This window comes from Cohnella sp. 56 (genome assembly GCF_037963805.1).
In the GTDB taxonomy this organism is placed as follows: domain Bacteria; phylum Bacillota; class Bacilli; order Paenibacillales; family Paenibacillaceae; genus Cohnella.
In genome coordinates this window covers 1-115,343 of record NZ_JAZDQE010000017.1, presented here as the reverse complement: position 1 = coordinate 115,343, position 115,343 = coordinate 1, and the positions used below count along the sequence as shown (strand labels likewise).

The window sequence follows — 115,343 nt, the reverse complement described above, 5'->3', positions numbered from 1 at the left end:
CAGTCCCGTCGACGCGCGTGTCGCTGCCTGCGGGCCGATCGAGAACGGTCTGTTGCTGCAGGTCAAGGGCCAGGACTATTCGCTGGACGAGCTGCTGAACGGTTCTCCACGAACGGGACAGTACCGGAGCGGCTACTATTGGGTGCTGTACCTTAGTCCGACGGATTATCACCGGATCCATGCGCCATGCGGAGGCGAGATAGTCGAGACCGAGCATATTCCCGGCCGCGTCTACCCTGTGAACGAACGGGGACTTACCTTGATGCGCCGAGTTCTCTCCCGCAACGAGCGGCTTATCACATACTTGCGTCATGGGGGAGGCGAGGTTGCGGTCGTCAAAGTGGGCGCGCTCAACGTCAGCAGCATCAAATATGCAGAACCGCTCCCGCGTGTGCTGGAACGAGGCCAGGAACTCGCCTACTTCGAATTTGGCTCCACGGTCGTGCTGCTGACGGAGGACGACACCTGCCTGCCGCTCACGACACTTCAAGCGGGGGATCAGGTCCGCATGGGACAACTGCTCGGCACGCTGGTCGCAGACCATACTAACACTCGATAATAGCGCTCCGGAGGCTCCCCGGTATGCTGGCCATAGCTGGCAACCGAGGAGTCTTTTTGGGTATGCCCGGGTGAACCGTCGGAACAAACACATGGCCTTTTATCCTATTTAAACGGTATCCCCTTCGAACAGGTTTGAGCAAACATCTTCTCAGCGCGCAAGAACGCTAACAACGGCAGACCCTCAAGACGCGCTCATCCTGCGAGACCACTTCTTCCCGGCAGTTTGAACGGTCCATCGGATAGGACGGACGCTGCGCTGCTTTCTCACAAGTTCACGCTGCGTAATCGTACGAGTACAGCCGCACTGCGCGAGCAGCGTCTCAAAGCCATGTGCGCCCACATTCACGCGATAGCAATATTCGTCCAAATACGCTTGAAGATGCTTAGGCCCAATCCCGCCGAACGTCCGTGCCAGCCATCCGATCGCTCCACGCCAGATCGCGCCAAGCGGCGTCACCCCGTTCTGGTCCGAGATTCCTATAATGTCGATGCGCCGCTTGCCGGTTCGGTCTGCGGCAACGTGCCGCCAGAGGAAACGCCCAAACGACTCCACGCCAAACAATCGACGATCGAACTCAGCAACAGACAACCTCTTGATCTTAACCTCCGCAATCTCACCGTTCTCAGGATCGACAGCAGCTCCGGCTACGGCCGGCTGGTCGCGTTCTAACGGATCAGAAGGTCTGTTCACCACCGGTCTAGCGTAAAAGTCGCCGTATAGCTGCAGATCCCCCTCCAACGGCCTGCCTTCGTCGCGGACCTGAATCGCATGGCGAAGCTTATGGTTAATCAACCATGCCGTCTTATATGTAACTTGAATAACCTCCGCCAGCAGCTTGGCCGATATGCCCGTCTGCATCAGGAACAACGCCTGGAACCACTTTAAAAGGGGCGTGCGCGTCCCTTCCAAAATCGTACCGGCAGTAAGAGAGGTTTGATGAGCGCATGAGCGGCACTCAAACAATCTGCGATTACGAGAAGCAATGCAATAAAATGCAACGCCTCCGCATCGAGGGCAACAAAAACCGTGGGGCCACTTCGCATGAAAAAAAGCGCGCTCGCAATCTTCCTCGCTGCACACGGGCAGGCCTCGGAACAGATCTTGCTTACTCATGTCACTTCAACACCTCCACAAATAAGAACTTATGTTCTCATTATACCTTTTCGTTCCATCGTTAACAACAATTTTTTTGGACTCCGACCTCCTGTTTGAATGGGATAACATTATAAGATGGAGATGAGCAAAATCCCTGTTTAAAGGGGATACCGTTATAATGTGCAAAGGAGCGCACCCGCCTGCTCGAAGGGGATAGCGTTATAATGTGCAAAGGAGCGCACCCACCTGTTCGAAGGGGATACCGTTGTAATGGGGCAAACAAGCACACCCGCCTGCTCGAAGGGGATACCGTTGAAATGGGGCAAACAAGCACACCCACCTGCTCGAAGGGGATACCGTTGTAATGGGGCAAACAAGCACACCGCCTGTTCGAAGGGGATACCGTTGTAACGTTTAAAATCCCTTGACGATATGAAGTGTCCACCACACACACAGGAAAACGAAGCAACAAACGAAAAAAGGAGCCCTATCGGATCTCCGACGGGCTCTTGCCTGTGTACTGCTTGAACTGGCGGCTGAAAAAGAAGATATCTCTGTAGCCGAGCGCGTCTGCCACTTCGGTCACGTTCATGCCCGCGTGCAGCAACAGATGCTGCGCCCGTTCGATTCGTGTGCGGATCATGTAGGTTTGTACCGAAGCGCCGATCAGCTCCTTGAACTTGACGGAGAAATATCTCGGAGACAGCCCCGCCCGCGCGGCCAGGTCGTCTACCCGGTGGGCCTCGCCCGGATGCTGCTGAATGTAGTTGGCTACCTCATGGATACTCTCGGTTAGCTGGTTGCTCGCTTTGCGCGGTGCGGGCTCCTCGAGATCGTGCCGAAGCAGATGAATAATCAGCTGTTTGAGCACGAGTCGCGCTTCCTCTTCGGCGGCGAATGTTTGCACGAGGAAGAGACGGACATAACGCGCCAGCAAATGTTCAAATTCGAACGTGTCCTCCAAAACCCGATAAGGCTGCGGGATCAGCTTCACCGGCACGTTGACATCGAAATGGATATAAGTGAGGACGAGCGGCTTTTGCGGATTATGCGTCGCACTCGTATGGTCGCCCGGCCTGAAAAGGAAGCAGCTGCCCTTCTCCACGGAATAGGGCTTGTCATTGAGAATAACCTCCCCTTCGCCGCTCCACACGTAAAACAAATCGTAATTTGCGAGCGGCTTCTCTCTCTTTTGCCACTTCCATCCCGGCTCGCATACGATTTTGGCCAAATAAAGCTTGAGCTCATATGCTTCCGGCGATGCGTCAAGCATGTTCCGTCCCTCCCTTGGCCAATGTGCTTGCGGTGACAAGTTCCATCTGCTCGGCCATATTGCGGATCACCCTGGCGCCTCGTGCGATCTCTTCCTCGTCCAGGTGAGCGAAGCCGAACAGCGCAGTCCGCTCATCCGGCCTCGGCGACGCCGCATAGACGGCACCGTCTCCCCAGCTCACGCCCGACTCCCGGCAAGCGGCCATGAACCGGTCGTACTCCAGGGGCGATCCGGACCATTGGGCGAACAGCAGGAGTCCGGCGTCTGCGGGGTGCACCGTGAACAGATGGTTGAGCTGTCTGAATTCAAAGCGCAGCCGCTCCTGCAACCGATGGAAAATACGCCGGGATCTGCGCAGATGGCGATCGTATTCTCCTTCGTTCATCCAGTACGCCAGCGCGCGCTGCTCCGTGAGTCCAGCAGGATGCGGATCGTAAAGCTGCTTGGCCTGCAGGAAGGACGATCTGAGCGCCGGCGGCAGCACCGCATAGCCGATCCGAACCTCCTGACGCATCGTACGAGAGAACGAGCCGATGTATATGACTCGCTTCTGGTTATCCAGCGACTTGAGCGGCTCGATCGGCCTCCCTCCCCAGCGAAACTCGCTGTCATAATCGTCCTCTACAATCCATGCGCCGCGGCGCGCAGCCCACTCAAGCAGCGTCAGCCGGCGCTCGTACGTGAGCACAGCGCCCGTAGGGAATTGACGGGTCGGGGTCACGAACAGCAGGCGTGCCCGCCAATCCTCCGGAATAATCCCCTGCCGATCCACCGGCGCCGGGATCAGTGCGGCCCCGCTCGCCCGAACGGCGTGCTGCGTCCCGGAGTAGCCGGGATCCTCCACGACGGCAGCTTGCCCCGGCTCCAGCAGCAACTGCGCCAGCAAGGCGATCGCCTGCATTGAACCTCCCGTCACGACGATGTCTTCCGCATTGCAGACGATGCCGCGCTCACGGCGCAATCTGCCGGCGATCGCCCGCCTAAGCTCCGGACTGCCTGCGGATATGTCCCGCTCCTCTGCCTGAACGGGTCCGCGGCGGCGCCATTCGGCAGTCACCGCGGACTTCCAGGACTTCCAGGGGAACCATTGCTCTCCCATGCCGCGGGGCTTAAACGATATGCACTCGTCTGCCAAAACTGCGGGTTCGCTCTCTTCGGAAAAGCTCTTAAAGGGCTGCCCGGCCTCTGCCGCATCCCACTGCAAACGTCTGCCCCAGGCCGACAGCGACAGCACGGGTGCAGAACTCTCCGTCTGCCTTGTCTGCTTCGACGGCTTCACACCTGTGCGGGTGTCCGAGCGCACATCATCGCCCGCTACGTACGTACCTTGTCCGACCGCGGAACGAACGTACCCTTCCGCCGCCAGCATATCGTAGGCGATGCTGACGCTGCCTCGGGACAGGCCGTACAGAACGGCCAGTTCCCTGGTCGAGGGCAGCTTCATCCCGAGCGGCAGCGCGCCGCTCACGATACAATCGCGAATCGCCTGATACAACGCGAGATGCTTGCTCCCGCATGCGGCCAGCCGCATGTCGTAGGGCACCTGGAAGCTCATGGAACAGCCGTCCTTTCTCCCGCAATGGACCAATAATTTTAATGTAAATTGGATCTTTTACCTTGTCAATGTCACTCGTAAAATAAGAGTCACATCGTAACGGGAGGCAGCTCTATCATGCGCAGAAAAGAATTCGAAGTAGACAATCTCGAAGAATGTGCGTCGTTCCTGCACGACCGCAATGACGGCGTGCTCACGTTCAAGGGAAACGACGGCTGGCCCAAGGCCGTTCCGCTCAATTATGCTTACGCGGAGGGTGCCGTATACTTTCACGGCAGCAAAAAGGGAGAAAAGATGAGCGGCATGGCCGAGGACCCGCGCGCGGAATTCGTCGTTTACGAAGCGCATGCCTTTATCCCTTCTTATTATAGCGACCCGCTGATGGCCTGTCCGGCGACAGTGTACTTCCGCTCCGTCCGGATCAGAGGCCGGATCGAGCAGGTCGAGGAGCCTGCGGAAAAAGCGCTGGCGCTCGCCGCTCTGATGGCCAAAATGCAGCCGGAGGGCGGACATCTGCCCATCGATGCAAGCGATCCGAAGTATGTGCCGCAGCTCAAAGGCGTGGCGGTGATGCGGCTCGTCGTCGAGGAGATGGCCGGCAAGTTCAAGTTCGGGCAGAACCTGTCCGAAAAGAAGCGCGGCGAAGTGATCGCAGGTTTGAAGACGCGCGGCCTGGACGGCGATGCGGGAACAATTGAGTTGATGCAGCAGTATGCCAAGCATAAGCAATAGCGATGCGAAATTGCAGCGATTGCGCTGCAACTGCACTGAAACTACACTGAAACTACACTGCAACTACACTGCAACTGTATTGTAATTGCGAAGCGACAATGATGCGATGGCGATGCGGCAGCGATGTGTCGGCGATGTGTCGGCGATGCGAAGGTGACGGCCGGTCACGGTTTTGTCACCGATTTATATTCGATTGTTCAAGAGAAGTACGCGCCCATTTGGTGACGCATAGGGTACGATCGTGTATAATAGCAACTGATGCCCTGCTTGAGAAATTTTCTCATCTTTCTCGTCAGGGACACGATCATGTGGAAGGATGACGGCAATGAACCCCCTCGCGAAACAGCTCAACGACACCATCGCCAAGGAACAGCCCCGGATCGCGGAGATGCTCTCCGGACTCGGCAAGGCCATTTATTTTCCCAAGATAGGCATCCTGAGCCAATCCGCCGAAGCGAAGCAAAAAGCGAAAACGTACAACGCGACGATCGGCATCGCGACGGAAAACGGGCAGCCGATGCATCTCAAAATGATCCAGGACAAATTGTCTGCCTATAATCCCAAAGATATATACGAGTATGCGCCGCCGGCCGGCAAGCCCGAGCTGAGAGTCGCATGGCGCGACAAGATGCTGCAGGAAAATCCGTCGCTCGAAGGCAAGACGATCAGCATGCCGGTCGTCACGAACGCGCTGACGCACGGCCTCAGCATCGTCGCCGACCTGTTCGCCGACGTCGGCGATGCGGTTATCATTCCCGACAAAAACTGGGAGAACTACGAGCTGACCTTCGGCGTGCGCCGGGGCGCCGAGATCGTAGAGTACCCGCTGTACGGCGCGGACGGCGCGTTCAATGCGCAAGGCTTGCGCGAGGCGCTGCTCTCCCGCAAAGCTCAGGGCAAGGCGATCGTACTGCTCAACTTCCCGAACAATCCGACCGGCTATACGCCAAGCCGCGAAGAAGGCGCAGCGATCGTATCCGCGATCAAAGACGCGGCCGAAGCCGGCATCAACGTGGTCGCGGTGACCGATGACGCATACTTCGCGCTGTTCTTCGAGGATTCGCTGCACGAATCGCTATTCGGCGCCCTTTGCGGCCTGCACGAGCGCGTGCTGCCGATCAAGATCGACGGCGCGACCAAGGAAGAATATGTATGGGGCTTCCGCGTCGGCTTCATCACCTACGGCGGCGCCTCCGAGGCGGCGCTCGCGGCGCTCGAACAGAAGACGCTCGGCATTATCCGCGCGACCATCTCGAGCGGTCCGCATCCGTCTCAGACGTTCGTGCTGGATGCCCTGAGATCGCCTGACTTCGCAGCCCAGAAGGCCGAGAAGTACGCGATCATGAAGGGCCGCGCCAACAAGGTCAAGCAATTGCTCGACAGCGGTAAATACGATGGCGCATGGTCTTATTATCCGTTCAACTCCGGTTACTTCATGTGTCTGCGGCTTGACGGCATCAGCGCCGAAGCCGTCCGGCAGCTTCTGCTCGATCAATACGAAGTCGGCACGATCGCGCTCGGCGAGCACGATCTGCGCGTCGCCTTCTCCTGCATCGAGGAGCCTTACCTGGAGGATCTGTTCGACCGCATCTACAAAGCCGTCACCGAGATCAGATCCGGCGTTGCGGAGCAGGTCTAGATCCAGTTCCCGCCCCGCCGTTACATCCGTACAAACAACAAGGCCTTGCCACAAGTCATGCGCTGCATGGCTGTCGGCAAGGCCTTTTTCCTATGGCGCTCATGCGCCTGACATCCTGCAACTCGGGGCATCGAATACGCTGTACCGGTTGCGCCCCTGCTCCTTGGCCCTGTACATTGCGGTATCCGCCGCATGGAGCAGCGTCGTCGTGTCTCCCCCATGATCCGGCCAGTAGGCAATGCCGATGCTGACTGTCACGGGCGAATCGGGCAAGATCGCCCCGCGATGTCCCGTCAACCCGGCCAGCAGCTCGGCTGCCGTCCGCTCCGGGTCCCAACCGCGCCCGCCGGCAGGCAGCAGAATCGCGAATTCATCGCCGCCAAGCCTGAACAACAGCGCGCCCGCCGGCGTGCTATCCCGCATGTTCTCCGCAATCTCACATAGCAATGCATCGCCCGCCTGATGGCCGTGCAGATCGTTGATCGACTTGAACCGGTCCAGATCGAGCAGCAGCAAGGCGCCGACGCTTCCGTTTTTCAACATGGAAGAGATCGAGTCCTGAAAGTAAAGACGGTTGCCGACGCCCGTAAGCGCATCGTGATACGCCAGATACAAAATTTCCTCCTCGGCCTTCTTGCGCCCGGTGACATCCTGCAGCACGACGTAGTACTGACGCTCGCCATCGGCGGTCAGCTCATTGAGATGAACGATCATCCGCCTCGACTCGCCTGTCACCGCGACCATGCTGACCTCTACGAGCGCCGAACCGCTCCCGCCGAGCGGCAGCCGCTCCCCTTGCTCCAGAAACATCGCGAGCGGCTTGCCGATCAGCTCGGCTGATGACAATCCCAGCAGCAGCTTGATTACCGGATTCGCGTCGCGGATCTGACCGTTCGCATCCAGCAGCACGACGCCGAACGGCGACAGCTCGAACAGCACTCTGTACTTTTCCATGAGCGATGGCATCAATCCATACAGCATCATGGCCCTGCGGATGAAAAACGCGAACAGCAGCATGGCATAGAGCAGCAGCAGCGGCATCGCTGCAGCCTCGGCATCGCGCGAAGCCAGCAGCATGGCCGAAAAAGCCGTGACGGCCCCTCCGAAAACGCCGAACCCCGCTTGAGCGAGCTGCGAGCGGGCCGATGACGGCGCGGAACGGACGACACCCCATCCGAAAACCCACACTGCCATGCAATAGAGCCATGTCGTCGCCGAAATGACGAGCGATACCGGAAGCGAGCGGCTCCCCCGCTGTACGATGCCGGCACCGTCGGCGTATACCCCATATAGATCAGGCTGCGAGATGACCAGCACGACGAGCACCCAAGGGATGGCCAGCGCCAGATCCAGGTAAGGTGCGGACTGCTTGGCGGTCTGGCCGCTCAACTGACGCATGAACAGCATGACGAGAAAGCCGAGTACGAAGGAGGGTACGATCACGAACATGTTGATGAGCTTCGCGGCGTGCTCCTCGGGAAAAACAATTGCGAGAAACGAGGTGCCGAATTGAAGCATCATAAATGCGAACATGATCGAGGCAAGCCGGTTCAGCGTGTGCCGCGAATTGCGCAAATACGCCTCGGCCGACAACCAGCCGAGCAACGCGCAAGGGATGAGGTGCAGGGCGAGGTTTGCTAAAAATCCGCCCATGGATCGAGTCCTCCCACATGCTTCGTTATTTTAATGACAAAACCGTATGCAGCCGTTCAAAGTTTGGTTATAAAGTACTATTCGATAACCATGCCGATTTTCCTGCTTTTCCATGAATACATTCTTTTTTACAGTTCGTCTTCATCGTCCGCCGCCGCGGAGCGTCTGGGCAGCAGCCAGCCTGTCCAGGCGAGCGCCGCAGCGAGCGCAGGCAGCCATAATGCCGGCGAAGCGATCGCATGCGGCAAGCCTGCGGCGAGCCAGAGCAGCACGGCGGCTGCGAGTCCTGCCGTCCGGATGACGGCCGATGCCGCAGGGCGCCTCCCGTCGGGGGAGAGCGGCACGACTGCAGCATGCTCGGCGAAGCGGATCCGACCGAGCTCTGTCAGCTGCAGCCCGCCGACAATCACACCCACGGCATAGACGATCATATCCACCGCCTGCGTATGGGCGAATAGCGAGACGAGCGCCATCAGTACGCTCCAGCGCCAGAAGGCGCCGAACGCCTCGCCGCGCAGAAAGGTTTTGGCGTACAGGAAGTGCCAGGCAAAACGCCGGCTTCGCGGCACGCAGTCGCCGATCCAGGCGATCCAAGGGCGCGCTGCGGCGGCGGGGGCTTCGTTGGGCAAATCCACGAACCAGCCGAGAAAAGAAAGCCAGCGCCTGCGGGCGGCGCCTTCTTCGGCGATCAGCCGGTCCCACGGCAGCTTGTGACGGGGCGTGAGCCGGGCGGTGATCGAGACGGCGACTGCCGCCAGCACCATAAAGCCGGCGGCAGCCGGCAGCGGCTTGGTCAACAGCGCAGCCGCCGACAGCAGCGTGACCGTCCAGCGGGCGAATCGCAGGGCGAGCCGGGCGGTCGAGGAGGCGGCGCGGCGTTCTTGCCAGCCGCCGTATGTATTCCAGGCCGCCAATAGCCCTAGCGCGGCGGCCAGTGCGGCCCAGCCGACCGGGTGAGACGGAGCGGCACTCGCCGTCACCGGGGCTGTGGCGTAGAGCGGCGCGAAGACGGCGAAGACGGCCAGCGTCCTGATGGCGCCGGCCAGCGCGGATCTGCGCACCGCCGGGAACAGGCTCTCGGACAAGACGCGAGATTCGGCGGGCAGCAGAAATACGGTATCGGCAGGTTGCAGATAACTCCGCAGCGGTATGTATACGGCGGCGAAAAAAATCAGCCCGACGCCTACGGCGTCCGCGGGCCAGGCCGGCGGCATGTCGGACAGCAGGCCCGCATAGCCTGCGATCAGCGTGATGCCGATCGCGGCCAGCAGCAGCGCCAGACCGCTCTGCGCCACGTAGCGGAGATACGGGAACATCTCGCGGCGAAAAGCCGCCGCCCGCTCGTTCCGCCAATCCCGGGGACCCGGCTGCGCCGGGCCGCGTGCCGGATTAGCCACGGGGAGCGCCTCCTTCAGCGGCGGCAGCCTCGTCCGCAGCGACGATCAGACGCTCAAACGCATCGTCCAGCGTGCTGCCCTCTCCGGATGCACCTGCCGCAAGCTTGACCTCGCCCGGCGTACCGCCGGCGAGAATCCGTCCCTGATGCAGCACGACGATCCGGTCCGCATTGCGCTCGAGCGCCGGCAAAATATGCGAGCTGAGCAGGATCGCGGAGCCTGCCGCTCTCGCCTCGTTGAGCGCCTGGACGAGCGCCCGGGTCGCGAGCGGATCGAGCCCGAGGAACGGCTCGTCGATGATGAGCAGCGGCGGCGCGACGAGCAGGGCGTTCATCAGCATGACCTTCTGCCGCATGCCCTTGGACAGCGTGCCGGGCAAAGCGCCCATGGCATGCTTCATCCGGAACGTCTCGGCGAGCGCCTCCGTCCTGCGCGCCGCCTCGCGCGTCTCCAGCCCGTAGGCCGTCTCCGTCCAGCGCAGATGCTCGGCAACCGTCAGATTGGGAAACAATGACGGCTGCTCCGGCACATACGCACAGGAAGCTCTGTACCGCTCCGGGTCGTCCGCCAGCCGGATGCCCGCCACCCGCACCTCGCCGGCATGCGGCAGCATCAGTCCCAGCACATGCTTGATGGCCGTACTTTTGCCTGCGCCGTTCAAACCGATGAGGCCCATCATCTCACCGGGCTGTATGTCGAAGCTGACTTCGTGAAGGACAGGCTTGCGGACGCTGTAGCCGCCTGTCAGCCGATCGAGCGTTAACGCTGTTGCCATGTGAGCGGCGTCCTCCTCCGGTCCTGAGTATGTATGCTTCTTTTATTATAGCGAAGCTGCCGTCTTCATGCATGCCGCACAAGAAGCGATAGCGCATCGGCGAAAAAAGGACGCAGCGACGATCATCCGCCGCAACGTCCTGTGACTGGTTCACTGGTTCTCGGGCCCTTGATTCGCCCGTTTTTCCTTCAGCCAGCGCGGAGCGCCTTTGTTTTTGCGATCCCGCTCCCGATTTTCCTTGGCCTTGGCGGCCTTGAGCGTCTTGGCTCCAGGGGCGGCTTGGATCGCTTTGCCCGCCTTGCCGGGCTTAGCCGCCTTGCCTGCCTTGTCGGCTGTCCGGCCCGGGTCCTTGGCGCGGCTCGCCGCGGGGCGCTCGGCTTCCCGACCGCCGCTCCGCCCGGCCTGCGCGTCCGGCGACTGCTGAGCTGCCGCGCCGCCGGGAGCATGCCGCTCCGCCCGGCCTGCGGCCCCGCTCTTCGCGGTTCCCGCGGGGCTGCCGCCAAGCGTGCGCTTAGGTCCCTTGGCCCCGGAGGCCGCCATGCCCCGCTCGTGTGCCGACGCATCGGCGCCATGCGTCCGCTTCGTGCCAGCCTGGCCTTGCGTGTGCGCATGCGAGGCCCGCTTCCCGCCGTCCCGGGAAGACCTCGGACCGCGACCGGCAGCGCCGCCGGACTCGCCGGACTCGCCGCTTGCCCCGTCCAGGCGGCCATGGACGAGCCGCCGCTCGCGGATCTCGATGCGCAGCTGCTTGGCCAGCTTGTCCATAATGAACTGCTCCTTCGGCGTCACGATCGTGACGGAGATGCCGCTGTGGCCCATCCGGCCGGTCCGTCCCGCGCGATGGACATAATGGTCCGCGTCGAGCGCCGGCTCGAACTGCAGCACGAGCGACAGACCCGGCACGTCGAGCCCGCGCGCAGCCACGTCCGACGCGATGAGCAGCTTCGTCTTGCCTTCGCGGAATTTGCGCAGCACCTCGCCGCGCTCCCTGCCGGGCGTATCTCCGTACAGCGCATCGACCGCGAAGCCCTCGTACCTCAGCTTGGCGAGGAGCTCCCCGATCCGCTCGATATCGTTCACGAACAGCAGCGTGGACACCGGCTTCATCGTACGCAGCAGACGGCGCGTCAGATCGATCTTGTCGCGCGGATCGCTAACTACATACAGATGCTCGATCGTCTGCGGCAGACCCGGCTCCTGCTCCTGCTGCACCGTCGTCTCCCAAGGGTCGCGCAGCCATCTGGCCTCCGCCGCGCGCATCGTATCCGAGCGCGTCGCCGATACGAACACCGTCTGCCTGTCCTTGGCCGCGCCCTTCAGCACGAACTCTACGTCGCCTTTGCCACCGAGCGAGAATACGCGGTCGGTCTCGTCCACGACGATGTGGCGCACCGCATGCAGCGGCAGCTTGCGCAGGGACACGACCTCGCGGATGCGGCCCGGCGTGCCGACGACAATGGCCGGCTTGCCCTTCATGCGGTCAAGCTGCCGGGAGAGCGCCGCGCCGCCGATCAGCGCGACGGTCTTCAGGCCGAGCGGCTCACCGTACTGCTCGGCCACGCGCACGATCTGCATCGCCAGTTCCTGCGTCGGCGCGATGACGACGGCCTGGGTCTCCCGCTTCGCCGGATCGACCAGCGCGAGCAGCGGGAGCAGGTAGGCCAGCGTCTTGCCGGACCCCGTAGGGGAGCGCAGCACGCCGTCTCTGCCTGCCAGCAGCTGGGGAATGACGCCCGCCTGCACCGAGGTCGGCGCCGCGATGCCTGCCGCTGCGAGCGCAGCCGTAAGCGCGTCGCCAAGGCCCATCGCGGCGAAGCCTGCGCTCTCCCCGGCTGCCTCCTCGATGCCTACCTGTTCCCCGACCTCTGTACTTGCTTGCGTTGCCTGCGGCTGCAATTCCTCTATCTGATCCGGTTGATTAACCCGATTTTGTTCCGACATGGATCGTTCTCCTTTTGATTCGGCGCGCCTTCGGCGTCATGCCGTCATTTCTTGTTGAGTATGCGGGCGGCGGCACCCGCCGTCCACGCAGGGAACAGCTGGATGAGCTTCGCCCCCGCTGCGGATACCCAGGGCAGATCCCGCTCCGGCCGGCCTGTCTCCAGCAGCTTCACGAGCGCCTCGGCGACCTTCTCGGGCCGCATGAGGAAGCGGCGGATGTTCCGCTTGTACGTTCCCTCCGGGTCCGCCAGATCGAAAAACGGCGTATCGATCGGCCCCGGATTGAGCGCCGACACGCGAATGCCCGTCCCCCGCAGCTCCTGCCGCAGCGAATTGGTGAACCCGAGCACCGCGTGCTTCGACGCCGCGTATCCGGTTGCCTTCGCCGTGCCGATCTTGCCCGCGATCGATGCGACATTGACGATGTGACCCGCCCCCGCGCTTCGCATGAAGGGATAGACCGCCTTGCAGAAGCGGACGGTACCCATATAATTCACGTCCATCATGTCCTCGAACCGCCCGAGGTCCGTCTCCTCGAAGGACAGAAACTCGCCGTAGCCCGCGTTGTTCACGAGCGCATCGATCCGGCCGTAGCGATCGAGCGCGTACGCTGTCGCCGCGCGCACCGAGTCGGCGCTCCTCACGTCGCAGGCGACGACAGCATGCTCGCTCCGGATCGTCGCCGACACGGCGGCCAGCTTGTCCCCGGACCGGGCAGCCAGCACGGGCACCGCCCCGCGCTCGGCGAGCAGCCGGGCAGCCAGCGCGCCGATGCCGCTGGAAGCGCCGGTCAGCAGGACGATCCGGCCTTGCAGATGGTTGGTTGGCATCTTGTCTTCTCCTCCGCCGACGGTCCCATGCCGCCATGCACAGTACAACATCGTCTGTCTATTATAATCCGCCGGACAGCTGTCTTGCGGTATACGCATCCCATGACCGCCGTCCGACGACGCATTCATGCACAGAGTCGAAAAAAAAGCCCCGGTCGGGGCTTCCTTATTGTAGCATATTGAGCGCCGCCGCACATCTCAAGGCGCCCGGCCAGCCGTTATCTCCCAAGTCTCAAGCGATGAGCACCTGGATCTCCATCTCCCCGATACCGTCCATAATAAGCGGTACGGCAAGCGCGCGGCGGATCTCGCCGTGGCTCTCCAGCATCGAATGGACGATCCGCGGCGGCGTAATGTCGACGTGGACCCCCTGATTGAAAAGAATGGTCGAGGCATTGCCGCTGATCATGTTGCCCAGCTCGGAAATCGCGCTCTTGCCCATATCGTCGATCTCCGTGATGACAAAGCCGCCCATCATGGCAGAGATAATCTTCAGCGCGACGGACTCGCTCAAACCAAACACGATATCCCCGCTCATATGACCGGTAAGACCGATCTGAATCCAGACATGATTGTCCACGAAATGGATGTCTTTGACTGCCAATTGACCTGTACTGGGCCGAATCTGGACCATCTGTTCGATGACCATGCGGGCCGATTCCAGGAAAGGATTGATATATTCCGCCTTCATTCGCGAACGAAGCCTCCTTGCGAACCGTTTCTCGATCGGAATTCACATGCAAAATGCGCCGACGTTCGACAAAATCCCACTTCTCTTGTCTAGTTGCCCTCATTATACTTAAATTATGTGGACACGTATACTTATTTTCGCCATTTATCGGTACTTTTGAACGACTTTAGTCCCAAGGACCTATGAAGAGTCAGCGGTATTGTACCATCCATGGGCAAGCCGATTAAACGATCCGGAGGAACGAGATGCCAAATCTGTGGGCGCATATTCAGTTCGGCAGAGAGATCGCAGAGGGGATGCGACTGCGTTATATGGAAGATTCCGAGGCACGGAGGTCGTTCCAGCTTGGCTGCCAGGGGCCGGACTTCCTTTTTTACGATCACTTCCTGCCCTGGCAGCGCCATCATACGGCTGCCAACCGGCTCGGGAGTTTGCTGCACAACGTGGCATGCGGGCCGTTTATCGTCGATCTGTTCGCGGCAGTGCGGGGGGACGCCGGCGGCAGGGCGGCAGAAGCTTATGCGGCGGGATTCCTGCTGCATCATGTGCTGGATCGCCATGTTCATCCATACGTATTCAGCCTGTCGGGCTTCGGCAAATGGAAGCATCAGGCGTTCGAGACGGCGATGGACGCGGCGATTCTGTGGCGGCGCGCGGGCATCCACACGGGCAACACGCCGGTGGCTGGCGAGATCGACACCGGCGGCAGGCTGCCGGGCGGGCTGACGGAGCCTTTCTATCGGCTAAGCTGCAAGCATTATCCCGGTTTGTCCCGGGAGCTGACTCCCGACATGCTCGACGCATCCGTCCGGCAATTCGTCTCCGCCCAGCGTCTATTTTTCGACCCGAGCGGATGGAAGGGCAAGCTGCTGCTCGGCCGGATCGCGCCCTTCTCCCCGCCGCCGCGGCCGCCGGCTTGGGACGTGCTGAACGCGCGCCGCAGCGGCTGGATCGACCCGACGGACAGGACCAGGACGAGATACGAGAGCGTGTACGAACTGTGGGAGCTGGCGCTGGCGGACGGGCAGGCCGCGCTTCGCGCGGGGCTCGATTGGCTGGCGTCCGCGTCCGCTGCCGAAGCGGACGCCAAGCGCGCACAATTCGAGGCGCTGGTCGGCAACGTGTCCTATGAGACCGGGCTGCCCTGCGGCAGCGCCGTCATCACGTTCGCGGAGCCGGTCATCTGAGTTGGGCCAGTCATCTGAGCGGGGCCAGTCATCTGAACGGGCCGGTCAACTGAGTTGGGCCAGTCATCTGAGCGGGGCCGGTCATCTGGACGGGGCCAGTCATCTGAGCGGAGCCGGTCATCTGAACGGGGCCCGCCGCCGAATTGCGGCTGCAGCCGATATTGACGGACCGTCTGCTATTGACGGGCCGTCTACTCGACCGCCTCGCGCCAGCCCTTCTCCAGATTGACCAGCGCGAGCAGCGCGATGCCGACGACGAAGAACAGCGCGATCGCCAGAATCGCGGCGCGGCTCGAGCCCGTGAGCAAGCCGACGAGGCCGAATACGAGCGGACCACCAAAGGAAAAGAAGCGGCTGGTGAAGCTCAGGAAGCCGTTGAACTCCGCCGTGCGGCCGGCGGGTATCAAGCGGCTGTAAATCGCGCGGGATGTCGACTGCGCGCCGCCCTGCACGAGGCCGACGAGCAGCGCAAGCGCGAAGAAGTGGATCGCACTCGTCATGAAGTAGCCCAGCAGCACGATCAGCACGTAGACGGACAGCGCGCCGTACAGCATCTTTTTGCCGCCGATCCGGTCCGCCAGCCGTCCGAACATCCACGTCGCCGGGAAGCCGACGAACTGCGTGAGCAGCAGCGCCCCGATGAGCGCCTCCTGCTTCAGGCCGATATCCGTACCGTAGCTGGTCGCCATCACGATAATCGTATTGATGCCGTCGAAGAAAAACCAGTAGGCCACCATGAACTTGAACAGCTCGGGATAGCGCCGAATGCTACGGAAGGTCTGCGAGAGCCGCGCCAGCCCGTCGCGTACGCTATCGGCTACCGAGCCGCTCGCCGTCCCCTCCGCCTCCCGCACATACCTGAACAGCGGCAGCGAGAACAGCACCCACCAGACGCCGACTGTCGCGAAGGACACCTGCGAGGCGCCGGCCGAGTCCTTGAAGCCGAACATCTCCCAGCCGAGAATGAGCGCGAGGTTGACGGCCAGCAGCACGCCGCCGCCCAGATAGCCCATCGCGAACCCGCGCGCGCTGACGCGCTCCCGCATCGGCTCCGACGCCACGTCGTTGAGCAGCGCGTCGTAGAAGGTACCGCCCATGCCGAAGCCGATCATCCCGATGACGACGAGCAGGGAAGCGGCCGGCCAATCTCCCTCCCCGATGAATGCCATGCCGATGCAGGCGGCCGCCCCGAGATAGGAGAAAAACCGAAGAAATCGCTTCTTGCCTCCGGATCTGTCGGCGATCGCGCCGAGCAGCGGCGACAGCACCGCGATGACGAGCGCTGCGGCGGTCTGCGTGAAGCCCCAGTACGAGCTCGCCCGACCGTCCGCCAGCCCTGCCGCAGCGACGCTCCCGTAATAGATCGGCATGACCGCCGCCATAATTGTCGTCGCGAACGCGGAGTTCGCCCAGTCGTACATGATCCATGCGCGTACCGCTTGTCGATCGTCCCGCACTGCATCGCCGCCTTTGAACAGATTGATGTCCCCTCTTCATTCGACATCGGGCGGGGCATTCTCCTCCATACGCGGCAAAAAGCCCGGCGGGCGGCGATCAAACGCCGCCCGTACCGGGCTTTTTATCCGTTCTGCTTCGGCGGGCGCTCCCTGCGCCGCCAGCCGTCGTCTTCGGTCCGCACTTCGTCGTACACGCCGTTCTCGGCCTCGGCGATGATCGTACGCAGCCAGTCCCGCTCGGCATGGCCGAACTCTAGGACGCCTTCGATCATACGCAGCGCGCTGGCGGGAATCCGCGCCGCCTTGACTTCGAGCACCTGCTCGAGCGACGCGATGCGCGCCTCGCAGGCGGCGAGCTGCCGGGCGGCGATCTCCGCGACGCGATCCTGATCGGCGTACCGCAAGAAGGGCATCGCCAGCATCATCGGATGCTGCGGATACGAGGGCAGCTCGAGCTGGGCGTACATCAGCCTGTCGAACTCCCGCCGCCCCGCCTCCGTGATGCGGTAGATCGTCTTGTCGGGCCGGTGCTCGCCCGGCACGGGCACGGTATGGACGGCTTCGATCCAGCCGCGCGCCCGCAGTTGATCGACCGCATAGTACAGCGAGCCGTCGCGCAGCCTAAATGCATACGTCCAGTTCCGTTGCACCATCGCCTGACGAATGTTGTACGGATGGCGGTCCTTCTCCATCAGCAGGCCGAGGATGAGCAGCTTCATCGACATGGCGCTAGCTGCGCTCCGACGCGCCCCCGGTCCGGGCGGATTCCGCGCTTCCCGGCTTGCCTGCGTTCGAAGCGGCCATGCGCGCCTTGCCCATCAGGATGGCGAACACGAACGCGAGGACCGGCAGCAGAGCCGCCCACTGGAAGGTCGTGATGATCGATTCTCCCAGCTCGTTCAGCAGCTTCTGCAGCACATCCTGCGGAATCTTCATGGCTGCCTGGACCGTCGGATCGAGCAGCGCCTGTCCGCTCTTGATCTGCGCCGCCAGCTCGGGGCTGGAGCCCGGCATCGCCAGCACATCGGATTGGAAGGCGTGCTTCTGGATGGCGCCGAACACCGTAATGCCGAGCGCCGAGCCGATCGTCCGGAAAAACGTAATCAGCGAGGATGCGGAGCCTTTGTACTGCGGCGGCACGGAGCCGAGCGTCGAGATGTTGAGCAGAGAGAACGAGACGCCGATCCCGAGGCCCACGACGATCATGTACATCGTGATGATGCCGCGGCCCGTCGACAGATCCATCGCGAAGCCGAGCAGCGCGGCGCCGATCGTGAGCACGATCGACGAGACGAGCATCGTGCTCCTGAACGCGAACTTCCCGGCTACGAGTCCGCCGATCTGACTGCTGATGACGACCGCGATCATCATCGGCGTGAGCACGAGGCTCGTCTGTGTGGCCGTCTTGTGGAAGACGCCCTGGATGAACAGCGGGATGTACGTGGCGCAGGCGATCATGACGCCGCCGTACAGGAAGCTGATCATCATGCTGCTCGTGAACAGCCGCTTCTTGAACAGCGTGAGCGCGATGATCGGGTCCTTGGCCGCGCGCTCTGCCAGCAGGAACAGCACGAGCAGCACGCCGGAGGCGACGAAGAAGCTGACGATCTTGGCCGAATCCCATGCCCAGCCGTCCGAGCCGCCCAGCTCGAGCGCGAACATGAGGAACAGGATGCCCGCAGCCAGCAAGATGGCGCCGAGCCAGTCGATGCTCTGCTTGCGCCGCGTGGCCGATTCATGATAGGCGCGGTAGATGAAGATGAACGACAGGATGCCGATCGGCACGTTGATGTAGAAAATCCAGCGCCAGCTGATGTTGTCGGTGATCAGCGCGCCCAGAATCGGGCCGAATACGCTGGACATGCCGAATACGGCGCCGAACAGCCCCATCATCTTGCCCCGCTTCTCCTGCGGGAACAGGTCGAAGATGATCGTGAATACGATCGGCATGAGCGCGCCGCCGCCGATCCCCTGTATGGCGCGGTAGATGATGAGCTGGTCCATATTCTGCGCCGTGCCGCACAGCACGGAGCCGAGCAGGAACAGCAGGACGCCCAGCAGGAAAAACCGCTTGCGCCCGTACATATCGGACAGCTTGCCGAAAATCGGCGTGGCGACGACCATGGCGATCATATAGGCGGAATAAACCCAGACGAACTTGTCCAGGCCGCCCAGCTGCTGAATAATCGTCTTCATCGCGGTCGACACGATCGTCTGGTCCAGCGCGGCCATGAACAGGCCGAGCAGCAGTCCTGCGATCGCGAGTTTTACATTGCTCTTTTTGACATCCATTGCGGATTGATTCACTCCCGTTTGACTTTAAATTGAAGCCTTTTTTGATTATACTCAAATTTGAGTACAGCGCAACATGTTTTGCATGTCAGCTTTGCGTACGTATCGGATTCCTTCTATAATAAGACAACAAGAAATTCTTCTTATACCGATGCGCGGCTCGATAAATAATTCAAATAGGGAGGAGCGATTCGATTGAACATCAATCAGCTGGAGACGCTGCTGACCATCTCGAAGACGCTAAGCTTCCGCAAGGCCGGCGAAGCGCTCAACCTGACCCAGCCGGCCGTCTCCGCGCAGATCAAAAGCCTGGAGGACGAGTTCAAGACGATTCTGGTCGACCGCAATCATCCGGTGACGCTGACCGACCGGGGGCAGGTGTTCCTGGAGCACGCACAGCGCATCCTGTCCATCGTCGACGAGCTGAGGCAGAAGCTGTCCGACCTGGATCAGAACCCGCAAGGCCATATCGTGATCGGCACGACCACCTCTATCGCGATTCAGATCCTCCCCCGCGTGCTCTCTTACTTTCAGAATCAGTATCCGCTCATCAAGACGACGATACATACGATGTCTTCCTCGCAGGTGATGGCCAACGTGGAAAACGGCACCATCGATATCGGCATCGGCTATCTGGCCGAACGCAGCGCACATGTAGAAACCTCGGTGCTGTACTACGATACGTTCGAGCTGGTCGTCGCTCCGGGCCATCCGCTCGCCTCCCGGACTCGCGTGACGGTCGGCATGCTGCGGGATGTCCCGCTCATCCTGCTGTCCCCCGACACGCTCGGACGCCGGTTCGTGGACAAGATCCTCAAGGAATACAACATCGATCCCAATCCGATCATGGTGCTGAGCAGCAGCGAGGAGGTCAAGCGGATGGTCGAGCTGAATCTCGGGGCGGCGATCGTCTCCAAGCTGTCCATCGCCGGCGAGCTGAAGCGAGGCACCCTGAAGATGATTGCGGTCGCGGAGCTTGAGGTGAGCCATCCCGTCGGCGTCATCACCAAGTCCGGCCGGTATGTGAGCCATGCGATGCGGCAGTTTTTGAACGATCTGAAGGGAATGCCGGAGGATCAATTCACCGGCAGCGAATAAGGATAAATATAGGTAGTGATCAGAGGAGGCGTACCCCATGGAAAAATTCGATTTGCATACGCATCACGAGCGCTGCGGCCATGCTTCCGGCGTCATCGAGGACTATATCGAAGCCGCGATCTCGGCGGGCATGACGGCGATCGGCATCTCCGACCACTCCCCCTACTTCGCACGGGAGGAAGACCGCTATCAGCCCGGCATCGCCATGGCCAAGAGCGAATTCCCGCATTACGTCGCCGAGGTGCTCCGCCTCAAGGACAAGTACAAGGACAAGATCGAAGTGCTGCTCGGCGTCGAGTCCGACTACTTCCCCGAGAGTGTGGAGATCTATCGCGCCGCCTATGCGCCCTATCCGTTCGACTATCTGATCGGATCGGTCCATCAGACGCGGGGCATCAGCATCTTCAACCGCACCCGCTGGCAGCAGCTCGATCCGTCCGAGCATACGGCGGAGAAGAAGCTGTACTACAAACTGATCACGGAGTCGGCGAACGCCGGGATGTTCCAGATTCTCGGCCACATCGACGCCATGAAGGCATACTATCCGGACTTCTCGGACATCCGGGGCGCCGAGGACGACATCGACGAAGCGCTGAGAGCGGTCGCGGCGAACGATATTGCCCTGGAAATCAATACGAGCGGGAGCACGAAAGATGTCGGGGGCTGGTATCCGTCGGACGCGATTCTAGAGCGGGCGCTCCACTTCGGTGCGGATGTGACGTTCGGCTCGGACGCGCATATTCCCGAGCGCGTAGGCGACGATTGGGAGCATGTGCGGCGGCGTCTCCGGGAGATTGGCTTCGCCAGATGGGTGTATTTCCGCCAGAAGCGCAAGATCGTCGTGCCGCTGTAAATCGTCGTTGACGTGAAGTGCATATGCTGCGCGAGCATCGATCTGGATGGCCTTCATTCGTACAGATGCAAACGTACAGGTACAAAAAAAGAGGCCCGCCACCGCTGGCAGGCCTTCAAAGATATGAAAAAAGGGGGTCTTGTTCGTTATTGTAACCGACGTCTGAGACACTCCGGTAACAGTAATATTGCAATTGTGTTACAAAGCTTAAATGGAATGACCGGGAGCCGAAGCCGGCGTGCGCAGTCCATTCCATCCTCCGGAAGGAGAATAGCACTTTGCACCGGTTCACCGCTTTATTTTGCCTGCTGGCCGGACTCGTGATGATTCGCTTGTGAAGCTCGCTCGCAAAAAAACTAACTTATTTATAGTTGTGTACAAATATAATGTTTCTTCTATTCATTTAGGATGTCGTATGATAAAATAAAGGCACGAAAGGGGTGAGCCGCATGGACTACTCCAGAATGTGCCCTAAATACGAGCATGCCGCCGAGCTGCTCGGCAAGAAATGGACGGGACTCATCGTTCGCGTATTAATGGGCGGTCCGAAGCGATTCAAAGATATGAAGGAACAAATACCGGATATGAGCGACAAGATGCTCACGGATCGCATGAAGGAGCTGGAGGCGTGCGGGCTCGTGAAGCGCACCGTCTACCCCGAGATGCCCGTGCGAATCGAATACGAGTTGACCGATAAAGGCCTGGATCTGGAGGATGTCATCACATCTATCCAGAATTGGGGCGAGAAGTGGATGTAACGTAACGCAGCAGCGGCTGCGGCCAAAAAGAGCAGTTTCGCGCGGCGGCGGCCGGCAGCGGGACCGCTCTTTTTTTGCCGTTATTATGCCGTGAACAACACAAAACAGCCTCCCGCAGTGTATCGGCGGAAGGCTGACTTGGCGCGCACGACAACGTGCGTATCAGTGCGGTTGGGGCGTCTGCGTATGCCGGGCATCCTCGTCGAACCGGCTGATCGCCGCCTCGGCGCGGGCCAGCCAATCGTCGGCGGCTGCGACGGGTGAAGCTGAAGCGGCCGGGACGGGGGCTGCGGCAGCCGGCGCGACGGTCGCCCTGCCGGCGATGAAGTCGAGCCAGCCGGCATAGATGCGGCCGCATGCCCGGAGCAGGGACGGCACGAACAGCATCAGTACGAAGCCGACACCCGCGATGACAAGCGAGCGCTCGAACGGCGACAGCGGCGGCAGCAGCATTTCCATCGTAGCGTCGTTGTAAAGAATATAACCGTACAGGTAATCGCTGACCTTGTAGACGGCCGGGGCAAGCAAGATTGCCGCTACGGACAGCGGTACGGTCAGCGTGACGACGAACAATGCGATGCGCAGCGGGAACCCGAGCAGGCTATTTGCTGCGGCGCGATATCCCTCCGGCTTGCCGAGCGTACGGAACCATGCGCCCCAGGAAGCGCGCTTTTCGCCGGCGGCTTCGTCCTGCTGCGGCTGCTGGGCGATCGCATGCGCTTCAGGCACCGCATGTCCCTCTCTCCAGGCTTCCCACCGCCATTTTTCCCGCTCTGTCCGTTCCGCATTCCATGCCAGCGTACCCGCCAGAATCGGAATGCCGATCCCGACGATCGCCAGGCTGAGACCCAGGACGATGCCGACCAATGTGATGACAAAAGTAACAACGCCGTAAGGCAGCAGCGATAGCTGCAGCTTCCAGGCAGACCATGCGCTCATGCGCGTTTTGGATTTCATGATGAACGTTCCCCGCCTTCCGAACCATTTGCTTCATTGTAGCAATCGGCCGGCCGCTTCATCAGCGTCTGCGGAAGGGGATTCGTCCCCGACCTGAGACCAGTCCCTCCCCAGCCTCTGCATATAGGGCAGCAGCTCATGGACGAGCTCGAACCGGCCGCCGCGCCTGATCGCCGCGTAGGTGCCGTCACGCAGCGCGCCGCCGCCGGGGGACAGGCTGGACATCAAGCCTACCGGTCTCCCCCACGCGGCGCTCTTGAGCTCGGCGAGCCATCCGGGTCCCGCGAGGACGACGGGCCAGCTGCGCGGAGCAGCGGCGATCAGCCTGCCCAGCTCGGGCTCCGAGCTGCGGTTCGCCTGAATCACGAGCACCGCTGCGGGATCGCCGCACACACCCGCCGCCGCTGCGGCGGCGGTGAACAGCTCGCGCAGCAGCCTGCGCCGCCGCTTCGCCAGCCGCCGATACGTCAGCCATCCAGCAGCGGCGCAGACTCCTGCCAGCAGCAGGGCCGCGTCAATCCCGCACGGCAGCATCGGCCTGCCCCCTTGCGCTTGCTCGCCGGGCATGAAGCCCAAGCCACGCGCGTCCCTGCGAAGCGCTCGCCGCCCCGCCCGTCTCCGTGTGCAATTTGAGCGCTTCGAGCAGCCAGACCGCAGCCAGCACCGCCAGCGCGAAGACAACGAGGTCGCTGGCCGATGCCGCAGGCCGCGGCAGCAGCCAGCCTGCCGCCGCGATACCGATGAGGATCGCATTGCGCAGCAGCGGCCTGCGACCGAGCGGGTGGTTCGCGCCGAAGCAGCCGCATTGGCGCTGCGGACCGGCGGCGCTCCTGCGTCCGCGCCGCCAGGTCAACCCGCTCATGGCCGCCAGCGCCGCGATCGCGGCCGGTTCCTTGACGCCCTCCAGCAGGCCGCCGATGCCGAATGCGGCGGCGAGCGCCGCCTCGCCGGCCAGCACGGTCCACGCCGCACCCGGTACGAGACGCTCCAGCAGCAGCCCGTGTCCGGAGATCTCCAGGCGCGCATCCGTCATCGCCCTGATCTTGCCGAATACGGAGGCTGCGAAGATTGCCGCCATCAAGTAATCGCACAGCCAGGCCGCCGCATGTTCCAGTTGCATACGCTTGCCCCCTTTCGATTAAATGCCAAGAAAGCCGGGCCCAGGCCCGGCTCTCCGCGCACCGATTAAGCGCAGCATCCTGCCAACTGATCGCAGTTGACGTATTCGACGTTGTTAGGCGCGTTGGTGTTGACGCAAATTACCGTCTTGTTGTACCAGTATTCCTTGTTGTACTTGATCCCGTTGGCATAACACGTTTTGTTGGCGACGCAGTACGTATATTGCGTCGTCTCGCCGTCAAGCAAATATCCGGATGGGCATACGCAGGCCATTTTAATCACCTCCTCTCATGAGCAGACCGCTCGATAATGAGATGATCTCCGATACATCGTGCGCGGTCCCCGCTCTGGCGATCGTGCCGTCGCCGATGTCGAACAGGACGAAGGGATACGCTTGAACGCCCATCCCCTCGTGAAGCTCGCGAATGCTCACCGGGTATATGGGGAATGTCCATTCGAAATACTCGGCTACCTCGCGCACCTCCTTCGGATCGCCCGCCATGAACAAATGCATCCGGTACCCGGACAAAACCTCCGCCGCAGGCGCGAGATGCGGCAGCAGGGCGATGCAGTCCGCGCAGTGCAGTGTCGCAAATATGAGCAGTCTCGGCTCCCCGCTCGGCCCCGGCGCGCCCGCCCGCTTCAGATCCGGTACCGGCATGCCCGGTCGGGGCAGGTTCATCGACTTGAATGCGGCGTTTAATCGTAGCGACATCGCCTTCAGCTCCTCTCTTTGTCCCGATGGACCGCCTGCTGCTCCGCCCAGATGCGGCTGTATGTCCCTCCGAGTGCCAGCAGCTCGTGGTGGCTGCCGTCCTCGATGATACGCCCCTCATCCATCACCCAGATCCGGTCGGCCAGGCTGGCGACCCCGACGCGGTGCGTGACGAGCAGCATGGTCTTGTCCGCGAACCGGGCCCGGATGGCGGCGATCGCCGCCGTCTCGCTGAGCGGATCGAGCGCGGATGTCGGCTCGTCCAGCACGATCAGATCGACGTCCCCAGGCAGGTGCAGCCGTGACAATGCCAGCTTCTGCCACTGTCCGCCGGACAGATAGATCGAGCTGCCGTCAAGCTGTCCGAGCGGTGTGTCCGGTCCGCGTCCGTCCGCCAGCTCGCCGAGCCCCGCTGCCCTCAGCACACGGCGCAGCAGCTCCTCGTCTCCCGGCACCGACGCCAGCCCGCTTGCCTCGCGGCCTGCGGCCATATTTTCCCGGACCGTCCCCTGGTAGCGGACGAAGTCCTGAAAGAGCACGCGCATTCGCCCGTACATACTGCACCTGTCGAATGCCTCGACGGGAACGCCGTCATACCGCACCGAGCCTCCTTCGGGGACGTACAGGCCCAGCAGCACCTTGAGCAAGGTCGACTTGCCCGAGCCGTTGCCGCCCAATATCGCGATATGCTCTCCGTAGGCGATGCGTGTCTGCGCGATGTCCAGCGCAGGCTTGTCCCGGTTCGGGTACGTATATCGAAGCGCCGGGACGATGACTGTATCGGCGAATGAAAACGGAAGTCCCGGCTGAGTGGCAGCGCGCCCGGTTGCAGCTCCGGCTTCTTGGCGGCCGCGCTCCTTTTCCCCGCTCATGCGATTCCCCGCCATATGCGCATGCGTTTCCTTTACGCCCGCCCAGCTCTGCAGCACCGCCGACACATTCGAGGCGATCAGACTCAGCGCCATCGTGACGGCCATGAAGTCGCCGGCGCCCAGTCCCCGCTCACGGACCGCCCAGGCCGCGGCGCAAGCCGCTGCCGCATAGCCTCCCGCGGATACCGCCTCTCCCGCGAAGCCGACGCTCAATTGCAGCCGCTGGAGCCGGGATAGCAGCCGGTCACACACCCCTTTTGCCGCCACCCATTGCTGCTGGAAATAAAGTCTTGAGCCGTTGACGGTCAATTCCTTCTGCGCAGCAGACGAAGTCAATAGATCGTTCAGGTAGGAAGGCCGCACAGAGGCGCGCTGGAGCTCGCGGCTCAGCTCGGTCTTGCGCTTCACGAGCATCAAGGGCAACGCGCCTTTCAGACAGCCGACTGCGACGGCTATCACTCCGATCCATGGATGGACGCCGCTCAGATAGCGAAATCCGAGGATCGCCGTCAGCAGCCTGGTCAACAGCTGCGTGCTCTGCGCATACAGCTCGTACGGCTTGGCGCTGGCGAACCGGCGGAGCGCGAGCCGCTCACCGTAGCTTGGATGCTCCTGCTCTGCAAGCGGCAGCGCGCCGGTCTCCTCGATCAATCTCAGCTCGCATGCGTTCGCATAGGCCAGCTGCATGCGCGAGGAGCGGTACGTGGACCATGCATTCAGACCCGCCCCTAGCAGCTGCAGTCCCGCCAGCGCGGCGAGCGGCAGGAGGAAGGCGGCAGAACCGGGTTCAAACACGGCATTGATCGCAAGGCCGGTCAATGCAAGCGTCGCATACGATTGCAAAGCGGACAGCCATTGGACTGATGCCGACAGCAGCACACCGAGCCTGTCGAAGCGATACACGCTCCGTACGGCGCGCAGCGAAGCCGACGCGACGTGTACGAAGCCGCTCATCCCGATTCGGCCATGGCTCCGCCGTCGTCTGCCTCGCCGATCCGCAGCAGCGGACGAGCGAGCGCTGCGGCATGTGCCGCCGTGTTGAACAGCCCTGAGCCAATGACGAGCCCTTCGCGGTCGAGCACGATCATGAAGGGGATGACCTTGATCGGGATGCGGGCCGACAGGGCCGAGATCTCGCATCGCGCGATACGGCACGGATAAGCCGCCAGCTCCTCTGCCAGACCCGAATATTCCTCATCGCCGGCTTCGGCCAGGAGCAGATAGTCCAGCTCGGGACGCTCGGCCATCAGGCCTGCCGCCGCATTGAGGTCGCATGCCTCGCATCCTGCGCTCATCACGAACACAATCGCGCCCCGCTCCGTATTCCGTAGCCAGGACAAGTCACTCTGCGCGCCGCCCTCCAGCAATTCGAGCCGGTCTGGGAAACGCTCCCCCCGCGGATATTCCGGCGCGCTGCCGCGATTGAACTTGCGGTATTCCATGGCTGTTGTCTCCTTTATCCCAAATTGATCGAACTGCCGTATGCCGCTCCGGTCTCGGCGCAGCGGCCGCTCTGCCCGGATGGCGCATCCGCTCCCGACCTGCTGCGGATAAGCTCCAGCAGTTCAAGCGTCAGCGCCTGCCTCGCTTCCTCGCGCGGCATCCGCATAAAGCGGGACAACCGCTCGATATCCGCTTCCAGCATCGCGAGGATACGCAGCGTCGCGTTGTGGTCGCCGCGCCCGGCGGCCCACACTAATTGGCGGACCTCATCATCTGACGGCGAATCGCTTCGACCGATTTTCGTTTCCATTTGTTCACCGCCTGTTGGCTGATGCCCAGCTCGCGCGACACTTCCTTCTCCGTCTTCCCCTCTACGATCAGCTTCCGCATGACCGACCTTCCCGAGTCGGAAGGGATACCCAGCAGCACCTCCTGAACATACAGCACCGACAACGTCTGTTCGTCGTCCTCGCCGGCGCCCGAACGTTCTGCCGCCGCAATCGGGAGCTCGCGGTTCATTCGGAACCGGTTGTGATACTGCATCCGCCATGCCGCTCTCGTCAACTGTTGTCTGAATTCCGCGATCAATGTCTGCTTCTCATCCATGTTGCCCCTCCTTCGCTAGCTGCCTGGCTCCCTTCTCATCTATGTAGGAGCCTGACCACACTATTATACAACCAGAACAGGAACATTTGTTCCTGTTTGATCTTGGAACCTGGTCTGCTCCCGTGTCGTCCCGCTTTGTCCTTGTTCCTTCTCTGTCGGCTTAACCACGATTCTGCCGCCTTTTCCAACAATATGTCGAAACAAAATACAATCTATGAGCGTCTAAATTGATAGAATCGGAGGGATTGTGAAATGAAGATAGGCAGATGGCTGATCGCGGGGGCCGTACTCGCGGTTGGCATATGGAAGGCGGACGACATCATCGGGACCGACAAGCAACGGAGCGCAGCGCCCGACTCCTCCGTCACGCAGACGGCCGACCCGTCGCCCACAACCAGCCCAGGCGGACAGAGCCCGGAAGCATCGGCTTCGGAGAGCGCTGCGCCTGATCATACTGAAGCAGCCGATCCGTCGCCTTCGGCATCCGCTACGCCTCCTGCGAAACCGACGGACGAACCCAAGCCTTCGACCGATACCCCGGATAACGGCAAGGGGAACGCGAGCCTCGAAGCGCTGCTGCAAACCAATGCGCCGGGGAAGACAATTAAGGTGAACAAAAACGGCGTCGCCGTCGTGACCAATCCCGACAGTATGCTCGTCCTCGTCAACAAGAAGCGCGAGCTGTCGTCCGAGTATGCGCCTGACGACCTGGTGAAGCCCGACGTTGCCTTCTCCTTCTCGGGCGACTCGCCCAAGCAAAAGATGAGAAAGCCTGCAGCCAAGGCGCTTGAGCAGCTGTTCGCCGGCGCCGAGCAGGACGGAATCACCCTGAAGGCTGTCTCCGGATACCGCGCCTATGCCACGCAGAAGTCGATCTTCAGCCGCAATGCGGATCTGAAGGGCGAAGAAGTCGCAAATCGGACGAGCGCGCGCCCCGGCCAGAGCGAGCATCAGACGGGCCTCGCGATGGACGTCTCCAGCGCGAGCGCTAACTACGAGCTGGAGCAGAAGTTCGGCGATACGAAGGAAGGCAAGTGGCTCGCCGCACACTGCGCCGAGTACGGATTCATCATTCGATTCCTTAAGGGTGAGGAAGACGTGACCGGTTATTCCTATGAGCCGTGGCATGTCCGCTACGTCGGCATCGACGCAGCCAGACAGATCATGGCACAGGGTGTGACACTGGAGGCGTATCTCGAAGCGGCTGAGAAGGCTGCAACCAAGGCATAATTTATATTTGGCGACACATGAGCGAACACCCGCACCTGCACCCGCCCTGCTGCGGGTGTTTTTTCGTTTGCACGCTATCCCGCTCGATCAGGAACCTCGTCTGTGTTACACCTTTTGAACGGTATCCCGCTCGATCAGGAACCTCGTCTGTGCTGCACCTTTTGAACGGTATCCCGCTCGATCAGGAACTTCACCTATGTTGCACCTTTTGAACGGTATCCCGCTCAATCAGGAACCTCGTCTGTGCTGCACCTTTTGAACGGTATCCCGCTCGATCAGGAACCTCGTCTGTGCTGCGCCTTTTGAACGGTATCCCGCTCGATCAGGAACTTCACCTGTGCTGCACCATTTGAACGGTATCCCGCTCGATCAGGAACCTCGTCTGTGTTACACCATTTGAACGGTATCCCGCTCGATCAGGTGTATTTTACGGCAGGCATATTATGGTGATCGAACTCCTTCGTTGTGCCAACACGGCACTATCCTGTTCGAAGGGGATACCGTTCAAACGCGTTAAAAGGAGGAAATACCCGTAACTACGGCGAGTTGGCCTGCAAGGCTATCTCTGAGAGTGCGCATCGCGCCTCGGAGACAGCTCGCACTGGTGCGCAGCAAAACAAAAAACCCCGCTCAAAATAAGCGGGGCTTAACTGACAAGGTAAACTTAAAACATGCTTGCAGGATGAATTATCAGCCTTGCAGCAGCAGCGTCTCCGGATCTTCGAGCATCTCCTTGACTGCAACCAGGAAGCGGACGGCTTCGGCGCCGTCGACGATGCGATGGTCGTAAGAGAGCGCGATGTACATCATCGGACGGATGGCGATCTCGGTGTTGTTGTTGATCGCGACCGGGCGATGCTGGATCTTGTGCATGCCGAGGATGCCGACTTGCGGTGCGTTCAGGATCGGCGTGGACAGCAGCGAGCCGAAAACGCCGCCGTTGGTGATCGTGAACGTGCCGCCTTGCAGGTCGGACAGCGCGAGCGAGTTGTTGCGCGCCTTGACGGCCAGGTCGGCGATGGAGCGCTCGATCTCGGCGAAGCTCAGACGGTCGGCGTCGCGGACGACCGGCACAACGAGGCCTTCCTTCGCCGATACGGCGATGCCGATGTCATAGAATTGCTTGGCGATGATATCGTCGCCGTCGATCTCGGCGTTCAGCAGCGGATACTGCTTCAGCGCGCCGACGACCGCCTTGGTGAAGAAGGACATGAAGCCCAGGTTGACTTCGTTCTTTTCTTTGAACGCATCCTTGCGGCGCTTGCGGACATCGAGGATGGCGCTCATGTCGACTTCGTTGAACGTAGTGAGCATCGCCGCCGTGTGCTGCGCTTCGACCAGGCGATTGGCGATCGTCTGGCGGCGGCGGGACATCTTCTTGCGCTCGTAAGGCTTGGCCGATTGGAAAGCAGGCGCAGCGGGCGCCTTGGCAGCAGGAGCCGCAGGCGCAGCCGCCGGGGCGGAAGGCTGCGTGCCGGCTGCCCGCACGTCCTCGGGGTAGATGCGGCCGAGCGGGTCGCGCGCTTGCGTCTGGCTCAGGTCGATGCCCTGCTCGCGAGCGAGCTTGCGGGCGGCCGGCGTCGCGGACGGTTGACCGGCAGCCGGCGTAGCGGCTGGTGCGGACGGCGCAGGCGTAGCGGCCGCAGGGGCCGGAGCTGCAGCCGGTGCAGGCGCAGCGGCCGCAGGAGCGGGAGCCGCAGCCGGTGCAGCGGCGGCGCCTTCTCCCTCGGCGATACGGCCGATGACTTGGCCGATCTGTACGGTGTCGCCTTCGCCAAACAGCAGCTCGGTGACGACGCCCGCTTGCTCGGCGCTAATCTCCAGATTTACCTTGTCGGTCTCGAGCTCAAGCAGCAGATCGCCCTGGCTTACTTTGTCGCCTGCTTTGACGGCCCAACGCGAGATCGTGCCTTCCGTTATCGATTCGCCCATTGCCGGTACTAGAATATCTGCCACTGCGGCTTACCTCCCCAGATTGTGAGTCAACGTCGGACTCTGCTTCAAAGATTGCGACACGATAAAGTTCTGCTCTTCCGAATGCACGTCCGCGAACCCGGTCGCCGGGCTCGCACGATCCGGACGGCCGATATATTTGATCTCTGCGCCGGAAGGCGCGATCTCGCGGATGCGGGACTCCATGAAGTTCCAGCCTCCCATGTTGCGGGGCTCTTCCTGCGTCCAGACGACTTCCCGGAGATTCGGGAAGCGGGCGAACACCTTTTTGATCTCGTCCGCCGGGAATGGATACAGCTGCTCGACACGGATAATGTGCAGCCAGTCGTGGTTGCCGTCCTTGCTCTTGGACAGCGCGTCCTCCAGATCGATGGCGACCTTGCCCGAGCAGAGCACGATGCGCTCGACGCGCTCCGGCTTCGCGCCGAGACCGGCTTGCTCGAGGATCGTCTTGAATCCGCCCTCGCCGAGCTCGGCTGCCGGAGAAGCGGCGCGCGGATTGCGCAGCAGGCTCTTCGGCGTCATGATGACGAGCGGCTTGGCTTCATCGGTGCCGACGATCGCGGCTTGGCGGCGCAGCAGATGGAAATACTGCGCGGCGCTCGACAGATTCGCTACCGTCCAGTTGTCCTCCGCAGACAGCTGCAGGAAGCGCTCGAGACGGGCGCTGGAGTGCTCCGGTCCTTGACCTTCGTAGCTGTGCGGGAGCAGCATGACCAGGCTCGAACGTTCGGACCACTTGGCCCGGCCGGACGAGATGAACTGGTCGAGAAGCACCTGGGCGACGTTGGCGAAGTCGCCGAACTGCGCCTCCCAGAGCACCATCGTCTCCGGCGAGTATACATTGTAGCCGTATTCGAAGCCGAGCACGGCCGATTCGGAGAGCGGGCTGTTGTGCAGCGCGAAGGAGGCCTTCGCCTGCGGCAGCGTATGCATCGGGCAGAACGTCTCGCCCGTCACCACGTCGTGCAGCACCAGATTGCGCTGAGCGAACGTCGCGGTCTCGGCGTCCTGGCCGGTCATGCGGATCGCGCGGCCGTCCGCGAGGATCGAAGCGAACGCCAGCGTCTCGGCATGGCTCCAATCGACTTTTTCCCCGTCGTTCAGCGCGCTCGCGCGGCGCTCCAGAATCTTCTGCAGCTTCGGATACAGCTTGAAGCCTTCAGGCCACTTGAGCAGGTCGGCATTCAGCTTGCGCAGCTTCGCCATCGGCACGCTTGTCGCCGATTTGGCGGCAGACGTCTTCTGCACGACCGCGTGCGACTGCGGTCCTGCGTGATTATCCTCAAGCTTCTTCATCTCTTCGAAGGCTTCCTTGAAGACCGCGAGCACGGCGTTCTTCGCCTCCTCGAACTGCGCCTCCGTCAGCTTGCCTTCCTTAACAAGACGGTTGGCGTACACGCGGCTGACGCCAGGGTGTGCCTTGACCTTCTTGTAAATCGTCGGCTGCGTAGGCTCGGGATCGAGCGTCTCGTTGTGGCCGTGGCGGCGGAAGCCGATCAAATCGATCAGGAAGTCTTTTTTGAAGATCTGTCTGTATTCGACCGCCATCCGGGCAGTTGCGATCACGGCTTCAGGGTCGTCCGCGTTGACATGGACGATCGGGATCTCGAAGCCTTTGGCAGGATCGCTCGAATATTGCGTCGAACGGGAATCCACGCTCTCGGTCGTGAACCCGATCTTGTTGTTGACGATGATATGAATCGTGCCGCCGATGCTGTAGGCGCGCAGCGAGCTGAGGTTCATCGTCTCGGTGACGATGCCTTCGCCAGGGAACGCGGCGTCGCCATGCATGACGATCGAGGCCGCGGCTTCGATGTTCTGCTTCGGATAGCCGGGCTGGGAGCGGTCGTCCTGAGCGGCGCGGGCGAAGCCCTGCACGACCGGATTGACGTACTCCAGATGGCTCGGGTTGTTCGCGAGCACGACGCGGGTCTCGCCGCCCTTCGTGTTTTTGAATGCATGGCGGGCGCCCAGGTGATACTTCACATCTCCTGTACCGCCCGGCTCGAACGTGAAGGTCCCTTCCGTCGGAGACTTCTTGCCGCTCGATGCGGAGTGCTGGAACTCGGCAAAAATCTTGGTCAGCGGCTTCTTCAAAATGTGCGCAAGCACGTTCAGGCGGCCGCGGTGAGCCATGCCGATCGCAATATCGGAATTGCCCTGATCCGCCAAATCCCGCACCATGCGGTCAACCATGGCGATCAGCGCATCGTTGCCTTCGACGGAGAAGCGCTTGACGCCGATGAACGTCTTCTGCAGGAAGTCTTCGAACAGCTCGGCTTCAAGCAGACGCTTGAGCAGATCGGCGCGTTCCGCTGCGCCGATCTGCTGCGCAGGAATCCGCTGTTCGGCGTAGTTATTCAGCCACTTGCGCTCGACTTCGTCGGCGACATGGCTGAATTCATAGGCGATCGTGCCGCCATAAACTTCCTTGAGCCTGGCGATCGCCTCGGCCCCGTTCTTCAGACCGGCGGGAGCGGCTTCCCATACGAGGTCCGCGGGCAGCGCCGCGAGCTCGCCGTACGTCAGTCCGTAGGTCTCGGGCTCGAGCACCTTCGTCGACGGCTTGGGACCGATGCCGAGCGGATCGATGTCCGCGGCCAGATGTCCGTACGTGCGGATGTTCCACACGAGCTTGCCCGCGACGACTGCGTTGCGAAGCTGACGTACATCCATAGCGACAGCCGCCCCCGGCACCGAGGGGGCTGGGCCCCGGACCGAGCGCGGCGGCTCGCCCCACGCTTTGAATTGTTCGCGGTATTCTGGCGCGACCGATGCCGGATCGCGAAGGTAAAGTTCGTATTGCTCTTCGATGTAGCCAAGGTTCGGGCCGTAGTACTTCGCCCATGGGTTCTGATGGTCTTGCTCGCCATTCGCCATTTGTGTGATCCCTCGGTCTTCTATAAAAGTTATTAATTGAGCATAGCGGTATCGCTTATCCACCATGATTATATAGCATTTGTTCGCGACATTAAAATAAGGATTTCCTATCGTTATGATCTCAAAATGAGATCGTTCGCCATCTGCACAGATGCAGTCAAGTATGCCCATATAACGAGCAATATTATCCATGGAACCGGAACATTGGCAAAATTGCAGCAGACCGTCCCGGCGAATGGCGGCCACATGGACCTCACGCAAAAATACCCGGATGCGGCCGATATCAATCGGCGCCTCCGGGCAATTAACGGCGCGGCGAGCCAGAATTAGAAGTTCAGCCAGCGCTTGAACATATGCTTGGTCGTATCGCGGTTGATCGCCGCGATCGATGTCGTGAGCGGGATGCCCTTCGGGCAGGAGCGCACACAGTTCTGCGAGTTGCCGCAGCCTTCGATGCCGCTCTCGTCTTCCATGAGCGCCTCGAGACGCTCATGCGCGTTCATCTCGCCCGTCGGATGGGCATTGAACAGGCGCACCTGCGAGATCGGCGCCGGGCCGATGAAGCTCGAACGATCGTTGACGTTCGGGCAAGCTTCGAGGCATACGCCGCACGTCATGCACTTGGACAGCTCGTAAGCCCACTGGCGCTTGGTCTCGGCCATCCGCGGACCCGGTCCGAGATCGTACGTGCCGTCGATCGGAATCCAGGCTTTGACCTTCTTGAGTGCGTTGAACATACGCTCGCGATTGATGACCAGGTCCCGTACGACCGGGAACGTGGACATCGGCTCGACGCGGACCGGCTGCTCGAGCTTGTCGATGAGCGCGGAGCAAGCCTGACGCGGCTTGCCGTTGATAACCATCGAGCAGGCGCCGCACACTTCCTCGAGACAGTTGGATTCCCAGACGACCGGCGTCGTCTTGGAGCCGTCGGCCTTGACCGGATTCCGCTGAATCTCCATCAGCGCGCTGATGACGTTCATGTTCGGGCGGTACGGAATCTCGAATTCCTCGGTATAGGGAGCGGCGTCCGGCTTCTCCTGACGCTTGATGATGAACTTGACGGTGCGCTTGGCCGTAGCGGTAGCAGTATCTGCCATCGGTTAGCCCTCCTTCTTCTTGTTCGAGGAGTAGTCCCGTACCCGCGGCTTGATCAGGGACGTGTCGACGTCCTCGTACGAGATCTGCGGGCCTTCCGGCGTCCAGGTCGCCTTGGTCGTCTTCAGGAACTCCTCGTCGTTGCGGTCCGGGAACTCCGGCTTGTAGTGCGCGCCGCGGCTCTCGTTGCGCAGCAGGGCGCCTACCGTCATCGCCTCGGCCAGCTCCAGCATGTTCCACAGCTGACGGGTGAAGGCGACGCCGGCATTGTTCCAGCGGGCCGTATCGTTGATGTTGATCTTCGTATAGCGCTGCTTGAGCTCCTTGATCTTCCCGATCGTCTTCTCGAGACGGTCGTTGAAGCGGACGACCGTCATGTTGTCCGTCATCCACTCGCCCAGCTCCTTGTGCAGGACGTAGGCGTTCTCGGAGCCGTCCATCTTGAGGATGGACTCGTACTTGTTCGCTTGCTTGGAGCGCTCGCGCTCGAATACCGATTCGGAGACGTCGTCGGAAGACTTCTTGAGACCCTTGATGTATTCGACCGCCTTCGGTCCCGTGACCATGCCGCCGAAGATGGCGGACAGCAGCGAGTTCGCGCCCAGACGGTTCGCGCCGTGATACTGGTAGTCGCATTCGCCGCAGGCGAACAGACCCGGGATGTTGGTCATCTGGTTGTAGTCGACCCACAGACCGCCCATCGAGTAGTGAACGGCCGGGAAAATTTTCATCGGGATCTTGCGCGGATCGTCGCCCGTGAACTTCTCGTAGATCTCGATGATGCCGCCCAGCTTGACGTCCAGCTCCTTCGGATCTTTGTGCGAGAGGTCGAGGAACACCTTGTTCTCGCCGTCGATGCCGAGCTTCTCGTCGACGCACACCGAGAAAATCTCGCGGGTCGCGATATCGCGGGGCACGAGATTGCCGTACGCCGGATACTTTTCTTCGAGGAAGTACCACGGCTTGCCGTCCTTGTACGTCCAGATCCGTCCGCCTTCGCCGCGCGCGGATTCGCTCATGAGGCGGTTCTTGTCATCGCCGGGAATGGCCGTCGGGTGAATCTGGATGAACTCGCCGTTGGCGTAGTGCACGCCCTGCTGGTAGACGGCGCTGGCCGCCGTGCCGGTGTTGATGACCGAGTTGGTCGTCTTGCCGAAGATGATGCCCGGGCCGCCGGTCGCGAGGATGACCGCATCGCCGCGGAACGTGACCGTCTCCATGGAGCGCAGGTCCTGCGCCGCGATGCCGCGGCAGACGCCGTCGTCGTCCAGGACGACGGACGTGAATTCCCAGTGCTCGAACTTCTGCACAAGCCCCGCCACTTCCCAGCGGCGGACCTGCTCGTCCAGCGCGTAGAGCAGCTGCTGGCCGGTCGTCGCGCCCGCGAACGCCGTCCGGTGGTACTGCGTGCCGCCGAACCGGCGGAAGTCGAGCAGACCTTCCGGCGTACGGCTGAACATGACGCCCATCCGGTCCATCAGGTGGATGATGCCGGGCGCCGCTTCGCACATCGCCTTGACCGGCGGCTGGTTCGCCAGGAAGTCGCCCCCGTATACCGTATCGTCAAAGTGCTCCCACGGGGAGTCGCCTTCGCCCTTCGTATTAACAGCTCCGTTGATGCCGCCTTGGGCGCATACGGAGTGGGACCGCTTGACCGGCACGAGCGAGAACAGATCGACCCGCATGCCGGCTTCCGCCGCCTTGACCGTCGCCATCAGACCCGCGAGTCCGCCGCCGACGACAATGATTTTCTGATTAGCCATTGCTGATTCTCCCTCCGATCAACCTAACAAACCGACGACAGCCGTCTGCGCCGCCGCGAACTCGTCGCTGCGGAACGCGAACAGCGACAGCAGGAACAGCACGGCGACGATCGCGAAGATGCCCATGCAAATATTCGACGATACCCGCTGCGCGCGCGGACCGACCGTAATGCCCCACGACACCAAGAAAGCCCACAGGCCGTTGGCGAAGTGGAAAACGGCGGCGAGGACCGCGATAAAGTAAATGGTGAAGTAGACGGGCTGGGTCACGATGTTATGCATGTGCTGTCCGATCTCTTCGTTGGTCGTGTTGCCGAGCGCGACTTGGACGCGCGTCTGCCAGATATGCCAGGCGACGAATACGAACGTGATCACGCCGGTAATCCGCTGCAGCGCGAACGCCCAGTTGCGTCCGTAGCTGTACCGCCCCGTGCTGTAATTCGACGTAAACGCGAGATACAGGCCATAGACGCCGTGGAACAGGATCGGCAGCCAGATGACGAACAACTCGAGGAAAAAGATGAGCGGCATGTCGTGCAAGCTCTTGACGCTGTCTACGAAGCCATCCTTGCCGTGCTCGAACGCGGAGTAATTCGTCAGGGCGTGTTCAATGATGAACAATCCGAGCGGAATCACTCCCAAGAGCGAATGAATCTTGCGCGCGTAAAACGAGTTTCCTTTCATATCGGTGAGCGTTCTCCTTTCGATCCGTGCGTTGTCACGAATTCTTCACGGTTTATAGGTTACTCCATTTTCGCTTATAATGGAACTGCTTATTTATTATTAAAACTTATGACGAATAGACATAAGCGCGGAGGTTATTCCCAAATGCTGGACGATATGAGAGTATTCGCGACTGTCGTGGAGCAGAGCAGCCTCAATCGGGCGGCCGAGCGGCTCAACGTGACCCAGCCTGCGCTGTCCCGGCGGATCGCCAGACTCGAGCGGGAGCTGGGCGTCGATCTGTTCCGACGCGTCGGCAAGCGGCTGGAGCTGACGGCGGCCGGGCAATTCACGTATGAGTTCGCGCTGGAGCTGCGCCGGTTCCACGGCGATTACCTGCAGCGACTCAACGCCTTCAAGACGGCGGAGGCGCCCGTCGCGACGATCGGCGCGAGCCTGACGACGCTGCAGACGACATTGCCCGAGCTGATCACCGCGATGACGGACAAGCATCCGAATCTCGAGATCAAGGCGGTGACAGGCAAGTCCCACGAGATTGCGACGCTCGTCAAGGAGCGCAGGGTCGACTTCGGCCTCGTGGCCTCCTCGGTTGAGGACGACCCGGCCATTACGAGCACGCCCCTTTTCGACGATACGGTCGTACTGGTGCTGCCCCGCTCGCACTTCATCGTCGAGCGCACGCAGTTGTCCATGAGCGACCTCAACGGGCTGCCGATGATTCTGTTCGCGCCGGGGACGTGGTACCGCAATCTGACGGACGAGCTGTTCCGCCAGTACAGCGTGAAGCCCGACGTCCGCATGGAGATCGACTCGTTCGAGGCGATCGTCCGCCTGCTTGGCGCGAGCCGCACGGGTACGATGCTGCCCAAGTCGTATCTGCGTCCGCAGATGCTGAGCGACAACGATCTCTACGTCGTCCGCATCCGCGAGCTTGAGGAGTTCAAGCGTACGACCTCGCTCATATACGGCGATCTCGCCTGGCTCGCGCCATCGACGCGTTATTTAATTGAAGAGACGATCGCCCTGTTCGCCAGAGGACGTCTGCAGAGCTGATCTGGACCGGCTTGGCGCTTGCCGCCCAATTCTCATCTTTCTCATCGTACACGCATATTCGCCGCCAGCCCGCCGTTTCCAGATGAGAGACGCTCTCAGATATCCTCGGGCTGCCAGACGAGGCGGCTATTACCACTTAACCCGATTCGAGGGGGCGTGCTATTCTGGTCCCAACGAATGAACTGGAAGGTGGAAATTAGAACATGAAATATCGTCTGGGGCTGCGAGCCGCCGCCATCGCGCTGGGAGCCGCGCTGCTGCTGCCCGCCGCCGCATCCTATGCCGCCACGACCTACACCGCGACCGACAACGACACGTTCTGGACGCTGTCCAAGAAGTTTAACGTACCGCTCGACAAGCTGATGAGCTTCAACCCGAAGGTCAAGGCGACGAACATCTACGCCGGCCTCAAGCTGTCGATCCCCGCGCCAGCGGCGCAGGCAGCGGCTCCGGCCAAGCCGGCCATGGTCGTCAAGACGACCTCGGGCGAATCTCTCGCCTATGCCACGGCAATCAAGATGAAGGCGACTGCCTACTCCGCCGCGATCGAAGAGAATGCCTGGGGCCCGATCGACTACTTCGGCAATCCGCTCAAGCTGGGCACGATCGCCGTCGATCCGAAGGTCATCCCGCTGGGCACCAAGGTATACATAACCGGCTACAGCTTCGACGGCTTGCCGGTCGGCGGCATGACCGCCGTCGCCAGCGATGCCGGCAGCGCCATCAAGGGCAATCGGATCGATATTTTCCTGCCTGGCACCCGGCAGGAGGTCAGCCAGTTCGGCATCCAGTACGTCAACCTGTACGTGCTCAAGTAATCCGTAACCGAAGCCGTATGCGCGTGAGACCGCGAACGCCCTGGACCAAGGGCATTCGCGGTCTTCTTGTCGCTGCGCGCTGCCCGCGCTCCGTCTTCGCCTCCGCAGGTCTTCCCTGTCTCTTATCGCCCGGACTCCCGCCGCCGTTCGGGCAGCCGCTCGGGAATGTGCAGCAGTTCGGGCACCGTGACCAGTTCGTAGCCCTGCGCGCGCAGCCGGTCGATCAATAGGGGCAGCGCCTTGACCGTGCCGAACAGGTTCTGGCCCGCGCCGCCGCCCGCATGCATCAGGATGATCGATCCCGGCCGCACGCCCGAGACTGCGTTGCGGAGCACGATGCTGGCAGGCAGCTGGCGCCAATCGGAGGAGTCGACGTCCCAATTTACGACCGTATACCCCCGGGACTTGGTCCACTCCAGCTGCGCGGGCCCGATATCGCCGTATGGCGGACGGATCATCGCCGGCTCGAAGCCCGCGATGCGCCGGATGACGCCCCCGGTACGCTCGATCTCCCTTCTCACCTCGGGCAGGCTCAGCTTCGGCAACTGAGGATGCGTGTAGGTGTGGTTGCCTACCGCATGGCCTTCGCTGACGATCCGCTTCAGCTGTCCGGGGTGCTTGTGCGCCCGGCTGCCGACGACGAAGAAGGTCGCCCGCACGCGCTTGCGCTTGAGCACGTTCAGCACGAGCGGCGTGTATCTCTGATCGGGCACGTCGTCGAACGTCAACGCCACGCGCCGCCCGCCGGATGCCGAGGCGCGCAGCACGAACACGCCCCGATACCGCCGCTGCAGCTCCGACCAGTTGACCGGCGCCTCCCGCTTTTTGCGCTTCTCTGCGTGCGCCGCTGCGGCCGTATGCTCATATCCGCCTCCGCCGCGGGCTTCCGCAGGTATCTCCGCCGCTCCCCACAGAATCGCGGCAGAACATAGGGCCGCAAGCAGCCTTTTCCACCTGTTCCGAATCCGTATAATGTTCATCCACCCCTGTCGCCTAAGGCAGCGTTGCCGTTAGCGTGAGCGAATGACGCCCATATCATACCTCCGTCCCCGAACCGATCCAATCCGCCCCTGCCGAGCAGCTTGCAGCCGCCGGCAGGCAGACAGCCTGCTATCGGACACCTGCCATCGGACGCCTGCTATCGGACGCCTGACGTTTGGCACTTTACTGCCCGATCGCCTCCTGGAACGTCTCGATCTGCCGGTTCGTGCCGATGACGACCATGATGTCGCCCTCGGCGAGCACGTCCGATGCCGTAGGCGCGACGATCATTCCCTTGGGCTTGTTCAGCGCCACGATGCTGCAGCCGTACCGTCCGCGGGGATTCGTCTCCTCGATCGACTTGCCCGCCAGACACGCGGGCACGTTCAGCTCGGCGATCGTGTACTTGTCCGACAGCTCGATGTAGTCGAGCAGATTCGGAGACACGAGCTGATGGGCGACGCGTATGCCCATATCCCGCTCCGGATAGACGATGCGGTCGACGTCCATCCGCTCGAGCACGCGTCCGTGCAGCTCCGACACCGCCTTGGCGACGACCTTCTTGACGCCCAGCTCCTTGAGCAGGATGGCGGCCAGTATGCTCGCCTGCACATCGTCCCCGATGGCGACGACGCCGCAGTCGAAGTTGCGCGCGCCGATCGAGCGCAGCGTATCCTCGTCCGTCGCGTCGGCGACGACGGCATGCGTGAGGACGCCGCTCATCTCCTGCACCTTCTCCTCGTCCCGGTCCACGCCGAGCACCTCGTAGCCCAGCTCGATCAGTTCTTTGCCGATGCTCGCCCCGAACCGGCCGAGGCCGATGATTACGAATTGGTTCATCTTCATGAGTGTGCGCACTTCGCTTTCGTTATCCGATGATGATCTTGCCTTCCGCTTCCCTGTACAGCACCTTGTCCCGCCGCGGCACGAGCGCATAGCCGAGCGTCAGCGGTCCGAGCCGGCCCATGAACATCATCAGCATGATGACGATCTTGCCGAAAAGGGACAGATCCGCCGTGAGCCCCAGCGTCAATCCTACCGTGCCGAAGGCGGACACGACCTCGAACAGGATCATGAGAAAGTGGTGGTCCTCCGTCGTCGACAGTATCATCGTCGCCGTGAGCACCAACGCCACCGCAAGCAGGGTGAGGGTAAGCGCCTTGTACACTCGCTCCTGCGCGAGCCGGTATTTGAACATGACGACGTCCTCCCGGCCGCGGATGATCGCCCATACTGCGCCGAGAAGCGCGGCGAACGTCGTCGTCTTGATGCCGCCCCCCGTCGAGCCCGGCGAAGCCCCGATGAACATCAGGAGGATGATGAAAAACTGCGTCGCCTGGCGCAGCGCGGGCAGGTCCAGCGTATTGACGCCGGCGGTACGCGGACCGACCGACTGCATGAACGCCGACAAAATCTTAGTACCCGTATCCAGCGGCTTCATCGTCCCCGGATTCGAATATTCGAATGCGAATATGACGAGCGCGCCGAAGAGAATGAGCGAGCCGGACATCGTCAGCACGACCTTGGAATGCAGCGACAGCCTGCGTCCCCGCCGCATATCCGTCAGATCCGCCAGCACGACGAAGCCGAGGCCGCCCGTGACGATGAGCGCCATCGTCACTAGATTGACCCAAGGATCGTCGACGTAGACGGTCAGGCTCCTGAAGCTGCCCATCAGGTCGAACCCGGCGTTGTTGAAAAAGGAAACCGCATGAAAAACGCCGTAGTATATCGCCCGGCCGGGGCTCATATCTCTAAGGAAGCGCAGTGAGAAAACCAATGCGCCCGCAGCCTCGATCGACAGCGCATAGAGGACGACTCGCCGGACGAGCCGGACGATGCCCTCGATGCTGCCCTGATTGAGCGCCTCCTGCAGGATCAGCCGCTCCTTGAGCGAGATGCGCCGCTTCAGGAAAAAGGCGAACAGCGTCGCCATCGACATGAAGCCGAGGCCCCCGATCTGAATCATAACGAGGATGACGGCCTGGCCGAACGTCGAATAGTGATCGCCGGTATCGACGACGACCAGCCCCGTCACGCAGGTCGCCGATGTCGCCGTGAAGAGCGCGTCGATGTAGCGTGTCGGCTGTCCGTCGCTGGCAGCGGCAGGCAGCTGGAGCAGAAAGGAGCCGAGCGCAATAATAAAAGCAAAGCCGATGGCCAGCGTCCTCGGAGGAGACGCGACCAGCCATTTGAATATGTTGTTGAACATGCCGCGTCCCTCCTTCGCCGTCCGGCTATCCGATAATGATGCGGCCCTCGGCATGACGATAGAGCGTTCGGCCGGACTTGGTGCCGAGCGCGTAGGTCATCGTCAACGGCCCGAGGCGCCCCATGAACATAAGCAGGATAATAATAATCTGCCCGAACGCCGACAGATCGCCCGTAATGCCCGCAGACAGCCCGACGGTCGCATAAGCGGACATAACCTCGAACAGGATGAGCAGGAAAGCCTGATTCTCCGTGATCGAGAGGATCATGACCGACGTGATGACGATCGCGAGCGACAGCATCGTGACCGTGATCGCGCGGTTCACCTTGGCACGCTCGATGCGCAGTCCGAGCAGCACGACGTCCGTGCGTCCGCGCAGCATCGCCCATACGGCGGCGGCGAGCACGGCGAACGCGGTCGTCTTGATGCCGCCGCCCGTCGAGCCCGGCGAGGCGCCGACGAACATGAGGAGCACCATCGCGAACTGCGTCGCGTCGCGGAGCGAGCCGATATCGACGGTGCTCACGCCGGCCGAGCGGGTGGAGACGGATTGCAGCGCCGCCGCGAGCAGCTTGTCGCCGAATGCGAGCGGGGCAAACGTGGACTCGTTCGTATATTCGAAAATAAAAATTGTGATCGTGCCCAGCACGATGAGGAACGCCGATACCCAGAGCACGACTACGGAATGATAAGACAGCTTGCGCCGCGTCCGCAGCTCGACCAGGTCGGACAGCACGACGAAGCCGACGCCGCCCAGTACAATCAGCGCCATGGCGACAATATTCATAAACGGATCTCCGACGTAGTCCGTCATGCTGCGGAAATCGCCGAACAGATCGAAGCCCCCGTTGTTGAAAAAGGAGACGCTATGAAAAACGCCGTAGTACAAAGCTTTGCGGAAATGCATGTCCTGCATAAAGCGCGCGGTGAACAGCAGCGCGCCGACCGCTTCGATGCAGAGCGCATAGATCAGCACGCGGCGAACGAGCCGCACGATGCCCTCGAGGCTGCCCTGGTTCATCGCCTCCTGGAGCACAAGCCGGTCCTTGAGCGACAGCCGGCGTCCGGCAAAAAAGGCGAACAGCGTGCCCATCGTCATAAAGCCGAGCCCGCCCAGCTGTACGAGAATCAGAATGACCCACCGCCCGAAGACGGAAAAGTAGCCCAGCGTGTCCAGACGTGTCAGTCCGGTCACACAGGTGGCCGAGCTCGAGATGAAAAAGGCTTCGAGCCACGGCGTCGACTCGCCCGACACCGTGGAGACGGGCAGCCGAAGCAGCAGCGCGCCGATGGTAATAATGACGGCGAAGCCGATCGTCAATACCCGGGGCGGCGAAGCGTATAGCCACCTGATGATTTTCTTGAACAATTGCTTCACCTCATGACGGCAATCGCGATATGCGCGCAAAAAAAGACACTGGAGCTCCAGTGCCTTCGCACAGTAGTCCTGTCTGGCAGCCTACGAGGTTAGCTGACGGGTTCGGGCCAGAACAGGCTGCCCTATCCGGCGCTGCGCGCTCGGAATTCACCCCGGATGATGCGGTGGTTCCCCCGTTTTCTTTGCGGAAATTCGGCTGGGTAGTATGATGGAATTAAACAATTAAATCGAATTATAGTCTGTCCGTCCAAGACACACAACGTCAGAAAAGCGAAAAATCGCCTTGAATGAAGATATACCGCCGTTCTATGGCGATTAAACTTCATTTTTACGAGGATTCAGCTTCTTTCTCTTGTTTTGGCTGCCCTTTACCGCGATAATCTGCGTAATGGCTAGAATCGTTATTTAAATGGCGGATGTATGCGTTTTTTTAGAATAATACGGAATCGGAGTGGACCATTTTGAGATCAGCCCGTTGGATTATCGCCGCCGGAATCGGACTTTTTTTATTCGTTTGTCTGCAAGTATTGCCCGCGATCGTCCCCGCTATGAAAGACGACGCTGCAGGTTCGGTCTCCCGCGGAGAGGCTAAGAGGCTCGCGGTCTCGTACGCCGAGACGCACTGGCAACTGACGCCGGACCGTGTGAAGGATGTGACCGTGACGCATATGGGCGACGATCGGATGGCCGCCTATCTGACCAAGCACAAGCTGACCAAGGAATTCGACAGCAACTGGGACGCCAGCTATCCGATGGATGTGTATGCGGTCGACCTGCGTACGGACGGCGGCATCCATCGCGTCCTGCTCCATATGGAGACGGGCGCCGTCGTCGGATGGGCCGCGAGCGCCGGTGCCATGTCCGACGAGGACAAGGCGGCGGTCAGAGATGCGGAAGGCCTGACGGCCCAAGCGCTGGCATGGCTCAAAAAACAGCCGGCGTATGACGCATCGGCATGGGAGCCCATCGGCCGCGTCACGGACACCGGCGCGGTCATCCTGCAAAGCCGCAAGGCCGGTCTTGTCGATGCGCATCTGCAGCTGCTCGTGAAGCCGGATGCAGTCCTGAGCTACCGGTACGAGATGCCGCAGGGATTCGCCGCCGAGATCGCAAGGCAGCACAAGACCGCCGACAAGCTGTCCATGGTTGGCTTCCTGCTGCCGCAGATCGTCCTGTTCGTGCTGGCCGTCGTATACGCTGCGGCCTGCCACGGCTGGTCCTCGTTCAAGCGCGGACTGTTCCTCTCCTCCGCCTTCCTCGTCATGTACGCAGGGTTCATGTTCAACCTGCGCCCGGGATTGCGCGCCGGGGCGTCCGATAACGACACGATGTTCGTCTCCGAGAGCAGCGTGTCCGCGCTGCTCGCCGTCAACATCGTCATTTTTTTCGTGCAGGCGCTGCTCACCTACTTCGCCGCCGTCGGCGGCGACGGGCTGTGGCGTTCGATGGGCCGCTCGCTCTGGCCGCGGTGGCAGGAGAGCGACTACGGCAGCCGGGTCAAGACCGCCATGAAGCAGGGCTACATGCTCGCCGTCATCCTGCTGGGCGCGCAGACCGTCGTGCTGACCGCGCTCAGCCTGCTGCTCGGCAGCTATTACGGCTCGGACGACAGCCAATCCGTCTACAACATGTACTATCCGTGGCTGCTCCCGCTGCTCGCCTGGTGCGCCGGCATCTCCGAAGAGATACAGACCCGGTTCTTCGGCATCGGCATGGTCCGCAAGTGGCTGGATTACTTGAGCAAGGCCATCCTTCGCAGAGATGCCGGCATCGCCGGCGCCCGGATGCTGATGACGATCGCCTACGTGCCCGCGACGGTCGTATGGGCGTTCGGCCATGTCGGCTACGCCGTCTATCCGTGGCAGACCCGATTCATCGAGCTCATGATCATCGGCGCCCTGTTCGCCTGGTTCATGCTGCGCTTCGGGCTGATGACCGTCATCTTCGCGCATGTCGTCCTCGACTCCGCGCTCATGTCCTTGCAGCTGCTGTCCGACGGCCTGTCGTCCGACAACCTTGCAGGCATCGTCAGCCTGCTGCTGCCGGCGGCGATCGCGCTGCTGATCGCTTGGGCGCATGACAGGCGGCGCGCGAAGCATGCGGGCGGCGGATCTGACCCCGGCTCACTAACCCGAATATGAGCCGACGCGACTTTCTTATATCGTTTTCACAAGCTTTTTCTTTTCCATACGTGCGTAAACGACCAGCCCCGAAGTCAGAAAGGGAGCGGCGGCGACAAAAAAGATCCACATCCGCCGAATGACGGTCCATAACGCCAGGTCGCGCATAACCGCAAACCGAACGTGAGCTTCGAGCTCAGGCACATTACTGATCAGCGTGATGCCATACTTCCCTTCCTCAGGCACGACAAACCGGTATACCGACTTGCTCTTTTGGCGGTTTAATTGAAAAGTGGTGCTGTCATTCGCTTGCACATTCAAGGAGCGTTGACCGTCGTCAACCATTGCCACGATGGACTTGGATAATCCTTCCATTGGCCCGGCTGCGGCTCCCGCTTCGCCGTAATCATAAAATATTTGATACGGTCCCTGCTGCAAATGGACGATCGTTTTGGCGTTCAGTACCAGATATTCGCGATGATTCAGGGTTTTGATCAGCGAGAACATGCCTGTCGCAATGCCAGCGACGATGATGCATTCGGCCAAAATAAGCAGGGAGAACTGCCGCAAAAATAACTTCATAGGTTTAGCCCCTGTTATGCGGAATTAGAATATCACAACTGATTATGCACGAAATGGAAGGTAAACGCACAACAATTTAAAAGCGCGCCGCAATAAAGTCCGCAGCGCGCTTTTTATTTTCAGAAGCTTCCGTTATTCTACGCGGCTCCCCTACAAGTTAAAGCTCATCCAGCAGCCTCGTTCTCGTGACCGGGTCGTCGAAGTTCCAGCGGCTGTCCAGGGTGTGGACTTGGCCGTTTCGGACGGCGGGCAGCGTCTTCCACAGGCTGCCGGCGAGCAGCTCCTCCGCTTGCTTCTTGGTCTCCGCCTCGCCGTCCTGAAGCAAGTACAGCTGATCGCCGATGTAGTCGGGCAGCACCTCGGCCGAGATTTCCGCGAACCGCTCGTCCTTGCCGATCATCGCCTTCACCTTTTCCGGCGGCACGTAGCCGAGCGCGTCGTACAACGTAACGCTCAAGCCTTGATGGCCCATCACATACATCGTCTTGCCCATGAGCAGCAGCACGGTTGCCGTCTGCCCCTGCTTGCCTTCTTCGGAGAGCCGGTCCTTGACCTGCTTCACTTTGTCGTCGTAGCTGGCGATATACGCATCCGCGGCTTCCTTTTTCCCGAGCACGTCGGCGATCTCGCGCATCCGGTCGAAGCCGCCGTTCTGGCCGATCGCGACCGTCGCCGCGATCTTGGCGAGCGGCGCCACGCCCTGGTCGTCCCAGTCGTTGTAAAGGATCAGATCCGGGTCCAGCGCCGTGATCTTCTCCAGGTTCGCCGGATAGCCGACGTCCGCGATGCCCTCCAGCAGGTCGCCGTAGTCGACCTGGGTGCCGATGACGCTCAGGCTGGCGCCGGCAGGCTTGACGCCGATGGCGAGCAGATCGCCCGGATCGCTGCCGACGTAGACGATCCGCTGCGGCTCGACCGGCACGGTGACTTCGCGGCCCTGGGTGGGCATCCTTGACCAGCTTCGTGCCCGCGTCCGACGGGGATGCCTCGCCTGACTGCGAGGCCGAAGGCGATGAGGAAGACGCCTGCTCCGAGGCCGTCGCCGTCGGCGAAGCGGAGCCGCCGGCCGCACTGCCGCCGTTGCTGCTGCCGCACGCGCCCAGCGCGATGGCTAACAGGAGTATGCTGCACAAGCTCAACGATCTTTTTGTCCGCAAAATAATAACCCCCGCATTTTTATCGATAATGATAATCGTTATCACTATAAACGATGCAAAAAGGCCCGTCAACCCTTTTATCGCCTCATGTACGGGGCAAAGCGTAGGCAGGGTTTGACGAGCTGGAATTACCATCCAAGGCTGGGAGGGGCGGATGGCCGATGTACTGTCGATGGGAAGCACACGCGGGCGCCGCCGGGGCCGGGCTATGCGAATATAAAGCGCATCAGCTCGTCGGCGCAGACGGCTCCGCCGCCTCGTTCTCCTCCTCGTTCAGCGCCGCCAGGATGCGCAGGGCGAGCGCTTCGCCGATGGAGACGGCTTTGAAGTCTGCCGCCGACGCCTCGCGGATCGCCTTGAGCGAGCCGAAGTGCTTGAGCAGCTGCTTGCGCCGCTTCTCGCCGATGCCGGGGATCGCGTCGAGGCGCGACGCGATCATCGACTTGCCCCGCTTTTCCCGGTGGAACGTGATCGCGAAGCGATGCACCTCGTCCTGGATGCGCTGCAGCAGGTAGAACTCCTGGCTGTCGCGGGGCAGCGGCACGACCTCGGCCGGATCGCCGACGAGCAGCTGCGCGGTGCGGTGCTTGGCGTCCTTGGCGAGACCGCACACGGGCACGAACAGGCCCAGCTCGTTGTGCAGCACGTCGATCGCGGCGCCGATCTGGCCCCGGCCGCCGTCGATGACGATCAGGTCCGGCAGCGGCAGCCCTTCCTTGAGCACGCGCTCGTAGCGTCTGCGCACGACCTCCCGCATCGTCTCGTAGTCGTCGGGCCCCGTCACTGTCCGCACGTTGTACTTGCGATACTCCTTGCGATCCGGCTTGCCGTCGGTGAAGACGACCATCGCGGAGACGGGCGACGCGCCCTGCATGTTGGAGTTGTCGAATGCCTCGATCCGGTGCGCCGAAGGGATGTTCAGCCACTCCGCGAGCCCTTCGGCCGCCTTGACGCTGCGCTCCTGGTCGCGCTCGATCATGCGGAATTTCTCCTCGAGCGCGACCTTGGCATTGTCGGCGGCCATCGCCACGAGATGGCGCTTCGAGCCCCGCCTCGGCACGGATACCTTGATCTTCAGCCAGCTGCGCAGCGATTCGCCCAGCTCGCCGCCCGATTCGTCGTCAGTTGCCGCGCCTTCGGCGGCTTCGGACTGACCCGCTCCGTCCCCCGGCTGCGCATCCTCCGCTTCATCTGCGGAAGCCGCGACCCGCTCGATCAGCGCGTCGTTCAGCTTGCCGCCGGCGGCCATGACACCCGAGCTCTCCGCAGCAGGTATGCCCTCCGCATCCGCCGCCTCTCCCGGAGCCACAGGCAGCAGCACTTCTCGCGGCAGCGCCGGATTTTCCGAATAATATTGGGCAACATAGGTCATGAAGTCCTCATAGGCTTCCCCATAATAAGGGAAGACGGACACGTGACGCTGGATCATCTTGCCCTGGCGCATATACAGTATCTGCACGCACATCCAGCCTTTGTCCACCGCATAGCCGAACACGTCGCGGTCCTTGGCGTCGGTCATCGTGATTTTCTGCTTTTCCATGAGCGCTTCGATCGCCTGGATCTGGTCGCGGTATTCGCGCGCGCGCTCGAACTCGAGATTGCCCGCAGCCTCCTCCATCTTGCGCTGCAGCTGGCGCTTGATGTCGCCGTGGCCGCCGTTCAGAAACCTCGCCACCTCCGCGATCATGCGCTCGTACTCGGTGGGCTCGACCGGGTATTCGCACGGGGCGACGCATTGCCCGAGATGATAGTAGAGGCAGACCTTGTCCGGCAGCGTATTGCACTTGCGAAGCGGGTACAGCCGATCGAGCAGCTTCTTGGTCTCCTGCGCGGCGAATGCGTTCGGATAAGGTCCGAAGTACTTGCCCTTGTCCTTGAGCACCCGGCGCACGACCTCCAGCTTCGGATGCTTCTCGCTCGTAATCTTGATGTATGGAAAGGACTTGTCGTCCTTGAGCAGCACGTTGTAGCGCGGCATATGCTCCTTGATCAGATTGCACTCGAGGATGAGCGCCTCCATATTGCTGCCGGTGACGATGTACTCGAAGTCCCGGATCTCGCTCACGAGCCGCTGCGTCTTGCCGTTGTGGCTGCCGATGAAGTAGGAGCGGACGCGATTCTTGAGCACCTTGGCCTTGCCGACGTAGATGATGACGCCCTCCGCGTTCTTCATCAGATAGCAGCCCGGCTGATCCGGCAGCAGCGCGAGCTTGTTGCGTATATGTTCGGCCGCCTGCTCGCGGCTCGGCAGGGGCGGGTTGGATTGGACGTCCATGTTGACTGAAGCCTCCCGAGATAGATGAGTTCGGCAGGATGACGACCGCCGATGCGATCATGTGATCCCGTATTTTCTATTGTACCACAGAAGAAAAGAGTTGCTTTACAAGCGTTTGCGAAGTTGGGTATACTAACGGTAATGACTTGTTTCAGGAGGATTTCCCCATGGACAATTATGTACAAGATCCGCGCCAGCACGTGAACGAAGAACCCCGCGACGACCTGCAGGATCTCGTATTCGGCTTCGGCGGCATGTTCGGCTTCATGTTCCTCGTGTTCCTGATCGCCGTGATTATCAAGCAGGTTATTTCCTAAATCTCCATCCCGAGACTGCGAGCAGAGCACCCGTTCCTACCGGAACCGGGTGCTTTTTAGCGTGCACGCACCGCTGTGTCGCCGATGGCACGGTACTTGCGAACAATCCGAATAATCGATAACTCCCCGCCCTCCGCCAGCCTTGATTTTGAGAATAATCCGAATACTTGGCGATTTAACGAATGCTGCCTGCATGCTACATTGATGCTGCGTCGCCGGCCGGTCCGGTGAATGGGAGTGTCGGCATCGGTGCCGGGGCGCATGCGGATTGACGGGAGGTGGCGGATGAGACCTGAGCGTACTGCGAACGTGACGTAACGAGTCTGCACGCAATACCATTCTGAGGAGGGATACGATGAAAAAGAAATTGACGCTGCTTGTGCTCATTTTGCTGCTCACAAACTCGGCCTTCGCTTTTGCAGCACCTAAGATTAATACGTTCGAGCGGCCTGCAAGAGGAAGCGCTTATACACTGAGCCAATGGGCGCTGGACGGCTGGAACGCTCCCTGGGACAACGGCATGAGCACCCGCACATGGATCGACGGCTACAACTTCAATCATTCCGGCGGCCAGTCGCTTCGCGTCTTCTATCCGAAGGGACAGATCGATCCGGCCAACTCGGGCGCCCAGGCGCCATTCGAGGTGACGCCGGGCAGGGAATATTATTTGTCCTACTGGGTCCGGTTCAGCAGCGATTACAGCTGGGGCACGACCGAGTTCGCAGGCAAGCTCGGGCTCGGTCTGGCCGGCGGCGCGGCATGCTCCGGCGGGCAGGCTTGCACCGGGTACAACGGCTTCAGCTCGCGCATGATCTGGCGCAGCGGCGGGCAGGCGGCCATCTACTATTATCATATGGGCAACGCCGGGCAATATGGCGACTACGCGGTGCTCAAGAACAGTAACGGATCGGATATTTATTATCCCAAGGGCACATGGGTCAACATCGTCCAGCGTCTGAAGGTGAACACGGTCACAAACGGGAATGCCAACCCCGACGGCGAGATTCAGATCTGGTACAACGGCGTGTCGGCCGCGAACATCACCGGGCTGCGCTTCGTGCGGAATACCGATCTCGTGGACAAGGCGTACTTCTCCTCCTTCTTCGGCGGCGCTGCGGCTTCCTTCGCGCCCGCCAACGATTCGTACGTCTGGTACGACGATCTGAAGGTGTCCACGAACAAGGCGGACATATGCGAGCTGAGCGTGGGCGGGTGCTATACACGTACCTTCCAGGCGGAGAATTATACGTCGATGAGCGGGGTCATGACCGAACCCACCCCGGATACGGGCGGCGGGCAAAATGTCGGCGGCATCGACAGCCAGGACTGGATCGCCTTCAGCAACGTGCAAATTCCAAAAACCGGTACCTATCTCGTTGAATACCGCGTCGCATCACCCAACAGCAACGGCAAAATCTCGCTGGATATTAACGCGGGGGCCACTGTGCTGGGAGAAGTCGATGTGCCGAACACCGGCAGCTGGTCGAGCTACCGCACAGTCTCGCATGTCGTGCAGATCACGGCGGGCACCTATCCGTTCGGCATCTACGCCGTGACAGGCGGATTCGATATCAACTGGTGGAAAATCACGCAGCTGTACTAAAGGACCTGACCGCAGCAAACGGGATGAAGCGCCCTGCTTCATCCCGTTTTTATTGGAGCTTATGGCCGGCAGGTCGGCGTCATCGGTCATATCTGCTACAAAACGGTCGATGCCGCCTATCAAGAGACGTTGTCCTATATGAATATGTCCTTCGTGCTCAACCCGCAGACGCTGGCATTCTCGGATCTCAAGATTATCGGGACCCGCTCCTGTTACCCGGATGGACCGGCCAAGATGAGCAACTTGACGGACTGCACCTTCACCTACGGCATCGAGATGCACCCCCACGGCGGAGCCGATCTGTACAGCGGCATCGGCGACACGGAAGTCGGCCGGATTGTCATCGATTATCCGTTCGCGGGCGAAGGACGTATCGTGGACCGGCTTGGCAGGTAATGCGGCATGAAAAAACGGAAAGCAGCAGGCGCGGTTTGCCTGCTGCTTTCCGTTTTTTTGGCGCTGTGCGCGGCGATTGCACACTCGCTGGGGTGGCGCTGTCTCGCGCAGCCGCATAACCCTTGGCTCGGCGACGATCGAGGCAAAGAATTCCTAGATAGAGCTACTTCGCCGGGGTGCAGCGACGATTGAGGCAAAGAAGTCCTAGATAGAGCTACTTCGCCCGGGTGCGGCGCCGATTGAGGCGAAGAAGTCCTAGGTAGAGCTACTTCGCCGGGGTGCAGCGACGATCGAGACAAAGAAGTCCTAGATAGAGCTACTTCGCCCGGGTGCGGCGCCGAATGAGGCGAAGAAGTCCTAGGTAGAGCTACTTCGCCGGGGTGTGGCGCCGATTGAGGCGAAGAAGTCCTAGGTAGAGCTACTTCGCCGGGGTGTGGCGACGATCGAGGCGAAGAAGTCCTAGATAGAGCTACTTCGCCCGGGTGCGGCGCCGATTGAGGCGAAGAAGTCCTAGGTAGAGCTACTTCGCCGGGGTGCGGCGCCGATTGAGGCGAAGAAGTCCTAGGTAGAGCTACTTCGCCGGGGTGTGGCGACGATCGAGGCAAAGAAGTCCTAGATAGAGCTACTTCGCCGGGGTGTGGCGCCGATTGAGGCAAAGAAGTCCTAGGTAGAGCTACTTCGCCGGGGTGTGGCGACGATCGAGGCGAAGAAGTCCTAGGTAGAGCTACTTCGCCGGGGTGTGGCGCCGATTGAGGCGAAGAAGTCCTAGGTAGAGCTAATTCGCCGGGGTGTGGCGCCGATTGAGGCAAAGAAGCTCTAGATAGAGCTACTTCGCCCGGGATGCGGCACCGATCGAGGTGATGAGGCTTTGGAAATTTCTTATTATCGCTTCATTGCGATTTGGCGGCTTGCATCAAGCGGACGACAACGGCGGCGGCTTCGGCGCGGGTGACGGTGCCGGCCGGCTCGAAGCGGCCGGCCGCCCTGCCCTGCATGAGGCCTTGCGCCTGCACGATCCGCACCGCGTCCGACGCCCACGCCGGGATAGCGGCCTCGTCGGCGAAGCGGAGCGCGGCCGTGCCGGTCTTGGCATCGCCCGCGGCGTCCGGCGCCGCAGCAAGCGCATTCGCCAGCATGACGGCGAGCTGCGCCCTGCTAAGTGATGCGTTCGGCCGCAGCGTACGGTCCTCGTAGCCGTGCAGGATGCCGGCCTTGACCGCCTGCGCGATCGCATCGGCGGCCCAGTCGCCGATCTGCCCGCGATCGGCGAAGTCCGACAGCTCCGCACCCTGCCCCTCGAGCTTCAGCGCGTTCATGAGCATGACGCTGAATTCCGCACGGGTGACGCTGCGGTTCGGCTTAAATGTGCCGTCCGCATAGCCGCGCACGATTCCTGCCTCCACGGCGGCCTGAATCTCTCCGCTCGCCCAATGACCCGAGATATCCGGGAACGCCGGCTGCGCCTGCGCGCTCACGGCGATTACGGCGAACTTGGTCAGATGGTCGGACGCGACTTCGATATCCTTCCCGCTCACGGTGCCGCCCATCGGGACCCATGCCCGGTTCGTCTCGTCATAATAATGAATCGAAGCCTTCTGCCCCGCACCGATCTTGGACGGATCGAACTGCAGGCGGATTGTAATCGGCACCGCGAACGATCCCGGCTCGCTCTTCGTAATCTCGTAGATCGGACTGGCCGCCTCGCGGCCGCCCGACAGAAGTTCGCCGACGACCGCAGCGTCGTCCAGCTTCACGATCTTGTACGTCGCCTGCCGTTCCAGTGCGCCCGCCGGTATGGAGACGGTGATCTGTTGACCGAGCGACAGCGACGCGGCCTCCCCGGCCGGGACCTGCCGCTCCGCCTGCTTGGCCGGCGTCGGCGCAGGCGTCGGCACGTACGTCGAATCCGGCGACGGTGACGGCGATGGTGACGGTGATGGCGATGGTGACGGTGATGGCGATGGTGACGGTGTTGGCTCAGACTCGTCATCAGACCGGACGCTCGCCATGACGTAGCCGCCGTCCGCCTTGAAGGCGATCTCCTCGCCGTTCCAGCGAACCTTGGTCGTGCCCGGCGCGAATACGACCGCCGTCACACTCTCGAACGCGGCTTCGCTTCCCGTGACGAGATCCAGCTCGCCGTTCGCGAAGCTCGCCTCCGGCCGCACTTGCGCCGCAGTCTCGCCTTTCCCGTCGACGAAGTAATATTGCAGCGCGCCGGCCGTCTCCGCGCCCGCATTATAATAGAACATCTGCGCGCGGCCGTCCTTGAGCAACACCTCGATCCGGCCGTCCTCCGTCTTGCGCACCGACGAGATCGCGCTCGCGCCCGCATACGGCTCCAGCACGCTGACGAACTGCGCGCTCTTGGCATGCACACGGTTGACGAGCGTCGGCGTATACACGTCCGTGGCGTTGCCCGGTCCGGGCGCTTCCCCTACGATCATCTCCGTCCCCGCATCCGGCGAGCTCGTCAGGCTGAACAGCTTGAGCCCGTTGCCGGACGGCAGCTTCCATGCGCCCTCCCACTCGCCGGTCACCGTCTGCGACTGGCCGCCGCGGAAGAAGGAATAAGCATCCTTCGTGCCGAGCGGCCCCGCGTACGGCGCCATCTCGCTGTCGGTCGCGAAGTCGCCCATGCCGTGCAGCACCCAATCGTACTGCCGCTCGGTATCCGACGCGACGCTGAACAGGTCGATCAGATAGTCCTTCGTCACCGCCACGGTACGCTCGTACTGCCGCATCCCCGCGTAGGCCTTGTCCGACGTATTGGTCATGATGCCGAGCGGCCCGGCCTGCAGGAACAGCTTGGTCGGCTCATAGGTCTCTGCGCCGCCGGCGGTCGGAATCTGCTGCGTGTCCCCGTCGACGAGCACCGTGTTGTGCGCGAACGACTTTTTATAGTAGGACTCGTACATCGAATTGCTGTAGGGCGGGATGCCGAGATCCGGCGCGAGCCGCTCGCCCTGGCCGAAAATCTCCAGATGGAGCTTGTCCGGATGCCCGTGATAGCCGCCGTGCAGGCCGTAATCGACGAGCGCGTACAGCTGGTCCTCGCCTTCGCCGGCACGCAGCACCGAATGGCCGAGCCCCGTGAAGTTCTTGCTCTCCGCAGACAGCGAGCCCCCGGCCGGAATGTCCGTCGCGCCGTAGAGCACGGCCTGCTCGCCCGCGATGCCGGACGACGTGTCGCCGGGCACGACGAACCCGCCGCGCACGCGCCCCTTGTCGCGATACAGCTTGGAGAGCAGCGCGCCGTAAACCGGATCGTCATAATGCGCATATACGGCCTCGTAATCCATCGGCACGACGCGTCCCGGCGCCGCCAGGCTCGTCGGATACTTGCCGGAGTCGTTGCCGTTGATAATGCCGAGATCGGGGAACGCGTATTGCAGCGTCGCATCGTACATCTTCTTGAAGTTCGGATCGGCGAAAAGGTCGTACCCCATGCCGAGCAGCGCCTGCGCATGGTCGAACAGCGCGGACTGCGCGTAGAAATGGTACCCGATCGCACCCTCGTACCAGAAGCCGTCGGACAGCACGCTGTTATTCATCTGGAAGTTGAAGCCGCTGCGGCCTTGTACGGAGAAGTCCATCAGCGTCTTATCCTCCAGAATCGCCCCGATCGTGCCGATCGCGGCATTGTGCCACGTCTGCCAGTTCGACTTGCCGACGTCGTAGCCCTGGAGCGTCTTCGCCGACGGCGCGAACAGATTCTGCTCGATATCGTACTTCTCGGCTGCGGTCAGCAGCCCGCTCGGCTCGATCAGATCGTAGGCTTGGGCCAGCTCGATGATCTGCACGGCCTCATCGAGCGATTGATAGTAGATTCTGCCGTTGAGCGGCTGGAGCGGGTAGCTCGGATACAGCGCCGCATAATGCGTCAGCATCTCCTTCGCTTTGGACGCGTACTTCGTCTCGCCGGTCAGCGCATAGACGAGCGCGAGATTGCGCGCTGCCTCGATGTTCACGGTGTGGGCGGTGAACCGCCAGGCGGCATCGAGATCGTCGCCCGTGCGCCAGCTGCCGTCGGTCGGACATTGATGCTCGTGCGGCTTGTCGTAGTCGAAGACGAGCGGCGTATCGCCGCATACGTACAGCGTGCTCTCGCCGCCGGGCTTGGACGGGTAGTACACCGTCTTGTCCGCCCATGCATCGGCCTTGAGCCGGATCGCGGACAAATAGTCCGAAGCCCAGCCGTACGCCGCAATCTTGGCCTTGGCCGCGGCGAGCTGATCCCCGGAGAACATCACATAGGGATGCTGCCTGGTCGCAGCTCTCGGTGTGCCGACCTTCAGATTCAGCTCGATCGTCGTATCCTTGCCGCCCGCGAGCGGATGCACGTTCAGCACCGCCTTGACCGCACTGCCCGCCTGTGCGGCGGCCGGCACGTTCACCTGCACGTCGACATCCGTCTCCGCGCCGTCCGCCACGCTCGCCGTCGTCGCCGGAAACGTCGCCTCGTAGCCCGCGCCCATCGCCGTCTTCAGCGACAGCGCATAGGCGGTCGCTTCGCCGCCGATGTTTTTCAGCGAGAAGGCGTAGTGGACCGCACTGTCCGCGAGCGCGCTCTTGTCGATCTGCCGAATCGACGGCTCGACCGCGTTTTTGGCGAGCGCCATCGCGTCGAAGTACAGCTTGTCGTCCGGGCTCGATACCGGATCGGAGTCGTACCAGCGGGGATGGAGAATGACCTTGCGAATATTCTCAAGCTTCGCGCCGCCGTTGGAATTCAGGAACTTGTTCAGCGGCAGCTCGATCTTTTTCCAACCCTTCCAATCTACGAAAAAGGACGTCATAAAATATTCGTTGCCCGGATTGCTGTCGTCCGGCGTGCTGATGATGACATAGATTTTCTTGTTCGATACCTTGTCCGAGTACAGCCAGAACTCGAGCTGGTCGTTCGCCTGCCACGGCGCGGTCATCACGTCCGTAATATCGATCGGTATCGTCGGGTCCGTCCATCGCCCGGCGTACGATCCGAGCACGGCAGGCGACACGACAGGCGTCGTATTCGTCCAGCCCGCGAACGTCTCCGTATTGCCGATCTGCAGGCTGGATCTGCCGGACAGATCGATGTCGTACGCGTGACTCGTCTCTTCGCTCGTCTTGCCGTCCAGCTCCGCCCTGGTCACGATCGTCTGCGAGCGGTCGACGAGCAGCGGCGCCGTATACGGCTTGAACGCCGAATCTATGCCCAGCACCTTGTAATAGACGGCTGCGCCGTCCGTAGCCGAGCTCAGCGTCACCGTCTTCGGCTCGGCGTACGTGCCCGCTGGCGGGCTGGCCGTCACGTCCTCGACATAGTCGCGGTACACGAACGTATAGTGGTAGCTCGTCTCCGCGCTGTCCGTGCCGCCCAGCGCCGCCTTGACGATCAGCGTCGTCTCCTCGGTCAGCGTGAGCGGCGCCGTATAGCGCTGGAAGCCGCTGTCCACACCCTCGCGCTTGTAGTAGACGGCCGCGAGCGCCGAAGGCTTGGTCTGGCTGGAGAGCGCGACCGTCGCCTTGTTGACGTATTCGCCCGACGGCTTGTCCGCCACGGCCGGGTACACTTCGCCCGTCCCCGTCAGACGAATATCGTCGAGGTACATCATGAGCGTCGGGTCGAGCGTCGTGCCGCCGACGCCGGCCTGGTCGAAGCGGACGTAGTCGAGCGCCCCCCACGCCTTGACGTTCGCCGAGCTCGTCTGCGTCTTGACGACGGACAGCGGGATCTCGATCTCCTGCCACCCCGTCCAGTCCAGCGGCAGCCGGTAGTAATAATACTCGCTGTCGCCCTTCATGAAAAAGCGCAGCTGAATCGGCTTGTCCGCCTGGTCGCCGGTTCTGGCCTTGACGTTGTAGGCCCAGAACTTGAGCGTGCTGTAGCCGTTCAGATCGATGCCGGGGGCGGCCTTCGGATAGATCAGCGCAGCGCCCGCGATATAGGCCGTCGGATTGGCCGCATCGGTGTTGATCGCAAGCAGCCACTTTTTGGAGCCCGTGCCTTCCTTGATATAGAGTGGGTCCGTGTTGGCGACCAAGGCGATGCCCGCCGTACCTACCGTGTCCCCGGTGGCATTGGTCGCCGAGTCCATCGCGTTCAACTGCTCGGCATAAGGGACGATCAGGGGCGATTCGTCCCCGCCGGCCGCCTCGGCCGCGCGGGGCGGCACAACCGCGAGCGCGCTCGAGACGAGCAGGAGCGCGGCCATCGCGGCCGCCAGCTTCTTTTTCAACCTTAGAAGGGCCATATTATAACCTTCCTTTCGCAGCTTCGGGTATGGCAAAGCCCCGCCGATTCGACCAACGGGGCTTGCGATGATTACTGTGCCGCTTGCTTACTTCACGGCCGCCTTGGCGCGCTCGTCCGCTTTTTTGTAGATCGCCAGAATGTCCTCGTAGCCGAGCTTCTTCTGTTCTTCGACGAAGCTGTCCCACGTATCGAAGCTGCGCGTGCCCATGATGAACTTCGCCAGGTTCTCGTCGCGGTTGCTGTTCAGCGAGTCGCCCTTCGTGCTCAGCACTTGCTGCTCCTCCGGCGTGAACGGCGGGGTCGACGTCTTGTCGTTGTCATACTGCGGCGCCTGCTCGTAAGCCGACTTGAGCTCCGGCGAAGAGACCGAGATATGGGCGTCGAAGTCGAACCAGGTGTACGTGCCGTCGGTCGACAGACCCGTCTTCTTGCGCAGATCCGAGATGTCCGTATACTTCTCGATGAAGCTGCCGCCGCTGACGGTGTCGCCTTCCTTGCCCCAGCTGACCAGCTTGTGTCCTTCGTCCGAGTAGAAGAAGTCGATGAACTTGACGATGTCCTTGATCTTCTTCGACTTGGAGGAGATCATGAAGCCTTCCTCCGTGACGGCCGTGAATGCGTTCTTCTGCAGACCGGTCGGGCCCGCAGGCGGCGCCATGAAGTTCATGGAAAAGTCCGGGTTGTCCTTGCGCAGCGCGCTGTTGTAGAAGTCGATGCGTCCGATGTAATCGAGCGTGACGAACGCGCGGTTCGTGGACACGATGTCCTGCCACATTTTCGTATCGATCGTCAGGAAGTCCTTCGGAATGAGTCCGTCTTTATAAAACTTGTTGAAGTAGACGAGCATCTCCTTGTAGGCCGGCTGGATCGGCGCGTACTTCCATTCGCCCGAAGCGCTGTCCAGATAGGCGCTCGCCTGCTGCGCGTCGACCGGCGCCGATACGCCGAAGCCCGCCGCGAAATCCTGGAAGTAGCGCAGCCCGTTGCGGACCGTGAGCGGATAGCTGTCCGGGTACTCCGCCTTCAGCTTCTTCAGCATCTCGTACAGCTCGTCCCATGTCTTGGGCGCCTCCAGGTTCAGCTTCTTGAACACGTCCTCGCGGTACATCCACGTGCGGCGGTTCGATTCACCGAGACCTTGATTCGGGAATTCGTACATCTTGCCGTCCGAGGAGAGCATGTTCTGCGTCTCGGCCGGATACTTCTCCATCCACGCCTTGAAGTTCGGCATGTCGTCGACGTAGTCGAGGATGTTGACGAGCGCGCCCTGCTGGCCGAACTTGTCGGCGAGACGCTTCTCCTGCGTCCACATGATGTCGGGCATGTCGCCGCCTGCGATGGCCAGGCTGATCGCGTCCTCGAGCAGATTGCCCGCGGGCAGCTGGATGTCCAGCGTGACGCCCGTCTGCTCCTTGATATAGGACCAGATCTTCCAGTTCGCGTCGTACGGCCAGCTCGGATTGCTGTAATCAAGGAACGTGAACGTCTGCGGCTTGAGCTGCGCCGGTGCGGCGGACGCGCTCGCGCCGGCGGATGTCGAGGCGGTCGCGGACGGTGACGGACTTGCCTCGTTGTTGTTTTTGGAGCATGCGCCCAGCACGACGCTCGCCCCCATGACCGCGGACAATACGATAGCTGTCTTTTTGTTCATTGTTGCCCCTCGCTTTCTTTTTTCCCGAACGAATTTTCCCATGCTTGTATGTTAACCTTTGACCGACCCGATGAGCGCCCCCTTGGCAAAATACTTCTGGAGGAACGGGTAGATCAAGAGGATGGGAACCGTAGTCACGATAATGGTGGCGTACTTGAGCGCTTCGTCGACGATCATGCTGTCGCCGCCGATGTTGCCCGCGCCGTTGGCGCCGCCAGCGCCCTGGAGCACCATGTTGCGCACGATGACCTGCAGCGGGAACAGATCGGCGTCCCGCAGGTAGAGCAGCGCGGAGAAAAAGTTGTTCCAGATGGCGACGCCGTAGAACAGCCCGATCGTCGCGAGAATCGCCTTGGACAGCGGCAGCACGAGTCTGAAAAAGATGCCGACATCGGTCAGGCCGTCGATCTTGCCCGACTCCTCCACCTCCTGCGGCAAGCCGGTGAAAAACGTGCGCATCACGATCAGGTTCCATGTGCTGACGGCGCCGGGCAGCACCATCGCCCAGATCGTGTCGATCAGATGATAGCTCTTGACGACCAGGAAGGTCGGGATCATGCCGCCGCTGAAAAACAGGGTAATGACGACCATGACCATGAAGCCGTTGCGGAACAGCATATCCCGCTTGGATAGCGAGTAAGCCCCCGCCGCGCTGACGATCAGCGAGATCGCCGTGCCGAGCACCGTATAGATGATCGTATTGACGTAGGCGCGTCCGATCTCCGGATTGTCGAATACGGCCGTGTACGTATTCAGGTTGAATTCCTTGGGCCAAAAGAACACTTCGCCCTTCAGCACGGGCACGGTGCCGCTGAGCGAGACCGCGATCATATAAATGAAAGGATACAGCGCGGAAGCCGCGACGCCGAACAGCACCAGGTACAGCAGCGCATCGAATACGCCGAACTTAGGTTTCAAAACCGTCCCCTCCTTTCCTCACCATAGGCTCGTCTCGCTCGTCCTGCGGCTGATCCAGTTCGCCGTGAGGATGAAGAGCAGGTTGACGACGCTCGTGAACAGGTCGATTGCGGTGCCGTAGCTGTAATTCATCGCCTGGATCCCCGTCCGGAACACATATGTGCTGAGCACGTCGGCGGTCGAGTAGATCGAAGGATTCAGCATGAGCAGCACCTTCTCGAAGCCGATATCGAGCACATGGCCGATGTTCAGAATGAACAGGATGACGATCGCCGGCATGATGCCGGGCAGCGTGACGTGGCGCAGCTGATGCCAGCGGCTCGCGCCGTCCACGGTGGCCGCCTCGTAGAGCTGCGGATCGATGGCGCTGAGCGCCGCCAGATAGATGATCGTCTCCCAGCCGATATGCTGCCAGATCTCCGATAGAATGTAGAGCGTGCGGAAGTAGTTCTCGTTTTGCATGAAGTTGATCGAGCTGTACCCCATCCATTCGACCACATGGTTGACAAGTCCGCTGGTCGGAGACAGGAAGAGGAACATCATGCTCACGACGACGACGTTCGAGATGAAGTGCGGCAGGTAGCTGATCGACTGGACCAGCCGCTTGACGACGCCTTTTCTCACTTCGTTCAGCAGCAGCGCCAGAATGATCGGGGCCGGGAAGCCGAAGACAACCTTGTAGACGCCGAGCAGGATCGTGTTCTTCAGAAGCTTCGGAAAATCGGGGCTGTGAAAAAACATCTCGTAATACTTGAGGCCCACCCACTCGCTCTGCCAGATTCCCTTGAACGGGTTGTAATCCTTGAACGAGATCAGGATGCCGAACATCGGCACATACTTGAACATTACGTAATACACGAGCGCCGGCAAAAAGAGAAGCAGCAGGTACTTGCTTCTGTTCCACCTTAATCGCAGTAGCGCCACGAGCGGACCCTCCAGTCTGAAGCGATATGTCTATGCCGCCTAGCTTAATGAATCGATCAAGCGCGGCGCAATGATGCGATATCCGGAAACCTTGCATTTCTTCGGTTAGCCGTACAAAAGCGAACAATCTTAACGGACGACGGCCACTTCGGCCCCTTGCTCGTGCGACAGGTACAAGCTTTCTACCACCGCCACAATGCTGCGGGAATATGCCATCGCGCACGCCGGCTCGCAGCCCGTCTCGATCGCGGCGACCAGATCCTCGAACTGGCCGACGAACGGATCGGGCTTCGGCCCGACGGGAACCTCCGCGTACTCGCCGCCGTCGCTCACCCACAGCCCTCTGCCCGTCAGCAGCTTCATGCTGCCGCCTTCGAACCGGAACTCCGTCTCGTCGACGATCGCGCCCGGGTACCCCGATTGAGAGAGCGTCGCATAGATGCCGGTTGCGGTCGCGAGGAACGCGGAGCCGCCCCCTTCGATATCGCCGCGCATGCCGGCATAATGGATGCCGGCCGTCACGCGCACGATCGGCTCGCCCGTCAGCCACTGAATCTTGTCGATCGAGTGGGCGCCGAGATTCGTCAGAATGCCGCCGCCGGCTTTGGCTTTGTCGAAAAACCAGTCCGGCCGGCCCGGCACGTCGTAGCGCTGATGCCGCCGGTCGTTGATTAGCAGGAGACGGCCCAGCCTGCCGCTCTCGATCACTGCTTTGGCCGCGATGTTTTCCGCGATATAATGCTGCGTATGGCCGACCATCAGCTTGACGCCGCCTCTCTCGACGGCCGCGGCTATGTCGTCGCATTCCCGCACGCTCGTCGCCATCGGCTTCTCGAGCAGTACATGGCAGCCGCGGTCCGCCGCGAATGTCGCCGCTTCCCGATGCAGATGATGCGGCAAGGTGACGACCGCGATGTCCGGCTTCTCCCGGACGATCATCTCCTTGTAATCCGCATAGGGCGAGATGCCATACTCGGCCGCCATCGCCTCGGCGCGCCCGAGCCGCACGTCAGCGACGGCGCATGCCGCCAGGGCGTCCAGCTTGCGCAACGCCGCCAGATGCGAACCCGCGATGATGCCGGCCCCGATCACGGCCACGCGATATCCCATTTTTACAACCGCCTCCTTCTTCTGTCCGGGGCCATCATAGCAAGCAAGCCGGCGCGGCCGCTATCAGGGGATCTTGCGGTTCTTGTCCGATCTTAAAAAACGAAGAGGAAAAAACGCCGATCTTAAAAAAAGAGAAGTTTCCGAAGCGAAGACCATTGAGAGTTAAGCTGACATGGGGCTATACTCTGATTTATGTAAAGCCTGATCGACGATGAAGTAAAAAAGGAGTAATCGGATGAAATGGACGGCGCGGCTTCGGGGAACGGCCAAAAACCAGATGTCACTGTTCTACACCTTGTTCGGCAGCTTCGTCGCGATTATTATCCTGCTGGTATCCATCAATTCGATCGCCTTCACATTTTTCCGGAAAAACATCCGGGACGAGATCATCCTCAACAGCAGCCTGAATCTGAACGCGAGCGCCGCAAACTACGAGAAGCACATCAAGCTCGTCCGCAGCTTCATGCTCGGCTATCTGTTCGACAACGATACGGAGATATTGAGGCGCGGCGATCCGATGCGCCGGTACGACGTCGTCGTCGACGTGCAGAAGGCGCTCGCGCACAACTTGAACAATACTTCGCTCTATTTGGACAACATCGTCTATTATTTTAGAAACGGCGAATTTATTATCGACCGCGACGGCACGCGGGACGCAGATACGATGTTCTCGAAGTTTTACTATCAAGAGGCGTATACGGCCGACTTCTGGCGCGGGCAGATGGACGGCGCAGACAGCTTCAAGCTTTATCCCGCCGCCTCGTTCGCCTCCGTCACCCCGTTCGAGCGCAAGCCGCTCGGGAGGCTGCTGCCCGTTATGGTCAAAAACGGCTACGATCACGGGTTCGCTTTTATCGCTTTTCTGAACGCGGACCGCATCTATGCGGCTTTTCACCAGGCGAAGCCGGACAGCACGTTTTATATCGTCGACGGCGACCTGCAGGTACTCTTCTCCTCCGCCGCCGGCGCGGCGCTCCCCGCAGAGATCGCCGCGAAGACGGGCAAGGGCTATGTGCGGGTCGGCGACAGCTACTACTTCTACCGTACCGGCGGCGAGACCGGGTTCACCTACATAGAGAAGGTGCCGGACAAAGGACTCGCCGGTCAGATCCGCCGGCTCAACCAGTCGATGTGGGCGCTGCTCGCACTCTCCGTGCTCATCGGCCTGGCGGTGTCCTACTGGTTCTCCAAGCGGTTCCACAATCCGCTCGCCAACATGATCCGGTCGGCGCAGTCGCTGCGCGCGGTCGGCATCCCGGCGGGCGAAGGCAGCCGGATCAAGGAATTCAATCTGCTGCACGACACGTTAAGCGACCTGTCCCGCTCCAACAGGGAATACCATCAGGATCTGCAGGCCAAAAACAACCTGCTGCAGCAGTTCGCTTATATGAAAAAGCTGAAAAAGATTCACGGAAGCGGCGAATCGCTGCCGCTCGCGGCCGATTCGCATGCGCACTACCGGCTCGTGCTGTCGCAGATCGACTTCAAGGACCGCTTCGCCAAGGAGATCGCGAACGCGCCCCAACGCGCCTTCAATATGTACAAGGAGCTCATCGGCGCCCATTTCTCCAGCCGGTACGACGACTCCCTGACGTTCCAGCTGGAGAAAGATCAGGTGCTGACCATTCTGTTCGTCCAGAACGAGCGCGGAGAGCCCAGGCATAGCGACAATATGGACGAGCTGGCCCGCATGCTCGCGACGGATATTCCCTATTGCAACTTCACGATCGCCGTCAGTCCGGTCCGCCATCACTCCGCGGACTTCGCTCAGACGTACCAGGACGTCCTCGACATGGTGAAGCAGCGCAGGCTCGGGGAGGATGTGCAGATTATCGGGGAATGGGTGCCGCAGCCGTCGCTGATGATCCCCGCGCCGGCCGAGGAGCAGGAGCTGACCGCCAACCTGCAGTCCGGCTGCGACGATGTGACGATCCCGCTCGTGGCGCAGCTGCTGGACCAGCTCGCGCGGACGGGCGCGCTCGCCTATCAGTTCCAGGACTTCGCCAAGGACGTCGTGAACCGCACGATCAAAGTCCTTTACGCGCAGAACATCTCCTTCACGACCTTCATGGACGGGGGATCGCCGTACGATCAATTGAAGGGCTGCTATACGCTGGAGCAGTACAAGGCGTTCTTCGAGCGCTTCCTCGCGAAGTCCGCCGCCGCCGTCCGGGAGAAGAAGTCCGAGACCGACATCATCACGAAATTCGTCATGGCGTACGTCGAGGAGCGCTTCGGCGAGGATCTGTCCCTGGACGCGATCGCGGGCAAGCTCGGCATCACGGGCCCCTATCTGTCGACATACTTCAAAGAAAAAACGGGCACGAATCTGAGCGACTATATTCTGACCGTCCGGATCGACAAAGCGACCCAGATGCTCCGCGAGACCGACCTGAAAATCCAGGAAATCGCCTCTCTGGTCGGCTACTACACCGTCGCTTCGTTCAACCGCGTATTCAAGCGGTTCACCGGCGTGACGCCGAGCGAGTTCCGCAGAAATCACAATCAGCTGAAGGAATGAGGGAATCACGTTGGAACTGCACAAAGCTGTGCGATCCAGCGCATTCCCTGCCGGCGACATGGCGCCGCGCCCACAGCTCAACAACAAAAAACCTTCGGGCGGCCAAAGCCGATTCCGAAGGTTTCTTGTAGCGCAGTAGCGGCCTTAGCCCGTCGATCCGCCGGTCGCCGCAGCCAGCGTTTTGTCGAATTTGCCGTACGTTTTCCAGGTGCGATAGCCCAGCTTCCCGTAAAAATCGACGAACGGCGTCGTGTCGATGACGATCCGTCTGATGCCGCGCACCCTCAAAAAGCAAATCGCGGCCTCGACGATGGAGATGCCGTAGCGATGCCCCCGATAGGCTTCGTCGATGCCGAGCGGACCGATCCCGCCGAGCGCTTCCTCGAACAGCGGCGCCCAATATACGTTTTGCGCGAGCAGCGGCGATTCGGCGTCATTGATCCGGCAGAAGCCGATGATCGCGCCGTCCCGCTCCAGCAGCACGTATTCGCGGCCCGATCCCCCTTGCGCCCAATAATCGCGATGCTGCAAGTCCCATGTTCCCGGAAAGCAGCGGGTCATGAAGGCGGTTAACGCCTCGCGGTCGGACGGTCCGGCGAGCCTGGCCGCCGCTGCGCCCGTGTCGGGCATGACGCTCGCCTCATTGGCGTCATAAGCTTTGATCAGATCGAAGACGTCCTCGCGATGCACGTAGCCCCGCCGCTCGAACCAGCGCCGGGTCTCCTCCAGCTCGCCCGGAATGCCCGGGAACAGCCGGCGGTGAAGATCGTTGCCGAGCTGCACGCGGCTCGCGCCCGCTTGGCGCAGCGCCGACTCGGCCCTGCGGAGCAGCTCGCCGCCCACGCCTCGTCCGCGCCGGCCCGCGGCGACCAGCAGCGCCTGAATCCAGCCGACGTCGCCGCGCAGCCCGAAGCGGTCATCGTCCCCGTGCGGCGCCTTGGCGACGACGAAGCCGGCGAGCTCGCCCGTCTGCGGCTCCAGCGCCGCCCATGATCCCTCGCGCAGCCATCGCGTATCCTCCAGCGTATTCTGCCGCAGCAGACGCGGCCGCATCGGATACGACGCCCCCAGCTCCGCATTCCACAGTGCCAACGCGTCATCCGCATGCTTTTCCCCGAACGGTTCAAAGATCATCTGTTGCCTCGCCTCCAGCGTATTCGTGTCTATATCTAATCTAACGGAAGCGGGGCGCGAGGAAAATAAGTAGATCTTGCGATTGTTGTCCGAAAATAAGATTCGGATGCGGGGATAGCTTCAGGTGCTCGATAACGCAAAAAAAGCGGCACGAGGCAGAGGGCCGCTCTGCAATCGTGACGCTTGATGCGCTTCGGGCACCGAGGGTCGGCGTCGGACTCGTTCGTACGCGGAGATAGCGCATGATCAAGCGCATCGGCCGCCAACCCGCGTGCGCGACGCTTCGCAGCTACTTCGCAGCCGCGCCGTTCTGCGAGGCGTCGCGCGCGCTGCGGCGTTCGGCCACCTCGTCGTAGCGGCGGCGCTCCGTGCGCTCGATCTGCACGATGCGGCCGTCGTGCACGACGATCTGCACGCTGCCGTACTGCAGCCCCTCTACAGCCTCCGTAATACGCTGCACCCAACTCTCATTCAATTCCAACGGCTTTGCCATATGAATTCCTCCCCGCGATCATGACCAAGATGGTTCTTCCGTAACATTGTTTGATCCGAACCTGATCCCAGCTGCCAGCCGACTGCCGACGATTCAGTGTCCGCCGCCGCGCTTGGCCATCTTGTGCTCGATGATGCCTTTGACGATCAAGGTGACGATCGCCAGCAGCATGAGCAGCGACGCGACGGCGAAGGACGCGGTGTACTGGTATTCGTTGTACAAAATCTCGATATGCAGCGGCAGCGTATTGGTCTCTCCGCGGATATGTCCGGATACGACCGATACGGCGCCAAACTCGCCCATCGCTCTGGCGTTGCACAGAATAATCCCGTACAGGAGCCCCCACTTGATGTTCGGCAGCGTGACCTTGAAGAAAACCCGCCAGCCCTTCGCGCCGAGGCTGACCGCGGCTTCTTCGTCCTGCACGCCCTGCGTCTCCATGAGCGGGATCAGCTCGCGGGCGACGAACGGGAAGGTGACGAACATCGTCGCCAGGATGATGCCCGGCGTCGCGAACACGACCTTGAAGTCATGCTCGATCATCCAGGGACCGATGAGACCTTGCGCGCCGAACACCAGAATGTAGACAAGGCCGGAGATGACCGGCGATACGGCGAACGGCAGATCGATCAGCGTGATGAGCAGGTTTTTGCCGCGAAACTTGAACTTCGTGATCGCCCAAGCGGCGGCCGCGCCGAACAGCGTGTTGAGCGGTACGGCGATGACCGCGACGGTCAGCGTCAGCCGCAGCGCGGAGATGGCGTCGGGGTCCGAGATCGCGTCCGCGTAGGTGTCCCAGCCTTTGCGGAACGCTTGGGCGATGACGGTGATCATCGGCAGGACGACGACCAGACCGACGAACAGCAGCGCAATCGAGATCAGAGCAATCCGTATGCCGCGCGATTCGGTCAGGTGGCCCGGCCGGGTGTCCGCGGACAGCGGGGAGGCGGATGCGGTTGATGCGACAGCGGTTGGCGGTGCTCCGGACATGCGCGATCCCTCCTAGCCGGTCCGCAGACGGCGGTTGGTCCACCGTTGCAGCGTATTGATGAGCAGCAGCAGCGCGAACGAGATGACGAGCAGCACGAGCGCGATCGCGGTTGCCTGGCTGTACTCGAATTGCTCGAGCTTGGTGATGATGAGCAGCGGCGTGATCTCGGTCTTCATCGGCATGTTGCCGGAGATGAAGACGACCGAGCCGTACTCCCCGATCCCTCTGGAGAAGGCGAGCGCGAAGCCGGTGATGAGCGGCGGGATCAGCTCGGGCAGCAGCACCTTGCGGAACGTCCGCCAGCGATGCGCGCCGAGCAGCGCGGCGGCCTCCTCCATATCGGCCTCAAGCTCATGGAGCACCGGCTGTACGGTCCGCACGACGAACGGCAAGCCGATGAAGACGAGCGCCACGGAGATGCCAAGCGGCGTGTACGCCACCTTGATGCCGAGCGGCTCCAGCAGCGACCCGATCCAGCCGTTCGGCGCATAGATCGAGGTGAGCGCGATGCCTGCGACCGCGGTCGGCAGGGCGAACGGCATGTCGATCAGGCCGTCGACGATTTTTTTTCCGGGAAAACGGTACCGCACGAGCACCCAGGCGACGATCAGACCGAACACGACGTTAACCAGCGCGGCGAACAGCGACGTGAGCAGGCTGACCCGGTACGAGGCGAGCACGCGCTCGCTCGTCACCGTGTGCCAGAACTGCGGCAGCGTGAGCCCGGCCGTCTTCACGATCAGCGCGGCCAGCGGGATGAGCACGATTAAGCTTAAATACAGTATCGAATAGCCGAGCGTGATCCGAAATCCCGGCAGTACGCGCTTTTCTCTGACTTGGGCAGCCATTGCTATCGTCCTTCCTCGCTTGTCGGGTTAGGAGTTCGTGACTTAACCTTTGGTATAAACTTCGTCAAACGTGCCTCCGTCGGCAAAGTGCTTCTTCTGCGCCTCGGTCCAGCCGCCGAAGTCCTTGTCGATCGTCAGCAGGTTCAGCGCGGGGAACTGATCCTTGAACTTGTCGGCGACCTCCTGCAGACGCGGGCGATAGAAGTTCTGAGCTGCGATCTCCTGGCCTTCCGGTGTGTACAGATACTTCAGGTAAGCCTCGGCGACCTTGCGCGTGCCGCGCTTGTCGGCGTTCTTGTCGACGATGGCGACCGGCGGCTCTGCCAGAATGCTAAGCGAAGGCGTCACGATCTCGAACTCGTCCCCGTACTCCTTCTTCGCCAGGTACGCTTCGTTCTCCCATGCCAGCAGCACGTCCCCGATCTTGCGCTCGACGAACGTCGTCGTCGAACCGCGCGCACCGGTATCGAGCACAGGTACATTGGCGAACAGCTTCTTCAGGAAATCCTTCGTCTTCGCTTCGTCATTGCCGTCCTGCTGCTGCGCGTAGCCCCATGCCGCGAGGTAATTCCAGCGCGCGCCGCCCGAAGTTTTCGGATTCGGCGTGATGACCTTGATGCCGTCCTTGACCAGATCGTCCCAGTCCTTGATGCCCTTCGGGTTGCCCTTGCGTACCAGGAATACGATCGTCGACGTGTACGGCGAGCTGTTCGATTCGAACGACTGCTGCCAATCCTTCTTGACGAGGCCGCTGTCCGTGAGCGAATCGATGTCGTAGGCGAGCGCGAGCGTCACGACGTCGGCTTCGAGGCCGTCGAGCACCTTGCGGGCTTGAGAGCCGGAGCCGCCATGCGACTGGTTGATCTTGACCGTCTGTCCGGTCTCCTTCTTCCAGTAGTCGGCGAAGCTCTTGTTGAACGCCTCATACAGCTCGCGGGTCGGGTCGTAGGAAACGTTGAGCAGCTCGATGGACTTGGGCTCGGCGGAGGCGGAACCGGCAGGCGAGGCTGAGGCAGATTCGTCGGATGATGCGGATGCAGATCCGGCAGGCGACGCAGACGTGCTGCCCGAGCTTGCGGATTGATTGTTGTTCGAACCGCACGCCGACAGCAAGGCTACAAACAAAGAGATGACGATAAACAACGTGCCTTTTCTCAGCGATTTCATTAATATAATCCCCCTCCGTTGCGCTGGCGGACAATTCCTACAAAACCCACCAGATCAATTGGTTTTAGCAAATCATAGCAGTCACATGGTTTTAGTGTCAATAAGTATTTTTTTAGATCTGTATTAAAAAAGCTGATAGTAAAAAAAACGCCAACACGGCGAGCTGTCCTGTATGCTCCCGCTGCTGTATCTGCACGCAAAAAAAGCCGCGCAGCGGGCATGCTGCGGGCTCGTTCCAAACTATATTATCCGCGCTGATTGCGGCCCCGCACATGGACGATATCCACGAACGGGCGAATCCGATCCATCAGGCGCTGGCCTTTGTGAAGCTCCTCGCCTTCCTTGTGCGTGAAGCTGAAGTGCCGCTCGAGCGACTCGAGATCGTGATTGGACGTGTAAAAAGTCGGCTTGCGGTTCATCCGGTGATTCAGAATCGCCCCGATCACATGGTCGCGCACCCACGGACTCAGGTTCTCCGCCCCAATATCGTCGAATACGAGCAGGTCCGTTTCTTTCATCAGGGTCATCGTCTCTTTGAGCTTTTGCGGCTCCATCATGAGCGCCTTCGCATCCTCCACGAAGTCCGGCATATAGACGATGACACCGGTCTTGCCTTCCTTCGCGAGCTTGTGCAGCAGATAGGCCGCCATGTATGTCTTGCCGGTGCCGAAGCTGCCCATCAGGTACAATCCCTTTTTCTGCAGCCCTTCCGTCCGGGTCCGGTTCACATAAGCGAGCAGCTGCAGCACGGCATCCTCACGCTCGCCGTCGAGATCGAGCATCTGCTCGGCCTCGTAGCTGTCGACGTCCAGATCGACATTGCTGCTGAGGCTCGTGATTCTGCGCCGCACCTGCTCCTGATGCTCGTGAGCCTGCCATCTGGCGCAAGGCGTCTTCTGGTCGAACACCTGCCATTTGCCGTTCTGCTCGGCGCAGGTAATCGACGTATAATGTCCCTGCATATCGTTCGGGCACCGATCAAGGCCGGGGCAGTTCTTGCAGCTGCGGTCTTCTTTGGCATATTGATACAGTTTGTTCAGGTTGATGCGCCATGTGCGCTCATCCACCTCGGGGTATCGGCGGCGGATGTCCAGCACGAGCGGATCCGTCAGCACCCGGCGTGTCAGATTGTCCAAGTCGCCTACCCGCGGCGAGGACTTCCAGCTTCGCAGCGCTTCTCCCAGCGATTCCATCCTGCGTCCCCCCTCTCTATATTGGATTTGTTCGAAAAATAAGACGTTGGCGTATCGCTATAGTGTGCCACGTACGATATTTCCGGCAAATAAGACGATAGCACATCGCTATTCCGCGCCCCGCACAACATTTCCGGTAAATAAGACGATAGCACATCGCTATTCCGCGCCCCGCACGACATTTCCGACAAATAAGACGATGGCGTATCGCTATTCCGCGCCTCGCACGACATTTCCGGCAAATAAGACGATGGCACATCGCTATTCCGCGCCCCGCACGACATTTCCGGCAAATAAGACGTTGGCACATCGCTATTTCGTGCACCAGACGGCTTTTTCGGTAAATAAGACGATGGCGTATCGCTATTTCGTGCACCAGACGGCATTTGCGGCAAATAAGACGATAGCACATCGCTATTCCGCGCCCCGCACGACATTTCCGGCAAATAAGACGATAGCACATCGCTATTCCGCGCCCCGCACGACATTTCCGACAAATAAGACGATAGCACATCGCTATTCCGCGCCCCGCACGACATTTCCGGCAAATAAGACGATAGCACATCGCTATTTCGTGCACCAGACGGCATTTGCGGTAAATAAGACGATAGCACATCGCTATTCCGCGCCTCGCACGACATTTCCGGCAAATAAGACGATGGCACATCGCTATTCCGCGCCCCGCATGACATTTCCGGCAAATAAGACGTTGGCGTATCGTTATTTCGCGACCTAGTCGGTATTTCCGACAAATAAGACGTTGGCGTATCGCTATTTCGTGCACCGGGCGGCATTACCTGGTAGTATCCCACACCCGGGCCGCATCTCCGCCTAGCTCTTGTCCAGCTGCCGCGCGAGGTCGCGGAGCTTCTGCCGCTCCTCGGCTGAGAGCGCCTTGGCCGGTCCCTTGTCCTCCACGACCGGCATGGACGGCTTGCGCGCGCCCGTGCCGCCTGCGCGGCCGCGGCCCGACGCCGTCTTGCCCTTGCCGGCAGCCGCGCCAGGCTCGCTCTCGCCTCTGCGCCTGCGCTCGAGCGTCTCGTTGAGCTTGTCCTGCTCGCGCACATAGCGGACGGCTTTGTCATAAGTATCGATGCCTTTGGCAAGCATATTCGCAGCGACCGAATCGATGAAGCTCGCCGTCAGGCGCTGCGCGTGATTCGTGCCCAGTACATAGTGGATCAGCACGTTGATGACCTGCTCGGGCAGCTTGTAGTTCAGATCGATCCGCTCGAAGATCCGGGCGAACACCTCGGGCACCGCGCCCGGGAAGAACCGCTCCAGAAACCGCGTATGCGGCTCGGACATCAGCAGCCGGCCGTACTCGTCCAGCGCGACCTGGCCGCTCAGACGCTCCGGCACCTCAAACGGAGGCACCGCATACAACGCTTCGGCGTACACCGTCTCGACCACGGCGCTCCCGCCGACCGCAGCCGCGTCGCCGATCCGCGACAGGTAGCGCTCCCGCTCCTCGCCGCGCTTGCGTCCTTGGCGGTAGATCTGGTTGGCCCGCGCCTGCAGCTCGTCCCAATGCAGCGTCCCGTCCGGCAGGAATACGCCGTCCTCGTCGAGCAGCCGGCTCACCTCCGGCAGCTCGAGATCGAACTTGTACGCCAGGAAGTTGATCTGCGCCATCGACTCCGGCGCCAGATGGAGACGCTCGACGTACGCCCGGTTCGCCGAGCCGCGCGGGAACCGCAGCAGCAGTTCGCTATGGCGCACCCGCTCAGGCTGCGAGGCCGTGCCCTGCTCGCGCGCAGGCGCAGACTGCGACAGCGTCTGCTCGAGCTCCGCGTCGACCTGCGCCGCATTGATGCGGAACAGCTCGTAGAAGGGCACCGTGATCTCCTCGCGGTTGAGGAACCGCCCGAGTCCGGCAGGCTCGCGCGGCGCGAGCGACTGCCGCAGCTCCAGCAGCGCAGGCTTGCCGATGCGATCGCGGAGCAGCAGCGACAGATGCAGATTGGCAAAAAACTCGCCCGGCGCAAGCGGCCGCTGCAGCACATACTCGTACAGCGTCTCGTCCGCCGCCGGATCGTGCTGCCGATACGTCTGCAGCAGGCCGACCGCCTCCAGCTTGGAGGCGCCCTCGGCGAGCGCCTGGCGTCCGGCCGCGTTCGGCTCCAGGCCGAGCCCGAGGAACAGCCTGCGCTGCGCCTCCGGCTGCACGTACCCGATCTCGTCGTCGCCGAGATGATGATAGAGCAATAGATATAAGCCGACGGCCAGCACGCCTACCATCGGTTGATAGAGTTCGGTCAGCACCCTTCGCTCCAGACCGCCGAGCGAGAAGTCGCGGCAGGCGGTATAGCGGTGATGCTCCGTAAATTCAAGCTTGTTCGACACGCGCATACCGTTTTCGACAACCTTTGTTCATAGAGTGTCTCTCTATTGTAGCATATCCGCCGGTCCCGCTGGGCGGAATTCGGCTCTGCAAATAAATGAAAAAGGACGAGGCAGAGGAACTCTGCATCGTCCAGCGGCAGACAGTACGGATCAATTCTCGTAAGGCAGCAATTCACGGTCTACCAGATCACGATAGGAGGGGTCGAAGTAAGCTGTGAAGTTGACGTTCAGCGTCATCGACTTGCCCATGTCGGCCGGAGCGGGCTGTGCGATGGCGAAGTTGTCCACCGATATGAGCCGCGGCAGACGCTGCAGCCCCTCGATCCAGGCCAGCAGACGGTCGTAAGTGCCCTCGATGGCGACGGCCGTCTTGAGCTCTCCTACCGTAGCGTACGGCGTCTGCTCGCCGCCCAGCATGCTTTGCAGCTGATTGCCGGCAGACGCGCTGAATGTCGCATTCAGGAGCGCGACGCCGTTGGCCTGGCTGACGCTTTTGAGATCGAGCAGCATCTGCTCGGTATTGTCAGACAGCGGCAGCGCTTGCTGGACGGCATCGTCGGAGTACTTGGCGCCGGCTTTGTCCCCTTCGGCTTTTTTGTTGGCCAGTATATCCGCTTGATTCCTCAGAAGCGCGATCTCGTCCTTCTGCTCGGACAGGCGGTCGCCGAGCGGCATTTGCTTGTAAACGACGAACAGCAGCACGATGAGAAACAGCATGACGATGCCGATGAGTCCGAGCGTGCGCTTATTGAGCTGTGTCTGCAGTGCCGTCATTTCCGTCGCCTCCTTCCGGCTTTTTGAGCTCGACCGAATATACCGCCGTTTTAAACGTTGCGACGGCCGGCCCATCCGCAGGCGCGCTCTGCGCGACCGATTGCAGCTGCGCCGTAGCGGCGAACGACATCCGCTTCAAGTCGAACAGATAGCGGGAGGCTCCTTCGTAATCCGACGTCTGCACGGTCAGTCCGAGCTGACCGAGACTGCTGTAGCTGACGTTCAGCAAGCGGCTGTCCTTGGGCAGCATGCGGGTGAGCTCGTCGATGATCGCGACCGCATCACGCCGATTGTCCCGAATGCTCTCGATGATCGCGAGCGGATTGGAGACGCCCGCCTGCCCGCTGTTTTTCGCAGCGAGCCCGCTTTGCAGCAGTGTGATCTGATCGTTCAGCTGACTGATCGTCTTTTCTCCGGCGCGCAGATCGGACTTGTAATCCATGTAAAAATAGGTCACCGCAACGACGGCCAGCAGCCACAGCGCCAGCGATGCCGCGATCATGACCGGGTACAGGCGCGCTTCGCGGTCGATCCGGGGCAGCAAATTGATTCGCTGCTTGTCCGCATGCCAGAGTGCGAGGCCCACCGCCACGCGATTGTCGTCCGCACTGTACGTATGCTGCGTCGCGTAGGCGTCCAAGGACAGTGCCCGGATGCTCAGGTCCGGCTGCGACTGCTGCAGCTCGGCGAGCAGTTGGTTGCGGCCTTGATCCGAGCCGACGATCAGCGCTTCGGTAATTCTCGCGTTGCCCTCGTGGATGCTGAATTGATAGAAGTTCATCATCCGCGCGATCTCGGCCGTTACCTCGGACAGCTGTCCCGGACTCAACGCACCGCCATCCGCATCGGCTTGTCCGTAGAGCGCGATCGTTTTCAGAAATACCGGGTACCCGTTGTGAAACATATAGATCTCGAGCGCGTTCGCGTCCAGATTGACGAGCATCGTCTCCTCGAACTTCTCGTCCTGAAGCCCCCGGATCGCCCGCGCCAGCGCCGTCGCCGACAGCTCGATGCCGGATACTTTGAGCCCCGCTTCCTGAACCAGATCGGTGTACGATTGAATAAGCTGTCTGGATGCGGCGAAAACAAGCACCTGTGTGCTCCCTTCGTCCGCACCGAGCTTGATGTAATCATGCACAGGGTCCTCGAACGGCAGATGCAGCGTCGTCTCGACCTCAAGCGCGACCAGTCCGGGCAGATCTCTGTCGCTGGTGCTCTGGATGCGCAGCCGCCGGACGATCACATGCGAGGTGGGAAATGCGAGCGTGACGGACTGCCCGTACAGCTTCTCCGCCTTCACCCACTCCGAGAGCCGGCTGCGCGTCTGTGCGTAATCGGCGACCAAGTCCTCTTCGAACAAATCAGCGGACAATGGCAGCATGCTCGCGCGCTCGAATTCCCAGCCCTTCTTTTTCCTCAGCTTAACGAATCTTGCCCCGGACGGATCCAGGGTCAGGCCGATGGTCTTGGCGCCTGATCCTATCATTGCTAGTCACGCCCCGTTCAGGTAAATAAAGATAAATAAAATGAAATCAGATGTCCGCCGTAACCGAAGGCAAGGCATGCGCCGAGCACGAGGAACGGTCCGAACGGAATCGGCTGCTTGCGCCTCACGACGCCTAGCGCGAGCAGCGCGCCGCCCACAAGCGTGCCTGCGAGGCAGGCAGCGATGAGCGCCACGATCGTATTGGGCAAGCCGACGACGAAGCCGAGCAGCGCGAACAGCTTCACGTCGCCGAGCCCCATCCCGCCTCGCGAGACGATGACGATCAGCAGCAAAATACCGCCGCCTGCGACCGCCCCGAGCAGGTGGCTCCACCAGGAGATGTCGCTCGGCAGCAGCAGACAGGCCGCCGCCAGCAGCGGTGCGAAAAACAGCAGCACCTTGTTCGGAATCAGCATCGTCGCGAGGTCCGATACGGTCACGATGACGCACAAACTGACGAGCAGCAGCGCCACGATCGTCTCCGCACTCCAGCCGAAGCGGGCGTACGCCCACACGAACAGCAGTCCCGTCGCCGCCTCGCCCAGCGGGTAAAGCGGCGACACCGGCGCCCCGCAATGGCGGCAGCGCCCGCGCGACAGCAGCCAGCTCGCGATCGGCACGAGGTCGCGCCCCGCGAGCCGCGTCCCGCAGCGCGGACACCGCGACGGCGGCGACACGATGGATTCGCCCGCAGGCACGCGCAGCGCCACGACATTATAGAACGAACCCAGCACCGCGCCCAGCGCGAACAGGTATATATATATCAGAATCGTCATGATGGCGATAGTCGCTTTCTTGGTTGGTTAGAGAAAAGGAACCGGTGGGGCCGGTTCCTTTTCTTCTAAATTATTAAGTACCGGCTGGCGCTGCTGGCTCAGAAGCATCCGCATTTACAGATAGAACTTTTGTAGCTGAGTAAGTCACAGTCTCCCCAGTGGCATTTCCTGTACTAAGTGTAATCTCTTCCAAAAGACCTTTTGAGTCAAATTGAAGAAATGAGTTGGTACCAACAAGTAGTTTTTTTGTACTTGGCAGCGCTGTTCCTTTATCGAGGTAACCCTTTTCCTGCAAAGTCGCTATAGTAATCCTTCCAGTTCCCACCGTAGTTTTAACAGGGTAAACTCCATTTTCTTCACTTGTAATATAAAGTCTAGCCGCATCGTAAATCTGTCGTGCTGTCGAAATATCAGAATCCTTCTTCGACTTATTAATGATGTTCCCGATCAACGGCACCGCAATCGCCGCAATTACCGCCAGAATAACGATAACCGCCAATAGCTCGATAAGCGTGAAGCCCTTCTGATCTTCCTTTGCCTTGCCGAGACGTTTCATTACTGCTGTTCTCATACCATAACCTCCATATTGTATTAGATCGTGACTTCACAACGATGCGATCTATGTTCTTGCGCCAGGGGCGCATCAAACAACTACTATTGATATCGGCTCAGCCCATCTGTCCGTACAGCGAGAACATCGGCAGCATGATCGCCGCGACGATGGTTCCGACGAGGCCGGCCAGGAAAACGATGAGCAGTGGCTCGAGCAGCGACTTGAGACGGTCGACGGTGTTCTCGACGTCCATCTCGTAGAAGTCGGCGACCTTCTCGAGCATCTGATCGAGCGCGCCGGTCTCTTCGCCGATGGAGATCATCTGGGTGACCATCGGGGGAAATACCCATGACTGCTTTAGCGGCTCGGACAGCGGATTGCCCTGGCGGAGCGAGTCCGCGGACTTGCGGATGTAGCCGCCGATGACCTTGTTGTTGACCAGGTCCTCGACAATTTGAAGCGACTGGAGCACCGGCACCGAGCTGGCGTACAGCGACGACAGCGTGCGGGTCAGCTGCGCGATGGCGCCCTTCTGGGCGAGCTTGCCGAAGATCGGTATCTTCAGCTTGCCGTAGTCGATCCAGTAGCGTCCCTTGTCCGAACGCTTGGCAACCTGATAAACGACGACAAGTCCGACCGCGCCGAGCAGCCACAAGTACCACTCGTGCTCGATCGACTTGCTGAGCGCCAGCACCAAGAGCGTGATCGCGGGCAGCTTGGCGTTCATCGACTCGAACATCGACACGAACTGCGGTACGACCGCCTTGAGCAGATAGACGACAGCACCGATCGCCAGCACACCGACGACGAGCGGATAGGTCATCGCGGACTTGATCTTTTCGCGCGTCACATGCTGCTTCTCCAGAAACTTCGCCAGCCGCTCCAGCGTACCCTCGATATCCCCCGTCTCCTCCCCGGCACGAATCATGCTGAGGAAGATCGCGGGGAAGATCTTCTTGTGCTCGCCGGCCGCCTGGGAGAATGACACCCCGCGCAGCAGCCCCGTGTGCACGTCGAGCAGCGCCTTCTTGAGCGGCTTGCTCTCGGTCTGTTCGGCCAGAATGGCGGTCGCATCGACGATGGTGACGCCAGCCCGCATGAGCGTGGCGAACTGACGGCAGTAGATGATGAAGTGCTGGTGCTTGACCGGATTGCCGATGTAAATGTCCGTGTTGAGGAAAGTCGTCTTCTGCTCGCTCAGCGACAGAACGACCAGATTGCGCTTGCGCAGCTCCTCCATCGCGGCGGACTTGTTCGAAGCGGACAGCTTGCCCTTGATCTGGCGGCCGGTCTGACTGCGGACCTGGTAGAGAAAATCCGCCATTAGACGACACCCGCCTCAGCAAGGTAAGCCCGGGCATAAGCCGGCTCGACGGCACCCGCCTGCAACAGCTCCTTGATCGAATGCTCCAGCGTATGCATGCCGAGCTGCCGCCCGGTCTGCATGACGCTCTTGATCTGGTGGATCTTCTCCGTGCGGATCAGGTTGGCGACCGCCGGCGTATTGACGAGAATCTCGGTCGCGCATGCGCGTCCTCTGTTCTGCGTCCTCGGCAGCAGCCGCTGCGAGATGACCGCGACGAGTACGGCAGCGAGCTGGGTGCGGATCTGTCCTTGCTGATGACCGGGAAAGGCGTCGATGATCCGGTCGATTGTCTGCGGCGCATCGGTCGTGTGCAGCGTCGCGAATACGAGATGCCCGGTCTCGGCTGCGGTCACCGCGGCCGAGATCGTCTCGAGGTCGCGCATCTCGCCGACGAGGATGACGTCCGGGTCCTGCCGCAGCGCGGCGCGCAGTCCGTTCGCGAAGCTCTTCGTGTCGCTGCCGACCTCCCGCTGGTCGATGATGGACGAGCCGTGGCCGTGCAAATACTCGATCGGGTCCTCGAGTGTGACGATATGCTTTTTCTCATGCGTATTAATGTGCTTGATCATCGCCGCCAGCGTAGAGGACTTGCCGCTGCCAGTCGGTCCTGTGACCAGGATGAGCCCCTGCGGCTTCGAAGCCAGCGAGCTTAGAATCGGGGGCAGCTGCAGCTGCTCGAGCGTCGGAATCTGCGTCGGAATCGTCCGCACCGCGATGCTGACCCGTCCCCGCTGACGATACGCATTCACCCGATACCGTGATAGCCCCTCCAGCTCGCATGAGAAATCAAGCTCGCCCGCACGCTCGAACCGCTCCGTCTGTTCTTCGTCGATGAGCGACAGCGCCATGTGCTCCGCTTCGACCGCCGTTACCTTGTCCTCGCCGATCGGCTGGAGCTTGCCGTTCACCCGGAGGATCGGTGGCGAATCGACCGAGATATGCAGGTCGGATGCGCCGGCTTCATGCGCCGAACGCAGCAGATCGACCATGCGGCTCTTCATATCCAATACCATCGTCTCCTCACCTCCTATTTAATAGGCGACGGTCTCGCGCAGCACTTCCTGAAGCGTCGTCGTGCCGTCCAGCACCTTGCCGAAGCCGTCGTCCATCAGGTTGATCATGCCCTGCGCCGCTGCCCCCGTCCGGAGCTCCTCGATGGTCGCGTTGTCCGTGACCATCCGTCGCAGCGTATCGTTCATGCCGAGCACCTCATGGATGGCGACGCGTCCTCGGTACCCGGTCTTGTTGCAGTTGCCGCAGCCTCTGCCCCGGTAGAGCTTGTCCGCCCTGATGCCGCGCCCGCTCAGCAGCAGCGCCTCCTGCTCGGTCGGCTCATGCGCCGTCTTGCATTCGGGACAGATGCGCCGGACGAGCCGCTGAGCGACGACGCCGATGAGCGACGAAGCGACGAGGTAAGGCTCGATGCCCATGTCTCGCAGTCGGGTGACGGTGCTGATCGCATCGTTGGTGTGCAGCGTGGACAGCACCAGATGGCCGGTGAGCGAGGCGCGGATCGCGATCTCGGCCGTCTCCGTATCCCGGATCTCGCCGACCATGACGATGTTGGGGTCTTGCCGCAGAATGGAACGCAGACCGGCGGCGAACGTCAGCCCGATCGTCGGATTGACGTGGACTTGATTGATGCCGTCGAGCTGATATTCGACCGGATCCTCGACCGTGATGATATTGGCGGATTCCTGATTCAGATGGTTCAGCGCGGAGTAGAGCGTCGTCGTCTTGCCGCTGCCCGTCGGTCCCGTGATGAGCAGGATGCCGTACGGCCGTTCGATCATTTCCCGGAAAATAGACAAATTGCGCTTGCCGAATCCAAGCAGGTCGATCGACTTGACGCCTGTGCTGAGGTCGAGCAGCCGGAGCACGATTTTCTCGCCGTGAATCGTCGGCAGCGCGGATACACGGATATCGATCGTCCGGTTGTCGAACGTCATCTTCATCCGGCCGTCCTGCGGCAGGCGGCGCTCCGCGATGTTGAGTCGGGCCATGATCTTGAGGCGGGCGGTGATGAAGCCCTGCATCTGCTTGGGAATCGTCCGCTCCGTCCGCAGTACGCCGTCGAGCCTATAGCGGATCGTGACGTTCGTCTCGCCGGGGTCGACGTGGATGTCCGATACCCGCAGCTGCATCGCCTGCTGGATCATCTGATTGACCAGCCGCACGACGGGCGAATCTTCATTCGTAATCTCGGTCTCGCGGATCTCTTCCTGCGTCGTCGGCAGCTCGACCATAATCTGGCTCATCGAATCCTGCAGGCCATAATGCCGGGCGATCGCTCGATTCAGCTCGTCCCGGCTCGTGATCGCCGGCTCGATGCGGAAGCCCGTGCTCATCCGCAGCTCCTCGATCGCGAAGTAGTCCAGCGGATCGGCCATTGCGACGAGCAGCTTGCCTCCGTCCTTCTGGATCGGGATCGCCTGATAGCGTCTGGCCAGCGCCTCCGGAATGATCTGTGTGATGGACGGGTCGATCTGATACTTGAAAAGGCTGACGTGCGGGATGCCGAGCTGGAATTCCAGCACCTCGATCAACTGCTGTTCGTTAATGTAGCCTTGGGTGATGAGAAGGTCGCCGAGCTTCTGCTTCGTCTTGCGCTGCTCCTGCAACGCCTCCTGCAGCTGCTCCTCGGAGATAATCTGGCTCTCTACCAGCAAATCTCCCAACCTTTTCTTTACGATTGCCACTCGTTCTCACCGCCCGTCTATATATTCAATAATTTAGTCATATAGTCCTGCATTTATATATATCAAAGACTTATATATTTCCAGTCGATAAAATGACATGCCCCGACGTATTTCCAATAATTTTCTCAGAAGGATTATATATCGTCCTGCAAACAAAAGACAAGCGGCTTTTTGTGGCATTATTCGCTGTTTTTATGTCGTACAATTTGTTCAGTATTTTTTCAGAAGAATATGGTAAAATGAATCGAGGATTCTGGGTCTATCAACCTATATTCCCACCAACTTATATGTCCATCGCTACACGATTGATAATAGAATTCATGTTAAGGGGAGAATCGGATGTCGCGGATTCGGAAATGGATCAGTTTGTTGATGGCGGCGGCCTTAATCGCGGGTTTAATACCGCAGACGGCTCTGGGACCTTCACATGCGCATGCCACGACATACAGGCTGGTGACGCTCAAGGGCACGACACCGGCGGACGTTCAACAAAACGTAATATTGAAAGGCAATCAACTGCGGCTCGGCAACGAAGAAGCCGCCAAGTTTTTCATGACCGACTGGGGGGACGGTACGGTGTCGCTCCGCGCGCAGGAGAACGGCATGTTCGTCACGGCCAACGGCACGTCCAGTCTGGCTGCCACTGCGACGGCGGTCAAGATCACCGAGACTTTCGCCAAAGAACCCGTTAACGGCAAATTTGCTCTGAAGTCGCTATCCAACAACAATTACATCACTACCGTAACCAGCGGCAGCGGCAGCAACAGCACGACAACCCTTCAGGCGAACATTGGTACTTCCAATAAAGTTCAGCAACAATTCACGATCACCGATGTCACGCCTTCGTCTTCCGCACAAGAAATCCGCGTCCTAGAGATTACGGACGACGGCACCTCAGAGCTCCTTCCTCTGCTCGGCGAATCCAAAGATCCCGTCTTCAAGATCGAATCGCTCCGCATGAAGCAGTTCGTCGCGCAGCGGGACGAATTGGACGGCCGATACGACGCGATTTATATCGGCAAGGGCGCTTACAATGCGACGCCTGTATGGCAGGACGACCGCGATCATAATACGAAAAGTATTATGAACGATATCACGAACTTAAAAATGAACGAGATTAAGACCGCATATATCGACCGGGGACTGCCGGTCATCGCATACAGCCAAAAAACGAAAACGAGCAGCAGCGGTGCGCTCTTTCAAAATACGGCCGGCATTCTCAAGAACGCGCTGGACGATTACGCCGTCTCTCTGAATGCAGGTAATGCAAACACGTTCGTGCCCGCCTCGAACAGAAGCAACGTAATCTTCGTAGGCGACAGCCAGCTTGCATCCAAAAGCGCATTTTTGGACGCCACCTCACTGATCGAATATGCCGCCGAGCGTCCCCGTATCGTGCTGACCTCCAAGCCGACGGATTATACGGAGGATCAGGACAAGATTTACGTCGCAGGCGATACATTGACGTATACGTTTGATGTCGCGAACGTATCTAATATAAAGCAACGCAGTCTTGTCGCTAATCTGTATGTCGGCATCGACAGCGTTCTGAAATTCGATTCCAACAATCTGCTGCTCTCGCAGCCGGTGACTGAGACGAGCGCCAATACGGTTACTTTCCGACTGCCCAAGGGCTACTCCGGCGTCCATTACTGGAAGCTCGAGCTCGTCGATCAAGGCAGCAAAAAGCGTGATATCCAAAGCGGCGTGCTGCGGTTCCGCGACGAATTGACCAAGATCAACGTGCTCCAGATACTGCCCGGCAACGCGAACAGCAGTCTTCTAGATGAATTGAATATGAAGCAGTCCTACCTCAAATCGGCAGATTATGAGATTACGATCAAGACCATGACAATCAGCACTTTCAACAGCAGCGGCTACAAAAATCTCAACGGCTACTATGATATGTTGATCTTCGGCTTCGCCGACTCATACAACGGCAGCGCACCGATCAACGAAGCAGCCGCCATAGCGGTCAATACCTATATTGCGACCGGACAGAGCGTCATGTTTACGCACGATACGGTCTATCAAGGCAATTCAAACTGGATTAAATATTTCCAAAATTCTACCGGCCAGCTCGATCCCATGACAAATATGGGCTTGAACGCGCCCAATACGTCCAAGACGACTAAAAAGGTGAACGAAGGCTTGCTGACGCGTTTTCCTTTCAATATCAGCGAGAAGATCACCGAAGTCAACACAACCCATAACCAGTACTTTGCGCTAAACCTGGAGGATCCGAAGCTGATCCCCTGGTACAACATCACGGGCGGCCCGCGGGACGACGATGACAGCTGGAATCATTATTATACGTACTCCTACGGCAACGTTACCTATTCGGGCACCGGTCATACCAACACCAAGTTCCCGGACTGGGAGCAGCGGCTGTTCGTCAATACGATGTACCGCGCGTTCATCGGCTCGAACCACGCGCCGACGGTCACCGTCAGCACGCCGACGAACTATGCGGAATCCGGCAAGATTATACCGTCCTACAACAAAGTGCTGCTAAGCTACACAGCCCAGGACTTCGACGTCATCGACCGGACGCTGTCGACGGCCGTCACGTTCAAGTACAAGCCGGAAGGCAGCAGTACCTGGACACAGACGCAAGTCAAGCCGTATACGGAGGATACAACCGGCAAGATTCTGAGCGAATCGTATGACAATCCGCTGCCCAATGGCGGAGATCTGATCATTTATGTGTCTGCCAAGGACAAAAGCGGAGCCGTCAGCGACGTCAAGGAAATCACGACCAAGGTCATGAAGGTGACGGCCAACGTCGATCTCACCCGCACGCTGTCCTCGAACGTCGTGAACAATCAGATCGAGAAAAACGTGCCGTTCACGATGACCTACACGGTGACGCCAAAAGCGATTCCTTTTAAAAACGGCATCGAAGCAAAAGATCTCGTCATTAAAAATTTCAAGCTGGACGAGCAGCTGCCGGCCAATCTTGAAGCGCTGGCATCGGACACATCTCCCCTCCTGCTTGATCCGGTTGTAACCGGCTCGCTGGGCGCCGGCTATCGGCTGACGGGCAAGCTGGCGGACATCGCTTATCGCCTCAGCACCGACGGCAAATCCTTTGTCGCAGATCCGGTCAGCTTCACGGTGAAGGTCACGCCCAAGCAGAATGGCAATTACCTGATTCAGAATTCTAATCTCAGCTTCACTGATTTCTATGTGAATGGGACAACGGTCACCAAAGACATCGAGCGCAGCCTGCAGTTCCAGCCGCTCGCTGTCGAGGCGATCACCAGAATGGCGAGCCTCTCGCTCACCGATGCCATCATCGCGAAGGACGAGGAATCGATCCTGACGCCGGCCATCGGTCCGGCGGACGTATCGAACAAGGTACTGAACTGGAAGTCGGATCGGCCGGACCTCGTCACAGTGACTAGCAACGGCGTCATCCGAGGGATTGCCGAAGGTACGGCCAAGATCACTGCGACAGCCACAGACGGCAGCGGGCTGACTGCCGTAGCCAACGTGACGGTCGTCGTGCCCGGCATCAACATCACGGGACCGAATACAGTCAACGTCGACGACACGATCAATCTCGAGGCCAAGCTCATCCTCGCCAACGAGTCGCTGACCGACCTGACCTGGTCGCTCGGGTCCGGACAATCGTCATTGGCCGACCTGAACAATGGCAGCGACGAGATGAAAAAGTCTCTCGTAGGCGTCAACGCGGGAGCGGTCGACGTCACGGTCACAGCGAAGACGAACAAGGGCAAGACCTATACAAAAACGTACAGAGTCACCGTAATCCAACCGATTCACATGACCCTGCCTGCCGATATTCACATCGGTCTCGGAGCCGAGTGGAAGCGGGACCTGTGGAATACTGCGCTGGGCGTGACGCCTGAAGCGAGCAAGCCCGGCATGCAGAGCTATACCAACTGGACGAGCAGCGACACGACCATCGCGGAGGCCGGCGCGAACAACGGCGTCGTCATCGGCAACAAGACCGGTTCGGTGACTGTCGGCGCATCGTATCGCAAAAATCCGAAAACGATCCCGGTCGCCTCCTCTACCCGCGTCACAGTCGTCGATCTGAACGTGCCAGAGCAGGTGACGATCGGACAAGGGCAGTCGCTCGACGTCAAGGCGCTCGTCGGCGCAGCTCCCTCCGAAGTTAGCGGCGCTGTGCTAAGCCGTCTGTCGTGGAGCGACGACGCTGACAAAAACTTCGCGGCCGTCAACCCGGCCGGCGTCGTCACTGGCGTAGCGGCCGGCATCGAAAATGTCGTCGTCGCCTACAAACAGACGGACGGCGGACCAATCGTCATCCAGAAGACCATTCAGGTTAACGTAGTCGCGTTGTCCGGTCCTGCGACGGTCAAGATTGGCAAAGGGCAATCGATCGATCTGAAAGAAATGATCTCCGTGCTGCCTTCGAGCATGAGCGCGGACTTGCTGCCACAGCTCAGTTGGAGCGACGAGGCCGGCAAAAACTTGGCATCGGTCAGCACCGCCGGCATCGTCCAGGGCGTCGAGACGGGCGTTGAAAATGTGACTGTCGTCTACCGCGCGTCACCTAACGGTCCTGCCCTGGCCTCTTGGACGATCCAGGTTCAAGTCGTATCGCTGTCCGGTCCGGCCGAGATCGATGTCGGCCGCGGGGCGAAGCTTGATCTGAAAAAGCTGATCTCCGGGGCACCGCTCTCCCTCTCGGACGAGCTGCTCGGCAACTTGTACTGGAGCGACGATGCCGACACAGACTTCGCGGTTGTCGATACGAACGGCATCGTCACGGGCAAGACGGCCGGAACCGAGATTGTCACGGTCAGCTACAAGGAATCGCCGACCGGACTCCCCGTCGCTTCCTGGACGGTGAAGGTTAACGTCATCGCACTTGACGGACCCGAGCAAGTCACTGTGGGCAAAGGCGGAACGCTCACGGTTCAGGATCTGATCAAGGCGCTGCCAAGCCATTTGAGCAGTCAGGTGCTTAGCCATCTGGAATGGCGGGATGAAGCAGGCAAATCCATCGCGTCCGTCACGAAGGAGGGTGTCGTCACCGGCCTCGCCGCAGGCAGCGAGATCGTGACGGCCGACTACGTGCCAGCCGCAGGGGTGCCGGCAGTCACCTCTTGGCAGATCAAGGTGAATGTCGTCGAGTTGGGCGGTCCGGTCAAGGTCGCCGTCGAGGAAGGCGGCTCGCTTAATCTGAAGGCGCTCCTCACCGTAGCGCCCGATACGTTCAAGACCGAGGTCAAAGGCCATCTGAATTGGACCGATGAACCGGGCAAGGACTTCGTCTCGATCGCCACGAACGGCATCGTGACGGGCAAGGCGGTCGGCATCGAGAAAGTAACTGCATCTTATAAAGAAAAAGCGGACGGTCCTGTCATCGCTGTCTGGACGATACAGGTTCAGGTCGTCAAAATAAATGCGCCTTCTGAAGTTTTCGTGGCTAAGGGAGAGACCGTTGATCTCAAGAGCCTTATCACGATACTGCCTGCCGGATTGACAGACGAAGTCGGAAGCAATCTCACATGGGCGGATGAAGCAGGTAAAAACATCGCATCCGTCAATTCGACGACAGGGATTGCAACAGGCGTAGTGCCGGGCTCGGAGAAAATTACGGTGACGTACAAAGACTCGGATGGCCGAATCGTAACAACGCGGGACATCGTCGTCAACGTCATCACGATCACAGGTCCCGAAGAGATCATGTTAATCAAGGGAGGCAAGCCAGCCGATCTGGCGCAGACGCTCGAAATTACGCCAGGCGCGCTGAAGGACGCCGTACTCTCGCATCTGGTTTGGACTGACGAGACCGCAAAGGAGATCGCGACGGTTAATTCCAGCGGTATAGTGACCGGCAAGTCACCGGGCGAAGAGAAGGTGTTCCTCGCCTTCAAGCCTTCAGCCGATGCGCCTGCCACAGCGACGCTGAACATCCTTGTGCGGGTAGTTGAAGCATCTCTGGCGCCCAGCGTCACACTGACCAACTCGGGATCGGTCCAACTCACTGATGTCGCGCATCTCAAGATCACGAACGAAACCGATCGCGAACGCCTGCTCACCCAGTTGACCTGGTCGGTCCTGAACAGCCAAGACCACGCGACAGTCAATGCCGGCGGACTCGTGACGCCCAAGTCCCTGGGCACCGATACGGTATTGGCCGAGCTCAAGCTGCCGATCAGCGGTCAAGTCGTCTGGTCAGGCAAGACAACGGTTAACGTCGTCGAGCTGTCGGGCCGCAGCGTCCAGGTCACCCTCGGCCTCAAGCGCAATCTGCTCGGGGATCTGACCCGGGGACCGTCGGCGTTGAATCGCGAGATTGAAGAACATCTGAGCTGGTCGATCGAGAGCGGTCTGGACAAGCTGTCTATCGACGACGCCGGTGTCGTCACGGGCGTACGCAGCGGCCAGCAGAAGGCTATGGCGATCTACCGTCCAAGTGACGGCAGCCCTGAGATCAAGGCCGAATTCAGCATAAAGGTCGTGCCGGTCTCGCTCGAATTGCCACCGAGCTTCACGATGCTGCTCGACACGCAGTACGATCTGTCCAGCAAGCTCAACATCAAGCCGATCAGCGATTTTGAACCGATCCTGACCTTCGTAAGCTGGTCCGATACCGCCGGAAATTCGGTCGTGACCATCAATGACGCAGGCAAGCTGCTCGCGAACGCGGTCGGCACGGAAAAAGTGAGAGCCCGATACGCCAATCCGGCTGCGGTAGAAAGCGCAGAAGCGACGACCGAGGTGCATGTCGTCTCGATCGCCTTCCCGGACACGGTTGAGATCGGCCAGCAGGCGGAGCCTCGCGATCTCAAGCGGGATCTGGTCATAGAGCCGCAATCGATGAAAAATGAGATTCTGACTCATCTGACCTGGAAGGATGAAACCGGCCGGAACAATGTCAGCGTTGACGGAGACGGACGGGTGACCGGAGAGCAAGTCGGCGAAGAGACGATCACCGCAATCTACTCGCCGTCCGACGGCAGTCCGGACATTCCCGTCGCTGTCAGAGTCAAGGTGCTCCCCGTCCTCCTCGGCCCTTCCGAATCGCTGACCCTTAAGCGGACCGGAACGACTGACCTGGCGTCGCGTTTGCCCGCCGATCTGGATGCTGACGTAAAGAAAAATCTATACTGGAGCATCACGAACAACGATTCGCTGCTGGCGGAAAACGAGGACAAAGACACAAGAAAATCCGGCCGCCTGACAGCAACAGCGCCGGGCACCGCGATGGTCAAGGTTGCATACAGGAAGTCGGCTTCCGGAACCGACATCGCAAGCCGAACATTTACGATTCAAATCGTAGAGCTGAGTCTGCCTCCAAAAATCGAGCTCTCCGTGAGCAATCCGGTTGCCGGCTATAATCTGCTAAACGGAGCGGCGGGCCAGTTGTCTATACTGCCTACATCGCCGCAAAGCTTGTACGATCAGATCGCCGGACGCTTGCTATGGTCCGACGACACGAACAATGCGGTACTCACGGTGAGCAGCGCCGGTGTCGTCACGCCGATGGCCGCAGGCAGCGAGACGGTCAAAGTCGTCTATACGCCTCCGGTGAACAGCCCGCTGATCGGCGAACCGATTACGGCGTCGACGATCATTATCGTCAACAACACGCCGACGCCCGGCACCGGTGGCCGCGATCATGGCGAAGACCGCTATTGACCCGGAGCTCCGTTCTTACGGCCTCTTCCATCGCTAACCGATAGCCTACAAAAAGAAGCTGCTCCCAAGTCATCTTATGACGGGAGCAGCTTCTTTTTCATGTGCTCCGCATCTGTTGCCAGCGTCGCGAGAGCGGCAAAGTGAAGAGTCGGAACAACTGCTGTCTTAAATTGCTTGCCGTTTACGGCTGCTGTGTTTCGCTGCCAAGCGGCACGAGCCGTTTCTTGCCAATGCTGACGTTGATCTGTCTGACCCTCGGCAAACCTACCATCTGGTCGTTGTAAATGTTGGCATTGTATTGCACGATAAATCGGGAAAGAAGCCGCTTGTCTTCAACAAATGCACTGGTGTTCATATCGTCCAAATCAAGCGATTGATAGCTTCTGTCGGGATCGTCGGGAAAAATGACCGGACGCGTATTGCCCAGAACTGCGTTGATCACCAGATCTTTCTTGGCGAAGAAGCCTCCCTTGATCCAGAAGGCCGATCCGACGCCGTACAATTCGGCCTCGCTGTCCGTATATAGAAAAGCTTGCAGCACCTTCGGATTACCGTCTGCATCCGGAGCATCCGGTTTAAATTTAGTGCTCACGGTATTGAATGAATCAAAGCGATTAACCAAGATCTTGCCCTTGGACATAAGCAGCAATTCACTGCCGTCTAACCCCGATATTTCTGCATCCTGAATCGTCGACTTGCCGAGAGCCATGATGGTTGCATCCATCTTCACATTGCCTTGAATGAGTACATCGCCGGCAACGAGAATATTCGCGCGGACCGGCAGATCGCTGTTCTTCAGCACATTGTTGATCGTCAAATTACCATTTACGATGAGCCAGTTGCTCTGCATATAATTGGCACCGATGACCGGGTTTGGCACTCTGGAGCTCTTGTCCACTTTGCTGAACAGAATCTGCTTGAACTCTGCGCCGTCCAGCGTCAAGTCTCCGTCATAAATAACCGTACTGGACGGCATTGTCCCGACGAACGCAGCCCGATAGGCCGCCATCTGATCGTTGTACTCAGCCCGGGCCTTGTCGTCTGCATCCGGTGCAAGCACCGGTCTCACGGACGGTAGCACCTTGAAGGAGAGACCGCGCGGATTCGAGACGAGGTCCGAGATCACACCTTTGGCCGCTTGAACGAATCCTTCCTCGGGAAGCATCGGATAGTATGACGGCGTATTGCGGTTTAGCTTGGTATCTCCCACCGCTTCTGCGATTTTGTCGAGAAAGGACTCCTCAAGGTTGACCGCAACGAATTTTTTGCGATCACGATAAATAATATCGTTGGCCGTTAATCCGGTTGTCTTGGTGAGCTCGCTCTCATTATCGAGCGGGACGATAGTCGGCGTATTGCTGCCCAGGCGATCGGTAGCCATGATGCTGCTGCCATCCTGCAGATACAGATCGCCGTCGCTGATCGTAGGAAAAATTGTATCCGCGTGGAGAAACGATTTGTCACCGGTCGGCATGTTGTAGCGGTAATCTGCCTGATTGCGAACGTATAGCTTGATTCCCGAGTATAGATCGCCGAACAAATAGGAAGCTCCGTTCAGAAAGACGTTGTTTTCCGATCCGAGACCATATTTGAGAAATTCAGGATAGGAATCTAGCTTGATCTCCTGTTCGAGCGTGCGGACGACGCCATCGACCTGCGCTTTCGCTTGGACCGATATAGAAAATCTTTTGGTAAGATCGCCACCGACGTTTACGCCAGTGTTCTCATTTACAATAAACTTGACGACCTCTCCCGTCCCTCCGACCTGGCCGCTAATGCTAGACAGCTTGATCGCTTCAAGCTGGGATTTGAGCGTTTCTAGATTGATGTCCTCCTTATCCTTGAACAGCACCGCCACACTCGCCGCAGCTTCGTTAAGCGCCATCTCAGCCAGATGAAGGCTCTGCACATCCTTCTCCCGCGTCTCGGATCGCTGTGCGCCGCCGATCGCCGCCCCCATTAAGGCGAGCCCGAGCATCGTGAATACTACAATCATGAAGATAACGAGCAGCAGCGCGGAGCCTGATTGATCGCGCCATTTGATTGATCTCATGTGGACCTCCTAGAAGCCGAACCGGCTTGTGAGCTCGAGCGCCTGGACTTTGGATGCATACGACTGCGACAGCTTGATCGATACTGCGATCAGTCCGCTCGGGCACTCGTTCAGCCCCGCCTGGCAGCTGACCTGGATCTCCCGCGAAGAACCGATCGTGCCGATCGCCGAGCGGGTGTCGACCAGTTGATCCGTACCGTTCTCGCGAATGATATGCAGTTGGCCGTCGTTAATCTCGATTCTTCGCTCCTGGTTATCTCTTACGAGCCGAATTCCGTTAGGCAGTTGCTCTACACGCTCAGGACCGACCTCATACAGTTGAGCTATCACTGTTGACATGATGAGATCACCCTCGTCCCGCAGCGAATTTTCGATCGTAACCTTGTGATACGTATTAAACCCGAACTGTATGACGCCATAGATCGCCAGACTAACCATGGAGAAGACGGTGAGCGAAGCGATCATCTCGATCAAAGTGAAGCCCCGCTCTCCGCGGTGCAAGCGCTCAGCGAATCTTTTCATCCGTAATGTAGCCTCCTACCTCTGCCGATCCCCGGCTGCCCGACTTGGCATCCTTCTCTCGCGTCACGACTTTGACCGGGATCAAATATGCCGACAGCTTCTGCTTGTCCGAATTCAGCTTAAACATATTGTCGTCGTACTCAATCGTCAATTGATACTCTCTGCCATTGATCGTCGGGTTCAGTAACAGCCATAAATTAGGAACTGAATTAAAAAGATCCCTCGTATCTGGCGCACCTTCACAGGATGTAACTCGTTCATTGGCGGTGTCATAGACGCAGGGCTTCGGATCGACCAGGAGCTGACCTTGTTTTCTGAAATAATTGTCGAACAAGTCGAAGTTCTGCTTCTCCACAAAAAACAACGCGTTCCGCGCCAGATTCACCGCCACCGTCTTGTTCTGGTTCCCCTTCGCGTAGGACATCGATTGTATAAAGAAGGCCGTCATCGCCAAGGACGCGACCGACAGGATGACGATCGCCGCCAGCACCTCGAGCAGAGAAAAGCCTCCTTCGCCGTCTCGCCCGCCCTGTCGTTTGCGAAGCCAAGTTCTCAAAATATACTACCTACTTCCTATGAAAATCACTACTTTTTACCTAAAATCTTTCTTTTATTCTATCATATCCCCGTCCTCAAATACATGCGCGAAAGGGCCGAATCGACAAAGAATCCGTTGATTCGCAGGGCCTGGCGCGCCTGTCTCGGCGACATTGGTATGACTCCCCGCTATCTTATATAATCGGATCAGAGAGGATGATCGTTGATGACATTTAATTCGCAGGCTTATGCCGGAACCAGGGAAGAGAACGAGCGTCTGCTGCTGACGCAGCTGCAGCATCTGGTCGAAGACGAGACAAGCCGCATCGCCAACCTGGCGAACGCTTCCGCGCTGCTGCGCGGCTACTTGAGCGATATCAACTGGGTTGGATTCTACTTGACGGAGGAGGACGGCAGCTTGGTGCTCGGCCCGTTCCAGGGCTTGCCCGCCTGTGTCCGCATCCCGCTCGGCAAGGGCGTATGCGGCACGGCCGCCGAGCGCCGCGAGACGCTGCGGGTGCCGGACGTGCACGCGTTCCCGGGGCATATTGCCTGCGACGCGGCTTCGCGCTCGGAGATCGTCGTGCCGCTCTATGACGCGGCAGGCGCGCTCATCGGCGTGCTGGATATCGACAGTCCGCTGCCGGACCGCTTCGACGAGGACGATCAGCGGCTGCTGGGGCGGTTCAACGCGCTGCTGGCGCGTTATATATAGGCGATTCCGGTGAGCCGAACAACAATGCAGGAGGGTGAACGACCGATGCTCAGATCTCTCAAGGCCATCGAGGCCTATCGCAATGCCGTCCCGCACGACGAGGCGATGTCCGCGGCTCCCCCTTGGCTGAAGCTGCTGGCTGCGGCCGAGAAGCCCGTCGTCAATCTGGAGCGCATCGCGTCGCTCGAGGAGCTCGCGCTGTCCAACCCCGTGCTCGACTATGTCGAGCGGAGCCTGCGTCTGCTGGATGCACTGCCGGCCTCCTACTGGATCAAAGAGCTGGTCGAGGAGACGCTCGTCTGGTCCGAGACGGCCAAGGGCGGCAGCCATCGCGAACGCCTGGCTTGGCTGGAGCAAGGTATCAACTACCGCGTACACAACATCGGCTCCGCGCAGCTGTACGAGCGGCTGCTGGCTGCGGACGCTGCGGCGGGCGATCACACTGCGCTGATCCGGACGCTCATCGAGACGCATGGCCTCGTCGGACAGGAGATTCGCGGCGAGGTGCCGGTCGAAGACCACGATCCGCTGGCTCGGTCACTCGAGCGGGCGCTGGACGCCGCCGAGGAACGCGAACGGCTGCTGATCGCGCTGAACTACTGCATCATCGCCGCAGTCTCGCCCGCACTGTGGACGGAGGTCGAGCCGGAGGTGCGCGCGATCGTACGCCGGATTGCAGCGGGCAATCTCCTGGACGGTGTCGAGCCTTCGAGCCACTCGGTCAACGCCGTCAGCGGCGGCGAGACAAGCTCGGGGGCTGTATCGGACGATGCCACGGGTACCGCCGCTGGCGCCGGGCCTGCATCTCCCGCAGTCTTCTCGCTCCCGATCCGCGAGCGGCTGCGTCGACTCCGGGCGCAGTCCATCCGTGCGGGCGAAGACTTCGCAGGCGAATTCGCGGCGCTGGATGCGCAGCATGATCTTCAGAATGCGCTCAGGCTGCTCGAGTCCAAGACATTCTGGTACGTCGAGTCCGCGCTCAAGTCGCTGTCGCTGGAGCAGTTCCTGAAGGTGTTCTCCATCGTCGCCCGCGAACCGTCGCTGGCGGACATCAAGCATATCAGCTTCGAGAACGTCATGAACGCGATGTACTACGACTACAGAGGCGCCACGAAGATCAACGTATACAAGAAGCGTATCGTCGAAAAGTATCTCGGCGAGCTGGACTGGGCGCTCATCCGTTCGGGCGAGGCCGCGCCGCGCAGCCCGCATCTTTGCCATCGGCTCGTCCGCAAGGCGCATCTGCCGGACACGCTGTTTTTCGACTTTGAATTTTCTCCGGCGGCGGACAAGCTGATCGCATTCTGCGTGGAGGCGGAGAAGTCGGCGCTCTACGAGAAGGCGGTGCTGCTGCTGTTCGATCTGTTCGAGCTGCGGCGCGATGCGTACGACCGGTTCCACAACGAGGAGAACTATCTGGCGGACATGAACAGCACGGCGGACTATAAAAAGGTGATCCTCGACTATGTCGTCGGTACGCGTGTGCTCGATATCGGACCCGGCGGCGGCGTGCTGCTCGATCTGCTGGAGGAGAAGCTGCCCCATGCCAGAGCCATCGGCATCGATATATCGGCCAATGTCATCGAGGCGCTGAAGCGCAAAAAGCAGCTGGAGTCGCGCAGCTGGGAAGTGCTGCAGGGGGATGCGCTCGCACTCAAGGATGACGTGGAGCCGGGAAGCGTGGATACGGTCATATTCTCTTCGATTCTGCATGAGCTCTATTCCTATATCCCGTACGAAGGCAGGCGCTTCAACCGGGCCACGATCGCAGCCGCGCTGCGCAGCGCCTTCGACGTGCTCGCGGTCGGCGGGCGCATCATCATCCGCGACGGCATCATGACCGAGCCCGACGAGAGGCGCATCATCCGCTTCCTGCAGCCGGACGGCATGTCCTGCCTGGACAGGTACAGCCGCGACTTCAAGGGCCGCGCTATCGTCTATGAGCGGCTTAGCGACGACACGGTCGCACTGCCGGTCAACGACGCGATGGAATTCCTCTATACGTACACTTGGGGCGAGGAGGCTTACGTCCATGAGGTGCAGGAGCAGTTCGGCTACTTCACGCCGGGCGAGTACGAGCGGTTCATTCGGGATACGCTTGGCGACGGCGCGGAGATCGTGACGCTGCGGCATTACCTGCAGGCGGGCTACACCGAGGCGTTGGCCGACAAGATCGCCCTGTCCGACGAGGCCGGACGCGAGGTGCCGCTGCCGGACAGCACCTGCTTCATCGTCATCGCGCGCACCAAATAAAAAAAGCCGGCGAGCGCCTCACGAGGCTCTCCGTCGGCTTTTTCATTTCCCCCGTCCAAGCTCCGCCTGCCTGAACACCCATAGCTTGCTGCCCGCATAGTTGACGGCGAGCGACGCCGCGACGGAGACGAGCTTGGCCGCGATCGGCGTCAGGCCGACGCCCTGCTCTGCCGCCAGCAGCACGCCGGTCGCGCACAGGAAGGAGGCCGCGTTGACGGCGCCGAACTTCAGCAGCTCGCGCGCGCTCCCCCGCTCCCGCATGCCGAACGTCCACCGCCGGTTCCACCAATAGCTGTTGAGGAAGGCGAGGAAGTAGGATACGCATTGGGCGAGCAGCGACGGCCAGCTCAGGGCGTATACGAGCAGCGCGAATATCGCGATGTCGATGCCGGTATTCAGTACGCCGATCGCAGCGAACTTGGAGACGCGTTTGACTTCCAGGCTGTCGATCTTCATGGCTTGTCCCCCGTCTGTCCGATCAGAACATCTTGTAGCCGCCGCGCCGCAGCGCGCGGATCGCCCATCCGCTCGTCAGCGCGCCGCCGATGCCGGCCAGGAACGGCAGCGTGAACACGCCGATGAACGCAAGCAGGCTGAGCTCGGGATTCCAGAAGTACCAGACGCCGAGCGGCAGGACGACGATCACATATATCCAAGTCGGCAGCCACGTCGTCTTGATCAGCATGTTCAGGATGAACCCGATGCCGAAGAACAGGACGAAGAACAGCAGCGTGCCGAGAATCTCTTGCAGAATCTCTGTCATCTTACGTTTAGCCTCCCGATCGTATATATGCTCTATTAGTTTACAAGATCGGTCTGACGACAGTCAACGCGCCATGCGCAGCTCGTTTGCCGGACGGAGCGGATATACGCTAAAATGGGAACAGCCATGTTGGACTATGCACGACGAGAAGGAGAGTTGAAGCACAATGAGTGAAGCTGCACAAACATTGGATGGCTGGTACGCGCTGCACGACTTCCGCACGATCGATTGGACCGCCTGGAAGGCCGCAAGCGCCGAGGAACGGGAAGCCGCGCAAAAGGAGCTGCTCGGTCTGATCGCGGACTGGCGGGCGACGGAGGAGCGCAAGGAAGGCAGCCTGGCTGTCTATGCGATCGTCGGGCAGAAGGCCGACTTCGTATTCATGCATCTGCGCGAGACGCTCGAGGAGCTGAACGCCATCGAGAACGCGTTCAACCGCTCGGCCTTCGCCAAGTTCGTGAAGAAGGAATACTCGTACGTGAGCATCGTCGAGCTGAGCAGCTATCTCGCGCCTCCGGGCTCCGACCCGATGCTGATCCCCGAGGTCGCCGCGCGTCTCAAGCCAATCCTGCCCCAGTCGAAGCATATCTGCTTCTACCCGATGAACAAGCGCCGCTTGCTCTCCGACAACTGGTACTCGCTCTCGATGGACGAGCGCAAGACGCTGATGCGCAGCCACGGCATGATCGGCCGGGGCTACGCCGGCAAGGTCAAGCAGATCATCACCGGCTCGATCGGCTTCGACGACTGGGAGTGGGGCGTCACGCTGTTCTCGGACGAGGCGCTGCAGTTCAAGAAGCTCGTGTATGAAATGCGGTTCGACGAGGTCAGCGCGCGCTACGGCGAGTTCGGTCCGTTCTATGTCGGCAACCTGCTGACTGCGGACGGGATTGCAGATCTGCTGCGGGTGTAACCTGAATTATTAGCTATAGTACGCCGAAAAAACCTAAACCGAGGGCAAATGACTCACGGTTTAGGTTTTTTGCGCATGCTCATAACAAATCCATCCTGTCGTGACTCCTTTTGAGCTCTTCTTTAGCTGCAGATAGCTCCCCGTCCGCTTCGTTAACAGAAAGATGGTAGCGTTTAACTGCTCGTTGTAATATCTCAACCACGGGAAGAATGTACTGCTTGTTAGCTTCTCGATGCAGATAGGACCAGTCGATATCATTGTACATGCCAACCATCTTTTCAACTCAGGATGATAGCGGTCTTTCCCGACTTTCTTGTATCCCAGCGATTCAACAATACGATAACACAGATTTTCTTCAGCGGAGATCATGTCTATGTCTTCAGTCGCGTACTGACCGAAGCTATAAGTGGATACGACAAGTCCGCCTACAATGATCGGGTACGAGAGTCCATGATCCGTGAACACTTTCGTAATGACACTGCTAATGCCAGTTTCATTCTCCAGCGATCGGATATATTACTGCAGCTTGACAGCAGACGAAGATGCTCCTCAGAAGCTTTTATTTCTTCCAAACTCGCAGCTCCTCCTCAGTCAATTTTTCGAAACGATGCTTAGAACGGTTGCCCACAATCTGCATGAGCTCCAACAAAAGTACGGCTTCCCTTTTCTCTTCGTTTCTCGGTCTTGTGTCGGGCATCTTTGGGACATTCTTGTTCGCATAAGCGATGCGATCCCTGTTGCGATTAAGCGCCTCATTGATGTCCTTCATGAATTTCCTCCTTAAAATAGAAGACCCACCTCGGTACGCATTGTTAAGAGGCGGGGTGGGATTTGTTACCTTCATTTTACGGCTATTCCCGGGCGATCGTCAAACCAACTTGCCGTCACCGTCAGTCCTCGTCATCCATCGCCGCGCGCATCTGCGCTTCCCATTCGGCGCGGCGCCGCTCCTCCAGATACTCCTGCGTCATCCGGTCGCGCTGGCGGCCCTTCTCCTTGAGCCGCTCGATGCCCGGCTGGATGAGCAGATCCACCTCCGCCTGCACCACAGCGGACAGATCATACCGCTGCTGCGATTCGAGATAGCCGCCCACTTCCATGAGCGCGTTGTACCGGTCCAGCTCGTCCCGCGTCAGCAGCCCGCGCACCTGCACGCTGCAATGGCGCATTAGAGGAACTTGCCCTTGCGGAGCACGAGCGGGATGCCGCCGATGATGAACAGATAGCGCAGATCGATCATCTTCTTCAGCCAAGCCGCGACGCGGCCCTTGTATTTCTTGCCGAACGCCATGCCGATCGCCTCTCCCTTGCCCAGCGAAGCGACGGTGCCCTTGTTGCTGAACACGAAGGGCTTGAGCGATTGGTTGCGGATCGAGGCGACGAGATTGTGGGCGCAGTTGACGCCCTGCTGCATCGCGATCTGCGCGGTCGGCGGATAGGGACGTCCCTCCTCGTTGAACATGAGGGAGTTGTCGCCGAGCACGTAGATGTGCTCGTGGCCCGGCGCGCGCAGGTACTCGTCGACCTTGACGCGTCCGCGCATCGTCTCGAAGCCGGCTTCCTCGATGAGCCGGTTGCCCCGGACGCCGCCGGACCAGATGACGGTCTGCGACTTGATCTCCTCGCCTTCGCCGACGATGACGCCGTCCGCCGTGCATTCCTTGATCGCCGTGCCGATGCGGAAGGTGACGCCCTTCTTGCGAAGCACCTCCATCGCGTACTCGACCAGCTCCGGATCGAAGCCCGGCAGCGCGGTCGGCGCCGCCTCGACGTTGACGATCTTGACGAGCGAGCGATCCACGTCGAACTGCTTGCACAGCTCCGGCACGCGGTCGGCCAGCTCGCCGATGAACTCGATGCCCGTGAACCCGGCGCCGCCGACGACGAACGTCAGATAGTCCGTGCGGTGCGGCTCGCGCTTGTAGCGGGCGAATTGATATTCGATATGCTCGCGGATGAGGCGAACCGAGTTGAGACTGCGGATCGTGAATGCATTCTCCGCCATGCCCGGGATGCCGAACGTCTCCGACTCGCCGCCGAGCGCGATGATGAGGTAGTCGTACGACAGCGTGCCGTCCTCGAGGATCACCTTGCGGTCCTGCGGACGGATCTGGACGACCGTAGACTTGACGAAGTCGATCTTGAACTCGTCGATGAGCTTCGAGATGCTCACGCGCGCGTTGTCAGGATGGTCCGTCCCTGCGGCAGGCATATGCAGATGCGTTGTGATATAGTGATAATCGTGCTTATTGACGAGTGTCACGTCAGCTTCATTATAATTAAGCTCTTTTTGGAGACGAAGCGACGTCAAGACGCCGCCGTATCCCGCGCCTAGGATGACGATTTTGGGTATACTGCTCATGGGATCCCATCCAATCCAGTTTGGTGTTCAACATGTGAAAAAATCCACAATGAAGATAGGCATATTTGTCTCTTTGCCTCAAAAGAATCATATCGGCTTTACCCCGCCATTTCAAGGTTCATTGTTACAAAATCGTTTGGACTTCTCCACAAAATTGTAGTTAACGACATCATCGGAAGTATGCCCAGCTTGGTTCTAATTCCGCACAGCTTCCTATATAAATAAAAAAGACATCCCGCACCGGTCGGTTCGACCGGTAATGCCGGGATGCCCTATCCGATTCAAATAGACCGCCACGATCAACTGCTCCGCGAGCCCGCCTCTTTGAACGGCAGCTGCCTGCGGCGGATCTCCGCCCGCAGCAAATGCAGAAACTCCCTTTCCAATTGCAAGCGGACGGCATGTTGGTAAGCTTCTAGAAGCAGCTCATCCGACAACAACGGCAACATGACCCACACCCCTTCTCAAATGGCTGACTTGCGCGAGCGCCGCGGCGCGAGCCCTCGGTGATCGCATCATAGCATGCACGTCAAAGGGCGGACAACCGGATGGCTATCCACAAAGCCATGTGCATAAGATGTGATTATTTTGTTGAAAATTCCCGTTTGGCTTGCCCATACAGGCGGGATAATGTGGATGGAATTATCCACAGTTTTTTTGCTGCCCTTTTCATAAAAATAAATCATCGCGAAATTTGCGGCGATAGATTTTATTGAGGCCTCGTGTTGACTTCCAGCATCCATATCCGTCCGCTTCGATCGATCCCATAGTCGTAGCCGAGCTGCCCGATGCCCGGGAACCGGCTCTCCAGCAGCGCCGTAGACGTCCGGGTCAGATGCCGCATATGATGCTTCTTCGATCCGACCAGCCGCGGCGACAGCGAGCGGGCGATCCCTTGACCCGCGGTCACCTGCGTGCCGCCTCTGCACAGATTGGTGACGAACAGTCCCGGGCGCGCGATACGGCCTACCATCGCCCGAATCTGCCATCCGGCACCCGTCTTGACATGCTTGACCCGGTAGTCGATCGGTCTGCCTCCGACCGTCGCAAGCCGGATTCCCCGCTGGATCAAGTACGGCCTTCTCCCCTTCAGCTTGGCGATATGCCCGCACAGGCCCGCGAACGAACCGAAGGCGGTGATCCTGCTGCGCGCCTGAAGGCGGTATCCGCGTCCGCTGCGCGTGGCCTTGAGAACGCCATTGCCCCCCGCTCCGCGAACCGGCTTCAGCACCACCATGCCGTAGCGGTCCAGCATCGACTTCAAGTTCGCCGCGCTGTAGATGCGAGTCGGCGGGATATGACGCGCCACATATCCGTTCGTCTGCAGCGCCGTCGTCTTGAGCCATTTGCTCGCCAGCATGCGTCCGGTGTTCTGATGCATGCGCCATCCTCCTTTTTATCCGGTATACATCCAGCATACTCGGACAATCGCTCACCCTCTTGGATGAATGGACATGGCAAGCCGCCCTTTTGTCAGATGTGGCGGAAGGCAGGTATACCGGCGCTCGAACGAATACATTTACCCACAATGCAATGTGCATAAACCGACCTCGAGTTGTGGATAAGCGATCAAAACACTGCTCTGCCACTGTGCATGATGTGGATAGTGTTATACACAGCTTCTCCCGCAGCACTGGCACCGCGCCTTCCCGTCCCGAAGCGGCGACTATTCTGGTATCATGATTACATCTGATGTTTTCCATAGATGCAATCCAGCTTCCGGAGGAATCACGCCGATGAGCGCTCAACTCACGCGCCAGAACGTCAAATTGCTGTGCGGCAAACTCGCCTTTGAGAGCGGCGAAGCATACGCCCGTGCCGGCAAAGTCACCTTTACCCGGTACGCGCCCGCATCCGGCGAATATGAAGCCACTGTAGCAGGCGGCGGAAAAGGCAGCTACGACGCGTCGATCCGTCTGTCTCCCGCAGGCGATATCAGCGCCTCCTGCACCTGCCCTTCGCTCGCTTCGTACGCCAAGTATTGCAACCATATCGCGGCCGCGCTGCTCAAGCTGATGGATTACCGCCGCGCGAACAGAGCGCCCGACATCGCCGGCGCGGGTAGCCAAGACGGTCCCGGCGCGTACACCGCTGCCGATCATACGAGCGACGAGGCGCTCGCCGCTCGTATGATCGGCCTGTTCGAGGATCGCCCTCCTGCCCGCAGCGGCGCCCGCCAACGGTTCGAGACGCGGGACCGGCTGACCGCCGAATTCGTCTGCCGGGCGATCGACGATCGCGACGGCCGCCGTTCGCTCGGCCTGGAGCTGCGGATCGGACTCGGCGCCCGCACCTATGCGGTCAGGCGGATCGGCGGCTGGCTGGACAGCGTCGCACGCGGACAATCTCATGCCATCGGTCCGACCTTCGTCTACGATCCCGAGCGGCACTGCTTCGCCGAAGCGGACGATGCGGTCGTCCAGGCGCTGATCCGCATCCATCGCGGCGATCTGACGAGCGCACGCCCGGCATTCGCACCCGGCTCCGGGCCCGGCTCCAGCTCCGCCGGCAGCGAGCGGCTGCTGCCGCTCCCGCCCGCCGCATGGGAGACGCTGCACCCGCTGCTGGCCGCGGCGCCGGTCGTCTATCTGGAGGCGGGCGACCGTGTGCTGCCAGGCGTGCCGCTGTCCGACGGTCCGCTGCCCGTGCGCTACGAGGTCGACTTCGATCCCGACGGCGGCGGAGGCTGTACGCTCGGCGTCCAGGGACTGGACGCGCTGGTCGTACTCGAAGCGCACGGTCTCGCCCTGACCGGGAGCGGGCTGATCAAGCTGCCTCCCGCAGCCTGCGAACGGCTCGCCCGGCTGAAGCAGCTGCTGCCCGCTTCAGGGGACGGCACGATGCGCATACCGAAGACGCAGACGAGCGACTTCATGGAGCGAGTCGTGCCGGGCCTCCTGAAGCTCGGCAGCGTCCGGATCGCCTCCGCCGTCTCCGAAGCCATCGTCCAGGAGCCGCTCGCGGCCAAGCTGTACCTGGACCGGGTCCGGGACCGGCTGCTGGCCGGACTGGAGTTCCATTACGGGGGCGTCACGATCAACCCGCTCGAGGATGCGAGCGCCAGACGGGCGGGCGGCGAGGACCGCATTCTGGTGCGGGACAGCGAGCGCGAGCGCCGCATCCTCGACCTGATGGACGGCAGCGCCTTCGTCCGCACCGAGTCCGGCTATGTCATGAGCGATGAGGAAGGCGAGTTCGAGTTCCTGCACCGGATCGTCCCGCTGCTGGAGCCGCTGCTCTCCGTCTACGCGACGTCCGCCGTGCGCGTCCGTCTGCTGCCGGAGCCTGTCGTCGCCAAGATCTCGGCCGATAGGGACGAGCGGACCGACTGGCTCACATTCAAGTTCGACATCTCGGGCATCCCCGAAGCGGAGATCCGCGCGCTCCTCAAGTCGCTTGAGGAGAAGCGCGCCTACTACCGGATGGCGAGCGGCGCATTCGTCCCGCTGGACGGCCGGGACTTCGCGGAGATCAACCGGCTGCTCGCCGCGACCGGGATGCTGCCCTCGGAGCTCAAGGACGGCATGCTGCGCTTGCCGCTCGTCCGCGGTCTGCATCTGCTCGACCGGGAGGACGGCGTCGTGAAGCAGAGTCGCCGCCTGCGGGAGCTGGTCGACAATCTGCGCCATCCGGATCAGCTGGACTTCGCCGTCCCGGCGGAGCTGAGCGGTACGCTGAGAGATTACCAGCTGTACGGCTATCAGTGGATGCGGACGCTGGCCTACTACCGCTTCGGCGGCATTCTCGCGGACGACATGGGGCTCGGCAAGACCGTGCAGACGATTGCCTTCCTGACTTCGATGCTGCCGGTCATGCGTGAGCGCGGCCAGCCTGCGCTGATCGTCTGCCCCGCCTCGCTCATGTACAACTGGCTGAGCGAGCTGCGCAGATTCGCGCCGGGAATGCGCGTCCGGATTGCCGACGGCGCCCGGCAGGAGCGCGCCGAGACGCTGGCCGCGCTGGCGGGCGTGGACGCGGTCATCGTCTCGTACCCGCTGCTGCGCAGGGATATCCAGCAGTATGCGGGCATCGCCTTCCATACGCTCATCCTCGACGAGGCCCAGGCCGTCAAGAACGAATCGACGCAGACGGCCCAGGCCGCGAGGCGCATCGCGGCGGATTACCGGTTCGCGCTGACCGGCACGCCGATCGAGAATGCGCTTGACGAGCTCCGCTCGATCGCAGCCGCCGTCTTCCCCGGCTTGTTCCCGGGACGCCGGGCGTTCTCGGAGCTGTCCCGCGAGGAGGTGTCGGACCGCATCCGCCCGTTCGTGCTGCGGCGGCTGAAGTCCGACGTGCTGCGCGAGCTGCCGGACAAGATCGAATCGGTCATCGCCTCCGAGCTGCTGCCTGCGCAGAAGAAGCTGTACGCGGCTTACTTGGCGAAGCTCAGGAGCGAAGCCTTGAAGCATCTGGACAAGGAGACCTTCAACCGCAACCGGATTCAGATTCTGGCCGGCATCACGCGGCTGCGCCAGCTGTGCTGCCATCCGGCGCTGTTCGTCGAAGGCTACGCAGGCGGCTCCGCCAAGCTCGAGCAGCTGCTTGAGCTGCTCGAGGATTGCCGCGCTGCGGGCCGGCGGGCGCTCGTCTTTTCCCAGTTTACGTCCATGCTGGCGCTCATTCGCCGCGAGCTGGGCGCGCGGGGCGTGACGCATTTTTATCTGGACGGGGATACGCCTGCCGCCGAGCGGGTCGCGCTGTGCGACAGATTCAACGCCGGCGAGCGCGAGCTGTTCCTCGCCTCGCTCAAGGCGGGCGGCACGGGACTTAATCTGACGGGGGCCGACACGGTCATCCTGTACGACCTGTGGTGGAACCCGGCCGTCGAGCAGCAGGCCGCGGACCGCGTCCACCGCATCGGCCAGCAGCGCGCCGTGCAGGTCATCCGTCTGGTCGCGCAGGGCACCGTGGAGGACAAGATGGCCGAGCTGCAGCAGCGCAAGCTGCATTTGATCGACGAGGTCATCCAGCCAGGCCAGGAGGCGCTGTCCGCGCTCACGGAGCAGGACATCCGGGAGCTGCTCTCGATCGGTCAAGCATGAGGCTTGAGCCTAAGCAGATGAAGCGAGGCGGCCGTGGCGAACGCGGCTGCCTACACGAAGGGGAGTGTGCGCATGCGCAAGCTGTCGGTGGCGGCGCCGGTCTGCACGATCGCGCTGGCCATGGTGTTCATATACGCGAATCCATATACGGCTGGGACCGATACGCCTCCACTTGAGGCTTCCACGATCAGGATCATCCATTTGTGGCTGACGCTCCCCGCGCTCGCTGCGATCGTCGCTTATCTTGTCCGCAGCAAATGGCTCAAGTGGGCCGCTTTTTACGTCTCCCTGCCGGTCGGACTTTATCTGGGCCTCGCAGGCGTGCCGAGCTTATGGACCTGGTTTATACTCTTCGTCGCACTGTATGCGTTCATCCCTGTTAGACGGGAGATTCCACCTATTGCATAATACTTTTGCCCGACGTCAAAAAGCCTCCCGAAATCGCAGCGCAAGACGCGCCACGAGCCGGGAGGTTTTTTTCGTCAATATTCAGAAAATACGTAAATTCCCAAGAAGTCATGCAAAACGCAACAAATATTATCCACTTGCGTCTTAATATGGGATTGAGTTGCCGTTGATCAAGCTAACTAAAAGGGAGCCATCATTTATGAAAAAAGCATTCTTTGGGGTGCTGCTTGCAGCCCTCTTATTTACCACATCATCAACCGCCTATGCAGCAGAACTTCAAATCAAAATTGACGGCGTTGCAATTGTCTCTGATGTGAAGCCCGAAATGAAAAACAAACGTGCAATGGTGCCGCTACGGGTTATCGGCGAAAACTTGGGAGCAAGCGTCGAATGGTCCAATTCCACAGTTATTGTCGCTAAGGACGGTATGAAAGCAACATTGTCACTGGACAGTAGTACAGCGGAGAAGAACGGTGAAAAGATGCCGCTCGATGTAAAGCCGTACATTAAAGATAGTCGCATTTTCGTTCCGCTTCGTTTTATTGCAGAGACGTTTGGATGCAAGGTCAATTACAGCAACTCTATCGTAACCGTCGATACTGAACCGTTGTTCATAGACGGTGTACAAGTAAAATCATTGCAACAAGAATTCCATATGACGATGGGCGGGGTAGTTCAGCAAATTAAGGGAAATGTTTATATCGAAAACATTTATAATACTTTTGTTAAAAACAAAGGTGAAAAGGTCGAGGCGCCCGCAAACTACTCTTGGAACCTCACCATTGACGTCCTTGGGTCGTATTATAAAGATGCTCAATATGATTTTCTGGACCAAAAAGGGAAAAGCGTAAGCCGTTTTGATGTCTATTCTTTAATCCCAACTTTTCCGGCTGAACAATTATCAGGATTCCCGAAGGTTTATATTCATGATGTATTTAAAGATGAATGGTATTTGATCAGCGAGACCACCAAGCAGTCCATGAATCGGCTGATCGATACCGCTACAATGAACGGTTTTCGGACGATTATAAGTGATACAGTCGTCTAAAATAATTAGATTACAAGCAACCGATACCGGCTATCGTAGATAAAGAAATCAGTCATCCGAAAGGGAAACGTTCCGTACATCAACCGTTACGACTTAGAAAGGAGGCTTTCATGAGAAACAGAATCCATATTTTAGGTGCCTCAGGTTCAGGTGCAACGACGCTTGGAAAAGAGTTAACTTTTCATTTACCTCATGCTAATTTCGATGGTGATGATTATTTTTGGATTGAGAAATTCACTAAACAAAGGGAGCCAGCGGATAGGCTGCGGTTATTAAAACACGACCTTTCAAAGTGCAAGCAATGGATTCTTTCTGGAGCTGTTTGTGGTTGGGGTGATGTATTAAAATCAGAATTTGATTTGGTTGTTTTTCTGTATGTACCCAAGGAAACAAGATTACAACGACTATTTGCAAGGGAATATCGAAGATACGGCGATGAATTATTACCTGGAGGAAAAAAACACGAAGAATCTAAATCGTTCTTACAATGGGCATCCCTTTATGACGAAGCAGGATTAGAGGTTAGAAGCAAGGCTTTACATTTGCATTGGATGGCAGATTTAGCTTGTCCGATCATTAAGATTGAAGGGAATCATACCGTCCAAGAAAGAGTAGATATTGTTTTAGATTATTTGAAATCAAACGCATAACTCATCTGACCTGATCAGCCATTACATCGATAAATTCCATCTCAGAATAACTTTCATTCATCCAAAGGAACAATTATTCAAAATGTTTCGAGTATTCCTTCGGCGGCCTCTCCCTTGCTGCTTCTGCACGTTTGGCATGGTTTGGCATGAAACCCTCCGCTCTTTTCTCAAGCAAACAAAAAACCTCCCAAAACCGTATGTTGTCGCCAACACACAAGCTTTGGAAGGCCATAATCCGCAACCCGCAAGCAATAACTATTTTAGATAACGCTGCTCTGCCGCTTCTATCGCGATCAGCACTCGCCAGCCGCGGCAGGCTTGCCTGCGTCGGACGCCGTGCGGAAGCTCGAGCCGCAGCCGCAGGTTGCGGTCGCATTGGGGTTAAAAATGGTAAAGCCGCCGCCCATGCCCGATTCCTTCCAGTCGATCTCCAGGCCGTTCAGGTACTTCGCGCTGTCCTGGTCGACGACGACCTTCAAGCTCTGAATATCGAGGACGCTGTCCGTCTCGTGCTGCTCGTCGTCGAAGCCCATTCCGTATGAGAAGCCCGTGCAACCGCCCTCCTGCACGCCGATGCGCAGGAACAGGCTCTGATTGTCCTCGGCTGCGAGCATTTCCTGTATCTTCTGTCCGGCCGCTTCACTGATCTGAATCATGTACGGTCCCTCCTGACTTATGCGAATCTATAACCGTGATTGAACTGATTACAGTATACTCCTCTCGGCAGGTTCTCTCAAGGGGAGCGACGACTTCGGGCGCCGGCAGCCTGTGGTATACTCAGGTTAGAATTCATACAAAGAGAGCGGAGCTTGATGCGGATGTTCACTGAGGACGAATACTACGACGAGACGTTTACAGACCTGGTCTTTGCAAAGGAAGAGCTGTCGTTCGTACGCTTCTATGACTGCACCTTCAGGAACTGCGACTTCGGCGATACCGTGTTCAGGGGGTGCAAGTTTTCCGGCTGCGCGTTCGAATCCTGCAATTTGAACTTTGTGAAGCTGACGGACAGCGAGTGCCATGACGCCAAGTTCGTCAAGTCCAAGGTGGTCGGCGTCAACTGGACCGAGGCGGACTGGCCGAGGACTGCGGGACGAGAACTGCTCAGCTTCGATCAATGCACGGTGAGCCACTCCACGTTCATCGGCCTGAAGCTGCCCAAATGCACGATGACCGACTGCATGGCCAAAAACGTCGACTTCAGGGACGCCGATCTGACCGAAATGAACTTCGGCGGTACGGATCTGAGCGAGAGCCTGTTCGGAGACACGATCCTCACCGGCGCGGACTTCCGCCGCGCAGCCGGCTATGCGATCAATCCGATGCTTAATCGAATCCAGAAAGCTAAGTTTATGCTGCCCGAAGCGACTTCGCTGCTATACAACATGGACATCCAGATCGTGGACGATTGAGTGTGGCCGAGGCAGGGCGCATCGCACCAATATGGTGCGATCGGGGAGTATGACGGCGGGTTTGCGAGGTCCGACGGGTGTGCTCCGCATCGTATTGTGCGGTTCGGCGAACATGGCGAGAATCTTGGGCGACGCCTGGCGTGCACCCGGCACCGCTGTGTGTTCGTGGCCGGCCGGCGTCGCCCCCATGCCAGCAAAAAGCCGGGCGTTCACGCGCCCGGCTCTTCTTCCTTCCACTCGTTCATGGACGTTGCAGGCATCTGGATGGCCTTCAGCTCGATTCTGCAGCGGAAGCTGCCCGCTTCGTTGCTGAGGAAGTCGGCCAGCCGTCTGAACACCATCGCCAGCTCGGGACCCGAGGACTCGGTGTCGAGGCCGTAGCGGAACTGGTCCGCAGGCAAGCCTTTGACCCGGCGATCCTCCAGTGAAGCCCCGCCGTCGACGTCTCTCGTGCGCTTCCACTCCTTGGTCGGTTCGAACTTGTCGGTCTTGCGCACGAGCTGATCGTAAATCTGGTGCTTGCGAAGCCACATATAATATTGGATGGGGTTGTTCAGCCCCCAAGCCTGCGTCAGATCCTTAATCGTATAGGTTGCCCGGTATTGTTGCAACGTCGCGATCATGTCGGATTGCTCGAGCTGCTCCAATTGCTGGAGCGGCAGAACATCGGGTTTTGTCATTCTTATTAGCTCCCTTTTATTCGAGTGATCTTCTCTAACAGTACCATAATTTGTTTATTATTCAAGGTCATTCCCACTTTTCTGATGAATTATACCTGTTTGTTGATATTGCCCTGCAAGAATTCGAAGCTTATAATGCTAATAGTGTGTTGTTTAGTTTTTATTCAGCATTTATATGTTCATTTTTTCACAAACTTTGCCGGTCCATCGCTTGCCTTACCGCTCCGGCTCCAATCCCATTCCCAGGAGGTCATGCCCACCATGACACTCATAACGACGCCGTCCGACCGCCGCATGGCGGAGATCGCGGACAAGGTTCGCGCAGGCACCAGACTTTCATTTGAAGACGGCGTTCATCTGTACCGGTCCGAGGATCTGCTCACGATCGGCCAGCTTGCCAATGAAGTCAACTTGAAGAAGAACGGCAAGAAGGTTTATTTTACCGAGACGATGAGTCTCTACTTCACCAATGTGTGCGAATCCCACTGCGCGTTCTGCAGCTTCCGCAAGGATCAGGGAGAGGAAGGCGCATATACGCTGACGCCCGAGGAGATGTACGCGTACGTCGATCAGCATATCACGCCTACGGCCAGAGAATTCCACATCGTCGGCGGACATAACCCGCACGTACCCTTCGAATACTACGTAGAATCGATCCGTTCGCTCAAGGAACGCTATCCGCAGGTTACGATCAAGGCGTACACGGCGGCGGAGATCGACTTTTACTCCCGCATATCCGGTCTCTCCTACCGCGAGGTGCTCCAGCGTCTGATGGACGTCGGGCTCGAGTCGCTCACGGGAGGCGGCGCCGAGATTCTGTCGGACCAGTACCGGGACAAGATGCGCGTGGAAAAAGCGGGCATATCGGAGTATCTCGAGGTTCACCGCACCGCGCACCAGCTCGGCATGAAGACACCGACGACGATGCTGTACGGCCCGGTCGAATCGATCGAGGAGCGCGTCCAGCATATGCTCCAGCTGCGCGAGCTGCAGGACGAGACGGGCGGCTTCCAGGTGTTCATCCCGCTGTCCATGCAGCCGACGAGTCCCAAGGCGGGCATCCGCAGGCGCAACTCCGCCTTCGACGATCTGAGAGCCATCGCGATCGGACGGCTGCTCCTGGACAATTTCCAGCACGTCAAGGCTTACTTTATCAATATCGGCACCCAGCTCACGCAGGTCGCGCTCACGATGGGCGCCTCGGATGCGCACGGCACGATCGTGAAGGAACGCATCAGCCATGCGGCAGGCGCCCTGACACCGGCCGGGATCACCAGGGAAGACTTGGTTTGGCTCATTAAGGGAGCGGGTAGAATTCCCGTAGAGCGGGATACGCTATACAACGAAGTCAAGGTATACGAATAGAAGGAGTCGTTTCATTTGAGCAACATCGTTATTCTGGGAGGCGGCTACGGCGGCCTGACGCTGGTGAACGAGCTGATAGAGGATAAGCTTCCTTCGGATACGCGGATTCAGCTGGTCGACCGCATGCCTTTCCAGGGCTTGAAGACCGAATATTACGCGCTTGCGGCCGGCACCTCGTCGGATCTGGACATCCGCGTCGAATATCCGAAGCACGACCAGCTTGAGATCGTATACGGCGAAGTGACCGGCATCTCGCCGGCCGACCGGACCGTCTCGTTCGCGAACCGCGAGCCGCTGAGCTACGACTATCTGGTGCTCGCGCTCGGCTGTACGGACAACTATCACGGCATCGAGGGCGCGGCTGAGTTCGCGTGCAGCATCCAGTCGCTCGTCTCGACCCGCAGAACATATCAGATGCTGAACAACACCAAGCCGTACGGCCAAGTCTCGATCATCGGCGGCGGCCTGAGCGGCGTCGAGGTGGCCGCAGAGCTGCGCGAGAGCCGGCCCGACCTCAATATCCGCATCGTCGACCGCGGACCGAGCGTCATGTCGGGCTTCCCCGGCAAGCTTCAGGCGTTCGTCGCGGACTGGTTCCGCGAGCACAACGTGGAGATGCTGGCGCATATCACGACGGAGGCGATCGCCGAAGGCGTCATCCATACCGCGACCGGCGATATCGCATCGGACGTGACGGTATGGACCGCGGGCATCCAGCCGGTCGAGCTCATCCAGCGGCTCGAATACGCCAAGGACAAGGCGGGCCGGCTCGTCGTGAACGAATACCACGAGCTGCCCGACGCGCCGAACGTGTTCGTCATCGGCGACTGCTCGAGCCAGCCCTTCTCCCCGAGCGCGCAGCTCGCGCAGGCGCAGGGCAAGCAGGTCGCGCATGTGCTGTCCGCGAGGCTGCACGGCAAGGGCATCCACCTGCCGAAGATCAAGCTGCGCGGCACCCTCGGCTCGCTCGGCAAGAAGTCCGGCTTCGGCATCATGGGCCACACGCCGATCATGGGACGCGTGCCGCGCATGCTGAAGAGCGGCGTGCTCTGGAAGAGCCGCCGCCACTTCGGCTGAGGCGGCGCTGAGCGTCCGGGAGGCACCCCAGGCGAGGCGATCGCTGCCGCGGCATATCGGGCCGTCTGTAACGGCTGTAGTGCGTTACAGGTCGTCCAGCAGCCTGTCGAGCGCCTTGCGGTGCTCCTCCTGGCTGCCCAAGGCCGCGAGGATCTCGTCGTACAGCGCCTCCGCCGTCTCGGCTACGACCGTCTCTCCGTTTACCATCACGTACGGGGACAGGTAGCACTCGCCGCAATTGCCCAGGCAGCCGTATTCGATCGTCTCGATATCTGGATGCGCTTTGAGTTTTTCGATGAGCGCGTCGGTGCCATGGTGGGCATTGCTCACGCAAAATTCAACGATATTCACGGCCATTTTCCTTTCCGCCGGATATCTGACGGACATCCGTTTTAATTGCGCACAATTTGTATTATAATAAACTGAAGAAGGGAGTGGATGATTGTGAGTGACAACGTTCAAGAAGCAACGAAGTACGACGAGGTGCTCGAAGTACTCGACAAGCTGCGCCCGTTCCTGCAGCGCGACGGCGGCGACGTCGAACTGGTCGACGTAGAGGACGGCATCGTCAAGCTTCGCCTGATGGGCGCTTGCGGCAGCTGCCCGAGCTCCACGATCACGCTGAAGGCCGGTATCGAGCGCGCGCTGCTCGAGGAAGTCGAAGGCATCGAGGAAGTCGTCCAAGTATTCTAATATTCCGCTCCGCGGGAATGTTCGAAGCCCTGCCCGTCCGGCTGCCAGCCGGCGGAGCGGGGCTTCTTTTCTATCCCTACTCGTCCTTGGCCCGGCGCACATTGCTCTTGATCGGGTCCAGCCCGCCGGAGACGTCGATCGTGTTGCCGGTCACGAAGTCCGATTCGGGCAGGCACAGGAAGCCGATCACGCGCGCGACATCCTCCCCCGTGCCCGGCCGCCCGCGAGGGGACTCCTCGTCCAGCACGCCGGCCGCGTCCGCGATGCCCTTCTCCTTGAAGCTGCCGCGGATGTCGCCCGGGCAGATCATATTGACCGTGATGCCGCTGGCGGCCTCCTCGACGGCCAGCGTCTTCGTGAAGGAGACGAGCCCGACCTTGGCCGCCGCATAGACGGCGCGATGCGGCCAAGACCTCGCCTCGGCCGCATGGCCGAAGCCGAAGTGGATGATGCGCCCCCAGCCCCGTTCGCGCATGCCCGGCAGCACCTGCAGGTCCATATGCATCGTACCGACCAGATTGCCGTTCATCAGAAATGTGATCTCTTCGGCCGTATAGTCGGCGAACAGCTTGCGTTTGCGGATGAACGGACCGGCGCTGTTGACGAGAATATCGACGCCTCCAAGCCGTTCCTCCACGGTACGCACGAGCCGCTCCGCATCCTCCGCCTTGGCGATGTCGGCCTGCACGGCGACGGCGCGCCTGCCGAGCGCCTCGATCTCCTCGCAGACGCGCTGCGCTTCTTCGCGACTGTTCATATAATTCACCGCCACGTCACAGCCGAGCCCGGCCAGCTCGAGCGCCGTGCGCCTGCCGAGTCCTTTGGCGCTGCCCGTGACGAGCGCAGTCTTGCCCGCCAGCCTCAACGTCTCCAACATGATCGCCCCTTATGCGTGATGCGCCTGTTTCTTCGCCTTTTTGCACATATGATTGAATACGAGCGCGAGCGCGAGATACACCAGTTCCCAGCCTTCGGTCAGGTCGGCCATGTTCTCGCTTATATTTTCCAGATGCGGCTGCTCGCGCTTCACGTTCAGCACCTGCAGCAGGTCGTCCTGAAGCTCGGCGTTCATCTGATGGATCTCCATGTTGCGCCGTCTGCGCAGGCGCCCCATCGTCTCGCGCCGCGGCTCGTACAGCGCCTCAAGCTTGTCGGACAGCTCCGGACATAGCCCGTTCTGGTGCATGTTGCGCAGCACCGTGAAGAAGGAGAAGTGGTTCTCCATCCGATTTTCCGTATCGAGCACCAAATATTCGTTCATCAGCGTCCCGAGCTTGTCGAGAACGGAGAACAGCCGGATATACGCGTTTTTGTCAAAATAAATATGGTTGTAATAGTTCAAGCGATCCTCGTCCGACATCTCCTCGAACGATGCGATATTGTTCAATAACCCTGCAAACCGCAGCGCCGCGTACCGGCTCGACTCCAGCTCGTCCAGCGAGCGCAGCAGACCCTCCGTCCAGATCTGATACTTGCGGATCCGTGCCGCCTCGACTGTATCTCCCTCGCCCTGCTCCTGCATCAACAGCGCGAAGCGCTCCATGGCATCAATCGTATTGCGCACCGGCCCTCCCCAATCGTAGGGGGGTTCGCCGAAAAGGGCTCGCAGCATAAATGAATCCTCCAACCGGGCTGGCTATGTAAAAATCGCGCAGATCGCCGTCACTCCATTGTACCGCACGAACGAATGCACGCTCAAGAGTACAGCAAACGTCAACAAGGCTATCGCCTCCTCGACGAGAAGGACGATAGCCTTGTTTAAACAAATCTTGCCGGCTTAAATCAGATCAGATCCGACTTCTGCAGCAGCCGGTGAATCAATACGGCCACCTCGGCGCGAGATACGTTGGCCTTGGGCAGCAGCTTGCCGCCCTGGCCGGTCACGAGTCCGGCCTCCACAGCGCTGGCAATGCCTTCAAGCGCCCATTGGCCGACTGCTCCGGCATCCGCGAACCCGCTGAGCGATGCAGCGCGATCCGCAGTTGCCGCCGAATCGGCGAGGCCCGTCAGCTTCATCGCCTTGGCGACGATCGCCATCGCCTGCTCGCGCGTGAGCTTGTCGTTCGGACGGAACGTGCCGTCCGGATAACCGGCAATCAGGCCGTATTCGGCTGCTGTCTGAACCGCGCCCGCATACCAGGCCGAACTCGCGACATCCGAGAACTTGCTCGTTCCTTCGCCCAGTCTGAGACCAAGCCCGCGAATGACGATCGCCGCGAACTCCGCCCGCGTGATATCGGCATTCGGATTAAAGGTCGAATCGTTCAGACCGTTGACGACGAGGCGCGAGCCCATGTCGTTGATCTCGTTCTTCGCCCAGTGATGCTCTGCATCGGCAAAGGCAAGCGGGTGCCAGACGACCGAGTACGTGCTGTTCGTCAAGCTGCTGATCTTCGCGACATATCGGCCATTTTCAACGACGATCTTGGTCGGCACATGGTATATCGTTCCGTCCTGCATGATTACGACGCCTGTCGTAATCTGATTCGGGTCGACGCCCTCGGGCAGTTCGATCGTACGCTCCACATAACCGTCGAAGCGCTCGACGACGGCGTCTTGACCGCCTACGGTCGCGGTAATGGTGAACCCGACTGCGGGTGCTACGATTCGCACGCCGTTCGTTGGCGCCGCCGGATTATGATCCAGCGTCTCTATGTTGACCTTGACAATAATATCGCTCAGAGATACCTCCGCGTCAAAATGAGCGGCCAGCGCGGCAACGTCGATACGACTAGCCGGCAAGCGGTATCCGACACCTCCGGAGCGAAGCTCCAATACGGCTTCTTTGTCCGCCATGTCGCGGATCAACTTCGCATTCAGCTCGCCGGACACGGCGGCCGATCCATTGCTGACCGGAATGGTGAGAACATAGCCGTTTGCCACCGATGTCAGCAACGCGTTCAGCTTGGCCGGATCGAGCTTGATCGTCGTCGACTTTTTAGAGCCATCCGTCGTGACGGTAGCATTCGCCACCCCGCTCTGACTGGCGCCATTAACCAGTACGATCGTGCTCGAATCTGGCTGCGGACTTGCCGGAGGACCGGAAGGAACGTATGCCTCGCGTATAGCGGAGCTGGATACCGTCACATCGATCCAGCCGACGATGTTGCCATTGGCATCCACTTCAGCAACAAACAGATGCTGATCTGCTGTCACTGTGATATCACTGTTCGCGGTCAGTGCGTTCGTGTAGCCTGCCGTCTCGGCATTCGTGCCCGCTACCGGGCGCGTCTTGTCGCCTGCTGCGCCGACGACGTACTTCAGCGTGTGACCGCTAGCTACGCTCGGCAGCTTCGTCGTCTGCGTCGTGCCGACTATACTACCCGGCATCCATCCAAAGTCGCTTGCATTGAGCGTCGGCACCGCCACAGGCGCTTGCTTGATGTTCGATTCCGACACTGTCACATCGATCCAGCCTACGATGACACCACTTGCGTCGACCTCCGCGATGAACAGATGCTGATCCGCTGTTACTGTAATATCGCCGTTCGCGGTCAGTACGTTCGTGTAGCCTGCCGTCTCGGCATTTGTACCCGCTACCGGACGCGTCTTGTCCCCGGCTGCGCCGACGATGTATTTCAGCGTGTGACCGCTGGCCACGCTCGGCAGCTTCGTCGTCTGCGTCGTGCCGACTATGCTGCCCGGCGTCCATCCAAAGTCGCTCGCATTAAGCGCTGGGACCGCCGTCGGCGCTTGCTTGATGTTCGACTCCGACACCGTCACATCGATCCAGCCGACGATGATGCCGACCGCATCCACTTCAGCAACAAACAGATGTTGATCTGCTGTCACTGTGATGTCACTGTTCGCGGACAGCGCGTTCGTGTAGCCTGCCGTCTCGGCATTCGTGCCTGCTACCGGGCGCGTCTTGTCGCCTGCTGCGCAGATGACGTACTTCAGCGTGTGACCGCTAGCTACGCTCGGCAGCTTCGTCGTTTGCGTCGTGCCGACTGTACCGCCCGACGTCCATCCAAAGTCGCTCGCATTAAGCGCTGGGACCGCCGTCGGCGCT

General features: G+C 60.1%; 96 protein-coding genes and 1 riboswitch (1 of these 97 running past the window's edge). Of the genes, 28 read left to right on the top strand and 68 right to left on the bottom strand.

Going from position 1 to position 115,343, the window contains the following annotated elements:
• Nucleotides 1-559, top strand: the 3' portion of a protein-coding gene (gene asd, locus VQ071_RS24270) for an archaetidylserine decarboxylase (protein WP_340516831.1). The gene continues 245 nt to the left of window position 1, outside the view; the window shows 559 of its 804 coding nt (coding positions 246-804); the start codon falls outside the window, past its left edge; the stop codon is at nucleotides 557-559.
• Between the two features lie 183 nt (nucleotides 560-742).
• Here the strand turns inward: asd and VQ071_RS24265 are convergent, their stop codons facing one another.
• From VQ071_RS24265 to pdxR, 3 genes are all read right to left on the bottom strand, one after another.
• Nucleotides 743-1,675: an IS1595 family transposase gene (locus VQ071_RS24265; protein WP_340516830.1), complete on the bottom strand. Its 933-nt coding sequence runs from the start codon at nucleotides 1,673-1,675 to the stop codon at nucleotides 743-745.
• A gap of 469 nt (nucleotides 1,676-2,144) precedes the next feature.
• Nucleotides 2,145-2,930, bottom strand: a complete 786-nt coding sequence (locus tag VQ071_RS24260; RefSeq protein ID WP_340516829.1) for an AraC family transcriptional regulator — start codon at nucleotides 2,928-2,930, stop codon at nucleotides 2,145-2,147.
• Entirely contained in the window at nucleotides 2,923-4,485 is a 1,563-nt protein-coding gene (gene pdxR, locus VQ071_RS24255) for a MocR-like pyridoxine biosynthesis transcription factor PdxR (RefSeq protein ID WP_340516828.1), read from the bottom strand. The genes VQ071_RS24260 and pdxR overlap by 8 nt, the downstream gene beginning before the upstream one ends.
• A 117-nt stretch (nucleotides 4,486-4,602) precedes the next feature.
• Between pdxR and VQ071_RS24250 the strand changes: the two genes are divergently transcribed.
• Entirely contained in the window at nucleotides 4,603-5,217 is a 615-nt protein-coding gene (locus VQ071_RS24250) for a pyridoxamine 5'-phosphate oxidase family protein (RefSeq protein WP_340516827.1), read from the top strand.
• A gap of 325 nt (nucleotides 5,218-5,542) precedes the next feature.
• A complete protein-coding gene (locus tag VQ071_RS24245; protein WP_340516826.1) occupies nucleotides 5,543-6,856 on the top strand; it encodes an aminotransferase class I/II-fold pyridoxal phosphate-dependent enzyme in 1,314 nt (437 codons plus the stop codon).
• Between the two features lie 99 nt (nucleotides 6,857-6,955).
• Here the strand turns inward: VQ071_RS24245 and VQ071_RS24240 are convergent, their stop codons facing one another.
• From VQ071_RS24240 to VQ071_RS24215, 6 genes are all read right to left on the bottom strand, one after another.
• The gene (locus VQ071_RS24240) at nucleotides 6,956-8,509 is read right to left on the bottom strand and encodes a sensor domain-containing diguanylate cyclase (RefSeq protein ID WP_340516825.1); all 1,554 of its coding nucleotides are present in this window, start codon (nucleotides 8,507-8,509) and stop codon (nucleotides 6,956-6,958) included.
• A 128-nt stretch (nucleotides 8,510-8,637) separates the two neighbouring features.
• Nucleotides 8,638-9,906: an ABC transporter permease gene (locus VQ071_RS24235; RefSeq protein ID WP_340516824.1), complete on the bottom strand. Its 1,269-nt coding sequence runs from the start codon at nucleotides 9,904-9,906 to the stop codon at nucleotides 8,638-8,640.
• The gene (locus VQ071_RS24230) at nucleotides 9,899-10,681 is read right to left on the bottom strand and encodes an ABC transporter ATP-binding protein (RefSeq protein WP_340516823.1); all 783 of its coding nucleotides are present in this window, start codon (nucleotides 10,679-10,681) and stop codon (nucleotides 9,899-9,901) included. Before VQ071_RS24230 ends, VQ071_RS24235 begins: the two co-directional genes overlap by 8 nt.
• A 150-nt stretch (nucleotides 10,682-10,831) precedes the next feature.
• The gene (locus VQ071_RS24225; RefSeq protein ID WP_340516822.1) at nucleotides 10,832-12,622 is read right to left on the bottom strand and encodes a DEAD/DEAH box helicase; all 1,791 of its coding nucleotides are present in this window, start codon (nucleotides 12,620-12,622) and stop codon (nucleotides 10,832-10,834) included.
• Between the two features lie 44 nt (nucleotides 12,623-12,666).
• Nucleotides 12,667-13,452 (bottom strand): SDR family NAD(P)-dependent oxidoreductase, encoded by a 786-nt coding sequence (locus VQ071_RS24220; RefSeq protein WP_340516821.1) that lies wholly within the window; start codon nucleotides 13,450-13,452, stop codon nucleotides 12,667-12,669.
• A gap of 232 nt (nucleotides 13,453-13,684) precedes the next feature.
• Nucleotides 13,685-14,143: a chemotaxis protein CheX gene (locus tag VQ071_RS24215; RefSeq protein WP_340516820.1), complete on the bottom strand. Its 459-nt coding sequence runs from the start codon at nucleotides 14,141-14,143 to the stop codon at nucleotides 13,685-13,687.
• A 245-nt stretch (nucleotides 14,144-14,388) separates the two neighbouring features.
• On the opposite strand from VQ071_RS24215, the gene VQ071_RS24210 reads away from it, so the two are divergent.
• Nucleotides 14,389-15,330, top strand: a complete 942-nt coding sequence (locus tag VQ071_RS24210) for a zinc dependent phospholipase C family protein (RefSeq protein ID WP_340516819.1) — start codon at nucleotides 14,389-14,391, stop codon at nucleotides 15,328-15,330.
• Between the two features lie 191 nt (nucleotides 15,331-15,521).
• On the opposite strand, the gene VQ071_RS24205 is transcribed toward VQ071_RS24210, so the two are convergent.
• From VQ071_RS24205 to VQ071_RS24195, 3 genes are all read right to left on the bottom strand, one after another.
• On the bottom strand, nucleotides 15,522-16,787 hold the full coding sequence (locus VQ071_RS24205; RefSeq protein ID WP_340516818.1) for an MFS transporter: 1,266 nt from the start codon (nucleotides 16,785-16,787) through the stop codon (nucleotides 15,522-15,524).
• Between the two features lie 122 nt (nucleotides 16,788-16,909).
• Nucleotides 16,910-17,512 carry a PadR family transcriptional regulator gene (locus tag VQ071_RS24200; protein WP_340516817.1) on the bottom strand — a complete coding sequence of 201 codons (603 nt, stop codon included), beginning with the start codon at nucleotides 17,510-17,512 and terminating at the stop codon, nucleotides 16,910-16,912.
• Between the two features lie 4 nt (nucleotides 17,513-17,516).
• Entirely contained in the window at nucleotides 17,517-19,079 is a 1,563-nt protein-coding gene (locus tag VQ071_RS24195) for an MDR family MFS transporter (protein WP_340516816.1), read from the bottom strand.
• Between the two features lie 195 nt (nucleotides 19,080-19,274).
• On the opposite strand from VQ071_RS24195, the gene VQ071_RS24190 reads away from it, so the two are divergent.
• The 3 genes from VQ071_RS24190 (at nucleotide 19,275) to VQ071_RS24180 (ending at nucleotide 21,788) form a co-directional block, all read left to right on the top strand.
• Complete coding sequence (locus VQ071_RS24190; protein WP_340516815.1) at nucleotides 19,275-20,177, top strand: LysR family transcriptional regulator; 903 nt, start codon at nucleotides 19,275-19,277, stop codon at nucleotides 20,175-20,177.
• A 37-nt stretch (nucleotides 20,178-20,214) separates the two neighbouring features.
• Nucleotides 20,215-21,030, top strand: a complete 816-nt coding sequence (locus VQ071_RS24185; protein WP_340516814.1) for a histidinol-phosphatase — start codon at nucleotides 20,215-20,217, stop codon at nucleotides 21,028-21,030.
• A gap of 449 nt (nucleotides 21,031-21,479) precedes the next feature.
• On the top strand, nucleotides 21,480-21,788 hold the full coding sequence (locus VQ071_RS24180; protein ID WP_340516813.1) for a winged helix-turn-helix transcriptional regulator: 309 nt from the start codon (nucleotides 21,480-21,482) through the stop codon (nucleotides 21,786-21,788).
• A gap of 162 nt (nucleotides 21,789-21,950) precedes the next feature.
• On the opposite strand, the gene VQ071_RS24175 is transcribed toward VQ071_RS24180, so the two are convergent.
• The 9 genes from VQ071_RS24175 to VQ071_RS24135 form a co-directional block, all read right to left on the bottom strand.
• A complete protein-coding gene (locus VQ071_RS24175) occupies nucleotides 21,951-22,745 on the bottom strand; it encodes a sensor domain-containing protein (protein WP_340516811.1) in 795 nt (264 codons plus the stop codon).
• Between the two features lie 33 nt (nucleotides 22,746-22,778).
• Complete coding sequence (locus tag VQ071_RS24170) at nucleotides 22,779-23,279, bottom strand: hypothetical protein (protein WP_340516810.1); 501 nt, start codon at nucleotides 23,277-23,279, stop codon at nucleotides 22,779-22,781.
• The gene (locus tag VQ071_RS24165) at nucleotides 23,260-23,865 is read right to left on the bottom strand and encodes a MauE/DoxX family redox-associated membrane protein (protein ID WP_340516809.1); all 606 of its coding nucleotides are present in this window, start codon (nucleotides 23,863-23,865) and stop codon (nucleotides 23,260-23,262) included. Before VQ071_RS24165 ends, VQ071_RS24170 begins: the two co-directional genes overlap by 20 nt.
• Before the next feature lie 65 nt (nucleotides 23,866-23,930).
• On the bottom strand, nucleotides 23,931-24,137 hold the full coding sequence (locus tag VQ071_RS24160; RefSeq protein WP_340516808.1) for a hypothetical protein: 207 nt from the start codon (nucleotides 24,135-24,137) through the stop codon (nucleotides 23,931-23,933).
• A 1-nt stretch (nucleotide 24,138) separates the two neighbouring features.
• Nucleotides 24,139-24,579 (bottom strand): TlpA family protein disulfide reductase, encoded by a 441-nt coding sequence (locus tag VQ071_RS24155; RefSeq protein WP_340516807.1) that lies wholly within the window; start codon nucleotides 24,577-24,579, stop codon nucleotides 24,139-24,141.
• Nucleotides 24,580-24,584: 5 nt separating this feature from the next.
• A complete protein-coding gene (locus VQ071_RS24150) occupies nucleotides 24,585-26,405 on the bottom strand; it encodes an ATP-binding cassette domain-containing protein (protein ID WP_340516806.1) in 1,821 nt (606 codons plus the stop codon).
• Nucleotides 26,402-26,893 (bottom strand): hypothetical protein, encoded by a 492-nt coding sequence (locus tag VQ071_RS24145; RefSeq protein WP_340516805.1) that lies wholly within the window; start codon nucleotides 26,891-26,893, stop codon nucleotides 26,402-26,404. Before VQ071_RS24145 ends, VQ071_RS24150 begins: the two co-directional genes overlap by 4 nt.
• Nucleotides 26,894-26,907: 14 nt before the next feature.
• Complete coding sequence (locus VQ071_RS24140; RefSeq protein ID WP_340516804.1) at nucleotides 26,908-27,147, bottom strand: hypothetical protein; 240 nt, start codon at nucleotides 27,145-27,147, stop codon at nucleotides 26,908-26,910.
• A complete protein-coding gene (locus VQ071_RS24135; RefSeq protein ID WP_340516803.1) occupies nucleotides 27,147-27,500 on the bottom strand; it encodes a hypothetical protein in 354 nt (117 codons plus the stop codon). Before VQ071_RS24135 ends, VQ071_RS24140 begins: the two co-directional genes overlap by 1 nt.
• Before the next feature lie 252 nt (nucleotides 27,501-27,752).
• Here VQ071_RS24135 and VQ071_RS24130 point away from each other — a divergent pair, with 252 nt between their 5' ends.
• Nucleotides 27,753-28,730, top strand: a complete 978-nt coding sequence (locus VQ071_RS24130; protein ID WP_340516802.1) for a M15 family metallopeptidase — start codon at nucleotides 27,753-27,755, stop codon at nucleotides 28,728-28,730.
• A gap of 690 nt (nucleotides 28,731-29,420) precedes the next feature.
• Here the strand turns inward: VQ071_RS24130 and odhB are convergent.
• The 5 genes from odhB to VQ071_RS24105 all read right to left on the bottom strand — a co-directional run bounded on the left by odhB (nucleotide 29,421) and on the right by VQ071_RS24105 (nucleotide 37,111).
• The gene (odhB, locus tag VQ071_RS24125) at nucleotides 29,421-30,686 is read right to left on the bottom strand and encodes a 2-oxoglutarate dehydrogenase complex dihydrolipoyllysine-residue succinyltransferase (RefSeq protein WP_340516800.1); all 1,266 of its coding nucleotides are present in this window, start codon (nucleotides 30,684-30,686) and stop codon (nucleotides 29,421-29,423) included.
• Nucleotides 30,687-30,692: 6 nt separating this feature from the next.
• Nucleotides 30,693-33,566 (bottom strand): 2-oxoglutarate dehydrogenase E1 component, encoded by a 2,874-nt coding sequence (locus tag VQ071_RS24120; RefSeq protein WP_340516799.1) that lies wholly within the window; start codon nucleotides 33,564-33,566, stop codon nucleotides 30,693-30,695.
• 326 nt (nucleotides 33,567-33,892) lie between these two features.
• Nucleotides 33,893-34,666 carry a succinate dehydrogenase iron-sulfur subunit gene (gene sdhB / locus VQ071_RS24115; RefSeq protein WP_340516798.1) on the bottom strand — a complete coding sequence of 258 codons (774 nt, stop codon included), beginning with the start codon at nucleotides 34,664-34,666 and terminating at the stop codon, nucleotides 33,893-33,895.
• Between the two features lie 3 nt (nucleotides 34,667-34,669).
• Nucleotides 34,670-36,427 (bottom strand): succinate dehydrogenase flavoprotein subunit, encoded by a 1,758-nt coding sequence (gene sdhA / locus VQ071_RS24110; RefSeq protein WP_340516797.1) that lies wholly within the window; start codon nucleotides 36,425-36,427, stop codon nucleotides 34,670-34,672.
• A gap of 18 nt (nucleotides 36,428-36,445) precedes the next feature.
• Entirely contained in the window at nucleotides 36,446-37,111 is a 666-nt protein-coding gene (locus tag VQ071_RS24105; protein WP_340516796.1) for a succinate dehydrogenase cytochrome b558 subunit, read from the bottom strand.
• Between the two features lie 144 nt (nucleotides 37,112-37,255).
• On the opposite strand from VQ071_RS24105, the gene VQ071_RS24100 reads away from it, so the two are divergent.
• Together VQ071_RS24100 and VQ071_RS24095 are read left to right on the top strand one after the other, a co-directional pair.
• Nucleotides 37,256-38,164, top strand: coding sequence for a LysR family transcriptional regulator (locus VQ071_RS24100; RefSeq protein WP_340516795.1), 909 nt, complete (start codon nucleotides 37,256-37,258; stop codon nucleotides 38,162-38,164).
• A gap of 203 nt (nucleotides 38,165-38,367) precedes the next feature.
• Nucleotides 38,368-38,982 (top strand): 3D domain-containing protein, encoded by a 615-nt coding sequence (locus tag VQ071_RS24095; RefSeq protein WP_340516794.1) that lies wholly within the window; start codon nucleotides 38,368-38,370, stop codon nucleotides 38,980-38,982.
• 122 nt (nucleotides 38,983-39,104) lie between these two features.
• Here VQ071_RS24095 and VQ071_RS24090 read toward each other — a convergent pair whose 3' ends face one another.
• The 4 genes from VQ071_RS24090 to VQ071_RS24075 all read right to left on the bottom strand — a co-directional run bounded on the left by VQ071_RS24090 (nucleotide 39,105) and on the right by VQ071_RS24075 (nucleotide 43,544).
• Nucleotides 39,105-39,962 carry a polysaccharide deacetylase family protein gene (locus VQ071_RS24090; RefSeq protein WP_340516793.1) on the bottom strand — a complete coding sequence of 286 codons (858 nt, stop codon included), beginning with the start codon at nucleotides 39,960-39,962 and terminating at the stop codon, nucleotides 39,105-39,107.
• A 184-nt stretch (nucleotides 39,963-40,146) separates the two neighbouring features.
• Nucleotides 40,147-40,809 carry a potassium channel family protein gene (locus tag VQ071_RS24085; protein WP_340516792.1) on the bottom strand — a complete coding sequence of 221 codons (663 nt, stop codon included), beginning with the start codon at nucleotides 40,807-40,809 and terminating at the stop codon, nucleotides 40,147-40,149.
• A gap of 22 nt (nucleotides 40,810-40,831) precedes the next feature.
• Nucleotides 40,832-42,175, bottom strand: a complete 1,344-nt coding sequence (locus VQ071_RS24080; protein WP_340516791.1) for a TrkH family potassium uptake protein — start codon at nucleotides 42,173-42,175, stop codon at nucleotides 40,832-40,834.
• A 25-nt stretch (nucleotides 42,176-42,200) separates the two neighbouring features.
• Nucleotides 42,201-43,544: a TrkH family potassium uptake protein gene (locus tag VQ071_RS24075; RefSeq protein ID WP_445293332.1), complete on the bottom strand. Its 1,344-nt coding sequence runs from the start codon at nucleotides 43,542-43,544 to the stop codon at nucleotides 42,201-42,203.
• 73 nt (nucleotides 43,545-43,617) lie between these two features.
• Nucleotides 43,618-43,761, bottom strand: a riboswitch (cyclic di-AMP (ydaO/yuaA leader).
• A 340-nt stretch (nucleotides 43,762-44,101) separates the two neighbouring features.
• Between VQ071_RS24075 and VQ071_RS24070 the strand changes: the two genes are divergently transcribed.
• The gene (locus VQ071_RS24070; protein ID WP_340516790.1) at nucleotides 44,102-45,694 is read left to right on the top strand and encodes a hypothetical protein; all 1,593 of its coding nucleotides are present in this window, start codon (nucleotides 44,102-44,104) and stop codon (nucleotides 45,692-45,694) included.
• 15 nt (nucleotides 45,695-45,709) lie between these two features.
• On the opposite strand, the gene VQ071_RS24065 is transcribed toward VQ071_RS24070, so the two are convergent.
• Both VQ071_RS24065 and VQ071_RS24060 read right to left on the bottom strand, forming a co-directional pair.
• Entirely contained in the window at nucleotides 45,710-46,255 is a 546-nt protein-coding gene (locus VQ071_RS24065; protein WP_340516789.1) for a hypothetical protein, read from the bottom strand.
• A 157-nt stretch (nucleotides 46,256-46,412) separates the two neighbouring features.
• A complete protein-coding gene (locus VQ071_RS24060; RefSeq protein WP_340516788.1) occupies nucleotides 46,413-47,204 on the bottom strand; it encodes an ABC transporter substrate-binding protein in 792 nt (263 codons plus the stop codon).
• Nucleotides 47,205-47,206: 2 nt separating this feature from the next.
• On the opposite strand from VQ071_RS24060, the gene VQ071_RS24055 reads away from it, so the two are divergent.
• A complete protein-coding gene (locus VQ071_RS24055; RefSeq protein WP_340516787.1) occupies nucleotides 47,207-47,530 on the top strand; it encodes a hypothetical protein in 324 nt (107 codons plus the stop codon).
• Between the two features lie 108 nt (nucleotides 47,531-47,638).
• Here the strand turns inward: VQ071_RS24055 and uvrC are convergent, their stop codons facing one another.
• Nucleotides 47,639-49,687 carry an excinuclease ABC subunit UvrC gene (gene uvrC / locus VQ071_RS24050; RefSeq protein ID WP_340516786.1) on the bottom strand — a complete coding sequence of 683 codons (2,049 nt, stop codon included), beginning with the start codon at nucleotides 49,685-49,687 and terminating at the stop codon, nucleotides 47,639-47,641.
• 167 nt (nucleotides 49,688-49,854) lie between these two features.
• On the opposite strand from uvrC, the gene VQ071_RS24045 reads away from it, so the two are divergent.
• From VQ071_RS24045 to VQ071_RS24035, 3 genes are all read left to right on the top strand, one after another.
• Nucleotides 49,855-50,004, top strand: a complete 150-nt coding sequence (locus tag VQ071_RS24045) for a YqzM family protein (RefSeq protein WP_090110524.1) — start codon at nucleotides 49,855-49,857, stop codon at nucleotides 50,002-50,004.
• Nucleotides 50,005-50,359: 355 nt separating this feature from the next.
• Nucleotides 50,360-51,607 (top strand): carbohydrate-binding protein, encoded by a 1,248-nt coding sequence (locus VQ071_RS24040; protein ID WP_340516785.1) that lies wholly within the window; start codon nucleotides 50,360-50,362, stop codon nucleotides 51,605-51,607.
• Nucleotides 51,608-51,640: 33 nt separating this feature from the next.
• Complete coding sequence (locus VQ071_RS24035) at nucleotides 51,641-52,003, top strand: DUF1861 family protein (RefSeq protein ID WP_340516860.1); 363 nt, start codon at nucleotides 51,641-51,643, stop codon at nucleotides 52,001-52,003.
• An 890-nt stretch (nucleotides 52,004-52,893) separates the two neighbouring features.
• Here VQ071_RS24035 and VQ071_RS24030 read toward each other — a convergent pair.
• From VQ071_RS24030 to VQ071_RS24010, 5 genes are all read right to left on the bottom strand, one after another.
• Nucleotides 52,894-58,239, bottom strand: coding sequence for an S-layer homology domain-containing protein (locus tag VQ071_RS24030; protein ID WP_340516784.1), 5,346 nt, complete (start codon nucleotides 58,237-58,239; stop codon nucleotides 52,894-52,896).
• A gap of 87 nt (nucleotides 58,240-58,326) precedes the next feature.
• Complete coding sequence (locus VQ071_RS24025) at nucleotides 58,327-59,892, bottom strand: extracellular solute-binding protein (RefSeq protein WP_340516783.1); 1,566 nt, start codon at nucleotides 59,890-59,892, stop codon at nucleotides 58,327-58,329.
• Nucleotides 59,893-59,943: 51 nt separating this feature from the next.
• A complete protein-coding gene (locus VQ071_RS24020; RefSeq protein ID WP_340516782.1) occupies nucleotides 59,944-60,810 on the bottom strand; it encodes a carbohydrate ABC transporter permease in 867 nt (288 codons plus the stop codon).
• An 18-nt stretch (nucleotides 60,811-60,828) separates the two neighbouring features.
• Nucleotides 60,829-61,734 (bottom strand): ABC transporter permease, encoded by a 906-nt coding sequence (locus VQ071_RS24015; protein WP_340516781.1) that lies wholly within the window; start codon nucleotides 61,732-61,734, stop codon nucleotides 60,829-60,831.
• A gap of 129 nt (nucleotides 61,735-61,863) precedes the next feature.
• Nucleotides 61,864-62,844, bottom strand: a complete 981-nt coding sequence (locus tag VQ071_RS24010; protein WP_340516780.1) for a Gfo/Idh/MocA family protein — start codon at nucleotides 62,842-62,844, stop codon at nucleotides 61,864-61,866.
• Nucleotides 62,845-63,079: 235 nt separating this feature from the next.
• Between VQ071_RS24010 and VQ071_RS24005 the strand changes: the two genes are divergently transcribed.
• Nucleotides 63,080-65,365 carry a helix-turn-helix domain-containing protein gene (locus tag VQ071_RS24005; RefSeq protein ID WP_340516779.1) on the top strand — a complete coding sequence of 762 codons (2,286 nt, stop codon included), beginning with the start codon at nucleotides 63,080-63,082 and terminating at the stop codon, nucleotides 65,363-65,365.
• A gap of 144 nt (nucleotides 65,366-65,509) precedes the next feature.
• On the opposite strand, the gene VQ071_RS24000 is transcribed toward VQ071_RS24005, so the two are convergent.
• The 14 genes from VQ071_RS24000 to VQ071_RS23935 all read right to left on the bottom strand — a co-directional run bounded on the left by VQ071_RS24000 (nucleotide 65,510) and on the right by VQ071_RS23935 (nucleotide 81,191).
• Nucleotides 65,510-66,499: a GNAT family N-acetyltransferase gene (locus VQ071_RS24000; protein ID WP_340516778.1), complete on the bottom strand. Its 990-nt coding sequence runs from the start codon at nucleotides 66,497-66,499 to the stop codon at nucleotides 65,510-65,512.
• A gap of 289 nt (nucleotides 66,500-66,788) precedes the next feature.
• Complete coding sequence (locus VQ071_RS23995; RefSeq protein ID WP_340516777.1) at nucleotides 66,789-66,992, bottom strand: YezD family protein; 204 nt, start codon at nucleotides 66,990-66,992, stop codon at nucleotides 66,789-66,791.
• A gap of 93 nt (nucleotides 66,993-67,085) precedes the next feature.
• Entirely contained in the window at nucleotides 67,086-67,982 is an 897-nt protein-coding gene (gene cysW, locus VQ071_RS23990; protein WP_340516776.1) for a sulfate ABC transporter permease subunit CysW, read from the bottom strand.
• A gap of 12 nt (nucleotides 67,983-67,994) precedes the next feature.
• Nucleotides 67,995-68,831, bottom strand: coding sequence for a sulfate ABC transporter permease subunit CysT (gene cysT / locus VQ071_RS23985; protein WP_340516775.1), 837 nt, complete (start codon nucleotides 68,829-68,831; stop codon nucleotides 67,995-67,997).
• 42 nt (nucleotides 68,832-68,873) lie between these two features.
• A complete protein-coding gene (locus VQ071_RS23980) occupies nucleotides 68,874-69,998 on the bottom strand; it encodes a sulfate ABC transporter substrate-binding protein (protein ID WP_340516774.1) in 1,125 nt (374 codons plus the stop codon).
• A gap of 245 nt (nucleotides 69,999-70,243) precedes the next feature.
• Complete coding sequence (locus VQ071_RS23975; protein WP_340516773.1) at nucleotides 70,244-71,191, bottom strand: ATP-binding protein; 948 nt, start codon at nucleotides 71,189-71,191, stop codon at nucleotides 70,244-70,246.
• Between the two features lie 831 nt (nucleotides 71,192-72,022).
• On the bottom strand, nucleotides 72,023-73,543 hold the full coding sequence (locus VQ071_RS23970; protein ID WP_340516772.1) for a DnaD domain protein: 1,521 nt from the start codon (nucleotides 73,541-73,543) through the stop codon (nucleotides 72,023-72,025).
• 144 nt (nucleotides 73,544-73,687) lie between these two features.
• Nucleotides 73,688-74,311, bottom strand: coding sequence for a type 4a pilus biogenesis protein PilO (gene pilO / locus VQ071_RS23965; protein WP_340516771.1), 624 nt, complete (start codon nucleotides 74,309-74,311; stop codon nucleotides 73,688-73,690).
• Nucleotides 74,283-75,797: a pilus assembly protein PilM gene (gene pilM, locus VQ071_RS23960; protein WP_340516770.1), complete on the bottom strand. Its 1,515-nt coding sequence runs from the start codon at nucleotides 75,795-75,797 to the stop codon at nucleotides 74,283-74,285. The genes pilO and pilM overlap by 29 nt, the downstream gene beginning before the upstream one ends.
• A gap of 17 nt (nucleotides 75,798-75,814) precedes the next feature.
• Complete coding sequence (locus VQ071_RS23955; protein ID WP_340516769.1) at nucleotides 75,815-76,573, bottom strand: prepilin peptidase; 759 nt, start codon at nucleotides 76,571-76,573, stop codon at nucleotides 75,815-75,817.
• Nucleotides 76,574-76,646: 73 nt separating this feature from the next.
• Nucleotides 76,647-77,144: a type II secretion system protein gene (locus VQ071_RS23950; RefSeq protein ID WP_340516768.1), complete on the bottom strand. Its 498-nt coding sequence runs from the start codon at nucleotides 77,142-77,144 to the stop codon at nucleotides 76,647-76,649.
• Nucleotides 77,145-77,241: 97 nt separating this feature from the next.
• A complete protein-coding gene (locus tag VQ071_RS23945) occupies nucleotides 77,242-78,450 on the bottom strand; it encodes a type II secretion system F family protein (RefSeq protein ID WP_340516767.1) in 1,209 nt (402 codons plus the stop codon).
• Nucleotides 78,450-79,493, bottom strand: coding sequence for a type IV pilus twitching motility protein PilT (locus tag VQ071_RS23940; protein ID WP_340516859.1), 1,044 nt, complete (start codon nucleotides 79,491-79,493; stop codon nucleotides 78,450-78,452). The genes VQ071_RS23945 and VQ071_RS23940 overlap by 1 nt, the downstream gene beginning before the upstream one ends.
• Before the next feature lie 30 nt (nucleotides 79,494-79,523).
• Nucleotides 79,524-81,191 carry a GspE/PulE family protein gene (locus VQ071_RS23935; RefSeq protein ID WP_340516766.1) on the bottom strand — a complete coding sequence of 556 codons (1,668 nt, stop codon included), beginning with the start codon at nucleotides 81,189-81,191 and terminating at the stop codon, nucleotides 79,524-79,526.
• A gap of 339 nt (nucleotides 81,192-81,530) precedes the next feature.
• Between VQ071_RS23935 and VQ071_RS23930 the strand changes: the two genes are divergently transcribed.
• On the top strand, nucleotides 81,531-88,835 hold the full coding sequence (locus VQ071_RS23930) for a DUF5057 domain-containing protein (RefSeq protein WP_340516765.1): 7,305 nt from the start codon (nucleotides 81,531-81,533) through the stop codon (nucleotides 88,833-88,835).
• A 181-nt stretch (nucleotides 88,836-89,016) separates the two neighbouring features.
• On the opposite strand, the gene VQ071_RS23925 is transcribed toward VQ071_RS23930, so the two are convergent.
• From VQ071_RS23925 to VQ071_RS23915, 3 genes are read right to left on the bottom strand one after another with little or no spacing between them, the layout of a single operon-like run.
• Nucleotides 89,017-90,888 (bottom strand): hypothetical protein, encoded by a 1,872-nt coding sequence (locus tag VQ071_RS23925; protein WP_340516764.1) that lies wholly within the window; start codon nucleotides 90,886-90,888, stop codon nucleotides 89,017-89,019.
• A 9-nt stretch (nucleotides 90,889-90,897) separates the two neighbouring features.
• Nucleotides 90,898-91,410, bottom strand: a complete 513-nt coding sequence (locus VQ071_RS23920) for a PulJ/GspJ family protein (RefSeq protein ID WP_340516763.1) — start codon at nucleotides 91,408-91,410, stop codon at nucleotides 90,898-90,900.
• On the bottom strand, nucleotides 91,394-91,966 hold the full coding sequence (locus tag VQ071_RS23915; RefSeq protein ID WP_340516762.1) for a type IV pilus modification PilV family protein: 573 nt from the start codon (nucleotides 91,964-91,966) through the stop codon (nucleotides 91,394-91,396). Before VQ071_RS23915 ends, VQ071_RS23920 begins: the two co-directional genes overlap by 17 nt.
• Before the next feature lie 207 nt (nucleotides 91,967-92,173).
• Between VQ071_RS23915 and VQ071_RS23910 the strand changes: the two genes are divergently transcribed.
• Nucleotides 92,174-92,662 (top strand): GAF domain-containing protein, encoded by a 489-nt coding sequence (locus tag VQ071_RS23910; RefSeq protein ID WP_340516761.1) that lies wholly within the window; start codon nucleotides 92,174-92,176, stop codon nucleotides 92,660-92,662.
• A 45-nt stretch (nucleotides 92,663-92,707) separates the two neighbouring features.
• Complete coding sequence (locus tag VQ071_RS23905; RefSeq protein ID WP_340516760.1) at nucleotides 92,708-94,915, top strand: class I SAM-dependent methyltransferase; 2,208 nt, start codon at nucleotides 92,708-92,710, stop codon at nucleotides 94,913-94,915.
• A 42-nt stretch (nucleotides 94,916-94,957) separates the two neighbouring features.
• Here VQ071_RS23905 and VQ071_RS23900 read toward each other — a convergent pair whose 3' ends face one another.
• Together VQ071_RS23900 and VQ071_RS23895 are read right to left on the bottom strand one after the other, a co-directional pair.
• On the bottom strand, nucleotides 94,958-95,371 hold the full coding sequence (locus tag VQ071_RS23900; protein ID WP_340516759.1) for a GtrA family protein: 414 nt from the start codon (nucleotides 95,369-95,371) through the stop codon (nucleotides 94,958-94,960).
• Nucleotides 95,372-95,393: 22 nt separating this feature from the next.
• Nucleotides 95,394-95,678 carry a YuiB family protein gene (locus VQ071_RS23895; RefSeq protein ID WP_340516758.1) on the bottom strand — a complete coding sequence of 95 codons (285 nt, stop codon included), beginning with the start codon at nucleotides 95,676-95,678 and terminating at the stop codon, nucleotides 95,394-95,396.
• 166 nt (nucleotides 95,679-95,844) lie between these two features.
• Here VQ071_RS23895 and hemQ point away from each other — a divergent pair, with 166 nt between their 5' ends.
• Nucleotides 95,845-96,591 (top strand): hydrogen peroxide-dependent heme synthase, encoded by a 747-nt coding sequence (gene hemQ, locus VQ071_RS23890; RefSeq protein ID WP_340516757.1) that lies wholly within the window; start codon nucleotides 95,845-95,847, stop codon nucleotides 96,589-96,591.
• Between the two features lie 559 nt (nucleotides 96,592-97,150).
• On the opposite strand, the gene VQ071_RS23885 is transcribed toward hemQ, so the two are convergent.
• From VQ071_RS23885 to VQ071_RS23865, 5 genes are all read right to left on the bottom strand, one after another.
• On the bottom strand, nucleotides 97,151-97,360 hold the full coding sequence (locus tag VQ071_RS23885; protein WP_340516756.1) for a hypothetical protein: 210 nt from the start codon (nucleotides 97,358-97,360) through the stop codon (nucleotides 97,151-97,153).
• A gap of 121 nt (nucleotides 97,361-97,481) precedes the next feature.
• Nucleotides 97,482-97,760, bottom strand: coding sequence for a hypothetical protein (locus VQ071_RS23880; protein WP_340516755.1), 279 nt, complete (start codon nucleotides 97,758-97,760; stop codon nucleotides 97,482-97,484).
• Nucleotides 97,760-98,953 carry an NAD(P)/FAD-dependent oxidoreductase gene (locus VQ071_RS23875; protein ID WP_340516754.1) on the bottom strand — a complete coding sequence of 398 codons (1,194 nt, stop codon included), beginning with the start codon at nucleotides 98,951-98,953 and terminating at the stop codon, nucleotides 97,760-97,762. The genes VQ071_RS23880 and VQ071_RS23875 overlap by 1 nt, the downstream gene beginning before the upstream one ends.
• A gap of 299 nt (nucleotides 98,954-99,252) precedes the next feature.
• Nucleotides 99,253-99,402: a sporulation histidine kinase inhibitor Sda gene (gene sda, locus VQ071_RS23870; RefSeq protein ID WP_340516753.1), complete on the bottom strand. Its 150-nt coding sequence runs from the start codon at nucleotides 99,400-99,402 to the stop codon at nucleotides 99,253-99,255.
• Between the two features lie 260 nt (nucleotides 99,403-99,662).
• Nucleotides 99,663-100,334, bottom strand: a complete 672-nt coding sequence (locus VQ071_RS23865) for a YheC/YheD family protein (protein WP_340516752.1) — start codon at nucleotides 100,332-100,334, stop codon at nucleotides 99,663-99,665.
• Nucleotides 100,335-100,689: 355 nt separating this feature from the next.
• On the opposite strand from VQ071_RS23865, the gene VQ071_RS23860 reads away from it, so the two are divergent.
• The 4 genes from VQ071_RS23860 (at nucleotide 100,690) to VQ071_RS23845 (ending at nucleotide 106,104) form a co-directional block, all read left to right on the top strand.
• The gene (locus VQ071_RS23860; protein WP_340516751.1) at nucleotides 100,690-103,998 is read left to right on the top strand and encodes a DEAD/DEAH box helicase; all 3,309 of its coding nucleotides are present in this window, start codon (nucleotides 100,690-100,692) and stop codon (nucleotides 103,996-103,998) included.
• A gap of 72 nt (nucleotides 103,999-104,070) precedes the next feature.
• Nucleotides 104,071-104,406 carry a hypothetical protein gene (locus VQ071_RS23855; RefSeq protein ID WP_340516750.1) on the top strand — a complete coding sequence of 112 codons (336 nt, stop codon included), beginning with the start codon at nucleotides 104,071-104,073 and terminating at the stop codon, nucleotides 104,404-104,406.
• A 199-nt stretch (nucleotides 104,407-104,605) separates the two neighbouring features.
• Nucleotides 104,606-105,454, top strand: a complete 849-nt coding sequence (locus VQ071_RS23850; protein WP_340516749.1) for a copper amine oxidase N-terminal domain-containing protein — start codon at nucleotides 104,606-104,608, stop codon at nucleotides 105,452-105,454.
• A 110-nt stretch (nucleotides 105,455-105,564) separates the two neighbouring features.
• On the top strand, nucleotides 105,565-106,104 hold the full coding sequence (locus VQ071_RS23845; RefSeq protein ID WP_340516748.1) for an AAA family ATPase: 540 nt from the start codon (nucleotides 105,565-105,567) through the stop codon (nucleotides 106,102-106,104).
• Nucleotides 106,105-106,397: 293 nt separating this feature from the next.
• Here the strand turns inward: VQ071_RS23845 and VQ071_RS23840 are convergent, their stop codons facing one another.
• Nucleotides 106,398-106,760, bottom strand: coding sequence for a HesB/IscA family protein (locus VQ071_RS23840; protein WP_340516746.1), 363 nt, complete (start codon nucleotides 106,758-106,760; stop codon nucleotides 106,398-106,400).
• 156 nt (nucleotides 106,761-106,916) lie between these two features.
• On the opposite strand from VQ071_RS23840, the gene VQ071_RS23835 reads away from it, so the two are divergent.
• A complete protein-coding gene (locus tag VQ071_RS23835) occupies nucleotides 106,917-107,516 on the top strand; it encodes a pentapeptide repeat-containing protein (protein ID WP_340516745.1) in 600 nt (199 codons plus the stop codon).
• Nucleotides 107,517-107,725: 209 nt separating this feature from the next.
• On the opposite strand, the gene VQ071_RS23830 is transcribed toward VQ071_RS23835, so the two are convergent.
• Nucleotides 107,726-108,196 (bottom strand): hypothetical protein, encoded by a 471-nt coding sequence (locus VQ071_RS23830; protein ID WP_340516744.1) that lies wholly within the window; start codon nucleotides 108,194-108,196, stop codon nucleotides 107,726-107,728.
• 261 nt (nucleotides 108,197-108,457) lie between these two features.
• Here VQ071_RS23830 and mqnE point away from each other — a divergent pair, with 261 nt between their 5' ends.
• Together mqnE and VQ071_RS23820 are read left to right on the top strand one after the other, a co-directional pair.
• Nucleotides 108,458-109,561, top strand: coding sequence for an aminofutalosine synthase MqnE (gene mqnE / locus VQ071_RS23825; RefSeq protein WP_340516743.1), 1,104 nt, complete (start codon nucleotides 108,458-108,460; stop codon nucleotides 109,559-109,561).
• Nucleotides 109,562-109,576: 15 nt separating this feature from the next.
• Nucleotides 109,577-110,638, top strand: a complete 1,062-nt coding sequence (locus VQ071_RS23820) for an NAD(P)/FAD-dependent oxidoreductase (protein WP_340516742.1) — start codon at nucleotides 109,577-109,579, stop codon at nucleotides 110,636-110,638.
• 84 nt (nucleotides 110,639-110,722) lie between these two features.
• Here VQ071_RS23820 and VQ071_RS23815 read toward each other — a convergent pair whose 3' ends face one another.
• Entirely contained in the window at nucleotides 110,723-110,995 is a 273-nt protein-coding gene (locus tag VQ071_RS23815) for a YuzB family protein (protein WP_340516741.1), read from the bottom strand.
• A gap of 87 nt (nucleotides 110,996-111,082) precedes the next feature.
• On the opposite strand from VQ071_RS23815, the gene VQ071_RS23810 reads away from it, so the two are divergent.
• Entirely contained in the window at nucleotides 111,083-111,331 is a 249-nt protein-coding gene (locus VQ071_RS23810) for a NifU family protein (RefSeq protein WP_090111072.1), read from the top strand.
• Between the two features lie 76 nt (nucleotides 111,332-111,407).
• Here the strand turns inward: VQ071_RS23810 and VQ071_RS23805 are convergent, their stop codons facing one another.
• From VQ071_RS23805 to VQ071_RS23795, 3 genes are all read right to left on the bottom strand, one after another.
• Nucleotides 111,408-112,190: an SDR family oxidoreductase gene (locus VQ071_RS23805; RefSeq protein ID WP_445293333.1), complete on the bottom strand. Its 783-nt coding sequence runs from the start codon at nucleotides 112,188-112,190 to the stop codon at nucleotides 111,408-111,410.
• 27 nt (nucleotides 112,191-112,217) lie between these two features.
• Nucleotides 112,218-112,943, bottom strand: coding sequence for a Cthe_2314 family HEPN domain-containing protein (locus VQ071_RS23800; protein WP_340516739.1), 726 nt, complete (start codon nucleotides 112,941-112,943; stop codon nucleotides 112,218-112,220).
• Between the two features lie 170 nt (nucleotides 112,944-113,113).
• Nucleotides 113,114-115,343 (bottom strand): S-layer homology domain-containing protein (locus tag VQ071_RS23795; RefSeq protein ID WP_340516738.1); only part of this gene is annotated, 2,230 nt, incomplete at its 5' end.

Bases quoted from the DNA above. Each gene is read 5' to 3' on its own strand.
- VQ071_RS24085 (WP_340516792.1), bottom strand. From the start codon at position 40,809: ATGAAGATGAACCAATTCGTAATCATCGGCCTCGGCCGGTTCGGGGCG.
- VQ071_RS23840 (WP_340516746.1), bottom strand. From the start codon at position 106,760: ATGATTCAGATCAGTGAAGCGGCCGGACAGAAGATACAGGAAATGCTC.
- VQ071_RS23980 (WP_340516774.1), bottom strand. From the start codon at position 69,998: ATGAAATCGCTGAGAAAAGGCACGTTGTTTATCGTCATCTCTTTGTTT.
- VQ071_RS23930 (WP_340516765.1), top strand. From the start codon at position 81,531: ATGTCGCGGATTCGGAAATGGATCAGTTTGTTGATGGCGGCGGCCTTA.
- VQ071_RS24175 (WP_340516811.1), bottom strand. From the start codon at position 22,745: ATGAAATCCAAAACGCGCATGAGCGCATGGTCTGCCTGGAAGCTGCAG.
- hemQ (WP_340516757.1), top strand. From the start codon at position 95,845: ATGAGTGAAGCTGCACAAACATTGGATGGCTGGTACGCGCTGCACGAC.
- VQ071_RS23925 (WP_340516764.1), bottom strand. From the start codon at position 90,888: ATGAGATCAATCAAATGGCGCGATCAATCAGGCTCCGCGCTGCTGCTC.
- VQ071_RS24025 (WP_340516783.1), bottom strand. From the start codon at position 59,892: ATGAACAAAAAGACAGCTATCGTATTGTCCGCGGTCATGGGGGCGAGC.
- VQ071_RS24195 (WP_340516816.1), bottom strand. From the start codon at position 19,079: ATGGATGTCAAAAAGAGCAATGTAAAACTCGCGATCGCAGGACTGCTG.
- VQ071_RS24005 (WP_340516779.1), top strand. From the start codon at position 63,080: ATGAAATGGACGGCGCGGCTTCGGGGAACGGCCAAAAACCAGATGTCA.
- VQ071_RS24185 (WP_340516814.1), top strand. From the start codon at position 20,215: ATGGAAAAATTCGATTTGCATACGCATCACGAGCGCTGCGGCCATGCT.
- VQ071_RS23830 (WP_340516744.1), bottom strand. From the start codon at position 108,196: ATGACAAAACCCGATGTTCTGCCGCTCCAGCAATTGGAGCAGCTCGAG.
- mqnE (WP_340516743.1), top strand. From the start codon at position 108,458: ATGACACTCATAACGACGCCGTCCGACCGCCGCATGGCGGAGATCGCG.
- VQ071_RS23955 (WP_340516769.1), bottom strand. From the start codon at position 76,573: ATGACGATTCTGATATATATATACCTGTTCGCGCTGGGCGCGGTGCTG.
- sdhA (WP_340516797.1), bottom strand. From the start codon at position 36,427: ATGGCTAATCAGAAAATCATTGTCGTCGGCGGCGGACTCGCGGGTCTG.
- VQ071_RS23860 (WP_340516751.1), top strand. From the start codon at position 100,690: ATGAGCGCTCAACTCACGCGCCAGAACGTCAAATTGCTGTGCGGCAAA.
- VQ071_RS23970 (WP_340516772.1), bottom strand. From the start codon at position 73,543: ATGCGCGTGTCGAACAAGCTTGAATTTACGGAGCATCACCGCTATACC.
- VQ071_RS24065 (WP_340516789.1), bottom strand. From the start codon at position 46,255: ATGAAGTTATTTTTGCGGCAGTTCTCCCTGCTTATTTTGGCCGAATGC.
- VQ071_RS24160 (WP_340516808.1), bottom strand. From the start codon at position 24,137: ATGGCCTGCGTATGCCCATCCGGATATTTGCTTGACGGCGAGACGACG.
- VQ071_RS24210 (WP_340516819.1), top strand. From the start codon at position 14,389: ATGCCAAATCTGTGGGCGCATATTCAGTTCGGCAGAGAGATCGCAGAG.
- VQ071_RS24225 (WP_340516822.1), bottom strand. From the start codon at position 12,622: ATGTCGGAACAAAATCGGGTTAATCAACCGGATCAGATAGAGGAATTG.
- VQ071_RS23975 (WP_340516773.1), bottom strand. From the start codon at position 71,191: ATGGAATCGCTGGGAGAAGCGCTGCGAAGCTGGAAGTCCTCGCCGCGG.
- VQ071_RS24150 (WP_340516806.1), bottom strand. From the start codon at position 26,405: ATGAGCGGCTTCGTACACGTCGCGTCGGCTTCGCTGCGCGCCGTACGG.
- VQ071_RS23815 (WP_340516741.1), bottom strand. From the start codon at position 110,995: ATGGCCGTGAATATCGTTGAATTTTGCGTGAGCAATGCCCACCATGGC.
- VQ071_RS24060 (WP_340516788.1), bottom strand. From the start codon at position 47,204: ATGCCCACCCAGGGCCGCGAAGTCACCGTGCCGGTCGAGCCGCAGCGG.
- VQ071_RS24155 (WP_340516807.1), bottom strand. From the start codon at position 24,579: ATGTCGCTACGATTAAACGCCGCATTCAAGTCGATGAACCTGCCCCGA.
- VQ071_RS24070 (WP_340516790.1), top strand. From the start codon at position 44,102: ATGAAAGACGACGCTGCAGGTTCGGTCTCCCGCGGAGAGGCTAAGAGG.
- VQ071_RS23845 (WP_340516748.1), top strand. From the start codon at position 105,565: ATGAGAAACAGAATCCATATTTTAGGTGCCTCAGGTTCAGGTGCAACG.
- VQ071_RS23835 (WP_340516745.1), top strand. From the start codon at position 106,917: ATGCGGATGTTCACTGAGGACGAATACTACGACGAGACGTTTACAGAC.
- VQ071_RS24165 (WP_340516809.1), bottom strand. From the start codon at position 23,865: ATGCAACTGGAACATGCGGCGGCCTGGCTGTGCGATTACTTGATGGCG.
- VQ071_RS23800 (WP_340516739.1), bottom strand. From the start codon at position 112,943: ATGCTGCGAGCCCTTTTCGGCGAACCCCCCTACGATTGGGGAGGGCCG.
- uvrC (WP_340516786.1), bottom strand. From the start codon at position 49,687: ATGGACGTCCAATCCAACCCGCCCCTGCCGAGCCGCGAGCAGGCGGCC.
- VQ071_RS24200 (WP_340516817.1), bottom strand. From the start codon at position 17,512: ATGTCGATGAAGCTGCTCATCCTCGGCCTGCTGATGGAGAAGGACCGC.
- VQ071_RS23920 (WP_340516763.1), bottom strand. From the start codon at position 91,410: ATGAAAAGATTCGCTGAGCGCTTGCACCGCGGAGAGCGGGGCTTCACT.
- VQ071_RS23910 (WP_340516761.1), top strand. From the start codon at position 92,174: ATGACATTTAATTCGCAGGCTTATGCCGGAACCAGGGAAGAGAACGAG.
- pilO (WP_340516771.1), bottom strand. From the start codon at position 74,311: ATGACGGCACTGCAGACACAGCTCAATAAGCGCACGCTCGGACTCATC.
- VQ071_RS23885 (WP_340516756.1), bottom strand. From the start codon at position 97,360: ATGAAGGACATCAATGAGGCGCTTAATCGCAACAGGGATCGCATCGCT.
- pdxR (WP_340516828.1), bottom strand. From the start codon at position 4,485: ATGAGCTTCCAGGTGCCCTACGACATGCGGCTGGCCGCATGCGGGAGC.
- VQ071_RS23880 (WP_340516755.1), bottom strand. From the start codon at position 97,760: ATGCGCCATTGCAGCGTGCAGGTGCGCGGGCTGCTGACGCGGGACGAG.
- cysW (WP_340516776.1), bottom strand. From the start codon at position 67,982: ATGTCCGGAGCACCGCCAACCGCTGTCGCATCAACCGCATCCGCCTCC.
- sda (WP_340516753.1), bottom strand. From the start codon at position 99,402: ATGTTGCCGTTGTTGTCGGATGAGCTGCTTCTAGAAGCTTACCAACAT.
- VQ071_RS24090 (WP_340516793.1), bottom strand. From the start codon at position 39,962: ATGAACATTATACGGATTCGGAACAGGTGGAAAAGGCTGCTTGCGGCC.
- cysT (WP_340516775.1), bottom strand. From the start codon at position 68,831: ATGGCTGCCCAAGTCAGAGAAAAGCGCGTACTGCCGGGATTTCGGATC.
- VQ071_RS24000 (WP_340516778.1), bottom strand. From the start codon at position 66,499: ATGATCTTTGAACCGTTCGGGGAAAAGCATGCGGATGACGCGTTGGCA.
- VQ071_RS24265 (WP_340516830.1), bottom strand. From the start codon at position 1,675: ATGAGTAAGCAAGATCTGTTCCGAGGCCTGCCCGTGTGCAGCGAGGAA.
- VQ071_RS24130 (WP_340516802.1), top strand. From the start codon at position 27,753: ATGAAGATAGGCAGATGGCTGATCGCGGGGGCCGTACTCGCGGTTGGC.
- VQ071_RS23945 (WP_340516767.1), bottom strand. From the start codon at position 78,450: ATGGCGGATTTTCTCTACCAGGTCCGCAGTCAGACCGGCCGCCAGATC.
- VQ071_RS24010 (WP_340516780.1), bottom strand. From the start codon at position 62,844: ATGGGATATCGCGTGGCCGTGATCGGGGCCGGCATCATCGCGGGTTCG.
- VQ071_RS23850 (WP_340516749.1), top strand. From the start codon at position 104,606: ATGAAAAAAGCATTCTTTGGGGTGCTGCTTGCAGCCCTCTTATTTACC.
- VQ071_RS24040 (WP_340516785.1), top strand. From the start codon at position 50,360: ATGAAAAAGAAATTGACGCTGCTTGTGCTCATTTTGCTGCTCACAAAC.
- VQ071_RS24135 (WP_340516803.1), bottom strand. From the start codon at position 27,500: ATGGATGAGAAGCAGACATTGATCGCGGAATTCAGACAACAGTTGACG.
- VQ071_RS24045 (WP_090110524.1), top strand. From the start codon at position 49,855: ATGGACAATTATGTACAAGATCCGCGCCAGCACGTGAACGAAGAACCC.
- VQ071_RS23875 (WP_340516754.1), bottom strand. From the start codon at position 98,953: ATGAGCAGTATACCCAAAATCGTCATCCTAGGCGCGGGATACGGCGGC.
- VQ071_RS24250 (WP_340516827.1), top strand. From the start codon at position 4,603: ATGCGCAGAAAAGAATTCGAAGTAGACAATCTCGAAGAATGTGCGTCG.
- VQ071_RS24120 (WP_340516799.1), bottom strand. From the start codon at position 33,566: ATGGCGAATGGCGAGCAAGACCATCAGAACCCATGGGCGAAGTACTAC.
- pilM (WP_340516770.1), bottom strand. From the start codon at position 75,797: ATGATAGGATCAGGCGCCAAGACCATCGGCCTGACCCTGGATCCGTCC.
- VQ071_RS23905 (WP_340516760.1), top strand. From the start codon at position 92,708: ATGCTCAGATCTCTCAAGGCCATCGAGGCCTATCGCAATGCCGTCCCG.
- VQ071_RS23900 (WP_340516759.1), bottom strand. From the start codon at position 95,371: ATGAAGATCGACAGCCTGGAAGTCAAACGCGTCTCCAAGTTCGCTGCG.
- VQ071_RS23855 (WP_340516750.1), top strand. From the start codon at position 104,071: ATGCGCAAGCTGTCGGTGGCGGCGCCGGTCTGCACGATCGCGCTGGCC.
- VQ071_RS23940 (WP_340516859.1), bottom strand. From the start codon at position 79,493: ATGAAGAGCCGCATGGTCGATCTGCTGCGTTCGGCGCATGAAGCCGGC.
- sdhB (WP_340516798.1), bottom strand. From the start codon at position 34,666: ATGGCAGATACTGCTACCGCTACGGCCAAGCGCACCGTCAAGTTCATC.
- VQ071_RS24170 (WP_340516810.1), bottom strand. From the start codon at position 23,279: ATGCTGCCGTGCGGGATTGACGCGGCCCTGCTGCTGGCAGGAGTCTGC.
- VQ071_RS23865 (WP_340516752.1), bottom strand. From the start codon at position 100,334: ATGCATCAGAACACCGGACGCATGCTGGCGAGCAAATGGCTCAAGACG.
- VQ071_RS24030 (WP_340516784.1), bottom strand. From the start codon at position 58,239: ATGGCCCTTCTAAGGTTGAAAAAGAAGCTGGCGGCCGCGATGGCCGCG.
- VQ071_RS24100 (WP_340516795.1), top strand. From the start codon at position 37,256: ATGCTGGACGATATGAGAGTATTCGCGACTGTCGTGGAGCAGAGCAGC.
- VQ071_RS24095 (WP_340516794.1), top strand. From the start codon at position 38,368: ATGAAATATCGTCTGGGGCTGCGAGCCGCCGCCATCGCGCTGGGAGCC.
- VQ071_RS23995 (WP_340516777.1), bottom strand. From the start codon at position 66,992: ATGGCAAAGCCGTTGGAATTGAATGAGAGTTGGGTGCAGCGTATTACG.
- VQ071_RS24245 (WP_340516826.1), top strand. From the start codon at position 5,543: ATGAACCCCCTCGCGAAACAGCTCAACGACACCATCGCCAAGGAACAG.
- VQ071_RS24240 (WP_340516825.1), bottom strand. From the start codon at position 8,509: ATGGGCGGATTTTTAGCAAACCTCGCCCTGCACCTCATCCCTTGCGCG.
- VQ071_RS24230 (WP_340516823.1), bottom strand. From the start codon at position 10,681: ATGGCAACAGCGTTAACGCTCGATCGGCTGACAGGCGGCTACAGCGTC.
- VQ071_RS24180 (WP_340516813.1), top strand. From the start codon at position 21,480: ATGGACTACTCCAGAATGTGCCCTAAATACGAGCATGCCGCCGAGCTG.
- VQ071_RS24080 (WP_340516791.1), bottom strand. From the start codon at position 42,175: ATGTTCAACAACATATTCAAATGGCTGGTCGCGTCTCCTCCGAGGACG.
- VQ071_RS23895 (WP_340516758.1), bottom strand. From the start codon at position 95,678: ATGACAGAGATTCTGCAAGAGATTCTCGGCACGCTGCTGTTCTTCGTC.
- VQ071_RS24215 (WP_340516820.1), bottom strand. From the start codon at position 14,143: ATGAAGGCGGAATATATCAATCCTTTCCTGGAATCGGCCCGCATGGTC.
- VQ071_RS24220 (WP_340516821.1), bottom strand. From the start codon at position 13,452: ATGCCAACCAACCATCTGCAAGGCCGGATCGTCCTGCTGACCGGCGCT.
- VQ071_RS23950 (WP_340516768.1), bottom strand. From the start codon at position 77,144: ATGAGAACAGCAGTAATGAAACGTCTCGGCAAGGCAAAGGAAGATCAG.
- VQ071_RS24145 (WP_340516805.1), bottom strand. From the start codon at position 26,893: ATGGAATACCGCAAGTTCAATCGCGGCAGCGCGCCGGAATATCCGCGG.
- VQ071_RS24105 (WP_340516796.1), bottom strand. From the start codon at position 37,111: ATGAAAGGAAACTCGTTTTACGCGCGCAAGATTCATTCGCTCTTGGGA.
- VQ071_RS24260 (WP_340516829.1), bottom strand. From the start codon at position 2,930: ATGCTTGACGCATCGCCGGAAGCATATGAGCTCAAGCTTTATTTGGCC.